The organism is Streptomyces sp. NPDC003635 (genome assembly GCF_053587635.1).
Window position 1 is genome coordinate 1 of sequence record NZ_JBSFOK010000023.1, and the last position, 113,936, is coordinate 113,936.

At 71.5% G+C, this 113,936-nt stretch carries 103 protein-coding genes and 1 riboswitch (1 of these 104 running past the window's edge); of the genes, 64 read left to right on the top strand and 39 right to left on the bottom strand.

The window, feature by feature from the left end; translation table 11 throughout:
- Positions 1 to 89: 89 nt before the first annotated feature.
- The 5 genes from ACWDRW_RS21800 to thiO form a co-directional block, all read right to left on the bottom strand.
- A complete protein-coding gene (locus ACWDRW_RS21800) occupies positions 90 to 968 on the bottom strand; it encodes a deoxyribonuclease IV (RefSeq protein WP_451725451.1) in 879 nt (292 codons plus the stop codon).
- A 10-nt stretch (positions 969 to 978) separates the two neighbouring features.
- On the bottom strand, positions 979 to 2,916 hold the full coding sequence (gene pknB / locus ACWDRW_RS21805; RefSeq protein ID WP_451725453.1) for a Stk1 family PASTA domain-containing Ser/Thr kinase: 1,938 nt from the start codon (positions 2,914 to 2,916) through the stop codon (positions 979 to 981).
- 94 nt (positions 2,917 to 3,010) lie between these two features.
- Positions 3,011 to 3,805 carry a thiazole synthase gene (locus ACWDRW_RS21810; RefSeq protein ID WP_451725455.1) on the bottom strand — a complete coding sequence of 265 codons (795 nt, stop codon included), beginning with the start codon at positions 3,803 to 3,805 and terminating at the stop codon, positions 3,011 to 3,013.
- Between the two features lie 3 nt (positions 3,806 to 3,808).
- The gene (gene thiS, locus ACWDRW_RS21815) at positions 3,809 to 4,009 is read right to left on the bottom strand and encodes a sulfur carrier protein ThiS (RefSeq protein ID WP_451725456.1); all 201 of its coding nucleotides are present in this window, start codon (positions 4,007 to 4,009) and stop codon (positions 3,809 to 3,811) included.
- Positions 4,006 to 5,175, bottom strand: coding sequence for a glycine oxidase ThiO (thiO, locus tag ACWDRW_RS21820; RefSeq protein WP_451725458.1), 1,170 nt, complete (start codon positions 5,173 to 5,175; stop codon positions 4,006 to 4,008). The genes thiS and thiO overlap by 4 nt, the downstream gene beginning before the upstream one ends.
- Positions 5,173 to 5,284, bottom strand: a riboswitch (TPP riboswitch). Its footprint overlaps the gene before it by 3 nt.
- 52 nt (positions 5,285 to 5,336) lie before the next feature.
- Here thiO and ACWDRW_RS21825 point away from each other — a divergent pair.
- The 6 genes from ACWDRW_RS21825 to ACWDRW_RS21850 all read left to right on the top strand — a co-directional run bounded on the left by ACWDRW_RS21825 (position 5,337) and on the right by ACWDRW_RS21850 (position 10,120).
- Positions 5,337 to 5,687 carry a hypothetical protein gene (locus tag ACWDRW_RS21825; protein WP_451725459.1) on the top strand — a complete coding sequence of 117 codons (351 nt, stop codon included), beginning with the start codon at positions 5,337 to 5,339 and terminating at the stop codon, positions 5,685 to 5,687.
- An 83-nt stretch (positions 5,688 to 5,770) separates the two neighbouring features.
- Positions 5,771 to 6,934, top strand: a complete 1,164-nt coding sequence (locus tag ACWDRW_RS21830) for an NAD(P)/FAD-dependent oxidoreductase (protein WP_451725614.1) — start codon at positions 5,771 to 5,773, stop codon at positions 6,932 to 6,934.
- Positions 6,935 to 7,001: 67 nt separating this feature from the next.
- Positions 7,002 to 7,373, top strand: coding sequence for an Rv2175c family DNA-binding protein (locus ACWDRW_RS21835; protein WP_451725461.1), 372 nt, complete (start codon positions 7,002 to 7,004; stop codon positions 7,371 to 7,373).
- A gap of 74 nt (positions 7,374 to 7,447) precedes the next feature.
- Positions 7,448 to 8,098, top strand: coding sequence for a thiamine phosphate synthase (gene thiE, locus ACWDRW_RS21840; protein ID WP_451725463.1), 651 nt, complete (start codon positions 7,448 to 7,450; stop codon positions 8,096 to 8,098).
- Positions 8,099 to 8,204: 106 nt separating this feature from the next.
- Positions 8,205 to 9,128 carry a methylenetetrahydrofolate reductase [NAD(P)H] gene (metF, locus tag ACWDRW_RS21845; protein ID WP_451725465.1) on the top strand — a complete coding sequence of 308 codons (924 nt, stop codon included), beginning with the start codon at positions 8,205 to 8,207 and terminating at the stop codon, positions 9,126 to 9,128.
- Between the two features lie 56 nt (positions 9,129 to 9,184).
- Positions 9,185 to 10,120, top strand: coding sequence for an SCO2102 family sporulation regulator (locus tag ACWDRW_RS21850; protein ID WP_451725467.1), 936 nt, complete (start codon positions 9,185 to 9,187; stop codon positions 10,118 to 10,120).
- 51 nt (positions 10,121 to 10,171) lie between these two features.
- Here ACWDRW_RS21850 and ACWDRW_RS21855 read toward each other — a convergent pair whose 3' ends face one another.
- The 5 genes from ACWDRW_RS21855 to ACWDRW_RS21875 form a co-directional block, all read right to left on the bottom strand.
- Positions 10,172 to 11,683, bottom strand: coding sequence for a phytoene desaturase family protein (locus tag ACWDRW_RS21855; RefSeq protein ID WP_451725468.1), 1,512 nt, complete (start codon positions 11,681 to 11,683; stop codon positions 10,172 to 10,174).
- Positions 11,684 to 11,713: 30 nt separating this feature from the next.
- Positions 11,714 to 12,331 (bottom strand): DUF4126 domain-containing protein, encoded by a 618-nt coding sequence (locus ACWDRW_RS21860; RefSeq protein WP_451725470.1) that lies wholly within the window; start codon positions 12,329 to 12,331, stop codon positions 11,714 to 11,716.
- 384 nt (positions 12,332 to 12,715) lie between these two features.
- A complete protein-coding gene (locus ACWDRW_RS21865; RefSeq protein ID WP_451725471.1) occupies positions 12,716 to 13,345 on the bottom strand; it encodes a TetR/AcrR family transcriptional regulator in 630 nt (209 codons plus the stop codon).
- Between the two features lie 23 nt (positions 13,346 to 13,368).
- Complete coding sequence (locus ACWDRW_RS21870) at positions 13,369 to 15,453, bottom strand: YhgE/Pip family protein (RefSeq protein WP_451725472.1); 2,085 nt, start codon at positions 15,451 to 15,453, stop codon at positions 13,369 to 13,371.
- Positions 15,425 to 16,318 carry an ATP-binding cassette domain-containing protein gene (locus ACWDRW_RS21875; protein WP_451725474.1) on the bottom strand — a complete coding sequence of 298 codons (894 nt, stop codon included), beginning with the start codon at positions 16,316 to 16,318 and terminating at the stop codon, positions 15,425 to 15,427. Before ACWDRW_RS21875 ends, ACWDRW_RS21870 begins: the two co-directional genes overlap by 29 nt.
- Positions 16,319 to 16,478: 160 nt before the next feature.
- On the opposite strand from ACWDRW_RS21875, the gene ACWDRW_RS21880 reads away from it, so the two are divergent.
- From ACWDRW_RS21880 to ACWDRW_RS21890, 3 genes are all read left to right on the top strand, one after another.
- A complete protein-coding gene (locus ACWDRW_RS21880) occupies positions 16,479 to 17,042 on the top strand; it encodes an SAV_6107 family HEPN domain-containing protein (RefSeq protein WP_451725475.1) in 564 nt (187 codons plus the stop codon).
- Between the two features lie 152 nt (positions 17,043 to 17,194).
- The gene (locus ACWDRW_RS21885; protein WP_451725476.1) at positions 17,195 to 18,019 is read left to right on the top strand and encodes a methyltransferase; all 825 of its coding nucleotides are present in this window, start codon (positions 17,195 to 17,197) and stop codon (positions 18,017 to 18,019) included.
- Between the two features lie 277 nt (positions 18,020 to 18,296).
- The gene (locus ACWDRW_RS21890) at positions 18,297 to 18,686 is read left to right on the top strand and encodes a DUF3040 domain-containing protein (RefSeq protein ID WP_451725477.1); all 390 of its coding nucleotides are present in this window, start codon (positions 18,297 to 18,299) and stop codon (positions 18,684 to 18,686) included.
- 155 nt (positions 18,687 to 18,841) lie between these two features.
- On the opposite strand, the gene ACWDRW_RS21895 is transcribed toward ACWDRW_RS21890, so the two are convergent.
- From ACWDRW_RS21895 to ACWDRW_RS21910, 4 genes are all read right to left on the bottom strand, one after another.
- The gene (locus ACWDRW_RS21895) at positions 18,842 to 21,226 is read right to left on the bottom strand and encodes a transglutaminase TgpA family protein (RefSeq protein WP_451725479.1); all 2,385 of its coding nucleotides are present in this window, start codon (positions 21,224 to 21,226) and stop codon (positions 18,842 to 18,844) included.
- A complete protein-coding gene (locus ACWDRW_RS21900; protein ID WP_451725480.1) occupies positions 21,223 to 22,587 on the bottom strand; it encodes a DUF58 domain-containing protein in 1,365 nt (454 codons plus the stop codon). The genes ACWDRW_RS21895 and ACWDRW_RS21900 overlap by 4 nt, the downstream gene beginning before the upstream one ends.
- Entirely contained in the window at positions 22,587 to 23,627 is a 1,041-nt protein-coding gene (locus tag ACWDRW_RS21905) for an AAA family ATPase (RefSeq protein ID WP_451725481.1), read from the bottom strand. The genes ACWDRW_RS21900 and ACWDRW_RS21905 overlap by 1 nt, the downstream gene beginning before the upstream one ends.
- A gap of 237 nt (positions 23,628 to 23,864) precedes the next feature.
- Positions 23,865 to 24,413, bottom strand: coding sequence for a beta-class carbonic anhydrase (locus ACWDRW_RS21910; RefSeq protein ID WP_451725483.1), 549 nt, complete (start codon positions 24,411 to 24,413; stop codon positions 23,865 to 23,867).
- A 442-nt stretch (positions 24,414 to 24,855) separates the two neighbouring features.
- Between ACWDRW_RS21910 and rsmH the strand changes: the two genes are divergently transcribed.
- From rsmH to ACWDRW_RS21990, 16 genes are all read left to right on the top strand, one after another.
- Positions 24,856 to 25,812: a 16S rRNA (cytosine(1402)-N(4))-methyltransferase RsmH gene (gene rsmH / locus ACWDRW_RS21915; RefSeq protein ID WP_451725484.1), complete on the top strand. Its 957-nt coding sequence runs from the start codon at positions 24,856 to 24,858 to the stop codon at positions 25,810 to 25,812.
- Between the two features lie 54 nt (positions 25,813 to 25,866).
- Complete coding sequence (locus tag ACWDRW_RS21920) at positions 25,867 to 26,325, top strand: septum formation initiator family protein (RefSeq protein WP_451725485.1); 459 nt, start codon at positions 25,867 to 25,869, stop codon at positions 26,323 to 26,325.
- Between the two features lie 7 nt (positions 26,326 to 26,332).
- Positions 26,333 to 28,288 (top strand): peptidoglycan D,D-transpeptidase FtsI family protein, encoded by a 1,956-nt coding sequence (locus ACWDRW_RS21925; RefSeq protein WP_451725487.1) that lies wholly within the window; start codon positions 26,333 to 26,335, stop codon positions 28,286 to 28,288.
- 163 nt (positions 28,289 to 28,451) lie between these two features.
- On the top strand, positions 28,452 to 29,972 hold the full coding sequence (locus ACWDRW_RS21930) for a UDP-N-acetylmuramoyl-L-alanyl-D-glutamate--2,6-diaminopimelate ligase (protein ID WP_451725488.1): 1,521 nt from the start codon (positions 28,452 to 28,454) through the stop codon (positions 29,970 to 29,972).
- A 4-nt stretch (positions 29,973 to 29,976) separates the two neighbouring features.
- Positions 29,977 to 31,383 carry a UDP-N-acetylmuramoyl-tripeptide--D-alanyl-D-alanine ligase gene (locus tag ACWDRW_RS21935; RefSeq protein WP_451725489.1) on the top strand — a complete coding sequence of 469 codons (1,407 nt, stop codon included), beginning with the start codon at positions 29,977 to 29,979 and terminating at the stop codon, positions 31,381 to 31,383.
- Positions 31,380 to 32,453 carry a phospho-N-acetylmuramoyl-pentapeptide-transferase gene (gene mraY / locus ACWDRW_RS21940; protein ID WP_451725490.1) on the top strand — a complete coding sequence of 358 codons (1,074 nt, stop codon included), beginning with the start codon at positions 31,380 to 31,382 and terminating at the stop codon, positions 32,451 to 32,453. Before ACWDRW_RS21935 ends, mraY begins: the two co-directional genes overlap by 4 nt.
- Entirely contained in the window at positions 32,435 to 33,874 is a 1,440-nt protein-coding gene (gene murD / locus ACWDRW_RS21945; protein WP_451725491.1) for a UDP-N-acetylmuramoyl-L-alanine--D-glutamate ligase, read from the top strand. The genes mraY and murD overlap by 19 nt, the downstream gene beginning before the upstream one ends.
- Positions 33,875 to 33,971: 97 nt before the next feature.
- Positions 33,972 to 35,333, top strand: coding sequence for a putative lipid II flippase FtsW (gene ftsW / locus ACWDRW_RS21950; RefSeq protein ID WP_451725493.1), 1,362 nt, complete (start codon positions 33,972 to 33,974; stop codon positions 35,331 to 35,333).
- Between the two features lie 6 nt (positions 35,334 to 35,339).
- Entirely contained in the window at positions 35,340 to 36,431 is a 1,092-nt protein-coding gene (murG, locus tag ACWDRW_RS21955; RefSeq protein WP_363158094.1) for an undecaprenyldiphospho-muramoylpentapeptide beta-N-acetylglucosaminyltransferase, read from the top strand.
- A gap of 26 nt (positions 36,432 to 36,457) precedes the next feature.
- Positions 36,458 to 37,252 carry a cell division protein FtsQ gene (gene ftsQ / locus ACWDRW_RS21960; RefSeq protein ID WP_451725495.1) on the top strand — a complete coding sequence of 265 codons (795 nt, stop codon included), beginning with the start codon at positions 36,458 to 36,460 and terminating at the stop codon, positions 37,250 to 37,252.
- Between the two features lie 287 nt (positions 37,253 to 37,539).
- A complete protein-coding gene (ftsZ, locus tag ACWDRW_RS21965) occupies positions 37,540 to 38,730 on the top strand; it encodes a cell division protein FtsZ (RefSeq protein WP_451725496.1) in 1,191 nt (396 codons plus the stop codon).
- Complete coding sequence (gene pgeF, locus ACWDRW_RS21970; protein ID WP_451725498.1) at positions 38,727 to 39,455, top strand: peptidoglycan editing factor PgeF; 729 nt, start codon at positions 38,727 to 38,729, stop codon at positions 39,453 to 39,455. Before ftsZ ends, pgeF begins: the two co-directional genes overlap by 4 nt.
- Before the next feature lie 6 nt (positions 39,456 to 39,461).
- Complete coding sequence (locus tag ACWDRW_RS21975; protein ID WP_451725499.1) at positions 39,462 to 40,181, top strand: YggS family pyridoxal phosphate-dependent enzyme; 720 nt, start codon at positions 39,462 to 39,464, stop codon at positions 40,179 to 40,181.
- A gap of 128 nt (positions 40,182 to 40,309) precedes the next feature.
- Positions 40,310 to 40,951, top strand: a complete 642-nt coding sequence (locus tag ACWDRW_RS21980) for a cell division protein SepF (protein ID WP_451725500.1) — start codon at positions 40,310 to 40,312, stop codon at positions 40,949 to 40,951.
- 87 nt (positions 40,952 to 41,038) lie between these two features.
- Entirely contained in the window at positions 41,039 to 41,323 is a 285-nt protein-coding gene (locus ACWDRW_RS21985; RefSeq protein WP_007448661.1) for a YggT family protein, read from the top strand.
- Positions 41,324 to 41,379: 56 nt separating this feature from the next.
- A complete protein-coding gene (locus ACWDRW_RS21990; protein ID WP_451725502.1) occupies positions 41,380 to 42,546 on the top strand; it encodes a DivIVA domain-containing protein in 1,167 nt (388 codons plus the stop codon).
- Between the two features lie 152 nt (positions 42,547 to 42,698).
- On the opposite strand, the gene ileS is transcribed toward ACWDRW_RS21990, so the two are convergent.
- Positions 42,699 to 45,836, bottom strand: coding sequence for an isoleucine--tRNA ligase (gene ileS, locus ACWDRW_RS21995; RefSeq protein ID WP_451725504.1), 3,138 nt, complete (start codon positions 45,834 to 45,836; stop codon positions 42,699 to 42,701).
- 592 nt (positions 45,837 to 46,428) lie between these two features.
- Here ileS and ACWDRW_RS22000 point away from each other — a divergent pair.
- The 5 genes from ACWDRW_RS22000 (at position 46,429) to ACWDRW_RS22020 (ending at position 51,240) form a co-directional block, all read left to right on the top strand.
- Positions 46,429 to 47,463, top strand: coding sequence for a TraR/DksA family transcriptional regulator (locus tag ACWDRW_RS22000; protein ID WP_451725506.1), 1,035 nt, complete (start codon positions 46,429 to 46,431; stop codon positions 47,461 to 47,463).
- Between the two features lie 61 nt (positions 47,464 to 47,524).
- On the top strand, positions 47,525 to 48,124 hold the full coding sequence (gene lspA, locus ACWDRW_RS22005; protein ID WP_451725508.1) for a signal peptidase II: 600 nt from the start codon (positions 47,525 to 47,527) through the stop codon (positions 48,122 to 48,124).
- Positions 48,125 to 48,167: 43 nt separating this feature from the next.
- Positions 48,168 to 49,112: an RluA family pseudouridine synthase gene (locus ACWDRW_RS22010; protein ID WP_451725510.1), complete on the top strand. Its 945-nt coding sequence runs from the start codon at positions 48,168 to 48,170 to the stop codon at positions 49,110 to 49,112.
- Positions 49,109 to 49,579, top strand: coding sequence for a GNAT family N-acetyltransferase (locus ACWDRW_RS22015; RefSeq protein ID WP_451725511.1), 471 nt, complete (start codon positions 49,109 to 49,111; stop codon positions 49,577 to 49,579). Before ACWDRW_RS22010 ends, ACWDRW_RS22015 begins: the two co-directional genes overlap by 4 nt.
- A gap of 86 nt (positions 49,580 to 49,665) precedes the next feature.
- Positions 49,666 to 51,240 carry a Na+/H+ antiporter gene (locus tag ACWDRW_RS22020; protein ID WP_451725615.1) on the top strand — a complete coding sequence of 525 codons (1,575 nt, stop codon included), beginning with the start codon at positions 49,666 to 49,668 and terminating at the stop codon, positions 51,238 to 51,240.
- A 4-nt stretch (positions 51,241 to 51,244) separates the two neighbouring features.
- Here ACWDRW_RS22020 and ACWDRW_RS22025 read toward each other — a convergent pair whose 3' ends face one another.
- Complete coding sequence (locus tag ACWDRW_RS22025) at positions 51,245 to 52,357, bottom strand: mechanosensitive ion channel family protein (protein WP_451725512.1); 1,113 nt, start codon at positions 52,355 to 52,357, stop codon at positions 51,245 to 51,247.
- 95 nt (positions 52,358 to 52,452) lie between these two features.
- On the opposite strand from ACWDRW_RS22025, the gene ACWDRW_RS22030 reads away from it, so the two are divergent.
- Positions 52,453 to 53,025: a dienelactone hydrolase family protein gene (locus tag ACWDRW_RS22030; protein ID WP_451725514.1), complete on the top strand. Its 573-nt coding sequence runs from the start codon at positions 52,453 to 52,455 to the stop codon at positions 53,023 to 53,025.
- A 27-nt stretch (positions 53,026 to 53,052) separates the two neighbouring features.
- Here the strand turns inward: ACWDRW_RS22030 and ACWDRW_RS22035 are convergent, their stop codons facing one another.
- The 5 genes from ACWDRW_RS22035 to ACWDRW_RS22055 all read right to left on the bottom strand — a co-directional run bounded on the left by ACWDRW_RS22035 (position 53,053) and on the right by ACWDRW_RS22055 (position 59,046).
- The gene (locus ACWDRW_RS22035) at positions 53,053 to 54,042 is read right to left on the bottom strand and encodes a zinc metalloprotease (protein WP_451725515.1); all 990 of its coding nucleotides are present in this window, start codon (positions 54,040 to 54,042) and stop codon (positions 53,053 to 53,055) included.
- 222 nt (positions 54,043 to 54,264) lie between these two features.
- Positions 54,265 to 55,923: an alkaline phosphatase D family protein gene (locus tag ACWDRW_RS22040; RefSeq protein WP_451725517.1), complete on the bottom strand. Its 1,659-nt coding sequence runs from the start codon at positions 55,921 to 55,923 to the stop codon at positions 54,265 to 54,267.
- Between the two features lie 102 nt (positions 55,924 to 56,025).
- The gene (locus ACWDRW_RS22045) at positions 56,026 to 56,865 is read right to left on the bottom strand and encodes a thioredoxin domain-containing protein (RefSeq protein ID WP_451725519.1); all 840 of its coding nucleotides are present in this window, start codon (positions 56,863 to 56,865) and stop codon (positions 56,026 to 56,028) included.
- 67 nt (positions 56,866 to 56,932) lie between these two features.
- Positions 56,933 to 57,628 (bottom strand): hypothetical protein, encoded by a 696-nt coding sequence (locus ACWDRW_RS22050; protein ID WP_451725521.1) that lies wholly within the window; start codon positions 57,626 to 57,628, stop codon positions 56,933 to 56,935.
- 68 nt (positions 57,629 to 57,696) lie between these two features.
- The gene (locus tag ACWDRW_RS22055) at positions 57,697 to 59,046 is read right to left on the bottom strand and encodes a DUF2252 domain-containing protein (RefSeq protein WP_451725522.1); all 1,350 of its coding nucleotides are present in this window, start codon (positions 59,044 to 59,046) and stop codon (positions 57,697 to 57,699) included.
- Between the two features lie 170 nt (positions 59,047 to 59,216).
- On the opposite strand from ACWDRW_RS22055, the gene dnaE reads away from it, so the two are divergent.
- A complete protein-coding gene (gene dnaE, locus ACWDRW_RS22060; protein ID WP_451725524.1) occupies positions 59,217 to 62,756 on the top strand; it encodes a DNA polymerase III subunit alpha in 3,540 nt (1,179 codons plus the stop codon).
- A 114-nt stretch (positions 62,757 to 62,870) separates the two neighbouring features.
- Here dnaE and ACWDRW_RS22065 read toward each other — a convergent pair whose 3' ends face one another.
- Positions 62,871 to 63,035, bottom strand: coding sequence for a hypothetical protein (locus ACWDRW_RS22065; RefSeq protein ID WP_451725525.1), 165 nt, complete (start codon positions 63,033 to 63,035; stop codon positions 62,871 to 62,873).
- 224 nt (positions 63,036 to 63,259) lie between these two features.
- On the opposite strand from ACWDRW_RS22065, the gene ACWDRW_RS22070 reads away from it, so the two are divergent.
- The 4 genes from ACWDRW_RS22070 to ACWDRW_RS22085 all read left to right on the top strand — a co-directional run bounded on the left by ACWDRW_RS22070 (position 63,260) and on the right by ACWDRW_RS22085 (position 67,255).
- Positions 63,260 to 64,477, top strand: coding sequence for an NYN domain-containing protein (locus tag ACWDRW_RS22070; RefSeq protein WP_451725526.1), 1,218 nt, complete (start codon positions 63,260 to 63,262; stop codon positions 64,475 to 64,477).
- A 106-nt stretch (positions 64,478 to 64,583) separates the two neighbouring features.
- On the top strand, positions 64,584 to 65,558 hold the full coding sequence (locus ACWDRW_RS22075; RefSeq protein WP_451725528.1) for an ABC transporter ATP-binding protein: 975 nt from the start codon (positions 64,584 to 64,586) through the stop codon (positions 65,556 to 65,558).
- 127 nt (positions 65,559 to 65,685) lie between these two features.
- The gene (locus ACWDRW_RS22080) at positions 65,686 to 66,510 is read left to right on the top strand and encodes an ABC transporter permease (RefSeq protein WP_451725529.1); all 825 of its coding nucleotides are present in this window, start codon (positions 65,686 to 65,688) and stop codon (positions 66,508 to 66,510) included.
- A 34-nt stretch (positions 66,511 to 66,544) separates the two neighbouring features.
- Complete coding sequence (locus tag ACWDRW_RS22085; RefSeq protein ID WP_451725530.1) at positions 66,545 to 67,255, top strand: hypothetical protein; 711 nt, start codon at positions 66,545 to 66,547, stop codon at positions 67,253 to 67,255.
- Positions 67,256 to 67,434: 179 nt separating this feature from the next.
- Here the strand turns inward: ACWDRW_RS22085 and ybaK are convergent, their stop codons facing one another.
- The 4 genes from ybaK to ACWDRW_RS22105 all read right to left on the bottom strand — a co-directional run bounded on the left by ybaK (position 67,435) and on the right by ACWDRW_RS22105 (position 71,393).
- Positions 67,435 to 67,929 carry a Cys-tRNA(Pro) deacylase gene (ybaK, locus tag ACWDRW_RS22090; protein WP_451725531.1) on the bottom strand — a complete coding sequence of 165 codons (495 nt, stop codon included), beginning with the start codon at positions 67,927 to 67,929 and terminating at the stop codon, positions 67,435 to 67,437.
- Positions 67,930 to 67,941: 12 nt separating this feature from the next.
- The gene (locus ACWDRW_RS22095) at positions 67,942 to 68,682 is read right to left on the bottom strand and encodes an LON peptidase substrate-binding domain-containing protein (protein WP_451725532.1); all 741 of its coding nucleotides are present in this window, start codon (positions 68,680 to 68,682) and stop codon (positions 67,942 to 67,944) included.
- An 11-nt stretch (positions 68,683 to 68,693) separates the two neighbouring features.
- Positions 68,694 to 69,707, bottom strand: coding sequence for a hypothetical protein (locus ACWDRW_RS22100; protein WP_451725533.1), 1,014 nt, complete (start codon positions 69,705 to 69,707; stop codon positions 68,694 to 68,696).
- A gap of 108 nt (positions 69,708 to 69,815) precedes the next feature.
- Positions 69,816 to 71,393, bottom strand: a complete 1,578-nt coding sequence (locus tag ACWDRW_RS22105) for an oxidoreductase (protein WP_451725535.1) — start codon at positions 71,391 to 71,393, stop codon at positions 69,816 to 69,818.
- Between the two features lie 172 nt (positions 71,394 to 71,565).
- On the opposite strand from ACWDRW_RS22105, the gene hisD reads away from it, so the two are divergent.
- From hisD to ACWDRW_RS22155, 10 genes are all read left to right on the top strand, one after another.
- Entirely contained in the window at positions 71,566 to 72,891 is a 1,326-nt protein-coding gene (gene hisD / locus ACWDRW_RS22110) for a histidinol dehydrogenase (protein WP_451725536.1), read from the top strand.
- The gene (locus ACWDRW_RS22115; protein WP_451725538.1) at positions 72,888 to 73,994 is read left to right on the top strand and encodes a histidinol-phosphate transaminase; all 1,107 of its coding nucleotides are present in this window, start codon (positions 72,888 to 72,890) and stop codon (positions 73,992 to 73,994) included. Before hisD ends, ACWDRW_RS22115 begins: the two co-directional genes overlap by 4 nt.
- A complete protein-coding gene (gene hisB / locus ACWDRW_RS22120) occupies positions 73,991 to 74,584 on the top strand; it encodes an imidazoleglycerol-phosphate dehydratase HisB (RefSeq protein WP_037623339.1) in 594 nt (197 codons plus the stop codon). Before ACWDRW_RS22115 ends, hisB begins: the two co-directional genes overlap by 4 nt.
- Positions 74,581 to 74,745 (top strand): hypothetical protein, encoded by a 165-nt coding sequence (locus tag ACWDRW_RS22125; RefSeq protein ID WP_451725539.1) that lies wholly within the window; start codon positions 74,581 to 74,583, stop codon positions 74,743 to 74,745. The genes hisB and ACWDRW_RS22125 overlap by 4 nt, the downstream gene beginning before the upstream one ends.
- Entirely contained in the window at positions 74,742 to 75,389 is a 648-nt protein-coding gene (hisH, locus tag ACWDRW_RS22130; protein WP_451725541.1) for an imidazole glycerol phosphate synthase subunit HisH, read from the top strand. Before ACWDRW_RS22125 ends, hisH begins: the two co-directional genes overlap by 4 nt.
- The gene (gene priA, locus ACWDRW_RS22135; protein WP_451725542.1) at positions 75,386 to 76,111 is read left to right on the top strand and encodes a bifunctional 1-(5-phosphoribosyl)-5-((5-phosphoribosylamino)methylideneamino)imidazole-4-carboxamide isomerase/phosphoribosylanthranilate isomerase PriA; all 726 of its coding nucleotides are present in this window, start codon (positions 75,386 to 75,388) and stop codon (positions 76,109 to 76,111) included. Before hisH ends, priA begins: the two co-directional genes overlap by 4 nt.
- Positions 76,108 to 76,512, top strand: a complete 405-nt coding sequence (locus ACWDRW_RS22140; protein WP_451725543.1) for a RidA family protein — start codon at positions 76,108 to 76,110, stop codon at positions 76,510 to 76,512. The genes priA and ACWDRW_RS22140 overlap by 4 nt, the downstream gene beginning before the upstream one ends.
- A complete protein-coding gene (hisF, locus tag ACWDRW_RS22145) occupies positions 76,509 to 77,264 on the top strand; it encodes an imidazole glycerol phosphate synthase subunit HisF (RefSeq protein ID WP_451725544.1) in 756 nt (251 codons plus the stop codon). Before ACWDRW_RS22140 ends, hisF begins: the two co-directional genes overlap by 4 nt.
- Before the next feature lie 91 nt (positions 77,265 to 77,355).
- A complete protein-coding gene (locus ACWDRW_RS22150) occupies positions 77,356 to 77,946 on the top strand; it encodes an ArsR/SmtB family transcription factor (protein WP_451725545.1) in 591 nt (196 codons plus the stop codon).
- Positions 77,947 to 77,959: 13 nt separating this feature from the next.
- On the top strand, positions 77,960 to 79,210 hold the full coding sequence (locus ACWDRW_RS22155; RefSeq protein ID WP_451725547.1) for an MFS transporter: 1,251 nt from the start codon (positions 77,960 to 77,962) through the stop codon (positions 79,208 to 79,210).
- A gap of 489 nt (positions 79,211 to 79,699) precedes the next feature.
- On the opposite strand, the gene ACWDRW_RS22160 is transcribed toward ACWDRW_RS22155, so the two are convergent.
- Complete coding sequence (locus ACWDRW_RS22160; RefSeq protein ID WP_451725549.1) at positions 79,700 to 80,335, bottom strand: TIGR03085 family metal-binding protein; 636 nt, start codon at positions 80,333 to 80,335, stop codon at positions 79,700 to 79,702.
- Positions 80,336 to 80,474: 139 nt separating this feature from the next.
- Here ACWDRW_RS22160 and hisI point away from each other — a divergent pair, with 139 nt between their 5' ends.
- From hisI to lgt, 11 genes are all read left to right on the top strand, one after another.
- A complete protein-coding gene (gene hisI, locus ACWDRW_RS22165) occupies positions 80,475 to 80,864 on the top strand; it encodes a phosphoribosyl-AMP cyclohydrolase (RefSeq protein WP_186287075.1) in 390 nt (129 codons plus the stop codon).
- A gap of 11 nt (positions 80,865 to 80,875) precedes the next feature.
- Complete coding sequence (locus ACWDRW_RS22170) at positions 80,876 to 82,354, top strand: anthranilate synthase component I (RefSeq protein ID WP_451725551.1); 1,479 nt, start codon at positions 80,876 to 80,878, stop codon at positions 82,352 to 82,354.
- A gap of 52 nt (positions 82,355 to 82,406) precedes the next feature.
- The gene (locus ACWDRW_RS22175; RefSeq protein ID WP_451725553.1) at positions 82,407 to 83,045 is read left to right on the top strand and encodes a TIGR02234 family membrane protein; all 639 of its coding nucleotides are present in this window, start codon (positions 82,407 to 82,409) and stop codon (positions 83,043 to 83,045) included.
- Between the two features lie 108 nt (positions 83,046 to 83,153).
- Entirely contained in the window at positions 83,154 to 83,399 is a 246-nt protein-coding gene (locus tag ACWDRW_RS22180) for an HGxxPAAW family protein (RefSeq protein WP_451725555.1), read from the top strand.
- Positions 83,400 to 83,460: 61 nt separating this feature from the next.
- Positions 83,461 to 83,895 carry a DUF2752 domain-containing protein gene (locus ACWDRW_RS22185; RefSeq protein ID WP_451725557.1) on the top strand — a complete coding sequence of 145 codons (435 nt, stop codon included), beginning with the start codon at positions 83,461 to 83,463 and terminating at the stop codon, positions 83,893 to 83,895.
- 123 nt (positions 83,896 to 84,018) lie between these two features.
- Complete coding sequence (gene trpC / locus ACWDRW_RS22190) at positions 84,019 to 84,828, top strand: indole-3-glycerol phosphate synthase TrpC (RefSeq protein WP_451725558.1); 810 nt, start codon at positions 84,019 to 84,021, stop codon at positions 84,826 to 84,828.
- 22 nt (positions 84,829 to 84,850) lie between these two features.
- Entirely contained in the window at positions 84,851 to 85,075 is a 225-nt protein-coding gene (gene trpM / locus ACWDRW_RS22195) for a tryptophan biosynthesis modulator TrpM (protein ID WP_451725560.1), read from the top strand.
- 59 nt (positions 85,076 to 85,134) lie between these two features.
- A complete protein-coding gene (gene trpB, locus ACWDRW_RS22200; protein WP_451725561.1) occupies positions 85,135 to 86,424 on the top strand; it encodes a tryptophan synthase subunit beta in 1,290 nt (429 codons plus the stop codon).
- Positions 86,421 to 87,257, top strand: a complete 837-nt coding sequence (gene trpA / locus ACWDRW_RS22205; RefSeq protein WP_451725562.1) for a tryptophan synthase subunit alpha — start codon at positions 86,421 to 86,423, stop codon at positions 87,255 to 87,257. Before trpB ends, trpA begins: the two co-directional genes overlap by 4 nt.
- A gap of 88 nt (positions 87,258 to 87,345) precedes the next feature.
- Positions 87,346 to 88,122 (top strand): DsbA family protein, encoded by a 777-nt coding sequence (locus ACWDRW_RS22210; RefSeq protein WP_451725564.1) that lies wholly within the window; start codon positions 87,346 to 87,348, stop codon positions 88,120 to 88,122.
- Between the two features lie 82 nt (positions 88,123 to 88,204).
- A complete protein-coding gene (gene lgt, locus ACWDRW_RS22215) occupies positions 88,205 to 89,191 on the top strand; it encodes a prolipoprotein diacylglyceryl transferase (RefSeq protein ID WP_451725566.1) in 987 nt (328 codons plus the stop codon).
- 57 nt (positions 89,192 to 89,248) lie between these two features.
- On the opposite strand, the gene ACWDRW_RS22220 is transcribed toward lgt, so the two are convergent.
- From ACWDRW_RS22220 to ACWDRW_RS22250, 7 genes are all read right to left on the bottom strand, one after another.
- Entirely contained in the window at positions 89,249 to 90,130 is an 882-nt protein-coding gene (locus ACWDRW_RS22220; RefSeq protein WP_451725568.1) for an HpcH/HpaI aldolase/citrate lyase family protein, read from the bottom strand.
- A complete protein-coding gene (locus tag ACWDRW_RS22225) occupies positions 90,127 to 91,317 on the bottom strand; it encodes a CaiB/BaiF CoA transferase family protein (RefSeq protein WP_451725569.1) in 1,191 nt (396 codons plus the stop codon). Before ACWDRW_RS22225 ends, ACWDRW_RS22220 begins: the two co-directional genes overlap by 4 nt.
- Entirely contained in the window at positions 91,314 to 92,207 is an 894-nt protein-coding gene (rbsK, locus tag ACWDRW_RS22230) for a ribokinase (RefSeq protein ID WP_451725571.1), read from the bottom strand. The genes ACWDRW_RS22225 and rbsK overlap by 4 nt, the downstream gene beginning before the upstream one ends.
- Entirely contained in the window at positions 92,204 to 93,562 is a 1,359-nt protein-coding gene (locus ACWDRW_RS22235; protein WP_451725572.1) for an ADP-ribosylglycohydrolase family protein, read from the bottom strand. Before ACWDRW_RS22235 ends, rbsK begins: the two co-directional genes overlap by 4 nt.
- The gene (locus tag ACWDRW_RS22240; protein WP_451725573.1) at positions 93,550 to 94,728 is read right to left on the bottom strand and encodes an ADP-ribosylglycohydrolase family protein; all 1,179 of its coding nucleotides are present in this window, start codon (positions 94,726 to 94,728) and stop codon (positions 93,550 to 93,552) included. Before ACWDRW_RS22240 ends, ACWDRW_RS22235 begins: the two co-directional genes overlap by 13 nt.
- An 8-nt stretch (positions 94,729 to 94,736) precedes the next feature.
- Positions 94,737 to 95,903 carry an ADP-ribosylglycohydrolase family protein gene (locus ACWDRW_RS22245; RefSeq protein ID WP_451725575.1) on the bottom strand — a complete coding sequence of 389 codons (1,167 nt, stop codon included), beginning with the start codon at positions 95,901 to 95,903 and terminating at the stop codon, positions 94,737 to 94,739.
- A gap of 191 nt (positions 95,904 to 96,094) precedes the next feature.
- Positions 96,095 to 97,099, bottom strand: coding sequence for an ADP-ribosylglycohydrolase family protein (locus ACWDRW_RS22250; RefSeq protein WP_451725576.1), 1,005 nt, complete (start codon positions 97,097 to 97,099; stop codon positions 96,095 to 96,097).
- A 272-nt stretch (positions 97,100 to 97,371) separates the two neighbouring features.
- Between ACWDRW_RS22250 and ACWDRW_RS22255 the strand changes: the two genes are divergently transcribed.
- The 3 genes from ACWDRW_RS22255 (at position 97,372) to ACWDRW_RS22265 (ending at position 104,552) form a co-directional block, all read left to right on the top strand.
- Entirely contained in the window at positions 97,372 to 98,103 is a 732-nt protein-coding gene (locus ACWDRW_RS22255) for a VIT1/CCC1 transporter family protein (protein ID WP_451725578.1), read from the top strand.
- Between the two features lie 400 nt (positions 98,104 to 98,503).
- Positions 98,504 to 103,096 (top strand): glutamate synthase large subunit, encoded by a 4,593-nt coding sequence (gltB, locus tag ACWDRW_RS22260; RefSeq protein WP_451725579.1) that lies wholly within the window; start codon positions 98,504 to 98,506, stop codon positions 103,094 to 103,096.
- Complete coding sequence (locus tag ACWDRW_RS22265; RefSeq protein WP_451725580.1) at positions 103,089 to 104,552, top strand: glutamate synthase subunit beta; 1,464 nt, start codon at positions 103,089 to 103,091, stop codon at positions 104,550 to 104,552. Before gltB ends, ACWDRW_RS22265 begins: the two co-directional genes overlap by 8 nt.
- A gap of 101 nt (positions 104,553 to 104,653) precedes the next feature.
- Here the strand turns inward: ACWDRW_RS22265 and ACWDRW_RS22270 are convergent, their stop codons facing one another.
- From ACWDRW_RS22270 to ACWDRW_RS22280, 3 genes are all read right to left on the bottom strand, one after another.
- A complete protein-coding gene (locus ACWDRW_RS22270) occupies positions 104,654 to 105,313 on the bottom strand; it encodes a family 16 glycoside hydrolase (RefSeq protein WP_451725581.1) in 660 nt (219 codons plus the stop codon).
- A gap of 26 nt (positions 105,314 to 105,339) precedes the next feature.
- Positions 105,340 to 106,482 carry a non-hydrolyzing UDP-N-acetylglucosamine 2-epimerase gene (wecB, locus tag ACWDRW_RS22275; protein ID WP_451725582.1) on the bottom strand — a complete coding sequence of 381 codons (1,143 nt, stop codon included), beginning with the start codon at positions 106,480 to 106,482 and terminating at the stop codon, positions 105,340 to 105,342.
- A gap of 83 nt (positions 106,483 to 106,565) precedes the next feature.
- Positions 106,566 to 107,810: a glycosyltransferase family 2 protein gene (locus ACWDRW_RS22280; RefSeq protein ID WP_451725583.1), complete on the bottom strand. Its 1,245-nt coding sequence runs from the start codon at positions 107,808 to 107,810 to the stop codon at positions 106,566 to 106,568.
- Positions 107,811 to 108,214: 404 nt separating this feature from the next.
- On the opposite strand from ACWDRW_RS22280, the gene ACWDRW_RS22285 reads away from it, so the two are divergent.
- Positions 108,215 to 110,089 (top strand): DUF2334 domain-containing protein, encoded by a 1,875-nt coding sequence (locus ACWDRW_RS22285; RefSeq protein WP_451725584.1) that lies wholly within the window; start codon positions 108,215 to 108,217, stop codon positions 110,087 to 110,089.
- A gap of 31 nt (positions 110,090 to 110,120) precedes the next feature.
- Complete coding sequence (locus ACWDRW_RS22290; RefSeq protein ID WP_451725586.1) at positions 110,121 to 111,095, top strand: glycoside hydrolase family 113; 975 nt, start codon at positions 110,121 to 110,123, stop codon at positions 111,093 to 111,095.
- On the opposite strand, the gene ACWDRW_RS22295 is transcribed toward ACWDRW_RS22290, so the two are convergent.
- Together ACWDRW_RS22295 and ACWDRW_RS22300 are read right to left on the bottom strand one after the other, a co-directional pair.
- Positions 111,092 to 111,997: a chitosanase gene (locus ACWDRW_RS22295; RefSeq protein ID WP_451725588.1), complete on the bottom strand. Its 906-nt coding sequence runs from the start codon at positions 111,995 to 111,997 to the stop codon at positions 111,092 to 111,094. The two genes, ACWDRW_RS22290 and ACWDRW_RS22295, sit on opposite strands and share 4 nt — an antisense overlap.
- Positions 111,994 to 112,905: a rhomboid family intramembrane serine protease gene (locus ACWDRW_RS22300; RefSeq protein WP_451725589.1), complete on the bottom strand. Its 912-nt coding sequence runs from the start codon at positions 112,903 to 112,905 to the stop codon at positions 111,994 to 111,996. Before ACWDRW_RS22300 ends, ACWDRW_RS22295 begins: the two co-directional genes overlap by 4 nt.
- Before the next feature lie 146 nt (positions 112,906 to 113,051).
- On the opposite strand from ACWDRW_RS22300, the gene ACWDRW_RS22305 reads away from it, so the two are divergent.
- Positions 113,052 to 113,780 (top strand): vWA domain-containing protein, encoded by a 729-nt coding sequence (locus ACWDRW_RS22305; RefSeq protein ID WP_451725591.1) that lies wholly within the window; start codon positions 113,052 to 113,054, stop codon positions 113,778 to 113,780.
- A 76-nt stretch (positions 113,781 to 113,856) separates the two neighbouring features.
- A protein-coding gene (gene qcrB / locus ACWDRW_RS22310) for a cytochrome bc1 complex cytochrome b subunit (protein ID WP_451725593.1) crosses the window boundary here: on the top strand, positions 113,857 to 113,936 show its 5' end (the start). It continues 1,558 nt past the right edge of the window; the window shows 80 of its 1,638 coding nt (coding positions 1–80); it begins with the start codon at positions 113,857 to 113,859; its stop codon lies beyond the right edge, outside the window.

Sequence of the window (113,936 nt, forward strand, 5' to 3'; positions counted from 1 at the left end):
AGGCAACGTTGCCCGTCAAGGAGCGGCGTCCGGTGCGTGCTCTCGGCGTGCCGGGCGACGCGACGGGGCGATCGTTGCCTGACGCGGCACTAGGGCGTCGACATCTCCCTGAGCTTCTTCAGCCGCTCCACGTCCGCCGCGTGCCCCTCCTTGCCGCCGGGCGTCTCGATGATCAGCGGTACGCCCTCGGTGGCCGGGTGGGTCATCAGCGCGCGGAAGGGGTCCTCGCCGATGTGTCCTGAGCCGATGTTCTCGTGCCGGTCCTTGTGGGCGCCGACCACGTCCTTGGAGTCATTGGCGTGGATCAGCTTCAGCCGGCCCTGACCGACCGTGTCCACCAGCAGATCGAGCGTCTGATGCATTCCGCTCGGCCCGGTCAGATCGTGGCCGGCGGCGAAGATGTGACAGGTGTCCAGACACACGCCCAGCTTCGGGTGGGCGTCCAGGGCCTCGAAGTACGGCCCGAAGTCCCAGGTGCGCGAGCAGAGCGAGAAGCCCTGCCCCGCGGTGGACTCCAGCAGCAGGAACGGGTCGTCGTCGTGGGTCAGCTCGTCGAGCAGCGGCAGCAGGTGCTCCCGTACCTGCCGCAGCGCCACCGAGCGGTCCCGGCCGCCGGTCGCGCTGCCCGTGTGGACGACCACGCCCAGCGCCCCGATCTCCCGCCCGCGCCGCAGCGAGTGCCGCAGCGACTCCACCGACCTCTCCACGGTCGCCTCGGTGTGCGAACCGAAGTTGATCAGGTACGGGGCATGGACGTACGCCGGTATCGACTCCTCCGCACAGGCGGCGCGGAACGCCTCGTCCTGCCGGGGGTTGCCGACCGGGGTGGCCCAGCCACGCGGATTGGCGACGAAGACCTGCACGGTCTCCGCCTTGAGATCACGGGCATAGGTCAGGCCGACGGAGTTCAGGCCGCCGGCCACGGGGACATGGCCGCCGACGGGGTTGCGGAACGGTTGCCGGGTCATCGGTCTGTCGTCACCGGATCTCGATCGTGATCGTCGAGCCCTTGGGCGCGGTCTCGCCGCCCTCGACGGACTGGCTCTCGACGGTGTCGCCGAACAGCCCCAGCAGCCCGCGGTCCTCGTCGACCTCGAAGCCCGCGGCCTCCAGCTCCGCCTTGGCGTCGTCGACCTTGTCGCCGACCACGTCCGGGACCTCGACCATCTCCGGGCCCTTGGACAGCGTCAGCGTCACCGTGTCACCCGTGACGACCTCGGTGCCGGCCTCCGGGTCCAGCGCGGCGACCTGGCCCTTGTCGTACTCGGAGGAGGTCACCTCCTGGGCCGCGACCCGCACCTTCAGGCCCGCCTCCTCCAGCTCGGCCCGCGCGTCCTCCAGGCTGTCGCCGAGGACGTCCGGCACGTCGACCGGGGCGCCCTTGCTGACGACCAGCGCGACGGCGGAGCCCGAGCGGCGCTCGGTGCCGGCCTCGGGGTTCGTCGAGATCACGAAGCCCTTGGGCACGGAGTCGCTGAACTCCCGGGTCACCATGCCCGGCTCCAGCCCGTCGTCCCTCAGCAGCGCCCGGGCCTTGTCCAGGCGGTGGCCCGCCAGGTCCGGGACCTTCACGACCTCGGGACCCTTGGAGATCGTCAGGTTCACGGAGTCGTTGTGCCGGATCCGGCTGCCCGCGGCGGGGTCGGTGCTGATGACCTGGCCGCGCTTGACGGTGTCGCTGAAGGCGAGCTCGACCTTGCCGAGCTCCAGACCGGCGTCCGCCAGCCGGTCCTCGGCCTGCGCCTCCGTCTTCGTCAGCAGCGCCGGGACCTGGGTGAACTGGCCGGAGTTGATGTACCAGACGCCCGCGCTGACGCCGAGGACGAGCAGGACGGCGACCACGAGGGCGAGGGGACCGCGGCGGGAGGACCCGGCGCGGGGCCGGTCGGCCGGAGGCAGCGGCGCGCTCTCCAGGCGGCTCGTGTGGAAGCGGCGGTCCCGCTCCTCCTCCTCGTTGACCGGCAGGGGGCGCGGCACCGTCAGGGAACGCGGGATCACGCTGGTGCGGTCCTCGGCGTTGTCGTGATCGGCGGAGAGCGCCTGTGGGGGCAGCGCGTCCAGCTGCTCGGCGCCGAGCGCGGCACGGGTGTCGCGGGCCTCGGCGAGCAGGGCGACCGCGTCGAACGGGCGGACGTCCGGGGTGCGCGCGGTGGCCGAGGCGACCAGCGCGTCCAGCTCGTAGGCCAGCCCCGGGACGACGGCCGAGGGCGGGGGCACGTCCTCGTGCAGGTGCTTGTAGAGCACGATCGCGGGGGATTCGCCGCTGTGCGGCTGTTCGCCGGTGAGCATCTCGTACAGGACGACACCGCACGCGTACACGTCGACGCGGGCGTCGGCGGTGCCGGGCTGGTCGATCTGCTCGGGGGCGAGATAGGCGACCGTGCCGAGGACGGCACCGGTGGTGTTGGTGACCGAGTCCACGGAGCGCACGAGCCCGAAGTCGGCGACCTTGACCCGGCCGTCGTCCCCTATCAGCACGTTCTCCGGCTTCATGTCCCGGTGCACGAAACCGGCCCGGTGCGCGGCGCCCAGCGCGGCGAGCACCGGCTCCAGGATGTCCAGGGCGGCGCGGGGCTGCAGGGCCCCGCGGTCGCGCAGCACGTCCCGCAGGGTGCAGCCGGCGACGTACTCCATCGCGAGATAGACGTAGGACCCGTCGGTGCCCTGGTCGAAGACCTGGACGACATTGGGGTGCGCGAGCCGGGCGACGGACTTGGCCTCCCGGATGAACCGGTCCACGAAGGTCGCGTCGGCCGCGAGGCCGGGGTGCATCACCTTCAGGGCGAGCACGCGGTCGAGCCGGGTGTCCACGGCCCGGTAGACCGTGGCCATCCCGCCGACGGCGATTCGCGCTTCCACGCGATAACGTCCGTCGAGCACCTGCCCGACCAGCGGGTCCTGAAGGGTCGTATCCACGCAGGCGAGTGTACGAGCAGCGACTGACACGGCCGGCTCTCAGTCCGGGATAGGGGCGGTACTGAAGCCGACCTGTGACGCAACCCACGCTTCGTCAGAACGCGGGCCGCTCCGGATCCAGCACCGCCCTGCCCTCGACCGGTGACGACGCCTCCGCGAAGTGACGGCGGGGGATCCGGCCCGCCCGGTGCGCGAGACGCCCGGCCTCCACCGCGTGGCGCATGGCGTCGGCCATCAGGACCGGCTCCTTCGCCCGCGTCACCGCCGAGGCGAGCATCACACCGGCGCAGCCCAGTTCCATCGCCAGCGCCGCGTCGGAGGCCGTGCCGGCGCCCGCGTCCAGGATCACCGGCACGCGCGCGTGCTCCACGATCAGCTGGAAGTTGTGCGGGTTGCGGATCCCGAGGCCGGAGCCGATCGGAGAGCCCAGCGGCATGATCGCCGCGCAGCCCACGTCCTCGAGCCTGCGGGCCAGCACCGGGTCGTCGTTCGTGTACGGCAGCACCGTGAAACCGTCGTCCACCAGCGTCTCCGCCGCGTCCAGCAACTCGATCGGGTCCGGCAGCAGGGTCCGCTCGTCGGCGATGACCTCCAGCTTGATCAGGTCGGTGCCGAGCGCCTCCCGCGCGAGACGGGCGGTCAGGACCGCCTCGCCGGCCGTGAAGCACCCGGCCGTGTTCGGAAGCACCTGGATGCCGAGCCTGTCCAGCACCGACAGCACGGATCCGTGCACCGAGGCGTCCACCCGCCGCATCGCGACGGTGGTCAGCTCCGTTCCGGACGCCACGAGCGCCCGCTCCAGCACCTCCAGGCTGGGCGCACCGCCGGTGCCCATGATCAGCCGGGACGAGAAGGACGTACCGCCGAGGACAAAGGGATCGTCGGCCATGGGTCAGCCTCCTTGGACGGCCGTGAGGACCTCGACCCGGTCTCCCTCGGACAGGGAGGTCGCGGACCACTGCGCGCGCGGGACGACGGTTTCGTTGAGGGCGGCGGCCACTCCGGAGGGCGCCGCGGTGAGGGACTTCACGAGCGTGTCGAGAGCCGTTCCGGGCTCGATCGACCGCCGCTCGCCGTTGACCGAGATGTTCATACGGGCTGCTCCGTGAGGGCGAACTGCCGGGCGAATCGCTTCGGGCTGAACGGGCGGGCCTCGTCGGTGAGTTCACCGGTGGCCAGGGCATGGGCGAGGGCGTCACCGGTGACGGGTGTCAGCAGCACGCCGTTGCGGTAGTGGCCCGTGGCCAGCAGCAGGCCGTCCAGCTCCGTCGGGCCGAGCAGCGGCGCGTTGTCCGGTGACCCGGGCCGCAGCCCCGCCCGGGTCTCCGTCAGCGGCAGCTCGGTGATGCCGGGCATCAGCTCGTGCGCGTCGCGCAGCAGCTCGTACACGCCGCCCGCGGTCACCGTGGTGTCCCAGCCGAGCTCCTCGCTGGTCGCGCCGACCACCAGCTCGCCGTTCTCCCGCGGCACCAGGTAGACCTGGCTGCCGCGCACCACCGCGCGGACGGTCCGGCTCAGGAACGGCGCGTGCCGCCGCGGCACGGTCAGCCGCAGCACCTGCCCCTTGACGGGCCGCACGGGGGGAAGCACGGCGTCGGGGACACCGGCGAGGCGTCCGCTCAGGCTCCCGGCGGCCAGGACCACTTGCCCGGCCGCGGGCTCGGCACCCGCGCGCGTGACGACGCCCGCCGCCCGGTCCCGGGTCACCACGAGCCGCTCGGCCCAGTCCCGGTGGAAGACCACCCCGGCCCGCTCGCAGGCGGTCACCAGCGCCTCCGCCAGCCGGCGCGGATCGATCTGGTGGTCGCCGTCCACCCGCAGCCCGCCGCGCACGCTCGGTGCGAGCATCGGCTCGAGCCGCCGGCAGTCCCGCCCCGACAGCCACTCGGAGTCGAGCCCCGACTCCTGTTGCAGCGCGTGCAGTTCCCGCAGGTGCGCCCGGTCGTCGGCGTCCAGCGCGACCGCGAGGGTGCCGCACTGGCGGTAGCCGAGGTCCTGGCCGGTGAGGTCGGCGAGCTCTGCCGCGAAGTCGGGGTAGCGGCGGGCGGAGGCCAGATTCAGGCCGAGCAGCGTCTGCTCGCCGTAGTGCAGTTCCGTGACGGCGGCCAGCATTCCGGCCGCCACCTGGGCGGCGCCGCCGCCCGGCTCGGGGTCCAGCACGGCCGCGGAGAAGCCGCGCTGAGCCGCTCTCCAGGCCGTGACCAGGCCGATGATCCCGCCCCCGATGACAAGGACGTCTGACGTTGGCGTACGCGACATGGGCGTCCAGCCCCTCCCTTCGCCGGCATGACCCGGATCAGGTTCGTACGGTCGGAGGCCGCCAGCCTCCCTCTCAGCCCGGTGCGTCCGGGCTCCCGCGAGTGCTCTACGTTGGCCACCCTAGCCGCCCGCCGTATGTCTCAGTAAGGGAGCCTCCGCCCGTGGCCCGCTCGCTCGACGGTCTCGTCCTCGCCCCTGTCACCGATCAGGCCCCAGGTCAGGTGGGCACCCGCACCCGGTTCACATACCACGAGAAGGACGGCGAGATCTGGGCCGAGTACGCGGGCGGCGATGTCGTACGCGGGCATCTGGTGGGTAGGCGGGAGGGTGACCGGCTGGACTTCCGGTACGTGCAGCTCAAGCACGACGGGACCACCTCGTCGGGGCACTGTGTGTCGACCGTGGTGGAGCTGCCCGACGGGCGCGTGCGCCTGGAGGAGACCTGGGAGTGGGAGTCCCAGCCGGGATCCGGGACCAGCGTTGTGGAGCAGGTCACGCGGCACGACGGCTGACTGACAGTTTGTCAGTTGGCTAGGGTGATCAGGTGAGCGAGCAGAAGACGTCGCAGCGGACGGTGGTGGTGGTCGGCGCCGGCATGGCCGGGGTCCAGACCGCGGTCGCCCTGCGCGAACAGGGCTTCTCGGGCACGGTGACCGTGATCGGCGCCGAACCGCACCAGCCCTACGACCGGCCCCCGCTGTCCAAGGCCGTGCTGCTCGGCAAGGCCGAGGACTCCGCCTTCGACGTGGACTTCGAGGCGCTCGGCATCGACCTGCGACTCGGCCGCGAGGTCCTGGGCGTGCGCCCCGGCGACCATCAGCTGGACACCGCCGAGGGGCCCGTCCCGTACGACGTCCTCGTCCTCGCCACCGGTGCCGAACCGATCCGGCTGCCGGGAGCCGAGGGCGTCCCCGGGGTGCATCTGCTGCGCACCCTCGACGACGCCGAGCGGCTGCGGCCGGTGCTCGCCCGGCAGCACGACATCGTGGTCGTCGGGGCCGGCTGGATCGGCGCCGAGTTCGCCACCGCCGCGCGGGAGGCGGGCTGCTCGGTGACGGTCGTCGAGGCCGCCGACCGGCCGCTCGCGGGCGCGCTGCCCGCCGACGTGGCCGCGCCGATGACCGCCTGGTACGCCGACAGCGGGGCCGACCTGCGCACCCACGCGCGCGTGGCCCATGTCGAGCCCGGCGAGGTCGTCCTCGACGACGGCTCGCGGCTGCCCGCGGGCGCCGTCGTGGTCGGCATCGGCGCCCGGCCCGCCACCGCCTGGCTGGCGGGCTCCGGCATCGAGCTGGGCACGTACGGCGAGGTCGTCGCCGACGACCGGCTGCGCACCTCGGTGGCGGACGTGTACGCGGTCGGCGACTGCGCCTCCTTCCCCTCGGGCCGGTACGGCGAGCGGCTCCTCGTCCACCACTGGGACAACGCCCTCCAGGGCCCGCGCACGGTGGCCGCCGACATCATCGGTGAGACCCCGCTGGTCTACGACCCGGTCCCGTACTTCTGGTCCGAGCAGTTCGGCCGCTTCGTCCAGTACGCCGGACACCACGCCTCCGCCGACCTCACCGTGTGGCGCGGCGACCCCGCCGGCCCCGCCTGGAGCGTCTGCTGGCTGCGCGAGGGCCGGCTGGTCGCCCTGCTGGCGGTCGGCAGGCCCCGGGACCTGGCCCAGGGCCGCAAGCTGATCGAGGCGGGCGCGCACCTGGACCCGACGCTCTTGGAGGACCCGGCGAGGCCGCTGAAGTCGGCGCTCGCGTAGCCGCGGTCCGGCCTGGTCGGAGCCGCCTGGCTTCCTGATGTCAGTGCGGGATGGCAGGCTTGTTTCCGTGACCGAGATTGACGCAAAGATCGATGCTCTCGTCCCCGCCTGGCTCACCCTCCCCGACATCGCCGAAATGCTCGACGTCGAGGTGACACGTGTGCGGCAGCTGGTCAAGGAGGGCCAGCTCATCGCCGTACGCCGTGGTGAGAACCGCGCGCTGCACGTCCCCGCCGCCTTCATCGACGGCGCCGAGCAGAAGGTCGTCAAGGGCCTGGCCGGCACTCTGACGCTGCTCCGGGACGACGGCTTCACCGACGAAGAGATGCTGGAGTGGCTCTTCACCCCCGACGAGAGCCTGCCCGGCACCCCCGCGCAGGCCCTGAGCGAGAATCGCGGCACGGAGGTGAAGCGCCGCGCCCAGGCGCTCGCCGTCTGACCTGATCAACAGTCCCGGTGTACGGGCCACGGCCGGTCCGCGGCCCGTACACCACCGACCACGGGGGAACACGTATGCCCGCCACCGCCCGAGACCGCTTCACCGACGCCCGGCTGTACCTCTGCACGGACGCCCGCAAGCGCCAGGGCGACCTCGCCGAGTTCCTGGACGCGGCCCTGGCGGGCGGTGTCGACATCGTGCAGCTGCGGGACAAGGGAATGGAGGCCGCCGAGGAGCTGGATCACCTCGCGGTCTTCGCCGAGGCCTGCGCGCGCCACGGCAAGCTGCTCGCGGTCAACGACCGCGCGGACGTGGCCCACGCCGCGGGCGCCGACGTGCTGCACCTCGGCCAGGGTGACCTGCCGGTCCCGGCCGCCCGCGCGATCCTCGGCGAGGACGTCGTCATCGGCCGCTCCACACACGCGGAGTCCGAGGCGGAGGCGGCGGCCGCCCAGGAGGGCGTGGACTACTTCTGCACCGGCCCCTGCTGGCCGACCCCCACCAAGCCCGGTCGGCACGCCCCGGGCCTGGACCTGGTCCGGCACACCGCGGCCCTCGGTACCGACCGCCCCTGGTTCGCCATCGGCGGCATCGACCTGGGCAACCTCGACGAGGTCCTCGACGCGGGCGCCCGCCGGGTCGTCGTCGTGCGGGCGATCACGGAGGCGGACGACCCGGGTGCCGCGGCGGCGGAGTTCTCGAAGCGGCTGCGGCAGGCTCAGTAGCCCCCGGCGGCCACCGTTTGTCCAAGGGCTGGACAACAACCCGACAAATCGGGCAAATACCCACCGTCCGGTTGGGGGACCGACGCCCCCTGGCTAACCTGCGGGTATGGCCCTCGGCACCGCATCCACCAGGTCGGACCACGCTCGTACCGTGCGCGAGATGCTCGCGACCGGCAAGACGACGTACTCGTTCGAGTTCTACGCCCCGAAGACCCCGAAGGGCGAGCGGAACCTGTGGAACGCGCTGCGCCGGGTCGAGGCCGTGGCGCCCGACTTCGTCTCCGTGACCTACGGCGCGGGCGGCACCACCCGCGCCGGCACGGTCAAGGCGACCGAGGCCATCGCCTCCGACACCACGCTCACCCCGATCGCCCACCTCACCGCCGTCGACCACTCGGTGGCCGACCTGCGCAACATCATCGGGCAGTACGCCGACGCCGGGATCCGCAACATGCTGGCGCTGCGCGGCGACCCGCCCGGCGACCCCATGGGCGACTGGGTGCCGCATCCCCAGGGCCTCACCTACGCGGCCGAGCTCGTCGAGCTGATCAAGGCCTCCGGTGACTTCTGCGTGGGCGTCGCGGCCTTCCCGGCGATGCACCCGCGCTCCGCGGAGTGGGAGACCGACGTCCGGCACTTCGTGGACAAGTGCCGGGCCGGCGCCGACTACGCGATCACCCAGATGTTCTTCGACCCGGAGGACTACCTCCGGCTGCGGGACCGGGTCGCCGCGTCCGGGTGCGAGACCCCGATCATCCCCGAGATCATGCCGATCGCCAGTGTGAAGACCCTGGAGAGGATTCCGTCCCTCACCAACGCGGCCTTCCCGGCGGCTCTGAAAGAGCGGATCCTCACAGCGAAAGACGATCCGGCCGCTGTACGCTCCATTGGCATCGAGTTCGCCACGGAGTTCTGCGCGCGGCTGCTGGCCGAGGGAGTACCCGGCCTGCACTTCATCACGCTCAACAACTCCACCGCGACACTGGAGATCTACGAGAACCTGGGTCTGCACCATCCTCCGCAGGCCTAGACCGGTCGCACCGCTGTACGACACACTGCGTAACGGCCACTGGGAGAGGGGCGTACATGGGCTGGACGGTCCTCTACATCGCGTTCGGCGTCGTCGCGCTGTGGCTGCTGGGCGAGGTGCTGCTGCAGTACAAGGCACGCCTGCGCTGGCGGCTGCTCGCCTTCGGCGGCTTCCTCGGCGTCGTCGGCGGGGTGCTGATCTCGCAGGTGATCGTCATCGGTCTGGGTGCCGCCGCCTTCGCGGTCGGCCAGACCTACGTCACGCTGTCGTTCCGCCGCGGCTTCGCCTCCGGCTGGGCGGTGAACGCTCCGGCGCTGGCCGGCAGCAAGCGCCGCCGCGGTGAGCCGGACCGCCAGGACCCGACCCTGGAGGTCTCCGACCTCGAGGCGGACGAGGGCCACTACGGCGAGGACGAGCGCTACGGCGATCGCGCGGGCTACGGCCAGGACGACGCCTACGACCGCGACGACGTCTTCACCCCCTCCCGTGCGGCGCAGCCCTCGGCCGCCGAGACCACGGCGGTCTACGAACCGCAGCCGATGCCGGACGACACCGGCTCCTACGGCGTCTACGGCACCACCCCGGACCCCTCCTACCAGCCCCAGGAGCAGTACGCGACGGCCGCCCAGGGTGGTGAGCAGTCCTACGGCTACGACGGCTACACCGGGTACGACCAGCAGCAGTACGGCTACGACACCACCGGTCAGCAGCAGTACGCCGCCTACTCCGACCCGTACATCGGCACCCAGACCTACGGCGGCGGCTCGTACGACACCGGCTACGGCCAGCAGTACGGCCAGCAGGGCTACGCCCAGGACCAGTACGTCACCGGCACCTACACCGGCGAGACCCCGCCCGGCGGGGTGTGGGTCCCGCAGCAGCGCACCACCGAGGACCCCTACGGCGGCGAACTCCCGCCGGAGCAGCCGTATCCGTACCAGGGCGGCCAGGGGCAGCAGGGTGGCGGGTACGACGAGCAGTACCGCTTCTGAGCGATCTTCACCGAGCGGCGCCGAGGGCCTTGCCGGCTCTCGGCGCCGTCGTCATTGAGAGCCCTGGAAGTCCGGGCCCTCCACGATCAGTCCGGCGACCAGCGCGCCCGACATGCCCGCGTGGGGGAGCCCACCGCCGGGGTGCGACCAGCCGCCGACGCTGAACAGGCCCGGTATCCGGGTGCTGTTGGCCGGGTGGAGGAACGTCCCCTCCGCCGCGGCCAGCGCGGGCGCGGGCACTCCGCCGCCCTCGGCGCCGGTCTCCGCGCGGGTGTGCACCGGGGTACGGACCTCGCGCCACAGCGTCCGCTCACGAAGGCCCGGTACCGCGCGCTCGGCGGCCTCCACCATCCGGTCCGCGAAGGAGTCGGCGGCGCCCGGGGCCGTCCAGTCGTAGTGGGTCTGCGAGGGCACCGTCGCGGTGAGCACCACCGGCTCGTGCTTCTCGTCGGGCCGCAGGGCGGGGTCGTCGGGGCGACAGACGCGGACGGTCGGCCGCCCGGGCGGCTCACCGAGCCCGAAGGCCCCCAACTCGGACTGCCGGTCCGGGGTGTGCACCACCGTCAGATGCGCGGCCGCCGCCTCGCGCGCGCCACGCAGGGCGAGACAGACCACGACCCGGCCGTGGGCCGACCCCTCCGGCCGGGGCTCGACGTCCGCCACGCCGTACAGCTCCCGGCCGCGCACCAGATGGCCGAGCCGCCACGGCCCGCCGCCGACGACGAGGTCAGCCTCGGTCACCGTCCCGTCGGCGAGCTCCAGACCCGCCGCCCGGCCGTCCTTCTCCACGACCCCGGTCACCACGGCGCCGAAGTGAAACTCGACCTTCCGGGCCAGGCACCGCTCGTACAGCGCACGCGCCAACTCCCGGATGCCGCCGCGCACATACCAGGTGCCGAAGGCGTGCTCCATGTACGGCAGGACGGCCGCGCTCGCCGGAGCTACCTCGGGATCCAGGCCATATGCCAGGGCGTGGCTCTCCAGCAGTGCCGCCAGCCGAGGGTCGCGCAGCTCCCAGGCGCCGATCTCGGCGAGGGTGGTGGCCCTCCGCGTCCGGAGCAGCCGCTTGTGGGGGACCGCCGGATAGGGCTCGCGCTCGGCCAGGACCTGCCAGTTGGGCCACAGGGGCTCCTCCAGGAGCGGTCTGCGGCTGCGGTCCCACGCCTCGCGGGCCCGCACCAGGAAGTCACCCCAGCGCCCGCCCGTGCCCGCGCCGAGCGCCTCGTCCAGGGCGGCGACGACTCCCGCGCGGGAGGCGTTCGGCAGCGCGACGTCGGTGCCGTCCGCGAACACATGCCGTGACGACGGGTCGACCTGGACCAGGTCGACGCAGTCCTCCAGGGGCTCCTTGCCGGTCTTGACGAACACATCGCGCCAGACCGCGGGCAGGGGCAGCAGGCCGGGGCCGGTGTCGAAGGAGAAGCCGTCCCGCTCGAAGCGGCGCACCGCTCCGCCGTACGTCTCCGTACGCTCGTACACCGTCACCCGGTGGCCCGCGACGGCCAGCCGTGCAGCGGCCGCCATCGCGCCGGTCCCGGCGCCGATCACCGCAATCCTTGCCATGTGAGGGACTTTATCCGCGAGCACTGACAGTCACGGCGGCGGAGGCCGCTCGGGCCGCGCCGCCAACCGCCGCTCCTCCCGGCCCTGGGCCCTGCGGCGCAGGAACCGGCGGATGCGCGAGGCGAGGAAGAACAGCACACCGAGACCGGCGAGCAGCAGCACCCCGGCGATGATCGCGGCAGCCTCCGGGTTGAACATCGCGAACGTGACGAGCGCGCCGACGCCGAGGTCCTCGGCCAGGCTCACGATCACGTTGCTGAACGGCTCCGGGGAGGTGTTCACCGCCATCCGGGTCCCGGCCTTGACCGCGTGGCCGGCCAGCGCCGAGGAACCGCCGACCAGACCCGCCGCCACCTCCGGCAGCGATCCGCTCTGCCCGGCGAGCAGCGCGCCGATCCAGGCGCCGACGACCGGACGGATCACCGTGTGCACCGAGTCCCACGCGGAGTCGACGTACGGGATCTTGTCGGCGACCGCCTCGCACAGGAACAGCACACCCGCCACGATCAGCACCTCGGGGCGCTGGAGCGACTCGGGGACCTCCTCGCTCACCCCGGTCGCGCCGAAGACGCCGAGGAGCAGCACCACCGCGTACGCGTTGATGCCGCTGGCCCAGCCGCTCGTGAAGACGAGGGGGAGTACCGACACGGACGCGATGGTAGCCAGGCCGGGGGCCGGTCGGCATGGGCCCGGACGCGCACGACTGAGTACGCATACCTAGGCGCGGAGATGAGTACGCGCGCGGATGGGGGACGACCTGCGGGAACGAGAGAGTGGAGGCACGGAGAAAGGGACCGGCTCCGGCACCGGCGACACGGGGCGCCGGAACGGAGCCGCCCTGGATCCGCTCCTTCCGCCGGCCCGCGCGTCGGCGGAAGCGAGACACGGGGAACCCGGGGGACACGACCGGACGGGGGACCGACGGGGGACAACGGGGGCGTACGGCGAAAGCGCCGGTTCGCGGGGTGGCACGCGGGGGAACGTAGCCACGGCGGACCGGCGCTTTCGTGTGCGCCGTGGGCGGGGTGGGGCCTAGCCCCGGCCGCTCACCCGTCCCTGGAGCAGCCGCGACAGCGCCGCGTGGACGTCGTCCAGGGAGCGCTCCGGCTGGAACGACTGCCAGTCCAGAGCGGCCACCAGCACCATGCCGACCAGGGCGGCGGCGGTCAGCTGGATGTCGATCTCGTCGCTGAACTCGCCGTTCGCCACGCCGTCGCGCAGCACGCCCTCCACCACGGCCACGACGTCCTGCCGCACCACCATGAGGGTGGACTGCCAGGCCCGGTTGGTGCGCCACAGCTCGGCCACGTACAGCTGGGTGAAGGCCGGGTAGGCGGCGATGAAGCCGAGCCCCGCGCGGATCATCGCGTCCAGGGCGTCCACCTTGGTGCCGCCGTCGCGGTCCGTCCGCTCGGCCGCGTCCTGCAAGGAGGCCTTGAGCAGGCCCACGCCGTGCCGCAGCAGCTCCTCGAAGAGAACCGACTTGCTCGCGAAGTTGTAGTACACCGTGCCCTTCGCGACCCCGGCCCGCTCGGCGATCTCGTCCACCGTGGTGGCGGAGAAACCCTGCTCTGCGATGAGGGTGACGGCGGCCTCGTAGAGCTTCTGCCGGGTGGCCTCACGGCGCGTGCTGCCGCCCGACGCGGCGTTGCTGCTGTCCATGGCCATGATTGTCCCGCGCGTGCTCACAGGCTCAGCTCCGGGTGCAGCCGGTCGAGCGTCCACACCTGGCGGCGGCGCGCCGACAGCGCGGTCAGCGCGAGGGCGCCCGCGGTGAAGACGGCGAGCACCACGCACGCGTGCCACACCGGTTCCAGCCCGCCGCCCGTGATGAGCCTCCTGAGGGCCTCGACGACGTAGCTCATCGGCAGGAAGGGGTGGAGGGCGTTGAAGAAGCCAGGGCTGGTCTGTACGGGGTACGTGCCGCCCGCGGACGTCAGCTGGAGCATCAGCAGCGCGAGCACGAGGATCCGGCCGGCCGCCCCGAAGCGGGCGTTCAGCCACTGCACGATCGAGGCGAAGCACGCCGTCACCAGGAACAGGAAGCCCACCGTCCCGCCCGCGCGGGCCATCTGGAGCCCCACCGCCCAGTGCAGCACCGACATCAGGGCCACCGTCTGGAGCACCCCGATCGCCACCACCGGCAGCCAGCCCGCCAGCGCGATCCGCCAGGCCGAGGCGCCCGCCGCGAGGGCCCGCCGGTTCATCGGCGCGATCAGCATGTACGCCACCATCGATCCCACCCACAGGGACAGCGGGATGAAGTACGGCGCGAACCCGGTGCCGTAGTTGGGCGCCTTGTGCAGGTCCTCGGAGACCAGCCGGACCGGGTCGGCCATCACCTCGGTGCGCTCGTCGCGGTCCCGCTTGCCGTAGTCGGGGATCTGCTCGGCGCCGTCGTGCAGCCCGTCCGAGAGGTCCCCGGAGCCGTCGACGAGCTTGTACAGGCCCGACTTGAGGTCCTTGGCACCGGTCCTGAGGTCGCCGACGCCCTCGTCCAGGTCCGTGGCCCCGGTGCTGGCCGTGCCGAGCCCCGTGTGGAGCTTCCCGGCGCCGGCGGCGACCTTGGCGGCGCCCTCGTTCAGGTCGTTGATCTTGGTGACGGCGTCGTCGAGGTCCTCGGAGAGGTGCGGCGCGCGGTCGGCGAGGGCCTGCGCCTGCTTCTCCAGGGTGGCCAGGTGTCCGTCGAGCTTGTCCAGGTCGCCGGCCTGGTCGGCGATCAGCGTGTTGACGTCGTCGGCGATCCCGGCCACGTCCGCGGCGGCGTCCTTGGCCGTCTTCAGGTCGGCGCAGGCCGCGTCGGGCAGGACGGCGTCCTCGCAGCGCGCCTTGTGGACGCGGTTCAGGTCGTCGGAGGCCTTGCGCGCGTTCTCGGCGGCGGTCGGGGCCCGCTCGACCAGGGCGTCCAGGTTGTCGCGGATCGCCCCGGAGGCGTCGGCGACCAGCTGGGCGGTGCCGCCGATGGTCTTCTCGTTGTCCTTCAGGAACGGACCGACCTTCTCGGCGGTCGCGTTGACCTTGTCGGCGAGCTTCTGGGTGCCCTCGGCGACCTTCGCCGAGCCGTCCTCCAGGTCGCCCGCGCCCTTGTCGAGCTTCTTCAGCCCCTTGGCCAGCTTGCCGCTGCCCGCCTTGGCGTCCTTCAGCCCGTCGGCGAGGTCGCGCGAGCCCTTCTCGGCCTTCCCGATGCCGCTCTCCAGCTTGTCGGCGCCCTCGGCGGCCTTCACCGTCTCGCCGTGGATGTCGGAGAACGAGATGAAGATCCGGTCCAGGAAGGACCGCGAGGCCTTGGTGGACGCGGCGTCGCGCACCTCGCTGAACACCGTCCGGGAGATCTGCCCGACGATGTAGTTGTTGGCGTCGTTGGTGCGCACCTGGAGCGCGCCGGTCTCGGGGGACTTCCCGGAGCTGGACGCGATCCGCTCGCTGAAGTCGGCCGGCATGGTCAGGGACAGGTAGTACGTGCCGTCCTCCACGCCCGCGCGGGCCTCGTCGGAGCTGACCTCGTGCCAGTCGAAGACCTCACTGTCGCGCAGGCGTTCGACGATGTCGTCGCCCGCGGTGATCTTCTTCCCGTCGGCCTTCGCGCCCCTGTCGTCGTTCACCAGCGCCACGGGGATACGGTCCAGACGGCCGTACGGGTCCCAGAAGGACCACAGGTACAGGGCGCCGTACAGCAGCGGCAGCACCAGCAGCGCCACCAGGGCGGCGCGCGGCAGCTTTCCCCGCCCGAACCGCCGGATCTCAAGCGCGGCGAGCTTCGGCGAACGCATCGGCGGACACCCCCTTCGCGTCGTCCCGCCGGGCCTCTTGCCGACCCTCGTCGTCCTGCGGGGCCTCTTCCGGGCGCCCGTCTTCCTGCCGGGCTTCTTCCGGGCCCCCGTCTTCCTGCCCGGCGGCCTCGTCCTCGCGCCCGTCGTCGGGCTCGGCCTCGTCCCGCCCCCCGTCCTCCCGGGGTGCCGTGGACACGGCGACCGCCCCCTCCGGCGCCTCGCTGCACACCGCCAGCACCGTCGTCCCGGACTCGGCGATCGACTTCAGCAGCGCCCAGACCACGTCCCGTTCGGCGTCGGAGAGCTTGAGGTCGGTGTCGTCCACGCCCAGCAGCCCCGGCTCGCCGATCAGCGCCAGCGCCACCGAAAGCCGCAGCGCCTCCACCCGCTCCAGATCGCGCACGGCGGTCCTGGAGCCCTTCGGCAGGGCATCCAGGTCGAGTCCGGCGCCGGCCAGGGCCCGGTCGATCCGCAACCGGGTCTCCGTCGCCCGCTCCACCCGGGGACGCAGCAGTCCCCGCAGGGAGCCGCCGAACCGCCGCTGGAGCAGCGCCCGCTCGCGCAGGTGCTCGGCGACGGTGAGCGCCGGGTCCAGGTCGGTGACACCGGGGACGTGGGCGAGGGCGCTGCGGCGTCGCGCCGCCCCGAGCTGCTTCGGCAGCGCGGCCCCGCCCACCCGGGCCGTGCCCTCGGTGGCCTTCATCCGTCCGGTGAGCGCGAGCAGAAGACACGTGCGCCCGGATCCGGACGGTCCCTCCACCGCGATCAGTGAGCCCGGGTCCGCCTCGAAGGAGACCCCGCGGAACGCCCATCCGCGGGGCCCTTCGAGGCCGAGGCCCTGGGCCGTGACGCCTGCTGCGGCCACGGCTCCCCCATCCCCTTTTTTGAACTGACTGGTCAGTGCAAAAACTAACCCGAACTGTCGATCGAAGCAAAAGTGCAGGTCAGAACGGATTGTCAGTGCCATACCTCACGATGGGCACATACGGCACCCGTGCCGTCACACAGACGACAGGAGGTTCGTCATGGCCAGCTACCACGCAGCCGCCGCCCGCCGGCGCCGCGCCACCGGCCCTGCCCCCTCACTGACCGGCCCGGCGAGCGATGTGCACCCCGTGCTGCGCCGGGCCACGGCCCCGCCCGCCGCCCTCGACCTGCTCGCCCAGGCCCGCGCCGGACTCGACGAGGCAGCCGTCCTGGAGACCCCGAACGAGCGCTATGCGACGGCCCACCTGGCCGCCCTGCGCACCGCGGCCGCCGTCCTCGCCGCGCGAGGACGCCCCGAGCCGTCACTCCGACGCCGGGCCCGCATCAGGAGCGCCTGGGAAGTGCTCCCCGAGATAGCGCCCGAGCTCACCGAATGGAGCGCGCTGTTCGCCTCCGGGGCCCGGCGCCGCGCCCGGGCCGAAGCGGGCATCCAGGGCGCGGCCAGCCGCCGGGACGCCGACGACCTGATCCGGGACGTGGCGATGTTCCTGCGGCTCGTCGAGCGGATGCTGGTCCTCCAGCCCGTGCTTCCACAGCCCCGCCAGGACATCGAGCAGGGAGAGGGGGGACCCCCGGGCCAGGGCTTCCCGGACGCGGGCTGAGGGCCCGCGGCGGCACGCGGTGACAGGTCCGGCGCCGAAGGCAATAGGGTGGGAGACGCCTGAAGCCGTCCCGCTCCGGTACTCCGGGCCGGACGGCAGCCCGTTCGCTCCGCCGCAACCAGAGGCGGTGCCGCGCCGAGGAGTCAACAGCCGTGTCGGACCCGATGCGCCCGCCCGTCGCCCACCACCACCCTCAAGTGACGTCGCTGCGCTCCGACCCCCGTCCCCGCGCCTCGCTGCGCACCGCGGTGGTGTGGGAAGTCCTCCAGGAGGCTCTCGACCGCCAGGTCAAGGCCACCGGCCGGGAGGTGCTGGACGTCCTCGACGCCGGAGGCGGCAGCGGCAAGTTCGCGGTGCAGGTGGCAAGCCTCGGTCACCGGGTCACCGTGGTGGACCCCAGCCCCAACGCCCTGTTCGCGCTGGAGCGCCGCGCCGCCGAGGCCGGCGTCGCCGACCGCGTCCAGGGCGTTCAGGGCGACGCCCACGGTCTCTTCGACGTGGTCGAGCGCGGCGGCTACGACGCGGTGCTGTGCCACGGCGTCCTGGAGTACGTCGACGACCCGGCCGAGGGCGTCCGCAACGCCGTGGCCGCCCTGCGCCCGGGGGGCGTCCTGAGCCTGCTCGCCGCCGGACTCGGCGGTGCCGTGCTGGCCAGGGCCCTCGCCGGTCACTTCAAGGAGGCCAAGCAGGCCCTGGAGGACCCGAACGGCCGCTGGGGCGCCGGGGACCCCGTGCCGCACCGCTTCACCGCCGAGCAGCTCACCGCACTGGTCGAGGGCGCGGGCCTGCGGGTCGGCGCCGTGCACGGCGTACGGGTCTTCGCCGACCTGGTGCCCGGCGTCCTGGTGGACACCGAACCCGGAGCCCTGGAAGCGCTGCTCAAGCTGGAGGAGGCGGCGGCCGAGCTGCCCGCCTTCCACTCGGTGGCCACGCAGCTCCATGTGCTCGGTGAGCCGCGGGGGACCACCGAGACCTGAGCCGGCTCCTGAGGCGCGCCGCTGATCAGGTACTTGGCCGCACATGGAGTACGCCACAGGCCCCCCGATCGGGCGGCCAGCGCCGTATGATCGAGGGAGACCGCCCGGCATGACGGGTCGGCCGCTGGGGAATGCAGATTTCAGCGAGCCGAGACGTCCATGGCGGATCCCGGTTGGCCAATTGGCGTAGAGGGGCGGGTTTCACGGGGGCGATTCCCTGCCTATCCTGAAGGGACCCCCCGGGTCGCCCCGGCGACTGCACGATGAGGAGGACTCCGTGCCGCTCTCGGAGCACGAGCAGCGCATGCTCGAGCAGATGGAGCGAGCGCTGTACGCCGAAGATCCCAAGTTCGCGACAGCGCTTGAGGGAAGCGGGCTGCGCACGTACACCCGGCGTCGGGTGTACCAGGCGGTGGCCGGCTTCCTCGTGGGTATCGCGCTCCTCATGGCTGGAATGGTCGCCAAGCAGGTCTGGCTCAGCGTGGTGGGGTTCCTCGTCATGCTGGGCTGTGCGGTACTCGCCGTGACCGGCTGGCGCAAGGCCCCCAAGCCGGGTGAACAGCCCGCAGGCGGTCAGCAGGCCGGTCGACAGGGTCGGGCCAAGCGCTCCATGATGGACCGGATCGAGCAGCGCTGGCAGCGGCGCCGCGACGAGCAGGGCCACTGAGGCAACGAGCCGCAGCTCCTGGACATACGTGAGGGGGCGACCACCGCGGGGTGGTCGCCCCCTCACGCACGCGCTCAAACAGGCCGGCGGTGAGACGACGAGCAAGGCCCGGGCGGACAGCACCCGCCCGGGCCTTCTCTGCTGTCGCCCCTCGGTCAGCCCCGCTGCCCCGAGGGCCTGCCCACCGGCGGCCGGGTCGCGGCGACCCGCTTCTTGAGCCCGCTCCACCACGCTGCCGTCGCCCACACCACACGCACGGTCGAACGCGGCAGGAACATCGCTCGAAGCCGCGTGCCCCGGCTGAGCGTGTCCCGCAGGGCGGCGACCACCCGGCGGACGTCCTCCGCGAGCCCCGCCGTCGGGCGCGGCCGGGGGGCGTACAGGACCTGCTCCACGGCGTCGGCCACCCGGTGCACGGAGGCCGCCGCCTCCCCGTCCAGGTGCCCGAGCCGCACGATCCGGGCGGCCGCCTTGCGTGGGGTCTGCGACTCCTCCGGCGCGATGCCGAAGTCCCACGCCGTGTCGGTGAGCTCCTGCCAGACCGCCAGGATGTGCGGCGCCACGTCCGCCTCACCGCGGCCGTGCGCCCCGAGCCGCACCGCTCTGGTCCGCAGCCGCCACAGCATGGGCGCCAGCGGGATCAGCAGGGCGGCGAGTCCGGCGAGGGACCAGCCGAGGATCGTGTACCACTTCGGGCCGTCGTCGTCCGAGGCCAGTGCGGCCTGCGGGGACTCGCTCGCGCACAGCTCCGGCCTGCCGCCCGCGGCGCAGCTCTCGCTCTCCGAGGGGGCGGCGCTCGGCGCCGAGCTCGCCGACTGGGTCGGCCGTGCCACGTCCGGCAGGGTGTTGCCGGGGGTGTTCGTCTGGGTGTACGAGGGCACCGAGCCCCGGGTCGGGGTCGGCTCGAAGCGGGTCCAGCCGACGCCCTCGAAGTACAGCTCCGGCCAGGCGTGGGCGTCCTTCAGGCCCACCGACACCGATTCGTCGCCCTGCGGGGTGCCGGGCGCGAAGCCCACCGCGACCCGGGCCGGTATGCCCAGCGAGCGGGCCATCGCCGCCATCGAGAAGGAGAAGTGGACGCAGAAGCCCTGCTTGTCCCTGAGGAACCGGACGATCGCCGACGAACCGCTGCCGACCTGCACCTCGGTGTCGTACTGGAAGCCGCCGGTGACGGCGAAGTACTCCTGGAGCTTGACCGCCTGCTCGTAGTGGCCGCTCGCGCCCTCGGTGACCTCGCGCGCGGTCCGGGCGACCTCCTCCGGCAGCGACGACGGCAGCTCGGTGAACTCCCGCTTGATGGCCGCCGACGGCTCCGGCGCCGAGGCGAGCTGCTCCGCCGTGGGCTGCACGTCCAGGCTGCGGACCGTGTACGTCATGCCGCGGGTGTTCTGGCCGTGGTCGCCGACCAGGGTCATGCCCAGCGGCTCGTAGCGCCAGTTGCCCTCGATGTCCACGCCGCTCGGCGGGTACGGCATCGGCAGCCAGTCCTGGGCGTACCAGTTGGCGGCCGATATCCGGGTCGCGATCTCCGTGCGCTTGATGTCCGCGCCGAGGCCGATGGGGGTGGGGAACTGCTCGTCAGGGACCGAGGTGATGTTCCGCTTGGACGGCTTCCAGGTGGTGCCGTCGAAGTCGTCCAGGGACACGATCCGCAGGTACAGGTTGGACAGGTCCTTCGTGGTGGTGCGCAGGGAGAGGACCTGGCGGTCCTCGTCCACGTTCAGGCTGTCGCGCAGCGACACCAGCGGGTTCACCGCGGAGATCGTGCCGCCGCTCCCGGCACCGGAGCCCACTCCGGTGCCGGCGCCGTCCAGCAGGCCGCCGTTCATCGCGGGCAGCCCGAGCGGCACGACCAGGGCGATACCCAGCGCGACCACGCCGATCCGCCGCCCGGTGCGCACCGGCGCCAGCGCCCCGGTGGTCTCACCGCCCGGGGCGCGGGGTGCGCCGCCGAAGACGCGGCCCCACTGCGAGAGCCGGTCGCGGCCCTCCGCCAGCAGCAGCATCAGATAGCCGGCCGACGCGACCAGGAACCACAGCCAGTCGGCGCCGCCGTCGGACAGGCCCGCGGCGACCGAGTACAGCGCGAGCAGCGGCAGCCCGGCCGGGGCCGCGCTGCGGAAGGTCACCGCGAGGGTGTCCACCGCGAGCCCGATCACCAGGACACCGCCGACCAGCATCAGCCGGATGCCGTCGGACAACGGCGCCGGGATGGCGTACCTGCTGACGTCGTCGGTTCCCATCTGCAGCAGGTCGGCGAATCGCGTGAAGGCCTGCGGTCCCGGGATCAGCCCGATGAGCGCCTGCTCCCGGGCGAAGGTCAGGGTCAGCAGCATCAGCGTGACCAGGGCCTGCGCGGCGACGGTCAGCGAACGGGCCAGCGGCACCCTGCGGGCCGCCATGCCGACACCGGTCTGCACGGCCAGCAGGAAGGCCGCCTGGAACAGCCAGGTGGGTTCGTCGACGAGGGGCAGCAGGGCGCTCGCCGCGGCCAGTGTGGCCACGGCGGCGCACAGTGCCAGTCGTGCCCGCCCGCTCATGCCGGTCCCTCCCCACCACTGGCGGCGACGACGCCCGAGCGCTCACGGTCCGCCTGGCGCCACAGCTCGTTCAGCGAGGCGCCCCGCGGCACGCTCAGCGCCGTCCAGCCCGCCTCCCGCAGCATCCGCAGCCGCTCCTCGCTCCTGTCCAACGGCCCGGCCACGTCGGACGGTTCCCGCACCCAGGTCTCGCTGTCCAGCACGAAGGCGAGGGCGCCCCCGCTGCGCTGGCGCATCCGGCCGACCACCGCGGCCTGTTCCTCGTCGAGGTCGCCGAAGAACGCCACCAGCAGCCCCTCGTTCCCGCCGCGCAGCACGTCGTAGGCCCGCGACAGGCCGGTGCCGTCGGAGTGGTCGATCACGGCCAGGGTGTCCATCATCAGCCCGGCCGCGTCCGCCGATTCCTGGCTGGCGCCCGCGAAGCCGTCGGTGCCCTCGCCGGGCACCGAGCTTCCGGTGTCCGTCAGCAGCCGTACGGAGAAGCCCCGCTCCAGCATGTGCACGAGGACGGAGGCCGCGCCCGACACGGCCCACTCGAAGGCGGAGTCCGGACCCGCGCCCCGGAAGGCCAGGCCCCTGGTGTCCAGCAGCACCGTGCAGCGGGCGCGCTGCGGCTGCTCCTCGCGGCGCACCATCAGCTCGCCGTAGCGGGCCGTGGACCGCCAGTGCACGCGGCGCAGATCGTCGCCGTAGCGGTATCCGCGCGGGATGACGTCGTCCTCGCCGGCCAGGGCCAGCGAGCGCTGCCGTCCGTCGCCGTACCCCTTGGCCTCGCCGCTGAGGCGCACCGGCGGCAGCGGCTCCACGCGCGGGATCACCGTCAGGGTGTCGTACGTGGAGAAGGAGCGGGTCAGCTCGCACATGCCGAACGGATCGCTCAGCCGCAGCTGGAGCGGGCCCAGCGGGTAGCGGCCGCGCAGGTCGGAGCGGACGCGGTAGGAGACCTCACGGCGGCCGCCCGCCTCCACCCGGTCCAGGACGAACCGGGGGCGCGGGCCGAGGACGTACGGGACCCGGTCCTGGAGCATCAGCAGGCCGGTGGGCAGCCGCGAGACGTTGTCCATCCGCAGATGGACCCGGGCCTCGCTGCCCGCGGGCACCCGCGCGGGGGAGAGCCGACGGCTGCCGGCGACCCGGTAGCGGGTGCGGTAGAGGACGGCCGCGCAGACCAGGGGCAGCACCGCGAGCAGCAGACCCACGCGCAGCAGGTCGCTCTGCCCGAGGACGTACGAGCAGATCGCGGCCGCCACCCCGGCGGCCAGGAAGGAGCGGCCACGCGTGGTCAGACCGGACAGCGCGGTGCGCAAGCCGCCCTGCTCGCCCCGGTCGGCCTCCGCGTGCCCCGTCCCTCCGGTGCTCATCACAGCCTCCGCGGCGGCTGCTGGGGATAGGCCGGGGTGCCCCGGCCGAGGCCGCCGAAGCCGGTCTGCTGCGCGGGCGCGGCGGGCACCGGGGTGCCCTGCAGGATCTCCTGCACGACCTGCTCCGACGTACGGCGGTTGAGCTGGGCCTGGGCGGTGGGCAGCAGCCGGTGGGCCAGTACGGCCACGGCGAGGGCCTGCACATCGTCCGGCAGCGCGTACTCCCGGCCGCTCAGGGCGGCGGACGCCTTCGCCGCGCGCAGCAGGTGCAGCGTCGCGCGCGGGGAGGCGCCGAGTCTGAGGTCGGGGTGGGTGCGGGTGGCGGCGACCAGGTCCACCGCGTAGCGCCGGACCGGTTCGGCGACATGGACCCCGCGGACGGCGTCGACCAGCTTCACGATGTCGTGCGCGTGGGCCACCGGCTGCAGGTCGTCCAGCGGGTTCACCCCGCCGTGGATGTCCAGCATCTGCAGCTCGGCCTCCGCGCTCGGGTAGCCGATGGAGACCCGGGCCATGAAGCGGTCGCGCTGGGCCTCGGGCAGCGGGTAGGTGCCCTCCATCTCGACCGGGTTCTGAGTGGCCACCACCATGAAGGGACTGGGCAGCTCGTAGGTCTGCCCGTCGATGGTGACCTGCCGTTCCTCCATGGACTCCAGCAGCGCCGACTGGGTCTTGGGCGAGGCACGGTTGATCTCGTCGCCGATCACGATCTGCGCGAAGATCGCACCCGGCTTGAACTCGAAGTCCCGGCGCTGCTGGTCCCAGATGGACACACCGGTGATGTCCGAGGGCAGCAGGTCGGGGGTGAACTGGATACGCCGCACCGAACAGTCGATCGACCGCGCCAGCGCCTTGGCCAGCATCGTCTTGCCGACGCCGGGGACATCCTCGATCAGAAGATGCCCCTCGGCGAGCAGCACGGTCAGCGAAAGCCGTACGACCTCGGGCTTGCCCTCGATCACTCCCTCCACCGAACTGCGGACACGCTCCACGGTGGCGGTCAGATCACTGAGGCTCGCTCGATCGTCATAGGTCGTCACCCGGCCCTCCTCGGCCCGTTCTTTCCGGGCCGACGCTCTGCGTTGCGGACCGGCCCACCCCGAAACACGGACACCACACGTGAAAAGTTCCGTGCGACGTCACACCCGCATTCTTGCTGCCGTTACCGTTTCGTGTCACTCGCCTGTGGACAACTGCCTGCGATATGTCGGGTCTTACCGCCTTTTGGGCACCCTGGAGCCGGAAATCAACAGCGAAACGACAGCTTCGGCGGAGGGTTACGCGGCGTCGATCTCGCGCAGCAGGCCCGTCGTCACGTCGAAGACGAAGCCCCGCACGTCGTCGGTGTGCAGCAGGAACGGCGAGGTCCGCACGCGCTGCATGGACTGGCGTACGTCCTGGTCGACGTCCCGGAACGCCTCCACCGCCCAGGCCGGGCGCTGGCCGATCTCCTGCTCCAGCTCGTTGCGGAAGTCCTCGGTGATCGCCTCGAGGCCGCAACCGGTGTGGTGGATGAGCACGACGCTGCGCGTGCCCAGCTTGCGCTGGCTGATGGTGAGCGAGCGGATCACGTCGTCGGTGACGACACCGCCCGCGTTGCGGATGGTGTGGCAGTCGCCGAGCGAGAGACCGAGCGAGGCATGCAGGTCGATACGGGCGTCCATGCAGGCCACCACGGCGACGTGCAGAACCGGTCGGGCGTCCATGCCCGGGTCGGTGAATGCGGCGGCGTACCGCTCGTTCGCCTCGACGAGACGGTCGGTGACCGTGCCGCCGTCGGCTATGGCGCCTTGGGGACCTGCGGGAACAGATGCAGAAGTCGTCATACCTATGACGTTACTGGTCACCCGCGGCCGCGTCCCGTTGTGAGGGGGGACAAAGAGCGTCATTGAGTGTTGTTGTGAGCTAACCCACAAGGGTGGCGCGAGTGCGCCTGTAGGAGTGAATTCCCTCCGTCCCCGGCTTCGGACCGACCCCGGGCCGCCACGCGCAGGCCGGTTGATTGACCGCGAGACAGGGTGGACTAAAGTGACGCGAAGCGGGAGGCGAGGTCTCCCTGCTGGACTGAACTTCCCGTAGGACCCGGCGCGCCCGCCGGAGATCTCCCCACGTGCGCGGCGCGTACGTACGGCTCGGCCTCCTCCCGCTCCCGGCCGGCTGACGCCTCCGGCGCCGGCAGGCCTCCCCTTCACTGGGGGTCCCCCCAGTTTGTCGGGGGAGGGCGGGGACCCGGCGGTGCGTACCGCCCGCCGGACCTGAGAGGGCCCCTTGAGCAACAGTCGACATGTCCCGGTGATGCTCCAGCGGTGCCTGGACATGTTGGCCCCCGCCCTGCAGGCCCCCGGAGCGGTCGTCGTCGACTGCACGCTCGGCCTCGGCGGCCACAGCGAGGCCCTCCTCCAGCAGTTCCCCGAGGCCCGGCTCGTCGCCCTGGACCGGGACAAGGAGGCCCTGCGCCTGTCCGGCGAACGGCTCGCCCCCTTCGGTGACCGGGCCACCCTGGTGCACGCCGTCTACGACGAGCTGCCGGGCGTGCTGGACCGGCTCGGCATCGCGCGCGTACAGGGCGTGCTGTTCGACCTCGGTGTCTCCTCCATGCAGCTCGACGAGGCCGACCGCGGCTTCGCCTACGCCCAGGACGCCCCCCTGGACATGCGCATGGACCAGACGACCGGCGTCAGCGCCGCCGAGGTCCTCAACACCTACCCCGCCGGGGAGCTGGTGCGGATCCTGCGCGCGTACGGCGAGGAGAAGCAGGCCAAGCGGATCGTGGCCGCCGTCGTGCGCGAGCGCGAGAAGGAGCCCTTCAGCAACAGCGCGCGCCTGGTGGAGCTGATCCGGGACGCGCTGCCGCAGGCCGCCAAGCGCACCGGCGGCAACCCGGCCAAGCGCACCTTCCAGGCGCTGCGCATCGAGGTCAACGGCGAGCTGTCCGTCCTGGAGCGGGCGATTCCGGCCGCTGTGAAGGCCCTCGCCGTGGGCGGCCGGATCGCCGTGCTGTCCTACCACTCCCTGGAGGACCGGCTGGTCAAGCAGGTGTTCGCGGCAGGTGCCGCCACCACCGCGCCGCCCGGTCTGCCGGTCGTCCCCGAGCAGTACCAGCCCCGGCTCAAGCTGCTCACGCGCGGTGCCGAACTTCCCACCGAGGAAGAGGTCGCCGAGAACCGGCGGGCGGCACCGGCGCGACTGCGCGGGGCGGAGCGCATCAGGGAGGACGTCGAGTGAGCCGCACCCGCGGAGGGCGTGAGTGAGTAGGAAACTCCAACCGAGGCAGGGCTCGTGAGTAGGAAACCCGAACTCAGGGGAAGGGCGGCCCGGCTCGCACGGCTCTTCCCCGCCGGGCGCGCACAGGCCGCCCGCACTCCCTTCGTCCTCCTCGTCGTGCTGCTCCTCGGCGGCGGGCTCATCGGACTGCTGGTGCTGAACTCCGCGCTGAGCGAGGGCGCCTTCCGGCTCGACGACCTCCAGAAGGAGACCAAGAGCCTCACCGACGAGGAACAGGCGCTCCAACGGGACGTCGACGCCTACTCGGCCCCCGACGCCCTGCTGCGCCGGGCCCGCGAACTCGGCATGGTGCCGGGCGGCGACCCCGCCTTCCTCGACCCCGACGGCACGGTCAGGGGCGTCCCGGCCCCGGCTCCCGCAGCCGCCCTCGAGACGGACGTACATCCCCTGGTCCTGGCCCCCGAAGCGTTCACGACCATGCCCGCGACCCCCCTCACGACCCCCGGCAGGTGACGGAAGAGTGGCCGAGTCAGGCAAGCAACCGCCGCGCCGCCGGGTCCCCGGTCCCGCACGGCCCGACCGCCCCGCCGGCCGGCGCACCCCCGGCCCCGGCGCCCGCCCGGCCCGGCGCCCGGCCCCGCCCCGCCCCGCGGCCCCCCAGGCGCTCCGGCTGGGCAGCCCCCGCCCCCGGCTTCGCATGGTCGGCCTGGCGCTCACCCTCGTCCTGATCGCCTTCGTCGTACGGCTCCTCCAGGTGCAGGCCGTCGACGCCAGCACCTACGCGGCCAAGGCCGAGAAGAACCGGTACGTCGGCTACACCCTGGCCGCCGAGCGCGGCGGCATCACCGACCGCAACGGCGTGGCCCTCGCGGCCAGTGTGGACGCGTACGACATCACGGCCGACCCCACGATGTTCACGCGCAAGGCGCTGAAGGTCGCCGACGGCCCGGAGCAGGCCGCCGCCCTGCTGGCCCCGATCCTCGGCCAGGACCAGACGGCGCTCACCAAGAAGCTCAGGGCCGAGGGCCAGTACGTACTGCTCGCCAAGCGGCAGACCCCGCAGGTCTGGAAGCAGATCAAGGACCTCAAGAGCGCCCTCGCCACGAAGCAGGAGACCGATCCGAGCACCGTCAACGCCCTCGCGGGCGTGTTCTCGGTGGCCAGCAGCAAGCGGGTGTACCCCAACGGCGACCTCGCCGCCGGGATACTGGGCTGGGTCAACTACGACGGCAAGGGCGGCGGCGGAGTCGAGCAGCAGCTGGAGAAGGAGCTGGCCGGCAAGAACGGCAAGATCCGCTACGCCCAGTCCGGCGGCCGCCAGGTGCCGACCGCCGGCTCCACCGAGACGCCCGCCGTGCCCGGCAGCGACGTCGAGCTCACCATCGACCGCGACATCCAGTGGGCCGCGCAGAACGCGATCAGCGAACAGGTCGAGAAGTCCAAGGCCGACCGCGGCTATGTGATCGTGCAGGACACGAGGACCGGCGAGATCCTCGCCATGGCCAACTCACCCGGCTTCGACCCCAACGACCTGTCCAAGGCCGACGGTAACTCCCTGCACAACTGGAGCGTGGAGGACGCCTACGAGCCCGGCTCGACGGCCAAGGTGATGTCCATGGCCGCCGTACTGGAAGAGGGCGCGGCCACCCCCGACACCCATGTCGTGGTGCCCAACCGGCTGCACCGCGGCGACCGGCTGTTCCGGGACGACATCGACCACCCCACCTGGTACCTCACGCTCAACGGCGTGCTCGCCAAGTCCAGCAACATCGGCACCATCCTCGCCACCGGGCAGCTCGGCAAGACGCAGGCGGAGTCCAACAAGGTCCTCTACTCCTACCTGCGCAAGTTCGGCCTGGGGAAGTCCACCGGGCTCGGCTTCCCCGGCGAGACCAGCGGCATCCTCGCGCCGCCGGACCAGTGGTCGACCTCGCAGCAGTACACGATTCCTTTCGGCCAGGGTGTCTCCCTCAACGCGATGCAGGCGGCCTCGGTCTACTCGACCATCGCCAACGGCGGCGTCCGCGTCGAACCCTCCCTGGTGCGCGGCACGAAGGGCCCCGACGGACGCTTCACACCCGCCGAGAAGCCCGAGAAGACACGGGTCGTGAGCGCCAGGACGGCGAAGACCCTCGCCCGGATGCTGGAGTCGGTCGTGGACGACCGGGAGGGCACCGGCACCAAGGCCCGCATCCCCGGCTACCGGGTGGCGGGCAAGACGGGTACGGCGAACCGAGTGGATCCGGCCACCGGCAAGTACAAGGGCTACACCTCGTCGTTCGCCGGGTTCGCTCCCGCCGACCAGCCGCGGATCACCGTCTACTGCGCCATCCAGAACGCCACCGAGGGCAGCTACTTCGGCGGCCAGATCTGCGGGCCCGTGTACAAGCAGGTCATGGAGTTCGCCCTGAAGACCCTCCAGGTGCCGCCGACCGGTGCCGCCCCTGCCAGACTCCCGGTCACCTTCTCGCCCTGACCCGTACCGAGCAGCCAGGAACCACCTCGTGACAACGATCACCCCGGATCCCGGGAACCGCGGACCGTCCGCCGCCTCGCTTCGCTCCGAAGCGGGTGGGCCCGGTACGCTCACCGCCGTGCCACACGCTGATCAGTCCCAAACCACCCAGAAGGGCGCACCCGTGACATATCCCGGGCCGCCCCGGCCGGTCCAGGTCTCCGCCACACCCCTCGCGGAGCTCGCCGACCAGCTGGGTGCCGCACGGCCGGGCCAGGACGCGGAGGTCACGGGCATCACCCATGACTCGCGTGCCGTCCGCCCCGGCGATCTGTACGCCGCCCTGCCCGGCGCCCGCCTGCACGGCGCCGACTTCGTCACCCAGGCCGCGGGCCTCGGCGCGGTCGCCGTGCTCACCGACCCGACCGGCGCCGAACGCGCCGCCGCCACGGGCCTGCCCGTGCTGGTCGTGGCCGACCCGCGCGGACAGATGGGCGAACTGGCGGCCACGATCTACGGCCACCCGGGCCGTGATCTGCTCCAGATCGGCATCACCGGCACCTCCGGCAAGACCACCACCGCCTATCTGGTCGAGGGCGGTCTGAAGACCGTCCGTTCCACCGGCCTGATCGGCACCGTGGAGATGCGGATCGGCGACGAGCGCATCAAGTCCGAGCGCACCACTCCCGAAGCCACCGATCTCCAGGCCCTGTTCGCGGTCATGCGCGAACGCGGGGTGGAGGCGGTCGCCATGGAGGTCTCCAGCCACGCGCTGGTCCTCGGCCGGGTCGACGGCTGTGTCTTCGACATCGCCGTCTTCAACAACCTCAGCCCGGAGCACATGGAGTTCCACTCCGACATGGAGGACTACTTCCAGGCGAAGGCGCAGCTGTTCACGCCGAAACGCAGCCGACTCGGCGTCGTCAACCTCGATGACGAGTACGGCCGCCGGCTCACCAAGGAAGCCACGGTCCCCGTCGTCACCTTCTCCGCCGAGGGGCATCCGGACGCCGACTGGCGCGCCGAGGACGTCCAGGTCGGGCCCATGGACTCGACGTTCACGGTGATCGGCCCCAAGGGCGAGCGGATCAGCGCCCGCTCGCCGCTGGCCGGACCCTTCAACGTGGCCAACACCCTCGCCTCGATCGTCGCCCTGTCGGTCGCCGGTCTCGACCCGCAGTCCGCGGCCGACGGCATCGCCGCCGTCCCCGGAGTGCCCGGGCGGCTCGAGCGGGTGGACGAGGGGCAGCCGTACCTCGCGGTCGTGGACTACGCCCACAAGACCGACGCCGTCGAGTCGGTGCTCAAGGCGCTCCGCAAGGTCACCGAGGGCAGGCTGCACATCGTGCTCGGCTGCGGCGGCGACCGGGACCGGACCAAGCGCGCACCGATGGGCGCCGCCGCGGCCCGCCTCGCCGACACCGCCGTGCTGACCTCCGACAACCCCCGCTCCGAGGACCCGCTCGCGATCCTCGCGGCGATGCTCGAGGGCGCGGCCTCCGTGCCGGCGCACGAACGCGGTGAGGTCCAGGTCTTCGAGGACCGGGCCGCCGCCATCGCCGCCGCCGTCGCCCGGGCGATGCCCGGGGACACCGTGCTGGTCGCGGGCAAGGGCCATGAGCAGGGCCAGGACATCGCCGGGGTGGTGCGTCCCTTCGACGACCGCCAGGTGCTGCGCGAAGCTATCCAGAAGACCCAGGGATGAACTTGTGATCGCCCTCTCTCTCGCCGAGATCGCAGAAGTCGTCGGCGGGCAGACGTACGACATACCGGATCCGTCGGTGCGGGTCACCGGACCGGTCGTCCGGGACTCCCGTGAGGTGACGGCCGGCAGCCTCTTCGTCGCCTTCGTCGGCGAGCGCGTCGACGGCCACGACTTCGCGGCCGCGGTCGTCGAGGCGGGCGCGGCGGCCGTGCTGGCCTCGCGGCCCGTCGGTGTTCCCGCGATCGTCGTGGACGACGTCCAGACGGCACTCGCCGCCCTCGCCCGGCACGTCGTGACGCGGCTCGGCGCCACCCTCGTGGGGCTCACCGGCTCCGCGGGCAAGACCAGCACCAAGGACCTGATCGCCCAGGTGCTCCAGCGCAAGGCGCCGACCGTGTTCACGCCCGGCTCGCTCAACAACGAGATCGGGCTGCCGCTCACCGCGCTCAGCGCCACCGAGGAGACCAGGTTCCTCGTGCTGGAGATGGGCGCCCGGGGCATCGGGCACATCCGCTACCTCGCCGAGCTGACCCCGCCGCGGATCGGCCTGGTGCTCAACGTCGGCAGCGCCCACATCGGCGAGTTCGGCGGGCGGGAGCAGATCGCCCAGGCCAAGGGCGAACTCGTGGAGGCGCTCCCGGAGGACGGCGCCGCGATCCTCAACGCCGACGACCCATTGGTACGGGCCATGGCCTCCCGTACGAAGGCGAAGGTGCTCCTTTTCGGAGAGTCCGACGAAGCGGACGTACGCGCTGAGAACGTGCGACTCACGGACAGCGGACAGCCTTCCTTCATGCTTCACACACCCTCCGGTGCAAGCGAAGTGACCATGCGCCTGTACGGTGAGCACCACGTGTCGAACGCGCTCGCCGCGGCCGCCGTCGCCCACGAGCTGGGCATGTCCGCGGAAGAGATCGCCACCGCGCTCTCCGAGGCGGGCTCCCTCTCCCGCTGGCGGATGGAGGTCACCGAGCGCCCGGACGGCGTGACGATCGTCAACGACGCCTACAACGCGAACCCCGAGTCCATGCGAGCGGCCCTGCGCGCGCTCGCGGCGATGGGCAAGGGGCGGCGGACCTGGGCGGTGCTCGGCAAGATGGCCGAGCTCGGGGACGAGGCGCTCGCCGAGCACGACGCGGTCGGACGGCTCGCCGTCCGGCTCAACGTCAGCAAGCTCGTCGCGGTCGGGGGCAGGGAAGCGTCCTGGCTGCAACTGGGCGCATATAACGAGGGTTCGTGGGGTGAGGAGTCGGTGCACGTGTCCGACGCACAGGCGGCGATCGACCTGTTGCGCAGCGAGTTGCGCCCGGGGGACGTCGTACTCGTGAAGGCGTCCCGGTCGGTCGGCCTCGAGAGCGTGGCGCAGGCGCTCGTCGAGTCCGGTGCCGAGGGTGAGGTTGCCGCCCGATGATGAACCAGATCCTGTTCGCGGGAGTCATTGGCCTCTTCCTGACCCTGATCGGCACTCCGCTGCTGATCAAGCTCCTCGCCCGCAAGGGCTACGGCCAGTACATCCGGGACGACGGCCCGCGCGAGCACGCCAGCAAGCGCGGTACGCCGACCATGGGCGGTATCGCCTTCATCCTGGCGACCGTTGCCGCGTACTTCCTGTCGAAGCTCATCACGGGCAAGCCGCCGACCTACTCCGGTGTGCTGGTGCTCGGCCTGATGGTCGGCATGGGCCTGGTCGGCTTCCTCGACGACTACATCAAGATCGTCAAGCGGCGTTCGCTGGGTCTGCGGGCCAAGGCGAAGATGGCGGGCCAGCTGCTCGTCGGTGTCTCCTTCGCGGTGCTCGCGCTGCAGTTCGAGGACGCCCGCGGCAACACCCCGGCCTCCACCAAGTTGTCCTTCATCACGGACTTCGGCTGGACGATCGGCCCGGTGCTGTTCGTGGTCTGGGCGCTGTTCATGATCCTCGCGATGTCGAACGGCGTGAACCTCACCGACGGTCTGGACGGTCTGGCCACCGGCGCCTCCGTCCTCGTGTTCGGCGCCTACACCTTCATCGGCGTCTGGCAGTTCCAGGAGTCCTGCGCCAACGCGCAGATCCTGCCCAGTCCCAACGCCTGCTACGAAGTGCGTGATCCGCTCGATCTCGCCGTCATCTCCGCGGCGCTGATGGGTGCCTGCCTCGGCTTCCTGTGGTGGAACACCTCGCCGGCCAAGATCTTCATGGGCGACACCGGTTCGCTCGCGCTCGGCGGTGTCCTGACGGGCCTGGCCATCTGCTCCCGTACGGAGCTGCTGGTGGCCGTCATGGGCGGCCTGTTCGTGCTGATCACCATGTCGGTGGTCATCCAGGTCGGATCCTTCCGGCTCACCGGGAAGCGGGTCTTCCGGATGGCCCCGCTCCAGCACCACTTCGAACTCAAGGGCTGGTCCGAGGTCCTTGTGGTGGTCCGCTTCTGGATCATCCAGGGCATCTGTGTGATCGTCGGACTCGGGCTCTTCTACGCGGGATGGGCAGCGGAAAAGTGACCTCCTCGGGGCCTGTCGACTGGCAGGGCAAGCACGTCACCGTCGCCGGACTCGGTGTCTCCGGTGTTCCGGCGGCCAAGGTGCTGCACGCGCGCGGGGCGATCGTCACGGTCGTCAACGACGGCGACGACGCACGCGCGCGTGAGCAGGCCGCGGAACTGGAGGCGCTGGGCGTCACCGTGCGCCTCGGTGACGGCGCCACCCTGCCCGAGGGCACCGAACTCGTCGTCACCGCGCCCGGCTGGAAGCCCGACAAGCCCCTGTTCGAGGCCGCCCGCGCGGCCGGCCTGGAGATCTGGGGCGACGTCGAACTGGCCTGGCGCCTGCGCGGCCCGGACGCGGCGCCCTGGCTCGCGGTCACCGGGACCAACGGCAAGACCACGACCGTGCAGATGCTGGCGTCGATCCTGAAGGCGGCGGGGCTCAGGACCGCGGCCGTCGGCAACATCGGCGTCTCGCTGCTGGACGCGGTGCTCGGCGAGGAGCGGTACGACGTCCTCGCCGTGGAGTTGTCCAGCTACCAGCTCCACTGGGCGCCCTCCCTGCGCGCCCACTCGGCGGCGGTGCTGAACCTCGCCCCCGACCACCTCGACTGGCACGGCTCCATGGAGGCGTACGCCGCCGACAAGGGCCGTGTCTACGAGGGCAATCGCGTCGCCTGTGTCTACAACGTCGCCGACAAGGCCACGGAGGACCTGGTGCGCGAGGCGGACGTCGAGGAGGGCTGCCGGGCCGTCGGCTTCACCCTCGGCACCCCCGGACCGTCCCAACTCGGCGTCGTCGAGGGCATCCTGGTCGACCGCGCCTTCGTCGAGAACCGGCGGCAGAACGCCCAGGAGCTCGCCGAGGTCTCCGACGTCAACCCGCCGGCCCCGCACAACATCGCCAACGCCCTTGCCGCGGCGGCCCTCGCGCGCGCCTTCGGGGTGCCCGCCAAGGCCGTACGCGACGGACTGCGGGCCTTCACCCCGGACGCCCACCGCATCGCGCACGTGGCGGACGTGGCCGGGGTCGCCTACGTCGACGACTCCAAGGCCACCAACACCCACGCGGCGGAAGCCTCGTTGGCGGCGTACGAGTCCATCGTGTGGATCGCCGGCGGGCTCGCCAAGGGCGCCACCTTCGACGAGCTGGTCGCCAAGTCGGCAAAGCGACTTCGCGGGGTCGTCCTCATCGGCGCCGACCGGGCGCTGATCCGGGAAGCGCTCGCGCGACACGCCCCGGAAGTGCCCCTCGTCGAGCTCGACCGGACCGACACTGGGGCGATGCTCGCGGCTGTCCAGGAGGCCCAGCGGCTCGCCACCACGGGCGACACGGTGCTGCTGGCCCCGGCCTGCGCCTCGATGGACATGTTCGCCAACTACAACAAGCGCGGTGACGCGTTCGCGGAGGCGGTCCGCGAACTCACCACCGACGCCTGACGGCGGGTCTCGACTACCTAGGGTGCCTCGGGACCCTGGAGGGACGGGGTGACTCGGATGTGGCTCGGGTTCGGTGGGTGCGTGCGAGGAGCCGGTGATGTCCAGTAGCCGTACGGGCCGTCCCCCGGTCCAGCGAGCCGTCCGGCGGCCCGCCGCTCCCCGGCCGGGCCGCCAGAATCCCCTCCAACGGCTCTACACGCGCGCGAAGAAGGCCTGGGACCGGCCGCTGACCGCGTACTACCTGATCCTCGGCGGCAGTCTGCTGATCACCGTGCTGGGCCTGGTGATGGTCTACTCGGCCTCCCAGATCACCGCGCTGCAGATGTCGCTGCCCGGCTCCTACTTCTTCCGCAAGCAGCTGCTGGCCGCGCTCATCGGCGCCGGGCTGCTGTTCGCCGCCTCGCGGATGCCCATCAAACTGCACCGGGCGCTCGCCTACCCGATCCTCGCCGGCGCCGTCTTCCTGATGGCGCTGGTGCAGGTGCCCGGGATAGGAGTCTCGGTCAACGGCAACCAGAACTGGATCTCCGTCGGCGGCCCCTTCCTGCTCCAGCCCAGCGAGTTCGGCAAGCTCGCGCTGGTGCTGTGGGGCGCCGACCTGCTCGCCCGCAAGCAGGACAAGAAACTGCTGACCCAGTGGAAGCACATGCTGGTGCCCCTGGTCCCGGCCGCCTTCATGCTGCTCGGGCTGATCATGCTCGGCGGCGACATGGGCACCGCGATCATCCTCACCGCGATCCTGTTCGGCCTGCTGTGGCTGGCGGGGGCGCCGACCCGGCTGTTCGTCGGAGTGCTCTCGATCGCCACCCTGCTCGGGCTGATCCTGATCAAGACCAGCCCGAACCGGATGGCCCGCCTGCAGTGCCTCGGCGCCACCGAGCCCCAGTCCGGACCGGTCGACTGCTGGCAGGCGGTGCACGGGATCTACGCGCTCGCGTCCGGCGGGATCTTCGGATCCGGGCTCGGGGCGAGTGTGGAGAAATGGGGACAACTACCCGAAGCCCACACCGACTTCATCTTCGCCGTCACCGGTGAGGAACTGGGCCTGGCGGGGACGCTGTCGGTGCTCGCCCTCTTCGCGGCTCTAGGCTATGCGGGTATCCGCGTGGCCGGACGCACGGAGGACCCCTTCGTGAGGTATGCCGCGGGAGGCGTGACCACCTGGATCACCGCGCAGGCGGTGATCAACATGGGTGCGGTGCTCGGTCTGCTGCCGATCGCCGGCGTCCCGCTCCCGCTGTTCTCCTACGGAGGGTCCGCCCTGCTGCCGACCATGTTCGCCATCGGGCTGCTGATCGCCTTCGCACGCGACGAGCCCGCTGCGCGGGCGGCGCTTTCGATGCGGCAACCCCGCTTTGGTAGAAAGCGGGGTGCTGGGGGTTCCGCTTCCGTCAGGGAACCCCGGAGATGGAACACGATGCGACGGCGTGCCTCGGCGCGTACGTCCGGAGAGCGGTGAATTTCGGTGCATGTCGTACTCGCCGGCGGAGGAACCGCGGGCCACATCGAGCCCGCGCTCGCCCTCGCGGACGCCCTGCGCAGGCAGGACCCGACCGTGGGGATCACGGCCCTGGGCACGGAGCGCGGTCTGGAGACCCAGCTCGTTCCGCAGCGCGGCTACGAGCTGGCGCTGATCCCGGCCGTTCCGCTGCCCCGCAAGCCGACCCCCGAGCTGATCACCGTCCCGGGCCGGCTGCGCGGCACGATCAAGGCCGCCGAGCAGATCCTGGAGCGCACCAAGGCGGACGCCGTCGTCGGCTTCGGCGGCTATGTGGCGCTGCCCGGCTATCTCGCCGCCAAGCGCCTGGGCGTGCCGATCGTGATCCACGAGGCCAACGCCCGCCCCGGGCTCGCCAACAAGATCGGCTCGCGGTACGCGGCCCGGGTCGCCGTCTCCACCCCCGACAGCAAGCTGCGGGACGCGCGCTACATCGGCATCCCGCTGCGCCGCTCCATCGCCACCCTCGACCGGGCCGCCGTACGCCCCGAGGCCCGCGCGATGTTCGGACTCGACCCGAACCTGCCGACCCTGCTCGTCTCGGGCGGCTCGCAGGGCGCCCGGCGCCTGAACGAGGTCGTCCAGCAGGTCGCGCCCTGGCTGCAGCAGGCGGGGATCCAGATCCTGCACGCGGTCGGCCCGAAGAACGAACTGCCGCAGGTGCACCAGATGCCGGGAATGCCCCCGTACATCCCGGTAAGTTACCTGGACCGGATGGACCTCGCGTACGCCGCTGCCGACATGATGCTCTGCCGCGCCGGCGCGATGACCGTCGCCGAACTCTCCGCCGTCGGACTGCCGGCCGCCTATGTCCCGCTGCCCATCGGCAACGGCGAACAGCGGCTGAACGCCCAGCCGGTGGTCAAGGCGGGCGGCGGACTGCTGGTCGACGACGCGGAACTCACCCCCGAGTGGGTGCAGCACAACGTCCTGCCCGTGCTCGCCGACCCGCACCGGCTGTACCAGATGTCCCGTGCCGCCGCCGAGTTCGGCCGCCGGGACGCCGACGACCTGCTCGTCGGCATGGTGTACGAGGCGATCGCCTCGCACCGACGCTAGGGCTGTATGACGAAAGGGCGGAGAGCGTGGCCGGATCGACGACCGCTGAACGCGGTGCGCGCCAACAGGAGTCGTCCGGCCCGCCTCCCGCCCGAAGGCTGCGGCCCCCACGGCTTCGTACGATCATCATTCTCGCCGTCGCGCTCGTGCTCCTCGGCGCGGGTGGCACTTATGTGCTGTACGGCTCCAACTGGCTGCGCGTGGAGCGCGTGACGGTGTCGGGGACCCGGGTGCTGACGCCCGCGCAGGTGCGCGAGGCCGCCGACGTGCCGGTCGGATCCCCGTTGGTCTCCGTCGACACCGACGCCATCGAGGCGCGTCTGGCGCGCGAACTGCCCCGAATCGACGTGGTGGAGGTCAGTCGTTCCTGGCCGCACGGAATCGGGCTGAAAGTGACCGAGCGAACCCCGGTTCTGATTGTGCAAAAGGGTGAGAACTTCGTCGAAGTGGACGAAGAAGGCGTCCGTTTCGCCACGGTTTCCGAAGCGCCGAAAGGCGTGCCCGCACTGGAATTGACGCTCTCTCCGTCCGGTTCCGCCGCCGCGAGCCTGCGCCGCTTCGACGAGGACCGTCTGGTGCGCGAGGCGGTCCGGGTCGCGGGGTCGATTCCGGCCGCCGTCGCGCGGGACACCCGGACCGTCAAGGTCCGTTCCTACGACGCCATCTCGCTGGAGTTGACCGACGGTCGGAGCGTCGACTGGGGCAGCGCGGAGAAGGGTGCGGCGAAGGCTCGCACACTCGCCGCCCTGATGAAAGCCTCGCCGGACGCCCGGCACTTCGACGTGAGTGTTCCCACCGCCCCTGCGTCATCAAGGAGTTGACGCACATCAGCGCAGGCCAGCACCCTGGTTGGGCACTGCTACGGCTGATCACATAGGGTGAAAAGAAAAACGGGAGGTTCGGCGTGTTCGTTGAACGGGCGCCACTTGTCGACTTAGTGTCCTGTTCAGAAGACTCCAAGGAACAGACACACTGGTAACCCTAAACTTCAGGGTTAGGGTTCGGGTCGGCGAAACGGACCGTCCCATTCGGCATCCGTCGTCGGATCGAGAAGCGTGACCGCTTCCCGGGTCCGGCGACACGTAACTCGAGGCGAGAGGCCTTCGACGTGGCAGCACCGCAGAACTACCTCGCAGTCATCAAAGTCATCGGTGTCGGCGGCGGTGGTGTCAATGCCATCAACCGGATGATCGAGGTCGGTCTCAAGGGCGTCGAGTTCATCGCCATCAACACCGACGCGCAAGCCCTGTTGATGAGCGACGCCGACGTCAAGCTGGACGTCGGCCGGGAACTCACCCGCGGACTCGGCGCCGGAGCCAACCCGGCCGTCGGCCGCAAGGCCGCCGAGGACCACCGCGAGGAGATCGAGGAGGTCCTCAAGGGGGCCGACATGGTCTTCGTGACCGCCGGTGAAGGCGGCGGCACCGGCACCGGCGGCGCGCCCGTCGTGGCCAACATCGCCCGCTCGCTGGGCGCCCTGACCATCGGCGTGGTCACCCGCCCCTTCACCTTCGAGGGACGGCGCCGCGCCAACCAGGCCGAGGACGGCATCGCCGAACTCCGCGAAGAGGTCGACACCCTCATCGTCATCCCGAACGACCGCCTGCTGTCCATCTCGGACCGCCAGGTCTCGGTGCTCGACGCCTTCAAGTCGGCCGACCAGGTCCTGCTCTCCGGTGTCCAGGGCATCACCGACCTCATCACCACGCCCGGTCTGATCAACCTCGACTTCGCCGACGTCAAGTCGGTCATGTCCGAGGCCGGTTCGGCCCTCATGGGCATCGGCTCGGCCCGCGGCGACGACCGCGCGGTGGCGGCGGCCGAGATGGCGATCTCCTCGCCGCTGCTGGAGGCGTCCATCGACGGCGCCCGCGGTGTGCTGCTCTCCATCTCCGGCGGCTCCGACCTCGGTCTGTTCGAGATCAACGAGGCCGCCCAGCTGGTCAGCGAGGCCGCCCACCCCGAGGCCAACATCATCTTCGGCGCGGTCATCGACGACGCCCTCGGAGACGAGGTCCGGGTCACCGTGATCGCGGCCGGCTTCGACGGTGGCCAGCCGCCCGCCAAGCGGGACAACATCCTCGGCTCGTCCTCGGCCAAGCGCGAGGAGCCCACTCCGGTACGGCAGACCGAGAGCCGGCCGTCCTTCGGCTCGCTCGGCAGCGTCACGCCGAAGGAGGAGCCGGCGCCCGCTCCCGAGCCGGCCGCCGACCTCCCGGTCGCCCCGCCGGTCCCGCCGTCCCGGTCCTACTCGGACAGCGCGGCCGAGGAGCTGGACGTGCCGGACTTCCTGAAGTGATAGGACAGCGCGACACCGTGAGCGGCGCGCACTTCGCCTTCACCGACAGGTGGGGCGGGGTGAGCGCCGTTCCGTACGAGGAGCTCAACCTCGGCGGCGCGGTCGGCGACGACACCGGCGCCGTGCGCGCCAATCGGGAGCTGGCGGCCAAGTCGCTGGGGATCGACCCCGGCCGGGTGGTCTGGATGAACCAGGTGCACGGCAAGGACGTCGCGGTGGTCGACCGGCCCTGGGGAGACAGCCCGGTGCCGGAGGTCGACGCGATCGTCACCACCGAGCGCGGTCTCGCCCTCGCCGTCCTGACCGCCGACTGCACACCGGTCCTGCTCGCCGACCCCGTCGCGGGAGTCGTCGCTGCCGCTCACGCGGGCCGTCCCGGCATGGTCGCCGGGGTCGTCCCCGCCGCGCTACGCGCGATGATGGAACTGGGCGCCGAACCGTCCCGGATCGTCGCCCGCACCGGACCCGCCGTGTGCGGCCGGTGCTACGAGGTGCCGGAGGAGATGCGCGCCGAGGTGTCCGCCGTCGAGCCGGCGGCGTTCGCCGAGACGAGCTGGGGCACGCCGGCGGTGGACGTGACCGCCGGGGTGCAGGCGCAGCTCGACCGGCTCGGGGTGCGCGACCGGGAGCAGTCGCCGGTGTGCACGCGTGAGTCGGGCGACCACTTCTCCTACCGCCGCGACCGGACCACGGGCCGGCTCGCGGGCTATGTCTGGCTGGACTGATGGGGCATGACGGAACGTAAGGACGAACTCGCCAGAAACCTGGCGAAAGTCGAGGAACGCATCGCCGCCGCGTGCGCGTCCGCCGGGCGCAAGCGCGAGGAGGTGACCCTGATCGTGGTCACCAAGACGTACCCCGCGAGCGATGTGCGGATCCTCTCGGAGCTCGGTGTGCGGCACGTCGCCGAGAACAAGGACCAGGACGCGGCTCCGAAGGCCGCGGAATGCTCGGATCTGCCCCTTCAGTGGCACTTTGTCGGTCAGCTGCAGACCAACAAGGTTCGATCCGTGGTCGGTTACGCGGATCTCGTGCAGTCCGTCGATCGTTCCAAGCTGGTGACGGCCCTCTCGAAGGAGGCCGTACGGGCCGGGCGCGAGGTGGGTTGTCTCCTCCAGGTCGCCCTCGACGCGGGCGAGCGGGAGCGGGGGGAGCGCGGCGGCGTGGCGCCGGGCGGGGTCGAGGAGTTGGCCGGCCTGGTCGCCGAGGCCCCGGGGTTGCGGCTCGACGGGTTGATGACCGTCGCACCCTTGACCGGAGAGTACGCGGGACGTGAACGGGCGGCGTTCGAGCGGTTGATGGATTTGTCGACCGACCTGCGCCGAACACATCCGGCTGCGAACATGGTCTCGGCAGGAATGAGTGCGGACCTCGAACAGGCCGTGGCGGCCGGGGCGACACATGTACGCGTCGGCAGCGCGGTACTCGGAGTCCGCGCGAGGCTCGGGTAACGTCGCCAGGAAGTCGGACCACAGCAGAAAATATGGTCATTACCGCGAAGAGCGGGCGTAACGACCTCGTGGATGGCGGGCACTTGGCAGTCGTCAGCCGATCCACCACAGAGCGGAGGACTCAGAGCATGGCCGGCGCGATGCGCAAGATGGCGGTCTACCTCGGCCTCGTGGAGGACGATGGGTACGACGGCCGCGGTTTCGATCCCGACGACGACTTCGAACCCGAACTCGACCCCGAGCCCGAGCGGGACCACCGGCCGCACGAGCGGTCGCACCAGTCCCACAGTGCACATCAGTCCCAAAGGGATGAATCGGTACGAGTGGTACAGCCTTCGGTGCCACGCGAGCCGGTGCCGCATTCCGCTTCGCTAGCCGCGGAATCCGGGCGCCCGGCGCGGATCGCGCCCGTGGCGTCCATCACACAAGAACGTCAGAGCCTGGAGAAGAACGCGCCGGTGATCATGCCCAAGGTCGTGTCGGAACGAGAGCCGTACCGGATCACCACGCTTCACCCGCGGACCTACAACGAGGCCCGTACCATCGGGGAACACTTCCGTGAAGGCACCCCGGTGATCATGAATCTGACTGAGATGGATGACACAGACGCCAAGCGACTTGTCGACTTTGCGGCTGGTTTGGTGTTTGGTCTTCACGGCAGCATCGAGCGGGTGACGCAGAAGGTGTTCCTGTTGTCGCCTGCTAACGTCGATGTCACGGCGGAGGACAAGGCCCGCATCGCAGAGGGCGGGTTCTTCAACCAGAGCTGAGACGCACCACCGGAAAAAGCAGTAAACAAGAGCAACACACCGCAGTACCGCAGCAGCACGGAACATGGGGAGAGGGAAGCAAGGGTCATGAGCGTGGTCCTGGATGTCGTCTACATCGCGCTGATGTGCTTCCTCATCGTGCTGATCTTCCGGTTGGTCATGGACTACGTCTTCCAGTTCGCCCGCTCGTGGCAACCCGGCAAGGCGATGGTGGTCGTTCTGGAGGCCACCTACACTGTCACTGATCCACCGCTCAAGCTTCTGCGGCGGTTCATTCCGCCGCTGCGTCTCGGGGGCGTGGCGCTCGACCTGTCCTTCTTCGTACTGATGATCATCGTCTACATCCTGATCTCGATCGTGAGCCGGCTGTGATGAGCGATGTGACCTACCGTCTTGCCGAATGCCGACGACTACGTTGAGGTGAAGAGATGCCGTTGACCCCCGAGGACGTGCGGAACAAGCAGTTCACGACCGTCCGCCTCCGAGAAGGCTATGACGAGGACGAGGTCGATGCCTTCCTCGATGAGGTCGAAGCCGAACTGACCCGCCTGCTCCGCGAGAACGAGGACCTGCGCGCCAAGCTGGCCGCGGCCACGCGCGCTGCTGCCCAGAACCAGCAGAACATGCGCAAGCCTCCGGAGCAGCCGCAGGACCAGCAGCAGGGTATGCCGCCGCAGGGAGGCATGCCCCAGCAGGGTGGTATGCCCCAGCAGGGCGGCATGCCGCAGCAGGGCATGCGCGGCCCGGGCGCCCCGGTGCCGGCCGGCATATCGGGCCCGCCGCAGCAGCAGATGGGTGGCCCCATGGGTGGCCCGCCCCAGCTGCCGAGCGGTGCCCCGCAGCTGCCCGCCGGTCCCGGCGGTCAGGGTGGCCCTCAGGGTCCCGGTCCGATGGGCCAGGGTCCCGGCCCGATGGGTCAGCCCCCGATGCAGCAGATGGGCGGTCCGATGGGCGGCCCCATGGGCGGTCCGATGGGCGGCCCCGGTCAGGGCCCCGGTGGCGACAGCGCCGCCCGTGTCCTCTCGCTGGCCCAGCAGACCGCCGACCAGGCGATCGCCGAGGCCCGTTCCGAGGCCAACAAGATCGTCGGTGAGGCGCGTTCGCGTGCCGAGGGTCTCGAGCGCGACGCTCGTGCCAAGGCCGACGCCCTGGAGCGGGACGCGCAGGAGAAGCACCGCGTCGCGATGGGCTCCCTGGAGTCCGCCCGCGCCACGCTGGAGCGCAAGGTCGAGGACCTGCGCGGCTTCGAGCGCGAGTACCGTACGCGCCTGAAGTCCTACCTGGAGTCGCAGCTGCGTCAGCTGGAGACCCAGGCCGACGACTCGCTGGCCCCGCCGCGCACCCCGGCCGCCGCCTCGCTGCCGCCGTCCCCGGCGCCGTCGATGGCCCCGGCCGGTGCCAGTGCCCCGTCCTACGGCGGCAACCAGGGCATGGGCGGCGGTCCGGCTCCGGCCGGCCCCTCCTACGGCGGTCAGCAGCAGATGTCCCCCGCGATGACCCAGCCGATGGCGCCGGTGCGTCCGCAGGGCCCGTCCCCGATGGGCCAGGCTCCCTCGCCGATGCGCGGGTTCCTGATCGACGAGGACGACAACTGACAGCCGGTAGTACGCCTTAGGCGTCGGCGGCGTTCAAAGGGGCGAGCCCCGGACTTCTGGTCCGGGGCTCGCCCCTTTTACCCGCGTTGAGCGAAGGCTGAGCAACAGAAGGGCCCGGCCTCCGATGGGAGACCGGGCCCTCTCGTGCCGGGTTACGCCTTGCGCAGGCGGAACGTCAGGGACAGACCCTCGTCGCTGAACGGCGTGCCGTAGCTGTCGTCCGCCTCGCCCTGGGCGAAGTCCGTGGCGAGCACCTCGTCGGCGATCAGGGACGTGTGCTCGGACAGGGCCGCCACGACCGCCTGGTCCGTCGCCGACCACCGCAGGGCGATCCGGTCGGCCACGTCCAGCCCGCTGTTCTTGCGCGCCTCCTGGATCAGACGGATCGCGTCACGGGCGAGCCCGGCCCGGCGGAGCTCCTCCGTGATCTCCAGGTCCAGTGCCACCGTGGCTCCCGAGTCGGAGGCCACCGACCAGCCCTCGCGCGGGGTCTCGGTGATGATCACCTCGTCCGGGGCCAGGGTGACCGTCTCGCCGTCCACCTCGACCGACGCCGTGCCCTCGCGCAGCGCCAGCGACAGGGCCGCCGCGTCCGCGTTCGCGACCGCCTTCGCCACGTCCTGGACGCGCTTGCCGAACCGCTTGCCCAGCGCGCGGAAGTTGGCCTTCGCGGTGGTGTCGACCAGGCTGCCGCCGACCTCGGACAGCGAGGCCAGCGACTCGACGTTCAGCTCCTCCGTGATCTGCGTGTGCAGCTCGGGGGAGAGCGCGTCGAAGCCCGTCGCCGCCACCAGCGCGCGGGACAGCGGCTGGCGCGTCTTCACGCCCGACTCCGCGCGCGTGGCACGGCCCAGCTCCACCAGGCGGCGGACCAGGACCATCTGCTTCGACAGCTCCGGGTCGATGGCGGTGAGGTCCGCCTCCGGCCAGGAGGACAGGTGCACCGACTCCGGGGCGCCCGGGGTGACGGGGACGATCAGGTCCTGCCAGACCCGCTCGGTGATGAACGGGGTCAGCGGGGCCATCAGCTTCGTCACCGTCTCGACGACCTCGTGCAGCGTGCGCAGCGCGGCCTTGTCGCCCTGCCAGAACCGGCGCCGGGAACGACGGACGTACCAGTTCGACAGGTCGTCGACGAACGCCGAGAGCAGCTTGCCGGCGCGCTGGGTGTCGTACGCCTCCAGCGCCTGGGTCACCTGGTCGGTGAGCGCGTGGAGTTCGGACAGCAGCCAGCGGTCCAGCAGCGGTCGCTCCGCCGGGGCCGGGTCCGCCTCGGACGGCGCCCAGTCCGACGTACGGGCGTACAGGGCCTGGAAGGCCACCGTGTTCCAGTACGTCAGCAGGGTCTTGCGCACGACCTCCTGGATCGTGCCGTGGCCCACCCGGCGGGCCGCCCACGGCGAACCGCCGGCCGCCATGAACCAGCGCACCGCGTCGGCGCCGTGCTGGTCCATGAGCGGGATCGGCTGCAGGATGTTGCCCAGGTGCTTGGACATCTTGCGGCCGTCCTCGGCGAGGATGTGGCCGAGGCAGACGACGTTCTCGTACGAGGACTTGTCGAAGACCAGGGTGCCCACCGCCATCAGCGTGTAGAACCACCCACGCGTCTGGTCGATGGCCTCGCTGATGAACTGCGCCGGGTAGCGGGACTCGAACAGTTCCTTGTTCTTGTACGGGTAGCCCCACTGCGCGAACGGCATCGAACCCGAGTCGTACCAGGCGTCGATGACCTCCGGCACGCGCGTGGCCGTCTTCTCGCACTGGGGGCACGGGAAGGTGACGTCGTCGATGAACGGGCGGTGCGGGTCCAGCGCCGACTGGTCGGTGCCGCTCAGCTCGGACAGCTCCGCGCGGGAGCCGACGCAGGTGAGGTGGTCGTCCTCGCAGCGCCAGATCGGCAGCGGGGTGCCCCAGTACCGGTTGCGGGACAGCGCCCAGTCGATGTTGTTCTGCAGCCAGTCGCCGAAGCGGCCGTGCTTCACCGAGCCCGGGAACCAGTTGGTGTTCTCGTTCTCCTGAAGGAGGCGGTCCTTGACGGCGGTGGTGCGGATGTACCAGGACGGCTGCGCGTAGTAGAGGAGCGCGGTGTGGCAGCGCCAGCAGTGGGGGTAGCTGTGCTCGTACGGGATGTGCCTGAAGAGGAGGCCGCGCTGCTGGAGGTCCTCGGTGAGCTTTTCGTCCGCCTTCTTGAAGAAGACGCCGCCGACCAGGGGGACGTCCTCCTCGAAGGTGCCGTCGGGGCGGACGGGGTTCACGACCGGCAGCCCGTAGGCGCGGCACACCTTCAGGTCGTCCTCACCGAAGGCGGGGGACTGGTGGACCAGACCCGTACCGTCCTCGGTGGTGACGTACTCGGCGTTGACGACGTAGTGCGCGGGCTCGGAGAACTCGACCAGCTCGAAGGGGCGCTGGTAGGTCCAGCGCTCCATCTCGGCGCCGGTGAAGGACCGGCCGGTGGTCTCCCAGCCCTCGCCGAGCGCCTTGGCGACCAGCGGCTCGGCGACGACCAGCTTCTCCTGGCCGTTCGTCGCGACCACGTAGGTGACGTCGGGGTGCGCGGCGACCGCGGTGTTGGAGACCAGCGTCCAGGGGGTCGTCGTCCAGACCAGGAGCGCGGCCTCGCCGGCCAGCGGACCGGAGGTGAGCGGGAAACGGACGTACACGGACGGGTCGACGACCGTCTCGTAGCCCTGGGCCAGCTCGTGGTCCGACAGGCCGGTGCCGCAGCGGGGGCACCAGGGGGCGACGCGGTGGTCCTGGACCAGCAGACCCTTGTTGAAGATCTCCTTGAGCGACCACCAGACGGACTCGATGTACTCGGGCTCCATCGTGACGTAGGCGTCATCGAGGTCGACCCAGTAGCCCATGCGGGTCGTCAGGTCGGCGAAGGCGTCGGTGTGGCGCAGCACGGAGTCGCGGCACTTGGCGTTGAACTCGGCGATGCCGTACGCCTCGATGTCCTTCTTGCCGCTGAAGCCGAGCTCCTTCTCGACCGCCAGCTCCACCGGGAGGCCGTGGCAGTCCCAGCCCGCCTTGCGGGCCACGTGGTAGCCGCGCATGGTGCGGAAGCGGGGGAAGACGTCCTTGAAGACGCGGGCCTCGATGTGGTGGGCGCCAGGCATGCCGTTGGCGGTGGGCGGGCCCTCGTAGAACACCCACTCGGGGCGGCCCTCGGACTGCTCCAGGCTCTTGGCGAAGATCTTCTGCTCGCGCCAGAAGTCGAGCACCGCGTGTTCGAGCGCGGGCAGGTCGACCTGGGCGGGCACCTGGCGGTACGTCGGCTGTGTCATCAGCGAGCTTCCTCCGGCGGACTTGCTGCCTTCCGTCCGGAGGGACGAGAGCTACGTCTGTCGTTGCGCCGTCTTCGGCGCGCTCCCGCGGTACCACCCTCCTTGGCCCGCCGACGCTCCGTGTGCCTCGGTGAGCCCCCTCATTGGGGTCGCGATGCCGGTTCTACGGCCCTCAGGGGGCTTTCTTCCGGCGGCTCCGGGGTGATCTTCACGTCGCGCTCGCCCCCGGGCTTCCACCGTCCCCGGGTCGCTCTGGGCTGCGTGCGCCGCTACTCGTCCCCATCCACGCTTTTCGCTCCGCCCAGTGTACGGCGCCGCGCGGACAGCGGCCGACCGGTTTTCCGGCCCCGGCGGCGGGGGCCCGGTGTGGCCTGCGGTGACCCGAATGGCGCGGTACGCGTGTTCGGATTCTGGGACGCCCCGCCGCGCGGATTACCCCGCGGGGAGCTGGGCACAACGGATGCAGGCCGGCCGTGGGGCTTCCGCGAGCGGGCGAATCGGGCGGTGTGCCCCATTGCCGCGGGGCTCGAGTCGATTTATCGTCCCAGCACGATTCGCGAGCAAGATCACAATATGTGAAGGGGCCGCGGCCATGGTGGCGAAGAAGACCGCCGTACAGCAGTCGGCGTCCGGCAGGTCCACGAAGGCCTCCGGTGGTGCGGCCAAGGACGCGAGCGGGAAGAAGAGCACCCAAGGGAGCTCCGGCAGACAGCAGGGGGACGCCGCGAAGGCGGTGAAGGCGGTGCGTGGGGGCGGGGCGGCCAAGAAGGCCGCCGCCAAGAAGGCGGCTCCTGCGAAGGAGGCGGCCGAGGAGGCGGCGGGATCGGGGCGAGCGGCGGCCCGGAAGGCCGCGGCGAAGGACGCGGTGGCCGAGAAGCCGGCCGCCAAGAAGGCCGCGTCCAGGAAGGGAGCCGTGAAGAAGGCCGTGACGGAGAAGGGCACGGCCAGGAAGAGCGCCGCGAAGAAGAGCGCGGCGAGGAAGGAGGGCGCACCGGCTGCCGCCAAGGAGGCCGCCGGCAAGAAGACCACTGCTCACGCGCGTGCCGCCACCAGGACCGGCGCCGCCGAGAAGAGCGCGGTCAGGAAGAGCACGGCCAAGAAGGCGGGCGCGGCCGAGGCCGCGGAGCAGACGGGAGCCACGACGGTGGTTGCGAAGAAGACTCCTGGCACGGCCACGGCGGCCGCGAAGACCGCCGTTCCCAAGGCACGCGTCGCCGCGGCGGTGGAGCCCGGCGAGCTCGCCGTACGCCCCGGCGAGGACCCCTGGACCCCGGAGGAGGTCGAGGAGGCCCGCTCCGAGCTGATGACCGAGGCGCTGCGCCTGCGGGACGAGATCACCTCCTCCGAGCAGTCGCTCGCGGGTCTGATGCGGGACTCGGGGGACGGCGCCGGCGACGACCAGGCCGACACCGGAACGAAGAACATCACGCGGGAGCACGAGCTGGCGCTGGCCGCCAACGCGCGGGAGATGCTCACCCAGACCGAGCGAGCCCTGGAGCGGCTGGACGCGGGCACCTACGGTCTGTGCGAGAACTGCGGCAACCCCATCGGCAAGGCCCGTATGCAGGCCTTCCCGCGCGCGACGCTGTGCGTGGAGTGCAAGCAGAAGCAGGAACGCCGGTACTGAGGGCCCGGCCGGGCGTGCCGTACCCTCGTCCTCAGTCAGGTACCTAGGTTGAGGGACTCACGTGGCAGAGGCGGAGCGCATCATCGGTACGCCGGATTCCCCGGACGGGGCTGCGGCCGAACCGGAGCAGTCATCCAGTCCGGAGGGGCAGGAGGGCGCCCAGGAGCGGCCCAGGGGGAAGCGCCGGATCGCCGTGCTGTTCGCGGTCGCCACCTTCGCCTACCTCCTCGACCTGATCAGCAAGATGATCGTGGTGGCCAAGCTGGAGCACCACGAGCCCATCGAGATCATCGGGGACTGGCTGAAGTTCGAGGCGATCCGGAACGCCGGCGCGGCCTTCGGCTTCGGCGAGGCCTTCACCGTGATCTTCACGGTGATCGCGGCGGCCGTGATCGTGGTGATCGCCCGGCTCGCCCGCAAGCTCTACAGCCTGCCCTGGGCCATCGCCCTCGGCCTGCTGCTGGGTGGTGCGCTGGGCAACCTCACCGACCGGATCTTCCGCTCGCCGGGCGTCTTCGAGGGCGCGGTCGTGGACTTCATCGCGCCCAAGCACTTCGCGGTGTTCAACCTCGCGGACTCGGCGATCGTGTGCGGCGGCATCCTGATCGTGCTGCTGTCGTTCAAGGGGCTCGACCCGGACGGCACCGTCCACAAGGACTGAGCGCGCGGTCGGGAGTGTCTCACCCGTCCGGCATACTCGACGGGTGAGCACGATTCCCGAGATCCGTACCCTGCCCGTGCCGGACGGCCTGGAGGGCGAGCGCGTCGACGCCGCCATCTCCCGCATGTTCGGCTTCTCCCGTACCAAGGCCGCGGAGCTCGCCGCGGCGGGCAAGGTGCTGGTCGACGGCACGGTGGTCGGCAAGTCCGAGCGCGTGCGCGGTGGTGCCTGGCTCGAGGTCGAGATGCCGGGCGCGCCCGCGCCGGTGCAGATCGTCGCCGAACCGGTCGAGGGCATGGAGATCGTGCACGACGACGATGACGTGGTCGTGATCGTCAAGCCGGTCGGGGTGGCCGCGCATCCGTCGCCGGGCTGGACCGGGCCGACCGTGATCGGCGGCCTGGCCGCCGCCGGGTACCGCATCTCCACCTCCGGTGCCGCAGAGCGGCAGGGCATCGTGCACCGGCTCGACGTCGGCACCTCGGGTCTGATGGTCGTCGCCAAGTCGGAGCGGGCGTACACCTCGCTCAAGCGGCAGTTCAAGGAGCGCACGGTCGACAAGCGCTACCACACGCTCGTCCAGGGCCACCCCGACCCGACCAGCGGCACCATCGACGCGCCGATCGGCCGCCATCCCCACCACGACTACAAGTGGGCGGTCACGGCGGACGGCAAGCCGTCCGTCACGCACTACGACCTCATCGAGGCGTTCCGCGCGGCCTCCCTGCTCGACGTGAAGCTGGAGACCGGCCGCACCCACCAGATCCGCGTCCACATGGCCGCCCACCGGCACCCCTGCGTCGGGGACCTGACCTACGGCGCCGACCCCACCCTCGCCAAGCGGCTGCGCCTTACCCGGCAGTGGCTGCACGCCGTCCGGCTCGGCTTCGAACACCCCGGGGACGGGCAGTGGGCGGAGTTCTCCTGCGCGTACCCGGACGATCTTCAGCAGGCCCTGGACAAGGTGCGCGAGGAGACCTACGGATGACGTCCCCGTCCTTCGTCGTGCGGGTCGCCGTCGCGGAGGCCGACCGTGAGGCGTGCTTCGCCGTGCGCCGGGAGGTCTTCGTCGTCGAGCAGGGCGTGCCCGAGGACATCGAGTACGACGCCTACGACGCCGTGGCCGTGCATGTGCTGGCCGTGCGGGAGGACGGGCTGCCGCTCGGGGCGGGCCGGCTGCTGTACGGCGAGGCCGCGGCGGCGAAGGTGGGCACCGACCTCTCGGTGGGCTCGCTCGGCCGGCTCGCGGTGTCCAAGGCGGCGCGCGGACTCGGCATCGGCGTCGCCCTGGTGCGGGCCATCGAGGACGCGGCACGCGCGCGTGGGCTCACGGCGGTGGATCTGCACGCCCAGACACAGGCGCTGGGGTTCTACGAGCGGCTGGGCTACGAGGCGTACGGACCGGAGTTCCCCGACGCGGGGATACCGCACCGGGCGATGCGGCGCGCTGTCTAGCGAGGTGCCGCAAGCCCTGGTGAGGGCGGTGCCGTGGCAGGCTTGAGGTCTGCCCTGTGGACGCCGATCTCGCCGGAGCGCTGACCGTGGATCAGTTGGCCCTGTTGTTCGTGCTGTTGCTCGGGGCCGTGGTGAGTGTCCCGGTGGGGGACCGGCTGGGGCTGCCGGCGCCGGTGCTGATGACCCTGCTCGGGATCGTACTGGCGCTGCTGGAGTTCGTACCCAACGTCGAGGTGCCGCCCGAGCTGATCCTGCCGTTGCTGTTGCCGCCGTTGCTGTACGCGGCCGTACGGCGGACCTCCTGGCGGCAGTTCGCGACGAATGTGCGGCCGATCTTCCTGCTGGCCGTGGCCCTGGTGTTCGTGACGACCGTGTGCGTGGCCGTCGTCGCGCACTCGATCATCCCCGGGCTGCCCGTCGCCGCCGCCGTCGCGCTCGGCGCGCTGGTCGCGCCCCCGGATCCCGTCGCCGCCACCGCCGTGGCCGGACAGCTCGGGCTGCCCCGCAGGCTGGTGTCCATCCTGGAGGGTGAGGGGCTCTTCAACGACGTCACCGCGATCGTGCTCTACCACGTGGCCATCGCGGCGGTCGTCAGCGGCACGTTCTCGCCCTGGCGGGCCGGACTCGACCTGGTGCTCTCCGCGGTCGTGGCGCTGGTCGTCGGGCTCGCGCTGGGCTGGGGCGCGAACCGGCTGATGGGCCTCCTCGGGGACGCCACACTGCAGATCGGGCTGACGCTGCTGGTGCCGTACGCCGCCTACGTGCTGGCCGAGGAGCTGCACGGCTCCGGGGTGCTGGCCGTGCTGACCACCGCGCTCTTCCTCGCCGAGTACGCCACCGACGCGGACGACGTGATGACCCGGCTCGCCGGTCACACCTTCTGGGACGTCGTCGACACGCTCGTCACCGGGGTGGCCTTCGGGCTGATCGGACTCGAACTCCACAACGCCGTGCGGACGGCGTCCGGGCGGTGGGGCGAGCTGCTGGGGTGGGCGGCGGCGATCGTGGGCGTGGTCGTGTTCGTCCGGCTGCTGTGGCTGCTGCCGGCGACCTGGCTGACCAAGCGGCTGCACGCCCGGCGGGACCATGACGAGGACATCCCCATGAGCTGGCGGGAGACCGTCGTCATGTGGTGGTCGGGGATGCGCGGGGTGGCGTCGGTGGCGCTGGCGCTGGCGATCCCGCTGCGGGTGGACGACGGATCCCCCTTTCCCGACCGGGACGAGATCGTGTTCGTCGCGTTCGGCGTGATCATGGCCACGCTGGTGCTCCAGGGGCTGACCCTGCCGTGGCTGGTGAAGCGGCTCGGGGTGCGGGCGGACTCCGCCCGGGAGAAGGAGTTCGAGAAGGCCCTGGCGGTGCGGGCGGCCACGGCGGCGAAGCGGCGGCTGAAGGAGATCGAGGCCGTCGAGGACCTGCCGGAGGAGCTGAGCGAGCAGATGATGCGGCGCGCCTTCGACATCGGTGTGCGGATCTCGCCCGAGATGGGCGACGAGGAGCGCCGCGAGATGCACCGGACGGTCAAGCGCGTACGGCGGATTCAGCGGGAGATGCTGAGCGCCGCCCGGCACGAGGTCCTGGCGGCGCGCAGCGAACCCGGGGCGGACCCGGAGGTGGTCGACCGGGTGCTGCGCCATCTGGATGTGCGCAGCCTCCGGTGACCCCTCAGCGTCCGGTCCGCGGCGGTTCGTGGGCCCGGCGGGGACGCCGGCCGTCCGGCGAGCGGGGCTGGGGCGGGACACCGGGCGGCAGGACCGCGTCCGCCGTGTTGACCCGGGGCAGGGCGTAGGTGTGGTGCGTGGTGAGCCAGTTCAGCATGTGCTCGCGGACCGTCACCCGCACCGTCCAGATGTCGTCCGCGTCCTTCGCCGTCACCAGGGCCCTGACCTGCATGGTGGTCGGGGTGGAGTCGGTGACCGAGAGGTCGCAGGCGCGGCCGTCCCAGGCGGGGCACTCCCGCAGGATGTCGCGGAGCTTCTCGCGCATCAGCTCCACCGGCGCCGAGTGGTCCAGGTGCCAGTAGACGATGCCCGTCATCTGGGCGCCGCCCCGGGACCAGTTCTCGAAGGGCTTGGAGGTGAAGTACGACACCGGCATGGTGATGCGGCGCTCGTCCCAGGTACGGACGGTCAGGAACGTCAGGGTGATCTCCTCGACGGTGCCCCACTCCCCGTCGACCACCACCGTGTCCCCGATGCGCACCATGTCGCCGAAGGCGATCTGCAGCCCGGCGAACATGTTGCTCAGCGTCGACTGGGCGGCCACGCCCGCCACGATGCCGAGGATGCCGGCCGAGGCCAGCAGGGAGGCGCCGGCGGCGCGCATCGCGGGGAAGGTCAGCAGCATCGCGGCCGCGGCGACCACGCCCACCACGGCCGCCACCACGCGTGTGATGAGCGTCACCTGGGTGCGTACGCGCCGGACCCGGGCCGGGTCGCGGTGGACCCGGGCGTAGCGGGTGTACGTGGTCTCGACGACCGCCGCCGCGATCCGGATCACCAGCCAGGCCGCCGAGCCGATCAGCACCAGCGTCAGGGTCTGGCCGATTCCGACCCGGTGCTCCTCCAGCAGCTGCGCCGAGTCGTACGAGCCTCTGAGCATGGCCGCGCACAGCACCAGCTGGTAGGGGATGCGGGCCCGGCGCAGCAGGCCCCACAGGGGCGTCTCGGAATGCCGTTGGTCGGCCTTGCGCAGCAGCAGGTCGGTGGCCCACCCGATGAGCAGGGTGAGCACGACCGACCCGCCGACGACGATCAGCGGTCGGAGTACGTTCTCCATGCCTCCGAACGTAACCGGATCCGGGGGGTGCTGAACATGCGGACCGGTGAGACACAGCGCACGCCCCTGTCGTACCAGGCTGGCACCATGGCCTCATGAACATCATGCTCTTTCACTCGACCTACGGCCCGCGCCCCGCGGTGCGCCAGGCCGCGGACCGGCTGCGCGAGGCCGGACACGAGGTGTGGACGCCGGACCTCTTCGAGGGCCGTACGTTCGACACCGTCGAGGAGGGCATGGCCTTCAAGGAGGAGCTCGGCAAGGACGAACTGCTCAAGCGGGCCGTTCTGGCCGCCGCGCCCTATTCCGAACGGGGCCTGGTGTACGCCGGGTTCTCGCTCGGCGCGTCCGTCGCGCAGACCCTCGCCCTCGGCGACGACAAGGCGCGCGGGCTGCTGCTTCTGCACGGCACGTCCGACATCGCGCCGAACGCCTCGGTGGACGAGCTGCCGGTGCAGCTGCATGTCGCCGAGCCGGATCCGTTCGAGACCGACGACTGGCTGAGCGCCTGGTATCTCCAGATGGGCAGAGCCGGCGCCGACGTGGAGGTCTACCGGTACGCCGGGGCCGGTCACCTCTACACCGACCCCGAGCTGCCGGACTACGACGCCGAGGCGGCCGAGGCCACCTGGCGGGTGGCGCTCGGCTTCCTGGACTCGCTTCAGTAGGCAGCCCTCACGGGGCCCTCAGTGGGTTCAGCCGGCCGCGCGGTAGGCCGCCCAGTGCTGCTGCATGCGCGTCACCTGACCCGCGGTGAACTGGTACATGCAGGAGTCGTACGTGTAGTCCATGAAGTTGTGGATGGGGTCGGCGCCCGCCTTGCGGGTGCAGGTGTCCCGGCCCTCGGGGCACTCGTAGGCGGCGCTCTTCTCGGCGGCGGTGTCCTCGACGTAGTCGCCGTTGCCGTTACAGCCGCCCTGGAAGGTGTGGTAGAGCCCCATCCAGTGGCCGACCTCGTGGGTGCCGGTGTCGCCCTCGTTGTAGTTGGCCGCCGAGCCGCCGGGCAGCGAGGCGTCCAGCAGGACCACGCCGTCCATCGAGGGGCTGGACTTGTAGGAGCTGGGGAAGGTGGCCCAGCCGAGCAGTCCGTCGCCGAGGTTGGCGGTGTAGACGTTGAGCGCGTTCGCCCCGCCCTGACGCAGGGCGGACTTCATCGCCTTCTCCTCCGCCGAGCCGTAACCGACGTTGTACCAGGCCGCGTTGTCGGTGTACGTCGTACCGGCCAGGGTGAACTGGAAGCCGGAGTCGGTGTTTCCGGTGCCCTGGCCCGCGAACGCGGAGTTCAGGACGTTCATCTGGGCGGTGATGTCGGAGGCGTCGAGCTTGCCGGTGGTGCCGTCGTGGATGACGTGGAAGTACACCGGGATCGTCGTGGAGGCGGCCGCGGCGAGGCTGCGGTTGCCCGAGGCGGGCAGCTTGTCCAGCTTCTTCTGCAGGTCGGCGTTCATGGCCTGGGCCTTGGCGGCGCTGACCTCGTTGGGCTCGGCGACGGACTCGCCGTGCCCCGGGCGGGCCTCGCGGGCCGCGGCGTGGGTGTCCGTGTCGGGGCAGTCGGCGGCCGGAGCCTGAGCCGCCGCGAGACCGGTGGGGGCCGACACGGGGGAGAGCATCAGGGTTCCGGCCACGACGGTCGTGGCGAGAAGGCGTCTGCGCTGAGACGGGGATATCCGGGCGAGCACACGCATGCTGACTCCTGGCTGATGCGTTGGGGAGAAGGCGCACAGGGGTCTTCCTGGCCGCCGCCCGGAGATTACGTGTACATGTTCAAGACACGAGAGAAACGTTTCGGTCAATCGAGATTTCGAACAAACGGGGATGAACAGCCGGTTCCGGCGGGTGGAGTGGCCGGATTCCCTCCCGGTGCGCTCCACCCGCCGTGGCCGAAAGTCGCCTTCGCAACCAGGGTTTTACACGGGGTCGTAGGTCCGCTCGACCTTCTGCGTGCCGCTGCGCGTGCGGTACGAACGGGCCCAGGAGGCCGTCGCGTCGGCCTTGGTGCGGTCGGACAGCACGTAGTAGTCCATCTGCGCGCGCTCGCCCGTGATGTCCAGGACGCCGAAGCCGTGGCGGTCGGTGTCGACCCAGTGGACATGCCGGTTGGCGGCCCTGATGAGCGGTGCGGCGACCGCGGAGACCGTGCCCTGGGGGACCTTCACGATGTCGTCGAGGTTGTCGGAGGTCACCGAGGTGACCACGAACTCCGTGGCGGCCGAGGCGGACAGCGGGTACGTACCGGCGTTCACCGGGACGTCGTTGGCCCACGCCATGTGGATGTCACCGGTGAGGAACACGGTGTTGCGGATGGCGTTGGAGCGCAGGTGGGCGAGGAGTTCACGGCGGTCGTCCGTGTAGCCGTCCCACTGGTCGGTGTTGAGGGCGAGGCCCTCCTTCGGCAGACCGAGCAGCTCCGCCAGCGGCCCCAGCAGGTCGGCGGTGAGCGAGCCGATGGCGAACGGCGAGATCATCACCGAGTTGCCGACCAGCCGCCAGGTGGTGTCGGAGGACGTCAGGCCCGCCTTCAGCCAGTCGAGCTGGGCCCGCCCGGTGAGGGTGCGGTCCGGGTCGTCCACGTCGCCGTTGCCGACGGACGCCTGCTGGGAGCGGAAGGAGCGCAGGTCCAGCAGGGAGAGGTCGGCGAGCTTGCCGAAACGGAGCCTGCGGTAGGTGGTGCCGGCCACGGCCGGGCGCACCGGCATCCACTCGAAGTAGGCCTGCTTGGCGGCGGCCTGGCGGGCGGCGTACGTGCCCTCGGTGCCCTCGGTGTGGTTCTCGGCGCCGCCGGACCAGGCGTCGTTGGCGATCTCGTGGTCGTCCCAGATGGCCACGCAGGGCGCGGTCGCGTGCAGCGCCTGGAGGTCGGGGTCGGTCTTGTAACGGCCGTGCCGGACGCGGTAGTCGGCGAGGCTCAGGATCTCGTGCGCCGGCGCGTGCGGCCGTACGACCGTGTCGCGGGTGCCGTACTCGCCGGTGCCGTACTCGTAGATGTAGTCACCGAGGTGCAGCCAGGCGTCCAGGTCGCCGCGGGCCGCTAGGTGGCGGTACGCGGAGAAGTAGCCGGCCTCCCAGTTGGCGCAGGAGACCACGCCGAAGCGGAGGTTCGCCACGGCCGCGTCCGTCGCCGGCGCGGTGCGGGTGCGCGCCGCCGGGGAGTCGGTGCCGCCGGCGGAGAAGCGGAACCAGTAGTCGGTGGCGGGCGCGAGGCCCCGGATGTCCGCCTTGACGGTGTGGTCGGAGGCGGCGGTGGCCTTCGTGGAGCCCCTGGCGACGACGTGCGTGAACGCCTTGTCCGTGGCGACGGTCCAGCTGACCTCGGTGTCCGGGCCGAGCCCGGAGCCGGGTGTCGCCTCGGGGGTGGGGGTCACCCGGGTCCACAGCAGGACGCCGTCGGGCAGCGGGTCGCCGGAGGCCACGCCGTGCAGGAAGGCGGGGGCTGTCGCGGCCTGGGCGGGTATCGCCGCGGCCAGCGGTCCGGCCAGGACAGCAGTGGCCGCCGCGGCCTTGACGACCGTACGGCGGCGTGGGGTAAGGGTGTTGAGCGGCTCGGATGATCTGTATCGACTGGTCACGAGCGATCACGTTACTGACCAGTATGAACGAGAGCGGGCGAACTCGTAAAAATTCGCCCGCTCTTCGTCTCGCAGTCGGCCGGAGCCGAGGATTCCGGAGGTTCAGGCCTTCAGCGCCGCGTCCACCAGGGTGTTGAACTCGTCCACCGTCATCGGGGGGTTGCCCTGGTCCGTGGTGAGCGTCTTGCCGTCCATCACGAAGCTCGGGGTGCCGGTGACGTCGTCCTTGTTGGTGTCGAAGGTCTTCGACATGGCCAGCGCCCAGGCGTCGTAGGTGCCGTTCTTCACCGCGTTCTGGAACGTGGTGTTGTCCTTCAGGGCGTCGACGGTGTCGGCGATCTCGATGAGGTAGTCGTCGTTCTTGAGCTTGTCGTCCGACTCCTCCGGGTGCCACTTCGCCGAGTACAGGGCCGCCTTGAACTGGAGGAAGGCCTCGTCGCTCACGTTCAGCGCGGCCCCGAGGGCGCTCATCGCGTTCTTGGAGCCCTCGCCGTTGCTGCCGATCTTGTTCTCGCCGAGGGAGTCGCCGTCGAGGAAGGTGCCGCCGACGAACTGGATCTTGTACTTGCCGTCCTCGACGTCCTTCTCGACGGTCGGGCCGACCGCCTGCTCGAACGAGGCGCAGACCGGGCAGCGCGGGTCCTCGTAGACCTTGAGGGTCTTCTTGGCGCTGTCCTTGCCGATGACGACGGTCGTGCCGTTCGTGCCCGTGGTGTTGGCCGGGGCGACGACCTTCTCGTCCCGCACCGCCTCCCAGTGGCCGGGCTTGTTGGACTGGACGACGGCGTAGCCGATACCGCCCGCCGCCGCCAGCACGCCGACGACCGAACAGGCCACCACGATCTGCCGCTTGACCTTGGCGCGCTTCGCCTCGCGCTCACGCTCGGCGCGCAGCCGCTCGCGCGCCGCCGACTTCGCCGCCTGGCTGTTCCGCTTGCTCATGTGGGTTTACTCCATGGGGACGGCACACCTCATGTGTGCGCATGACGTATGGGTGGACTGGTCGTGCTCAGGCGAAGGCGACTGAGCACGGCGGTCCACGCCGTCCCAAGGAGTGCGTGAGGAGCCGCTCACGGCCGGCGGCGGTACGGCGCCGGGGGCGCGGGAGCCGACGGACCGACCGGGCGGGCCGGACCGCGACGGCGGCGACCGCCAGCAGCAGCGGCCGGAAGGTGGTGGTCGCGACCGCCCGCAGCAGCTGGCCCAGCGCGCGCTCACCGCGGCGCAGCCAGGCGGCGGCGACCAGGCCGACCGTGACGTGCGCGGCGAGCAGCAGCCAGGCGGTCTGCGGGTCGGCGTGCGCGAGGAGGGCGGCGAGCCGGTCGGTGCCGGTCCTCTCGGTGACCGTGGTCAGCGCGGTGCCGACCCGGGTGCCGTCGCCGCACAGCACGTCCAGGCCGACCGACCGCAGGGGGCCCGCGACCGGGCCGCCCGCGGCGCCGTAACAGACGTGCTGGCCGGTGGTGAAGACGGTGTCGGCGGCCAGCTCCAGCGGGATCAGCAGGGCGGCGATCCGCCCGAAGCCGCGCTCGCGCCCGGCCAGCGCGTAGGCCACGACGAACACGCCGGCGGCGACCAGCGCCACCGTGTTCAGCGGCAGCGGGACCCGGGACAGCAGCACGTGCGACGCGGTGCTGAGCGTCACGACGAGTGCCGTGAACAGCGCCGCGCGGAGCGCTCGCAGTCGGGTCCCGGATATGTCCATAGCGCTGGAGAGTCTGTCACGGAGGGCTGTAAGGGAGCCCTAAAGGCTCCCTGTGAACGCCCGTTGGGTCACAGGCCGGGGATCCGGCCGTTGCGGAACAGGTCCACGAAGATCTGGTGGTCGGCACGCGCGCGTGCGCCGTAGTCGTGCGCGAAACCCACCAGGAGCTCGGCGAAGCCGTCCTCGTCGGCGGCGATGGCCGCGTCGATGGCGCGCTCGGTGGAGAACGGCACCAGGGACTCGCCGGAGGTGTCGTCGGCCGCCGAGTGCATCGACGCGGTGGCCCGGCCGAGGTCCGCGACGACCGCCGCGATCTCCTCCGGGTCGTCGATGTCGCCCCAGTCCAGGTCCACGGCGTACGGCGAGACCTCCGCGACCAGCTGGCCCGAGCCGTCCAGCTCGGTCCAGCCCAGCCACGGGTCGGCGTGCGCCTGCAGCGCGCGCTGGGAGATCACCGTGCGGTGGCCCTCGTGCTGGAAGTAGTCCCGGATCGCCGGGTCGGTGATGTGCCGGGAGACGGCCGGGGTCTGGGCCTGCTTGACGTAGATCACGACGTCGTTCTCCAGGGCGTCGCTGTTGCCCTCCAGCAGGATGTTGTACGACGGCAGCCCGGCCGAGCCGATGCCGATCCCGCGGCGGCCGACGACGTCCTTCACGCGGTAGGAGTCCGGGCGGGTCAGGGAGGACTCCGGGAGCGTCTCCAGGTAGCCGTCGAAGGCGGCGAGCACCTTGTAGCGGGTGGCCGCGTCCAGCTCGATGGAGCCGCCGCCCGGGGCGAAGCGGCGCTCGAACTCCCGGATCTCGGTCATCGAGTCCAGCAGCCCGAACCGGGTCAGCGCGCGGGCGTCCCGCAGCGCGTCCAGCAGCGGGCCCTGGGCGGTGTCCAGGGTGAAGGGCGGCACCTCGTCGCTCTTGGCGCCGGTCGCCAGCGCGTGGATCCGCTCGCGGTACGCGCCCGCGTAGACCCGCACCAGCTCGGTGATCTGCTCGTCGCTGAGCGCCTTCGCGTACCCCACGAGCGCCACGGAGGCGGCGAAGCGCTTGAGGTCCCAGGTGAAGGGGCCGACGTAGGCCTCGTCGAAGTCGTTGACGTTGAAGATCAGCCGGCCGGTGGAGTCCATGTACGTGCCGAAGTTCTCCGCGTGCAGGTCGCCGTGGATCCACACGCGCGAGGTGCGCTCGTCCAGGAACGGCCCACTGAGTATCCTCCCGCCACCCCGCCCGGCGTTCTCGGCGTCCAGGTCGTGGTAGAAGAGGCACGCGGTACCGCGGTAGAACGCGAACGCGGAGGCCGCCATCTTGCGGAACTTCACGCGGAACGCGGCCGGGTCGGCGGCCAGGAGCTCGCCGAACGCGGTGTCGAAGACGGAGAGGATCTCCTCGCCGCGCTGCTCGTCGCTGAGCTTCGGAACCGACATCGCTGGGTGCCTCCTGGTGCGGTGCGTGGACGACAGCGTCTCTGCCGTCTCCAACGCACGACCGTACGTCGGAGTGCCCGCCGAGTGTCAGTGCCGCGGCATAGACTTCGACGCTGACCCCAGAACTGTCCGCCAGCCCGTCGCCGAGTGTTTCCCCTGGAGGGCCCACCGTGTCAAAGCCGCCGTTCACGCACCTGCACGTCCACACCCAGTACTCGCTGCTGGACGGTGCCGCGCGGCTGAAGGACATGTTCAACGCGTGCAACGAGATGGGCATGACCCACATCGCCATGTCCGACCACGGCAACCTGCACGGCGCGTACGACTTCTTCCACTCCGCGAAGAAGGCCGGGGTCACCCCGATCATCGGGATCGAGGCGTATGTCGCCCCCGAGTCCCGGCGCAACAAGCGCAAGATCCAGTGGGGCCAGCCGCACCAGAAGCGGGACGACGTCTCCGGTTCGGGTGGTTACACCCACAAGACGATCTGGGCGGCGAACGCCACCGGTCTGCACAACCTCTTCCGGCTCTCCTCGGACGCCTACGCCGAGGGCTGGCTGCAGAAGTGGCCCCGGATGGACAAGGAGACCATCTCCCAGTGGTCCGAGGGGCTCATCGCCTCCACCGGCTGCCCCTCCGGCGAGCTCCAGACCCGACTGCGCCTCGGCCAGTACGACGAGGCCCTGAAGGCGGCGGCCGAGTACCAGGACATCTTCGGCAAGGACCGCTATTTCCTGGAGTTGATGGACCACGGCATCGAGATCGAGCGCCGGGTCCGCGACGGACTGCTGGAGATCGGCAAGAAGCTCGGCATCCCGCCGCTGGTCACCAACGACTCGCACTACACCTACGCGCACGAGGCGGGCGCGCACGACGCCCTGCTGTGCATCCAGACCGGCAAGAACCTCTCCGACCCCGACCGCTTCAGGTTCGACGGCACCGGCTACTACCTGAAGTCCACGGACGAGATGTACGCCATCGACTCCTCGGACGCCTGGCAGGAGGGCTGCCGCAACACCCTCCTGGTGGCCGAGCAGATCGACACCACGGGCATGTTCGAGAAGCGCGACCTCATGCCCAAGTTCGACATCCCCGAGGGCTACACCGAGGTCACCTGGTTCAAGGAGGAGGTCCGCCGCGGCATGGAGCGCCGCTTCCCGGGCGGCATCCCCGAGGACCGCCAGAAGCAGGTCGACTACGAGATGGACGGCATCATCCAGATGGGGTTCCCGGGGTACTTCCTCGTCGTCGCCGACTTCATCATGTGGGCCAAGAGCCAGGGCATCGCGGTCGGTCCGGGCCGTGGCTCGGCGGCCGGTTCGATCGTCGCGTACGCCATGGGCATCACCGACCTCGACCCGATCCCGCACGGACTGATCTTCGAGCGGTTCCTGAACCCCGAGCGCGTCTCCATGCCCGACGTCGACATCGACTTCGACGAGCGCAGGCGCGTCGAGGTGATCAGGTACGTGACCGAGAAATACGGCGCCGACAAGGTCGCCATGATCGGCACCTACGGCAAGATCAAGGCGAAGAACGCCATCAAGGATTCCGCGCGCGTGCTGGGCTATCCGTACGCCATGGGCGACCGCCTCACCAAGGCGATGCCCGCCGACGTCCTCGGCAAGGGCATCGACCTCGACGGCATCACCAACCCCTCGCACCCGCGCTACAGCGAGGCCGGCGAGATCCGGGCGATGTACGAGAACGAGCCGGACGTCAAGAAGGTCATCGACACCGCCAAGGGCGTCGAGGGCCTGGTCCGGCAGATGGGCGTGCACGCCGCCGGCGTCATCATGTCCAGCGAGCCGATCGTGGACCACGCCCCGATCTGGGTGCGGCACACCGACGGCGTGACCATCACGCAGTGGGACTACCCGCAGTGCGAGTCGCTCGGCCTGCTGAAGATGGACTTCCTCGGCCTGCGCAACCTGACGATCATGGACGACGCCGTCAAGATGGTGAAGTCCAACAAGGGCATCGAGCTCGACCTGCTGGCGCTTCCGCTCGACGATCCCACGACCTTCGAACTGCTCCAGCGCGGTGAGACGCTCGGCGTCTTCCAGTTCGACGGCGGCCCCATGCGCTCGCTCCTGCGCCTGATGAAGCCCGACAACTTCGAAGACATCTCCGCCGTCTCGGCGCTCTACCGTCCCGGCCCGATGGGCATGGACTCGCACACGAACTACGCGCTGCGCAAGAACAAGCTCCAGGAGATCACCCCGATCCACAAGGAGCTGGAGGAGCCCCTGGAAGAGGTCCTGGCCGTCACCTACGGCCTGATCGTCTACCAGGAGCAGGTGCAGAAGGCCGCCCAGATCATCGCCGGGTACTCGCTCGGCGAGGCCGACATCCTGCGCCGCGTGATGGGCAAGAAGAAGCCGGACGAGCTGGCCAAGAACTTCACCATCTTCCAGGCCGGCGCCCGCAAGAACGGCTACAGCGACGAGGCCATCCAGGCCCTGTGGGACGTCCTGGTCCCCTTCGCCGGCTACGCCTTCAACAAGGCGCACTCGGCCGCGTACGGCCTGGTCTCGTACTGGACCGCCTACCTCAAGGCGAACCACCCCGCCGAGTACATGGCCGCGCTGCTGACCTCCGTCAAGGACGACAAGGACAAGTCGGCGATCTACCTCAACGAATGCCGTCGCATGGGCATCCGGGTGCTCCCGCCGAACGTCAACGAGTCCGTGCACAACTTCGCCGCCCAGGGCGACGACGTGATCCTCTTCGGCCTGGAGGCCGTGCGGAACGTCGGCTCGAATGTCGTCGAGTCGATCATCAAGAGCCGCAAGGCCAAGGGGAAGTACGCCTCCTTCCCCGACTACCTCGACAAGATCGACGCGGCCGCCTGCAACAAGCGCACCACCGAGTCGCTGATCAAGGCGGGTGCCTTCGACACGCTCGGCCACACCCGCAAGGGCCTCACCGCCCAGTACGAGCCGATGATCGACAACGTGGTCGCGGTCAAGCGCAAGGAGGCCGAGGGCCAGTTCGACCTCTTCGGCGGCATGGGCGACGAGGAGAGCACGGAGCCCGGCTTCGGTCTCGACGTGGAGTTCTCCACCGACGAGTGGGACAAGACCTATCTGCTCGCCCAGGAGCGGGAGATGCTCGGTCTGTACGTCTCCGACCACCCGCTCTTCGGTCTGGAGCACGTGCTCTCGGACAAGGCGGACGCGGGCATCGCCCAGCTCACCGGAGGCGAGCACGCGGACGGCGCGGTCGTCACCATCGGCGGCATCATCTCGGGCCTGCAGCGCAAGATGACCAAGCAGGGCAACGCCTGGGCCATCGCCACCGTCGAGGACCTCGCCGGTTCCATCGAGTGCATGTTCTTCCCGGCGACCTACCAGCTCGTCTCCACGCAGCTCGTCGAGGACGCGGTCGTCTTCGTCAAGGGCCGCCTGGACAAGCGCGAGGACGTGCCGCGGCTGGTCGCGATGGAGCTGATGGTCCCGGACCTGTCCAACGCGGGCACGAACGCGCCGGTGGTCCTCACCATCCCGGCGACCCGGGTCACCCCGCCGATGGTCAGCCGGCTCGGCGAGATCCTCAGCCATCACAAGGGCGACAGCGAGGTCCGGATCAAGCTGCAGGGTCCGACCAGGACGACGGTCCTGCGCCTGGACCGGCACCGGGTGAAGCCGGACCCGGCGCTCTTCGGCGATCTGAAGGTGCTGCTCGGCCCGTCCTGCCTGGCCGGCTGAGCGGCGACGCGTGAGCGAGGACGCCTGAGCGAGGACGCGTGAGAAGGGCGCACCCCATGTATCGGGTGCGCCCTTCGCCATGTGCCTGGGCTGCAACAGCCCGTTATGAAGATGTCAGTTGTGACCGAAGCGCTTCTGCCGGCCCTTGTGGGCCATGTCGCCGGGCGTCACCTGGGACATGCGCTGCTCGGCCTGCTGCTCCATGGAGGACTGCTGGGCCTGCTGCTGTCCACGCTCGGACTGCGGCTGCTTCCGGTCCTGCTTCTTGTTCTTGGCCATGGTGATCTGCCTCCTGTGGGGGATCTAGGGGCCAGGGCCGCGACCAGATTCACATAGGCCGACAGAGAACGCATTTCGGACAATTACCGTCCGTGACGGCGCTCGCTCGAGCCGCTCACCCCGAAACGCCACGCCGAAGATCGAGTTCCGGCCGTTAACCTTCGCGCGGTCGGGCAGACTCGAAGGAAGCCCGAAGCAAACCTCCCGGAAAGAGGGTGGATCGCGTGGACCGCTGCATCGTCCTGGTGGACGCCGGGTATCTGCTGGGGGCCGCCGCCTCTCTTCTCGCCGGAGAGCCCTCCCGGTCCCGGATCACCGTCGATCACACGGCCCTCATCCAGGGCCTGCGCGAGCGCGCCGAGTCGGACACCGAACGTCCGCTGCTGCGCATCTACTGGTTCGACGGCGCCCCCGACCGCGTCCCGCAGCCCGAGCACCGCAGGCTGCGGGTGATGCCCCGGGTGACCGTCCGGCTCGGCGCGCTGACCCGCAGCGACGGACGCTGGGCCCAGAAGGGCGTGGACGCCGCCATGCACGCCGAGCTGACCGAACTGGCTCGCAACAGGGCCTGTTCGGACGTGGTGCTGGTGACCGGGGACGGTGATCTGCTGCCGGGCATGATGGCGGCGAAGGAGCACGGCGTCGCCGTGCACCTGTGGGCCGTGCAGGCCGCGGACGGCGACTACAACCAGTCCGAGGACCTCGTCGCCGAGGCCGACGAGCGGCGCGTGCTCGACCGTACGTGGATCACCAAGGCCGTACGCGCCAAGGAGCTCGGAGGGATCTGCGCGCCGCCGCCCGTGCCGCGGCCCGAGATCGCCGCGATCCTCTCCGCGCCGCTGCCCGACTCCGCGCTCGCCGGAACCGAGCGGCCCACCGAGGAGCGGGAGCACCGGCAGCCGGCCGCCGCCACGGACAACGGCACGCAGGAGCGGGTGCCCGCGCCGAAGGGCGTGCCCACGCCGAAGGACCTGGCCGCCCTACGCGGCCCCGGAGCGCCGCCGGCCACGCACCCGGCCGGGGCGACGCTCAGGTGGTCCTCCGACAAGGGCTGGGTGGACCGGCCCGGCACCGCGGCCGAGCCGCCCGAGATCGCGTCCATGCCGACGCTGGCCCAGGTGACCACGGCGGAGCAGCGGTGGGCCGACCGGGAGGAGGACATCACGACCGTCGGCGGGGACCCGTACGAGGTAGGGCAGGTGTTCGCGCGGCGGTGGACCGGACGGCTCGGGGACCAGGGCCATCTGCAGAAGCTGTCCGGGATGTACCCGCGGATCCCCCACCGGATCGACGGGGAACTGCTCAGATACGCGGCCCGGTTCGGGCTGCTCGCCCACAAGGACGACCAGATCGACGAGCACGACCGGTACGCGATCCGGGCCGGGTTCTGGCGGGAGATCGATGTCCGGACCGCCGCGGAGCACGCGCCGGCGGGGGAGTGAAACGGCACATACGCCGCCCCAGGGGCGAGCGGCGCCTCCCGACCCCGTAGGCTCATCCCTTGTGAGTACGCGCGCGGGACAGGCACTTCGGCCCAAAGGGGATGTCGTGTGTGCCGTGCGCGGGCTGACCAAGACCTATCCGGCGACGCGGGCGCGGCGCGGCACGCCGGGCACTCCCGAGGTGCGGGCCACCGACGACGTGGGGCTGGACATCCGGCGCGGTGAGATCTTCGGCCTGCTCGGGCCGAACGGCGCCGGCAAGACCACGCTGGTACGACAGCTGACCGGGCTGATGCGACCCGATCGCGGCAGCGTGGAGATCCTCGGGCACGACATCGTGCGGCACCCGGAGCGGGCCGCGCGGATCCTCGCCTACCTCGGCCAGGAGTCGACCGCGCTCGACGAGCTGACGGTCTCCCTCGCCGCCGAGACCACCGGACGGCTGCGCGGCCTCGACGTGCGCGCGGCGCGGGCCGAGCGGGACGCCGTGCTGGAGGAGCTGGGCCTGACCGAGCTGGCCGCCCGGCCCCTGAAGAAGCTCTCCGGCGGGCAGCGGCGGCTCGCCTGCTTCGCCGCCGCGCTGGTGGGACAGCGGCCGCTGCTCGTCCTCGACGAGCCGACCACCGGGATGGACCCCGTCGCGCGGCGGGCGGTCTGGTCCGCCGTCGACAGGCGGCGGGCCGAGCACGGCACGACCGTGCTGCTCGTCACCCACAACGTCATCGAGGCCGAGACCGTGCTGGACCGGGTCGCCGTGCTCGACCGGGGGCGGGTGATCGCCTGTGACACCCCGGCCGGGCTGAAGGAGCAGGTCGCCGGGGAGGTCCGGGTCGATCTGGTGTGGCGCGACGCGGCGCCGCTGCACGTGCCCGAGGTGGCCGCCCTCCAGGACCGGGTGGTGGAGTCGGGGCGCCGCTGGACTCTGCGGCTCGCCCCCGAGGAGGCCCGCGCGGTCGTCGCCACCGTCACCGGCGGGGCCGCGTTCTCCGCCCTCGACGACTTCACCCTCGCCACGCCCAGCCTGGAGGACGTGTACCTGGCGCTGGGCGGGGCCGCGCAGCAGGGGTTGGTGAAGGCTTGAGCGGGACTGGGGCAGGCTTGGGTGTCGTGGGGTTCGGCTCGAGTGCCGTCGGTGCGGGCTTGAGTACGAAGTGCGTCGCATCCGTACGGAACGGGACAACCGCCGGAGCGAAGAGGAGCAGCGCCACGTGAGTGTCGTACCCGCCGAGGTTCTGCCGGCCGGCACGCTGGCCGCGGACGAGACGCCCGTCACCGACGCGGCCGAGCTCGGGCCGCGGGCCCGGCTGTGGCCGTCGCTGTGCGCCGTGTACCGGGCGCAGCTGTCGCGTGCGCGGGTCGCCCGGATCCCGCTGCTGTTCGTGGCGACCTTCCAGTCCGTCGGGATCATGATCCTGATGCGCGGAGTCGTGGACGGCGGGGACGAGGCGCGGGCCGTGGTGGCCGGGTCCTCGGTGCTCGTGGTCGCCTTCGTCGCCCTGAACCTGCTCGCCCAGTACTTCGGGCAGCTGCGGGCGAGCGGAGGGCTCGATCACTACGCCACCCTGCCGGTCCCGCCCGCGGCCGTGGTCCTCGGGGCGGCGGGGGCGTACGCCTCCTTCACCGTGCCCGGGACCGTGGTGACGGCCGTGTTCGGGTGTGTGCTGTTCGGCTTGCCGCTGGCGCATCTGTGGGTGCTGGTCGCGGTGATCCCGCTCGCGGGGGCAGCCCTCGCGGGGCTGGGGGCGGCGCTGGGGCTGCTCGCGCCCCGTCCTGAACTGGCCACCGTGCTGGGGCAGTTGGGGATGTCGGCGGCGCTGCTGCTGGGGGTTCTGCCAGCCGAGCGGATGCCTGAGGCGGTGCGGCTCGCGCGGGATCTGCTGCCGTCGACGTACGGCGTGGAGGCCTTCGCGCGGACCTTCGGGGAGCGGCCGGACTGGGCCTTCGTCCTCGGTGATCTCGCCGTGTGCGGGGTGGTGGGCGTCGTGTCGCTGGCCGCGGCCACCTGGGCGTACCGTCGGGCGGCCGTCCGGTGACGCGGGGCACAGGCGGGCCTGGCACGATGTCAGGGTGACCGCACCGTTGACTCCTCCTCCGCCGCCGCGTGACCAGCCCGCGAACTCCGCGTGGCAGCAGCCGCACGCGTCGTCCTCCTCCCCCTCTCCGTACGGGCGGGGGGAGTACGAGTACGGGTTGCCGCCGGTCTCGTACGGCCAGGACGGGCCCGGGATGAAGGCCGAGCTGCGGGAGGCCGCCGTGGTGACGGTGGTCGTGGCGGTGGCCGGGGTGCTGCTCGGGGTGCTGTGGTGGTGGCTGGCGCCTCGGGTTCCGCTGGTGGGGGACGTGGTCGACGGGGGCTGGGCCGTCTACTTCAAGGACACCGAAGGGGAGCAGGCGGTGGGGGTGGACGGGACGTTCACCCTGCTGGCGCTGGCCTTCGGTGCGGTGAGCGCGGTGGGGGCCTTCCTCTGGCGGCGGCGTGGCGGCGTGCCGTTGGTGGTGGCTCTGGCGCTCGGTGGCTTCCTGGCGTCCCTGCTGGCCTGGCGGGTCGGGGTGTGGCTGGGGCCGTCGCAGGACGTGATCGCCCATGCGAAGGACGTGGGCAAGGGGGTGACGTTCTCGGCGCCGCTGGAGCTCGACGCGAAGGGGGCGTGGCTGGTGTGGTCCATCGCCGCGCTGGTGGTGCACCTCGGCCTGACGGCGCTGTTCGGGCCTCGGGATCCGGACCCGTACGACCAGCTGGAGCGGCCGTCGGACGGGTACGGGGCGCCAAAGGCGTAGCGCGCTTGTTCCTCGCCCTCGCCGCCCCTGCCCGTCCCCCTGCGCTCTTGGGGGCCGCGTCCCCTACGCCGGGCGCCTGCCGTGGTTCGCCCGGCCCTTCCTGACGCGCCATTTGCGTTTCCGCGTTTTCTTCGACATGCCTTCTCTGCTTAACCGAGGAAGCGCGGGTCGTCGAGGGGTCAGGCGCGGGCGATGGGGGCGAGGGTCGCTTCGGTGAGGGCGGCCAGGGTCGTGGGGGAGAGTTCGATCTCCAGGCCTCTGCGGCCCGCCGAGACGCAGATGGTCTCGTGCGTCGTCGCGGAGGCGTCCAGGACCGTGGGGAGTCTCTTGCGCTGGCCGAGGGGGGAGATGCCACCCCGGACGTAGCCCGTGGTGCGCTCCGCCAGGGTCGGGTCGGCCATCGCCGCCTTCTTGCCGCCCCGCGCCGCCGCCAGGGCCTTCAGGTCCAGCTGGCCCGCCACCGGGACCACCGCCACCGTCAGCTTGCCGTCGACCTCCGCCACCAGCGTCTTGAAGACCCGGTCGGGGGAGACGCCCATGGCCTGCGCCGCCTCCTCGCCGTAGGAGGGGTGCGACGGGTCGTGCTCGTAGGCGTGGGTCGTGAAGTCGGCGCCCGCCGCCGTCAGCGCCACCGTCGCCGGAGTCCCCGCCGACTGCTTCTGCTTCTTCGCCATGCCGGTCTTCCCTCAGTTCAGACTCGTCGGCGTGCGCGTCAGTTCCGCCGCCGGCAGTGACGGCAGGTTACGGATGATCGACGTCTCCGCGCGCAGCAGTTTCAGCTCGTCCCGCAGACGGGAGGCGGTGTCGGGGGCCTGGAGCAGGCGTTGCTTGGTGGGGGTGTCCAGCATCATCGCCGCCGCCACCAGGTACGACACCACCGACGGCTCGTCCGGCAGGTCGGCCCCGGGGGACAGGGAGCGTTCCCGCGCCCCCGCCAAGCGCTTCTGGTACTGGCGGAACGCCCGCAGCACGCCCTCCGCCAGCGCGCCCGCCTCGTCGCCCTGGTCCTCCGGCAGTTCCTCCAGCTCCGCCGTCAGGAACGGGCCCGTCGCGTCCACCGACAGCAGCCGTACCCGCGTCGTCCCCGTCGCCAGGACCTCGAACGTGCCGTCCGCCCGCTCCCGGATCGTCGCCGCGTCGGCCACACAGCCCGTGGAGTGGAAGGACTTCAGCGGCTCCGGGCCGAAGCCGGCCGTGGGCCCGCGCTGCGGCAGCGCCGTCGGATCGGGCATGCCGGGCGCGCTCGGTGCCACCTCGTGGCCGTCGCGGATCGCCACGACGGCGAAGCGGCGCGGTTCCTCGTCGGGGGTCTTCAACAGGTCGCGCATCATGGCGCGATAGCGCTCCTCGAAGATGTTCAGCGGGAGCACCAGACCCGGGAAGAGCACCGAGTTCAGGGGAAAGAGCGGGAGACGGACGGTGGTCACGACGCAAGAGCCTAATGGTCCAGGGAGGGTGCGCGTCCGGGGTGCCCGGTGATCGGACCGCCGGACGCGGTCCGGAGCTCGTCCCGCACGCGCATGCAGTGGCCCAGCGGGTCGTCCGCGAAGCGGCCCCAGGGGAACGTCGTGGCGTACGGGCCGGTCAGGCGCAGTTGCTCCAGGGCGTCCGGGCGGCGGTTCAGCCGCACCAGGACGTACGTCAGGAGGTTGCGCAGCTCCGCCGGCCAGGGGTCGGCCGGGGGCAGGGTCGCGGAGAGCGCGATGGCCCGGTCCGCCGCCTCGTCCAGCTGCGCCCTCGGCACTTCGGGGCCGCAGCCGTCCGTCAGGTAGGCGAACGCCGCGCGCAGTGGCAGCGCCTGGACCAGGGAGCCGGGCGGGGCGTCCTGCGCGGCGCGATCGGCGAAGTCCAGGCACTCGACGTGCGAGCCGTGCCAGGAGGAGGCCAGATAGCGCAGGGCCGCCACATGGCAGCCGTAGTGGTGCGGGGCGCGGCGCATCGCGGCCTCCCACAGCTCCTCCACGTAGCGCGGTCCGGCCTGGGCGCCGCGCGCGTGGTCGAGGGCGATCCGCCAGGGCACGGGGTCCCGGTCGTCACCGTGCGCCGCGGCCGTGACCAGCGGGCTCACCTCGCGCAGCAGCTCGGCCCGGGCCGGGGACCGCCAGGCGCGGTCCACCCGCAGCTGTGCGTCCACCACGAGGCGGTCCGGATCGTGCGGTGCGGCGGCGCACCAGGACTCGAACCACTCGGGGCGGGCATGGGCGAAGGCGGCGAGGCGGGCCGTGTAGCGGTCGCGGCGCTCCCATTCGCGGGCCGCCCGGGTGGCGGCCAGCAGCGCGGAGGCCGGGCCGTGGTCGCCCTGGGCGGCCGCGACCAGCGCGGGGCCCAGCCGCGCGTCGGGCGCGTCCAGCAGCACCTCGTCGTCGGCGCGGGGGACGACGGCGGAGGGCGCGGTCCTTGTCATCCGCGGACCGCGGATGAACGGCAGCAGCAGAGCCATGGTGTCGACCATTGAAAAGCCGCAGGTCGGGACGGCGCCAGAGGCTTCGGGGAAATCGCGGAAGGTTGTACAGCCCCGGGTCAAGGAAAGGTAAAGAAGGGTGAAGGGTGAGGCCAGGGCTCAGTTCCTGCGCAGCAGCCGAGTCGCGCCCGCCGCCACGGTCGTCGCCAGGATCCAGCCCAGCAGGACCATCGCCGCCGCCAGCCATTGCCAGCCGCCCTTGAGCTGCCAGAAGCCGACCTGCCCCAGGTCGATGACCGGAAGCAGCAGGTCCAGGGCGAACAGCGTCGGGTTCCACTCCGGATGCTCACCCCGCTTGATCGGCGGATGGCCGCCGCGCGCGAACGCCACCGAGCCCGCCGCCCACAGCACCGCCATCCACACCGCGGCCCGCCCCGGCCGGTACCCGTAGGCGACCGTCCAGTCCTGCGCGTACCCCCACAGCTTCGCGGCGATCGGCAGGCTCTCCCGGCGCCGGCGCTGCTTGGCGAGGAGCACCTCGCGGGCGTCCTCGTCCTCACCGCCCGTCCGCAGCACCGTGGCGAGCCGTTCGTACGGCTCCGGGTTGTACTCGGCGGTCGCCGCGGCCACCCACTCCAGCCGCTCGGCCAGCGGGAAGGGCCCGCGCGGCACCAGGTTCTCGTACGAGAAACCGCCCATGTGCAGCCGCCCGGGGCCCGGCCAGGCGTCCGCCCGGTCCATCAGGTTGACCACCCGCGCCCCGGACAGCACCACCGTGCCGCGCGCCGGCCGCTCCCCGAGGAAGCGCAGCTCCGGGGTCTGGACCCGGCGCAGCGACAGTTCCTGCTCGTCGGTGAGGCTGAACCGGGCCCGCTCCATGTCGACCGCGTCCCCGAACCGCCCGTCGTCCAGTCGCACCCCGCCCTGGCACTCGAAGCGCTGGATCCGTGTCCCGCGGGCCGGGGTCGTGCCGCTGAGCAGCGGGTTCCCGAGGCCGGCCGGGGTGAGGTAGAGCGAGCGCTCGACCGTCAGCTGGGGCGCGTTGAGCGCCAGCCGGGTGTACGGGTTGGCCAGCCGTGCCCCGCGCAGGCTCAGCGAGACGCCGACCTTCGCGCTGCGCAGGCTCAGCTCGCCGTGCGACTCCAGCAGCTCGGCCTGGAGGTCCTGCCCCACCGTCATGCCGTCCCCGGCGATCGAACGGCCGCTGCGGTCGCGGTACACGATCGCCTGGTTGAGCAGCAGATCGGTGCCGATCTGGGCGTCGGTGAGCCGGATGCCGTTGTGGAAGCGGCAGCGCGGCAGGTGCAGATCGCCCTCGGTGTGCACCCGCGCCGCCTCGAGCCGCGGCACCGCGCAGTCCACCAGCCGCATGGTCGTGAACCGTGCCTCCGGCAGCAGCACGTCCCGGTCGAAGCGGCAGCCCTTCATCTCGACGTACGGCACCACGGTGCCGCCCGCCAGGTCCAGGCTGCCGCTGATCCGCACGCCGACGAGCTTCAGCGACGACACCCGGCCGGCCAGGGCGGGCGGTCCGTCCAGCAGCAGCCAGCACACGATGCGGGCCCGCACGGTCCGCTCGGGCCCCCAGGGGTGCCCTCCGTGCGGATCGTCGACGACGGTGTCGCCGCAGCTCAGGTCGTACACGGTGCCGTTGCGGAAGGCCTGCCACATGCCGGCCTCGGCGGCGGTCAGATCGTCCGGCAGGTCTCCGTCCCGGATGCCGGCCCCCTCGGTCACGGTGTTCCCTTCCTCCCCGGCCGCTCATGTGTTTTCGTACAACCGTTCATGCCCTCTCGGTGACGGACGGAACGCTAACGGTGAAGGGGATCTTCCGGCTGCTCGGTACGGTCTGTATCAGCCATTGATACGCGCGGACGGTGCTCGATCCCGGTCTGAGAGAATTGACCGCGTGATCTCCCGAATCGATCTGCGCGGCGACGCCCTCCCCGAGGGCCCCGCCCTGCGCGACCTGCTGCCCCGAGCCGACTTCGACGTTCAGGCCGCCCTGGAGAAGGTGCGTCCGATCTGCGAGGCCGTGCATCATCGTGGCGACGCGGCGCTGATCGACTTCGCCGAGAAGTTCGACGGGGTCAGGCTCGAACAGGTCCGGGTCCCGGCGGAAGCGCTCGCGAAGGCCCTTCAGGAGCTCGACCCGGCCGTCCGCGCCGCTCTGGAGGAGTCCATCCGGCGCACCCGTCTGGTCCACCGCGCCCAGCGCCGGACGACCCACACGACCCAGGTGGTGCCCGGCGGCTCGGTCACCGAGAAGTGGGTGCCGGTCGAGCGGGTCGGGCTGTACGCGCCCGGCGGGCGGGCCGTCTACCCGTCTTCCGTGATCATGAACGTCGTCCCGGCCCAGGAGGCCGGCGTCGAGTCGCTCGCCCTCGCCTCCCCGGCGCAGGCCGAGTTCGGCGGCCTGCCGCACCCGACGATCCTGGCCGCCTGCGCGCTGCTCGGCGTGGACGAGGTGTACGCGGCGGGCGGCGCGACCGCCGTCGCGATGTTCGCCTACGGCACCGAGTCCTGCCCGCCCGCCCCCATGGTCACCGGGCCCGGCAACATCTGGGTCGCCGCCGCCAAGCGCTACTTCACCGGCAAGATCGGCATCGACGCCGAGGCCGGCCCGACCGAGATCGCGATCCTGGCCGACGCGAGCGCCGACCCGGTGCACGTCGCCTCGGACCTGATCAGTCAGGCCGAGCACGACCCGCTGGCCGCCGCCGTCCTGGTCACCGACTCCGTGGAGCTCGCGGACGCGGTGGAGAAGGAGCTGGAGCCGCAGGTCGCGGCCACCAAGCACATCGACGACCGGATCGTCCCGGCGCTTCAGGGCAAGCAGTCCGCGATCGTGCTCGTGGACGGCGTCGAGGAAGGGCTCCGGGTCGTCGACGCGTACGGCGCCGAGCACCTGGAGATCCAGACGGCCGACGCGGCCGCGGTGGCCGAGCGCGTGCGCAACGCCGGCGCGATCTTCATCGGCCCCTGGGCGCCCGTCTCCCTCGGCGACTACGCCGCCGGGTCCAACCACGTCCTGCCCACCGGCGGCTGCGCCTGCCACTCCTCGGGCCTGTCCGTCCAGTCCTTCCTGCGCGGCATCCACATCGTCGACTACACGAAGGACGCGCTGGCCGAGGTCGCGCATCACGTGGTGACGCTGGCGGAGGCGGAGGACCTCCCGGCGCACGGCGCGGCGATCAAGGCACGGTTCGGTTGGAAGGTACCCGAGAGCAAGTGACTGGCATCGACGATCTCCCCGTACGGGACGAGCTGCGCGGCAAGTCCCCCTACGGCGCGCCCCAGTTGGACGTGCCGGTACGGCTGAACACCAACGAGAACCCCTACCCGCTGCCCGAGCCGCTGGTCGAGCGGATCGCCGAGCGGGTGCGCGACGCGGCCCGGAACCTCAACCGCTACCCGGACCGGGACGCCGTGGAGCTGCGCACGCAGCTCGCCAAGTACCTGACGGACACGTCCGGTTACGAGGTGGGCCTGGCCAACGTCTGGGCGGCCAACGGCTCCAACGAGGTCATCCAGCAGCTGCTCCAGACCTTCGGCGGCCCCGGCCGGACCGCGATCGGCTTCGAGCCGTCGTACTCGATGCACGGGCTCATCTCCCGCGGCACGGGCACGGGCTGGATCTCCGGTCCCCGCAACGACGACTTCACCCTCGACGTGGCGGCCGCCCGGCAGGCCATCGCCGAGCACCGGCCGGACGTCGTCTTCATCACCACCCCCAACAACCCCACGGGCAACGCGGTCCCGCCCGAGACGGTCCTCGCGCTGTACGAGGCCGCGCAGGCGGCGAAGCCGTCGATGGTCGTCGTGGACGAGGCGTACATCGAGTTCAGCCACGGCGACTCGCTGCTGCCGCTGCTGCAGGGGCGGCCGAACCTCGTCATCTCCCGCACGATGTCGAAGGCCTTCGGCGCGGCGGGCCTGCGCCTCGGCTATCTCGCCGCGGACCCCGCCGTGGTCGACGCCGTCCAGCTCGTACGGCTGCCCTACCACCTGTCCGCCGTCACCCAGGCGACCGCCCTGGCCGCCCTGGAGCACACCGGCACCCTGCTCGGCTATGTCGAGCAGCTCAAGACCGAGCGCGACCGGCTGGTCGCCGAACTGCGGGCCATGGGGTTCGAGGTCGTGGAGTCCGACGCGAACTTCGTGCAGTTCGGGCTGTTCGAGGACTCCCACACCGCCTGGCAGCAGATCCTCGACCGCGGTGTGCTGGTCCGGGACAACGGCATCCCCGGCTGGCTGCGGGTCTCCGCCGGTACCCCCGAAGAGAACGACGCGTTCCTCGACGCGGTCCGTGAACTGAAGAAGGAGCAGAGCGCATGAACCGCGTAGGACGCGTGGAGCGCGTGACGAAGGAGACCTCGGTCCTCGTCGAGATCGATCTCGACGGGTCCGGCAAGGTGGACGTGGCGACCGGTGTCGGCTTCTACGACCACATGCTCGACCAGCTCGGTCGGCACGGTCTGTTCGACCTGACGGTCAAGACCGAGGGCGACCTGCACATCGACTCGCACCACACCATCGAGGACACCGCCCTCGCCCTCGGCGCCGCCTTCAAGCAGGCGCTCGGGGACAAGGTGGGGATCTACCGCTTCGGCAACTGCACGGTCCCGCTGGACGAGTCGCTCGCCCAGGTGACCGTCGACCTGTCCGGCCGCCCGTACCTCGTGCACACCGAGCCCGAGAACATGGCGCCGATGATCGGCGAGTACGACACCACGATGACCCGGCACATCCTGGAGTCCTTCGTGGCCCAGGCGCAGATCGCGCTGCACGTGCACGTGCCCTACGGGCGCAACGCGCACCACATCGTGGAGTGCCAGTTCAAGGCGCTGGCCCGGGCCCTGCGCTACGCCTCCGAGCGCGACCCGCGCGCGGCCGGCATCCTCCCGTCCACGAAGGGCGCGCTGTGAACGGCCTCTCCACCGTCCTGATCGTCGTCGGGCTCTTCCTGCTCGGCGGGGTCTACTCCTTCTTCAAGCAGGAGATGCCGAAGAGCCTGATCGTGCTGCTGTCCATCGGCGCCGGGATGTGTCTGGTCGCCGGTGTCCTGAGGCTGGAGGTGTGGAATTGACCGCGGCTTCGAGCAAGAAGGTCGTCGTCTTCGACTACGGCTTCGGCAACGTCCGGTCCGCCGAGCGCGCCCTCGCGCGCACCGGCGCCGAGGTCGAGATAACGCGTGACTTCGACAAGGCCATGAACGCCGACGGGCTGCTGGTGCCGGGCGTCGGTGCCTTCGCCGCCTGCATGACCGGTCTGCGCGAGGCGCGCGGTGACTGGATCATCGACCGCCGGCTGTCCGGCGGGCGCCCGGTGATGGGCATCTGCGTCGGCATGCAGATCCTCTTCGCCCGGGGCATCGAGCACGGCGTGGAGAGCGAGGGCCTCGACGAGTGGCCCGGCTCGGTCGAGCCGCTGCAGGCCGACATCGTGCCCCACATGGGCTGGAACACCGTGGAGGCGCCGGCCGACTCCGAGCTGTTCGCCGGCCTGGACGCGGACGCCCGCTTCTATTTCGTGCACTCCTACGCGGTCCACGACTGGACCCTGGAGACGCACAACGCGGCGATCCGCGCCCCCAAGGTCACCTGGTCGACGCACGGCAAGCCCTTCGTGGCCGCCGTGGAGAACGGCGCCCTGTGGGCCACGCAGTTCCACCCCGAGAAGTCCGGCGACGCCGGAGCCCAGCTCCTCACCAACTGGATCGGAACCCTGTGAGCAAGCTCGAACTCCTCCCCGCCGTCGACGTCCGCGACGGACAGGCCGTCCGCCTCGTGCATGGCGAGTCCGGCACCGAGACCTCCTACGGCTCCCCCCTGGAGGCGGCCCTCGCCTGGCAGCGCTCCGGCGCCGAGTGGCTGCACCTGGTCGACCTGGACGCCGCGTTCGGCACCGGCGACAACCGCGAGCTGATCGCCGAGGTCGCGGGCGCGATGGACATCAAGGTCGAGCTGTCCGGCGGCATCCGCGACGACGCCTCCCTCGCGGCCGCCCTCGCGACGGGCTGCACGCGCGTGAACCTCGGTACGGCCGCCCTGGAGACCCCCGAGTGGGTCGCCAAGGTCATCGCCGAGCACGGCGACAAGATCGCGGTGGGCCTGGACGTACGCGGCACCACGCTCCGCGGCCGCGGCTGGACCCGCGACGGCGGCGACCTCTACGAGACGCTGGAGCGTCTCAACAGCGAGGGCTGCGCGCGCTACGTCGTCACCGACATCGCCAAGGACGGCACGCTCCAGGGCCCGAACCTGGAGCTGCTCAGGAACGTGTGCGCGGCCACCGACCGGCCGGTCGTGGCCTCCGGCGGCGTGTCGTCGCTGGACGACCTGCGTGCCATCGCCGAGCTGGTACCCCTCGGTGTCGAGGGCTCCATCGTCGGGAAGGCCCTGTACGCGAAGGCGTTCACCCTGGAAGAGGCCTTGGAGGCTGTGGCGTCATGACGTCCGACGGCGTACGGCGGGTGCAGAGCGGAAGTCCCTGGGAAGAGAGCTTCGGATGCGCACGCGCCGTCGCGGCGGGCGACCGGGTGCTGGTGGGCGGCACCACCGCCTTCAAGGGGCCGGTGCTCTACGGGGAGGGCGATCCCTACGAGCAGGCCAAGGTGGCGTTCACCAGTGCGCTGGAGGCGATCGCCGAGTTCGGCCTCGGGCCCGAGTCGGTGATCAGGACCAGGATGTTCCTCACCCATCAGCGGGACGTCGACGAGGTGGGCCGCGCCCACCACGAGCTGTTCGGCTCGGTACGCCCGGTCGCGACCCTGCTGGTCGTGGAGGGCTTCGTCGACCCGCGCATCCTGGTCGAGGTTGAAGTAGAGGCATTCAGAGGAGCCGTGGATTCATGACCCTGGCGGTCCGAGTCATCCCCTGCCTGGACGTGGACAACGGCCGGGTCGTCAAGGGCGTCAACTTCCAGAACCTGCGCGACGCGGGCGACCCCGTCGAGATGGCGAAGGTGTACGACGCCGAAGGCGCCGACGAGCTGACGTTCCTGGACATCACCGCGTCGTCCGGCAACCGGGAGACCACGTACGACGTCGTGCGCCGCACGGCCGAGCAGGTCTTCATCCCGCTGACCGTGGGCGGCGGTGTGCGCACCGCCGAGGACGTGGACAAGCTGCTGCGCGCGGGCGCGGACAAGGTGGGCGTGAACACCGCCGCCATCGCGCGTCCGGAGCTGATCCGGGAGATCGCCGAGCGGTTCGGGCGGCAGGTGCTGGTGCTGTCGGTGGACGCGCGGCGCACCGCGTCCGGGAGCTTCGAGGTGACGACGCACGGCGGCCGCAAGGGCACCGGCATCGACGCCGTCGAGTGGGCGCACCGGGCGGCCGAGCTGGGCGCCGGGGAGATCCTGCTCAACTCGATGGACGCGGACGGTACGAAGGACGGCTACGACCTCGAGATGATCGAGGCGGTGCGCAAGCACGTGAGCGTGCCGGTGATCGCCTCCGGCGGCGCCGGAAGGCTCGGCGACTTCGCCCCGGCGATCGAGGCGGGCGCCGACGCGGTGCTGGCGGCCTCGGTGTTCCACTTCGGTGACCTGCGCATCGGTGAGGTGAAGCAGGCGCTGCGGGGGGCCGGGCACCCCGTTCGCTGAGTTCGCCGGCCTCGCCGGGATCCCTCAGTTGAGAAAGGAAAGTTGCGCAAAATATGTTGTGCAACTTTTCTTTCGCATCTACGGTGGGGGCATGGCAGACAAGGACGGGAACCGGAGGATCACGGATCTGGGCACGCTCAAGGCGCTGGCCCATCCCCTCCGCTCCAGGCTGTACCGCCACCTCACCGTGGCCCGCGTGGCCACCGCCTCGCAGCTCGCCGAGCAGGTCGACGAGGCGGTGTCGCTGGTCAGCTACCACCTGCGCAAGCTCGCCGAGCACGGTCTGGTCGAGGCGGCCGAACCGCGCAGCGCCGACGGCCGGGAACGCTGGTGGCAGCCCGCCTCGGAAGGTGTGAGCATCCGCGACGAGGACTTCCGGGACGCCCCCGACAAGGCCGCGGCGCACACCGCGGCCAGCCGGCTCTTCGCCGACCAGCGCATGGACATGTACCGGCGCTGGCTGGAGGAGCGGACCGGCTGGGACGAGCAGTGGAACCGCACGGCCGCGTCCACCGAGGCCACGCTCCGGCTCACCGCGGACGAACTCGCCGAGCTGGAACGGGAGATGCTCGCGCTGCTGCGTAGGTACGAGCAGCGGGGCCGGGCCGCCGAGGCCGCCGGTGAGGCCGAGGGCCGCGAGAACGTCGCCGTGCACACGTACGCCTTCCCGTTCCGCGTCTGAGAGGCAAGCCGCCGTGACCGCCACGCTCACAGCCCCGCCCGACGTCACCCCCCGGCCCGCCCACCGCGACGGCAACATCCTGCGCTGGCTCGCCGCCTACACCTCCTCGATGATCGGCGACAGCGTCTACTACATCGCCCTGTCCTGGGCCGCCGTCCAGGCCGGTTCGGCGTCGCAGGCCGGTGTGGTCATGGCCGTCAGCGCCGTGCCGCGAGCGCTGCTGATGCTCGGCGGGGGAGTGCTCGCCGACCGGCTCGGGCCGCGCCGGGTCGTCATCGGCAGCGACGTCGTGCGCTGCGCGGCCGTCCTCGCGGTGGCGGCGCTGCTGTTCCTGACCAGCCCGGGACTGTGGCCGCTGGCTCTGCTCGCGCTGGTGTTCGGCACCGTCGACGCGGTGTTCATGCCGGCCGTGGGCGCCCTCCCCGCGCGCGTGACGTCCCGCGACCAACTCGCGCGCGTGCAGGGCATGCGAGGGCTCGCCATCCGCTTCGCGAGCGTCGTCGGCGCCCCGCTCGGCGGGCTCGGGGTGGCACTCGGTGGCGCGGCGGCGGCGTTCGCGCTCGCCGGGCTGCTCATCGCGGTGTCGGTGCCCCTGCTGATCGCCGTACGGGTGCGGGAGCTGCCCGCCGACGACCAGGCGCCCGCGCGCGGGGACACCGCCTGGCGGGACCTGATGGGCGGGCTCCGCTACATCCGCCGCCACCGCGTGCTCGCCCCGCTGATGCTGGCCATCGCCCTCGGCGACCTCGGCTTCGTCGGTCCGCTCAACGTCGGTCTGACCCTGCTCGCCGACGAGCGCGGCTGGGGCGCCGCCGGGATGGGCTGGGTGCTCGCCGGGTTCGGCGTCGGCGCCGGGGCCGCCTCCCTGCTGCTGACCGTGCGCGGGCGCCTGCCGCACGCCGGGCGGGTGGCGGGGTGCGCGATCATCACCGGGTCGGTCGCGATCGGGGCCCTGGCCTACGCCCCCGGGCTGCTCGCGGCCGTCGGGGTCGCCCTGCTCGTCGGACTGCTCGCCGGGCTCAGCGGCGCCATGTGCGGCGCCCTGCTGCAGACCCAGGCGGACCCCGCCTACCTGGGCCGGGTCACCGCCGTCGCCTCCCTGGTCAGTCTGGGCTTCGCGCCGCTCAGCATGCCGCTGTCCGCCGCCGCCGTCGGCGCCTGGGGCACCGGCCCGGTCTTCGTGGTCAGCGCCGCGGTGTGCGGGCTCGGCGGGGTGATCGCGCTGTGCGTACCCGACCTGCGCCGCGCCGAACTCCCGCGGTAGGCGGCCCCGGATCCGCGCTGGGTTCCCGCGACGGGTGGCCGGATCCGCGTCGGGTTCCCGCGGTGGGCGGCCCCGGATCCGCGCCGGGCTCAGGCGGTGGGCGGCCCGGGATCCGTGGCGGGCTTCCGTGGTGGGCGGTCGGATTCACGCCGGGCTCCCGCGGTGGGCGGCGCCGGATCCGAGTTGGGCTCCCGCGGTGGGTGGCCCGGGATCCGTGGCGAGCTTCTGCGGTGGGCGGCCGGATTCACGCCGGGCTCAGGCGGTGGGGGGCGCCGGATCCGCGTCGGGCTCAGGCGGTGGGCGGCCCGGGATCCGTGGAGAGCTTCTGCGGTAGGCCGCCCCGGGATCCGTGCCCAGCTTCTGCGGTAGGCCGCCCTGGATGCGCACCGAACTCCCGCTGCAGGCCGCCCCGGATCCGTGCTCAGCTTCCGCGGTAGGCGGCCCGGGATCCGTGCCGAGCTACCGCGGTAGGCCGCCCCGGGGCGGGAGTCAGATTCCGAGCTGCTTGCCCTCGTGCAGCTTGGTGATCGCGTCCTTGTCGCCCGCCAGCTCCACGTCGGCGTCGTTCTTGCGGCCGTAGAGGAAGAGCAGCAGCTCCGAGGGCTCGCCGGTCGCCGTCACCACGGGCGTGCCGCGCTGGGCGACGGCCGTCTGGCCGTCCGGGCGGCGCAGGACGAGGCCGGTCGGGGTGCCCCGGCCCATCAGGCGGGCGGTGCGCTCCAGACGGGACCACAGGGCGTCCTGGAAGACCGGGTCCAGCTCGCGGGGCGTCCAGTCGGGACGGGCCCGGCGGACGTCCTCGGTGTGGACGTAGAACTCCACGGTGTTCGACATCTCGTCGACCTGCTTCAGGTTGAACGGCGAGAAGCGCGGCGGGCCGGTCCGGATCAGCTGGATCAGTTCCTCGTACGGCTTGTCCGCGAACTCCGCCATGACCCGTTCCAGGCGGCCGGCGAGCGGCTTGATCAGGATGCCGCCGGCGGCGTCGGGCCGGCGTTCGCGCACCACGACGTGCGCGGCGAGGTCGCGGGTGGTCCAGCCCTCGCACAGGGTCGGGGCCTCGGGGCCCTCGGCCTCCAGGAGGTCGGCCAGCAGAAGTCGTTCACGCTTGGCGAAAGTCGACATGCCGTCAGCCTACGACCGCCGCCGGGCTCCGCCCACCCGTCGCCCGGCACCACCCCGCACCGAGGCGCCCCGCGCCACCCCCTTCCATCCAGTGGACACGGCACCGTCACGGGCAGCGCGGCGCGGCACAATGGCACCCATGACCAGCACGCCCCGTCAGCCCAGCCAACTGGACCCCGAGATCGCCGCGCGCCTCAAGCGCAGCGCCGACGGGCTCCTCCCCGCCATCGCCCAGCAGTACGACACCGGTGAGGTGCTCATGCTCGGCTGGATGGACGACGAGGCCCTGCATCGCACCCTGACCACCGGCCGCTGCACCTACTGGTCGCGCAGCCGCCAGGAGTACTGGGTCAAGGGCGACACCTCCGGCCACTTCCAGTGGGTGAAGTCCGTCGCCCTCGACTGCGACGCCGACACCGTCCTCGTCCAGGTCGACCAGGTCGGCGCCGCCTGCCACACCGGCGCGCGCACCTGCTTCGACACCGACGTCCTGCTCAAGGATTCCGGCGCCCCGGCCGGAGATCAGTAAGGTCACCGGCCATGGACCTCGAGACCTTCCGCAAGCTCGCCACCGACCGCCGCGTCATCCCGGTCACGCGCAAGCTCCTCGCCGACGGCGACACCCCGGTCGCGCTCTACCGCAAGCTCGCCGCCGAGCGCCCCGGGACCTTCCTGCTGGAGTCCGCGGAGAACGGCCGCTCCTGGTCCCGGTACTCCTTCGTGGGCGTGCGGTCGGCGGCGACCCTGACGGCCCGTGACGGCCAGGCGCACTGGCTCGGCGTCCCGCCCGTCGGCGTGCCGACCGACGGCGACCCGCTCGCCGCCCTGCGCGCCACCATCGAGGCCCTGCACACCCCGCACCAGGACGGCATGCCGCCCTTCACCGGCGGCATGGTCGGCTACCTCGGCTACGACATCGTGCGCCGCCTGGAGAAGATCGGCCCCGGCGAGCGCGACGACCTGCGGCTCCCCGAGCTGACCATGCTCCTGACCAGCGATCTCGCGGTGATGGACCACTGGGAGGGCTCGGTCCTGCTGATCGCCAACGCGATCAACCACAACGACCTCGACACCGGTGTGGACGAGGCCTACGCGGACGCGGTCGCCCGCCTCGACGCCATGGAGGCGGACCTGACCCGCGCGGTCGCCCAGCCGCCGGCGGTCCTGCCGCCCTCCGAACTGCCCGAGTACACCGCCTTGTGGGGCGGCGAGGACTTCCAGCGGGCCGTGGAGGACATCAAGGAGCGCATCCGGGCGGGCGAGGCCTTCCAGGTCGTGCCCTCCCAGCGCTTCGAAACCCCCTGCACGGCCAGCGCGTTGGACGTCTACCGGGTGCTCAGGGCGACCAATCCGTCGCCGTACATGTACCTCTTCCGCTTCGACGGCTTCGACGTCGTCGGCTCCTCCCCGGAGGCGCTGGTGAAGGTCGAGGACGGACGGGCCATGGTCCACCCCATCGCCGGTACCCGGTGGCGCGGAGCCACCCCGCAGGAGGACCAGGCACTCGCCGACGACCTGCTCGCCGACCCCAAGGAGCGCGCCGAGCACCTCATGCTGGTCGACCTGGGCCGCAACGACCTGGGGCGGGTCTGCGAGCCGGGCTCGGTCGAGGTCGTCGACTTCATGTCCATCGAGCGCTACTCGCACGTGATGCACATCGTCTCCACGGTCACCGGAAAGGTCGCCGAGGGCCGCACCGCCTTCGACGTCCTCACCGCCTGCTTCCCGGCCGGCACCCTCTCGGGCGCGCCCAAGCCCCGCGCCATGCAGATCATCGACGAACTCGAGCCCTCCCGGCGCGGCCTGTACGGCGGCTGCGTCGGCTACCTCGACTTCGCCGGCGACTCCGACACGGCCATCGCGATCCGCACGGCCCTGCTCCGGGACGGCACCGCCTACGTCCAGGCGGGTGCCGGAATCGTCGCGGACTCCGACCCGGTCGCCGAGGACACCGAGTGCCGCAACAAGGCGGCGGCGGTGCTGCGCGCGGTGCACACGGCGAACCGGCTTGGGCAATAGGGCGCTTCTCATACGAACCCCGGGTGACGGTTCGCCCGGGGTTCAGGCGATAGTGGAGTACGTGACTGCTGTTCCTCACCCCCGTTCCGAAGCCGCAGGGCCCGCCCGGGCCGGCCGCCTCAGCCTCGCCGTAGCCCTGCTGTCCGGCGCGCTCGGCGCGGCCGTGGCGCTGCTCGCCACTCGACAGCGGTGGTCCGAGGGCACCGCCACGGTCGCCGGCGGGGACTTCCCGCTCACCGCGAGGGGCAGCGACGTCACGGGTGTCCCCGCCTCGCTCGCCATAGTCGGCCTCGCCGCCCTGGTCGCCGTCTTCGCCGTCCGCCGCGTGGGCCGGGTGTTCGTCGCCGGGCTGCTCGCGCTGTCGGGCGCCGGGACGATCGCCGCGGCCCTCTTCGGCGCCGGTGACAGCTCCGCGCTGGACGAGAAGGCGGCGGAGGCCACCGGCGACACGGCCGCGACGGTCGCCTCGCTCAGCCACACCGCGTGGCCCTACGTCGCGGTCGCCGGCGGAGTCCTGATGCTGATCGCCGGGCTGCTGGCACTGCGCTACGCGTCCGCGTGGCCGGCGATGTCGAGCCGTTACGAGCGCTCGGGGGCGCCCAGGCCCCGCAAGGCTCCCGTCGTGGACCCCGACCGCCCCGAGGACCTCTGGAAGGCACTGGACCGGGGCGAGGACCCCACCGGCGCCTGAGGGCCCGGCCCGCGAGGGTGACCCGCGGGCACCCGGCGCCCCGGCATGCGGGACAATGGCCTCGAGCGTCCGGCTCAGAGACTTACACACAGCAACGAGGAGCAAGTCATGGCGGGCAGCAGCCACGGTCACACCCCGGCCGCCTGGACCGGTGTCACAATCGCCTTCATCGGTTTCTGCGTCGCGGGCGCCTTCATGGTGCTGGCCAGCCCGGCGGGCTTCTGGGCCGGCATGGGCATCGTGGTCCTCGGTGGCGTCGTCGGCTGGGTCATGAAGATCATGGGCCTCGGCACGCCGAAGGAGGCGGGCAAGCCGCACTTCGAGAAGCGGGAGCCGGCGAGCGTCGAGGGCTGACGCGTACGAAACCAACCGAGGGGCGGCCCAGGAGCCGCCCCTTACGCGTTGTGAGGGCAGAATGCGGGGCGTGAACACCGACAGCCGCAGCGTGACGGGAAGCGTCCTCAGGCGCCTCGCCGTGCCCACCGGGGTCCTCGCGGCCGTCGTCGCGGCCTTCGCCTACGTCGCCGCCGTCGACCCGCACGAGCCCGGCCACTACCCGGCCTGCCCGCTGCTCCGGCTCACCGGCCTGTACTGCCCCGGCTGCGGCGGACTGCGCAGCGCCCACGCCTTCGTCCACGGCGACCTCGCCGCGGCGCTCCAGAACAACGCGGCGGCCGTACTGGGCTATCTGGCCTTCGCCGTGCTGTGGACCGTCTGGGTGGTCCGCGCGGCCCGCGGGCGCCCGCTGCGGCTCGACCTCGGCCCGGTGCACCTGTGGACCCTGGGGACATTGCTGCTGGTCTTCAGCGTTGTCCGGAACCTGCCCTTCGGTGGCTGGCTGCACCCTTGATCAACTGATGAACGTCCAGGTAGTGGGACCGCCGTCAACCGGATGCGAGCCCTACGCCGTCCTCCGGATACCATCGCAGTGACCACCCGTTTTCGTCATCGCATCGGGAAGGGGGCCGCTCGCGTGAGTGTGCTCGACGAGATCATCGACGGAGTCCGTGCCGACCTCGCGGAGCGGCAGGCGCGCGTCAGCCTCGACGAGCTCAAGGAGCGCGCGGCGAAGGCTCCCGCGGCCAAGGACGGCGTCGCCGCGCTCAAGGGCGACGGCGTCAAGGTGATCTGCGAGGTCAAGCGCTCCAGCCCGTCCAAGGGCGCGCTGGCCGCGATCGCCGACCCGGCCGGACTCGCCGCGGACTACGAGGCCGGCGGCGCGGCCGTGATCTCCGTCCTCACCGAGCAGCGCCGCTTCGGCGGCTCGCTCGCCGACCTGGAGGCCGTCCGCGCCCGCGTGGACATCCCGGTCCTGCGCAAGGACTTCATCGTCACCTCGTACCAGCTGTGGGAGGCCCGCGCGTACGGCGCCGACCTCGCGCTGCTGATCGTCGCCGCCCTCGACCAGTCGGCCCTGGAGTCGCTGATCGAGCGCGCGGTGTCCATCGGCCTGACCCCGCTGGTCGAGGTGCACGACGAGGACGAGGTCGAGCGCGCCGTGGACGCGGGCGCCAAGATCATCGGCGTCAACGCCCGCAACCTCAAGACCCTCGAGGTCGACCGCGGCACCTTCGAGCGCGTGGCGCCCGAGATCCCCTCCGGTCTCGTCAAGGTCGCCGAGTCCGGCGTCCGCGGCCCGCACGACCTCATCGCCTACGCCAACGCCGGCGCGGACGCGGTCCTGGTCGGCGAGTCCCTGGTCACCGGCCGCGACCCCAAGTCGGCGGTGGCGGACCTGGTGGCGGCGGGCGAGCACCCCGCACTGCGGCACGGACGCGGCTGATCCTTCGCTAGGCTGACCGACGATGACGCTCCCGACGACCGTGACGAGCACGGACCGCTACGCCCGCCTCGCGCGCGGCTGCCGGCCCCGTGGCTGCCGTGCGCCCGCGCGCAGGGTGCACGGCCGCCGAGTGCGGTACGTCATCGGGGACGAGCCCGGCCAGGTCAATGGCATGCGATGGCACAAGCGCCCCGTGAGGGGCGCGGGGAACTGCGCGCTCGACCACAACGGACCCGCGGCCGACTGACCTCCCCCGCCCCCACGGCGACTGGTGCACCCAACACACACTCACCGTGAGGTATCCGCATGCCCAGCGAGTTCTTCATTCCTGACCCCGAGGGTCAAGTCCCCAGCACCGAGGGCTACTTCGGCGCGTTCGGCGGCAAGTTCATCCCGGAGGCCCTGGTCGCCGCGGTCGACGAGGTCGCCGTGGAGTTCGAAAAGGCCAAGCACGACCCCGAGTTCGCCCGCGAGCTCGACGAACTGCTCGTCAACTACACGGGCCGCCCGTCCGCGCTCACCGAAGTCCCGCGGTTCGCCGAACACGCGGGAGGCGCCCGGGTCTTCCTCAAGCGCGAGGACCTCAACCACACCGGCTCGCACAAGATCAACAACGTGCTCGGCCAGGCCCTGCTCACCAAGCGCATGGGCAAGACCCGCGTCATCGCCGAGACCGGCGCCGGCCAGCACGGCGTCGCGACGGCCACGGCCTGCGCCCTGTTCGGCCTCGACTGCACCATCTACATGGGCGAGATCGACACCCAGCGCCAGGCCCTCAACGTGGCCCGCATGCGCATGCTCGGCGCCGAGGTCATCGCCGTGAAGTCCGGCTCGCGCACCCTCAAGGACGCGATCAACGAGGCCTTCCGCGACTGGGTCGCCAACGTCGACCACACCCACTACCTCTTCGGTACGGTCGCCGGCCCGCACCCCTTCCCGGCCATGGTCCGCGACTTCCACCGCGTCATCGGCGTCGAGGCCCGCCGCCAGATCCTGGAGCGCGCCGGACGCCTCCCGGACGCGGCCGTCGCCTGCGTCGGCGGCGGCTCCAACGCCATCGGCCTGTTCCACGCCTTCATCCCGGACGAGGGCGTACGCCTGGTGGGCTGCGAGCCCGCCGGGCACGGCGTCGAGACCGGCGAGCACGCGGCCACACTGACCGCGGGCGAGCCCGGCATCCTGCACGGGTCGCGGTCGTACGTCCTCCAGGACGACGAGGGCCAGATCACCGAGCCGTACTCGATCTCGGCCGGTCTGGACTACCCCGGCATCGGCCCCGAGCACTCCTACCTCAAGGACAGCGGGCGCGCCGAGTACCGCGCGGTCACCGACGACGCGGCCATGCAGGCGCTGCGCCTGCTGTCCCGCACCGAGGGCATCATCCCGGCCATCGAGTCGGCGCACGCCCTCGCCGGTGCCCTGGAGGTGGGCAAGGAGCTCGGCAAGGACGGGCTGATCATCGTCAACCTGTCCGGGCGCGGCGACAAGGACATGGACACGGCCGCGCGCTACTTCGGCCTGTACGACCAGGGCGCCGACGCCGAGGTCGCGGCCAACGCCGCCGACACCGCCGAGATCGAGGGGGACGCCAAGTGAGCGGGGCCGCAGTGAACAGCGCAAAGGGTCAGCTGCTGGCCGACACCCTCGCCGCCGCCAAGGCGGAGGGCCGCGCGGCGCTCATCGCCTACCTCCCGGCCGGGTTCCCGACCGTGGACGGCGGCATCGAGGCGATCAAGGCCGTCTTCGACGGCGGCGCGGACATCGTCGAGGTCGGTCTGCCGCACAGCGACCCCGTCCTCGACGGTCCCGTCATCCAGACCGCCGACGACATCGCCCTGCGCGGCGGGGTGCGGATCGCCGACGTCATGCGCACGGTGCGCGAGGCCCACGCGGCGACCGGCAAGCCGGTGCTCGTGATGACGTACTGGAACCCGATCGACCGCTACGGCGTCGAGCGGTTCACCGCCGAGCTGGCGGAGGCGGGCGGCGCCGGGTGCATCCTGCCCGACCTGCCCGTGCAGGAGTCGGGGCTGTGGAGGGAGCACGCCGAGAAGCACGGTCTCGCGACGGTGTTCGTGGTGGCGCCGAGCAGCAAGGACGAGCGGCTCGCGCGGATCACCGCGGCGGGCAGCGGCTTCGTCTACGCCGCCTCGCTGATGGGCGTCACCGGGACCCGTGAGTCGGTCGGCGCGCAGGCGCAGGACCTGGTCGAGCGGACCCGGGCCACCGGCACGGAGCTGCCGGTCTGCGTCGGGCTCGGCGTCTCCAACACCGCCCAGGCGCGCGAGGTCGCCGGTTTCGCCGACGGAGTCATCGTCGGCTCGGCCTTCGTGAAGCGGATGCTCGACGCACCGGACCACGCGGCCGGTGTGGAGGCCGTCCGGCAGCTCGCCGGTGAGCTGGCGAAGGGCGTGCGCGGCCAGGCGTAACGGCACATCACGCGCAGGAGCGGTCACTCGAACGGGTGGACCTGGGACCGGGGAGGCGCTGGGCGCCTCCCCGGTTCGTTTCCGGGGTGTGAGCGAGAAGAACCGTGAGGGAAAGCGCACCGCCCGGGAGCGGATGGCGGTCGAGCGAGAGAAGCAGAAGGCGGCGGAGAAGCGACGGCGGGCGCTGATCGTCGGCGCCAGCGTCGTCTGTGTGCTCGGGCTCGCGGCGGTGATCGGCGTGATCGCCGCCAACGCCGGCAAGGACGACAGCGGCGACGAGGCCGGTCCGGTGGTGGCGCCCTCGGGCGCGCAGGGCGAGGACAGCCTGGTGCTCCCGGCGGGCAAGGACGACGCCCCCTCGACCCTCGTCGTCTGGGAGGACTTCCGCTGCCCGGCCTGCAAGTCCTTCGAGGACACCTACCGCTCGACGCTCCATGAGCTGACGGACGCCGGACAGCTCCGAGTGGAGTACCGCCTCGCGACCATCATCGACGGCAATCTGGGCGGCACCGGCTCCCGCAACGCCGCCAACGCCGCGGCCTGCGCCCAGGACGCCGGGAAGTTCGTCGAGTACCACGACGTGCTGTACCAGAACCAGCCCCCCGAGACCGACGACGCCTTCTCCGACAACGCCAAGCTGTTCGAGCTGGCCGCCAAGGTCGACGGCCTGGACACGCCCGCCTTCCGCACCTGTGTGGAGGAGGGCACGCACAACAGCTGGGTCGCCAAGTCCAACGACGCCTTCCGCAGCGGTGGCTTCACCGGCACGCCGACCGTCCTGCTCGACGGCAAGAACATCTACCAGGACCAGTCGATGACGCCCCAGAAGCTGAAGCAGCAGGTTCAGGAGGCGGCGGGCGGATGAGGCGCGGGCGCCCCCCTGTTATGGAGCCGTAGCCGGGCTGCCCGACGCAGCCCCGGCCCGGCAGGGTAGCGTCGACCTTGCCATGGAACTTGCCTACATTCCCAGCCCGTCGCGCGGGGTGATCCACCTCGGTCCCATTCCGCTGCGAGGCTACGCGTTCTGCATCATCATCGGTGTCTTCGTCGCCGTCTGGCTCGGCAACAGGCGCTGGATCGCCCGCGGCGGCCGGGCCGGCACGGTGGCCGACATCGCGGTGTGGGCCGTCCCCTTCGGCCTGGTCGGCGGACGCCTCTACCACGTGATCACGGACTACGAGCTGTACTTCAGCGAGGGCCGTGACTGGGTGGACGCCTTCAAGATCTGGGAGGGCGGCCTCGGCATCTGGGGCGCCATCGCGCTCGGCGCGCTGGGCGCGTGGATCGGCTGCCGCCGCCGGGGCATCCCGATGCCGGCCTACGCCGACGCCGTCGCCCCCGGCATCGCCCTCGCGCAGGCCATCGGCCGCTGGGGCAACTGGTTCAACCAGGAGCTGTACGGCAAGGCCACGGACCTTCCCTGGGCCGTGGAGATCACGTCCTCCTCGGACGGGCGGCTGCCGGGGACGTACCACCCGACGTTCCTGTACGAGTCGCTGTGGTGCGTCGGTGTCGCGCTGCTCGTCATCTGGGCCGACCGGCGGTTCACGCTGGGGCACGGGCGGGCGTTCGCGCTGTACGTCGCCGCCTACTGCGTGGGCCGGTTCTGGATCGAGTACATGCGCGTCGACGAGGCCCACCACATCCTCGGCCTGCGGCTGAACAACTGGACCGCGCTGATCGTGTTCCTGCTGGCGGTGCTGTACATCGTGCTGTCGGCGAAGAAGCGGCCCGGCCGGGAGGCCGTGGTGGAGCCGGGCGCCGCCGGCGGTCCGGCCGTGGCGGAGGCCGACGCCGACTCCGACGAGGCTGAGAAGGCCGCCGCCGAGTCCTCCTCCGACACCGAGTCCTCCGACACCGAGTCCTCCGACACCGCGTCCTCCGACGTGAAGGACGATGCCAACGACGGGGCCGGGTCGGCGAAGAAGGGCTGACGGGCCCGCGTACGACGATGAGGGCGCTCGGAGTTTCCGGGCGCCCTTCGTCGTGGGTCAGCGGTGGGTTTCGGACAGTTCGGCACCGCCGGGACCCTCCGTGGGGGTGCTGGCCGCGGTGGAAAGAAGCAGCCGACGGGCGAGGGCGAGGGTTCGCCGCGCTGCCACGACCACTGCCGCGTCGATGAAGGTGCCGTCCGCCAGCGCCTGGGCACCCCGTTGCGCGGTCGCTGCCTCGAGGATTCTCTCCGCCTGTTCGATCTCCTGGTTCGTCGGCAGGTAGGCCCGTTCGATCACCGGGAGTTGGCGGGGGTGGATGGCGGCCCGGCCGAAGAAGCCCAGGGCGCGGCCGTGCGCGCAGGACGCCGACAGGCCCTCCAGGTCGCGGGTGTCGGGGTGGACCGACTGGGGCGGGGGCGGCAGGCCGGCCGCTCTGGCGGCGACGATCACTCGGGAACGGGGCCAGTCCAGGCCCGCGTCCGCGCGTACCGCGAGCTCGGCGCGGAGGTCCGCCTCGCCGAGCGCGATGCCGTGCAGGGCGGGATGGGCGCGGGCGATGGCGTAGGCGTTCTCGATGCCGAGGGCGGATTCGAGGAGGGCGTACAGGGGCCGGGAGGTCGAGCGCGCCACCCGGCGGATCTGAACGGGGGAGGTGACCTTGGGCAGGCGCAGTGCCGTGACCCCGGGGAGCCCGGACAGCGCCTGGAGGTCCGCCGCCGCCCACGGCTCGTCCGAGGCGTTCACGCGGACGTGGACCGGCACCGGCTGGGCGTCGGAGAGGAAGTCGGCCGTGGCGGCACGGGCGTACTCCTTGCGGTCGGGGGCCACCGCGTCCTCCAGGTCGATCACCACGACGTCCGCCCCGGACCGCAGCGCCCCGGCCATCACGTGAGGTCGGTCGCCGGGGGCGTACAGCCAGGTCAGCGGGGGTGTGGTCATACGGCACCCGCCGCCCGCAGGGCCGCTACGTCCGCCCGCGTGAGGCCGAGTTCGGCGAGGACCTCGTCCGTGTCGGCGCCGTGCGGGCGGCCGGTCCAGCGGATCGCCCCCGGAGTGGCGGAGAGACGGAAGAGCACGTTCTGCATCCGCAGGGGCCCGAGCTCCGGGTCGTCGACCGTGGTGATGGTGTCCAGCGCCTGGTACTGCGGGTCCGCCATCACCCCCGTCACGTCCTGGATCGGGGCCACGGCCGCTTCCGCCTTCTCGAAGGCCGCGATCACCTCGTCGCGGGTGCGCGCGGCGATCCAGGAGCCGACCGCCTCGTCGAGGACGTCGGCGTGGCGGGCCCGGTCGGCGCCGGTGGCGAACCAGGGTTCTTCGATCAGGTCCGGGCGGCCGACCAGGCACATCACCCGCTCGGCCACGGACTGGGCCGACGTCGAGACGGCGACCCAACTGCCGTCCGCAGTGCGGTAGGTGTTGCGCGGGGCGTTGTTCGCGGAGCGGTTTCCGGTGCGCTGCTGGACGTAGCCGAGCTGGTCGTACCAGGTGGGCTGGGGTCCGAGGACCGACAGCATCGGCTCGATGAGGGCCAGGTCGACGACCTGGCCCTCGCCGGTGCGCTCGCGGGCCGCGAGGGCGGTGAGGACGGCGAAGGCCGTGGCGAGGCCCGCGATCGAGTCCGCGAGGCCGAACGGCGGGAGCGTCGGGGGCGCCTCCGGTTCGCCGGTGAGCGCGGCGAAGCCGCTCATCGCCTCGGCGAGGGTGCCGAAGCCGGGGCGATGGGCGTACGGGCCGAACTGGCCGAAGCCGGTGACGCGGGTGAGGACCAGGCGGGGGTTGGCGGCCGACAGCTCCGGCCAGCCGAGGTCCCACTTCTCCAGGGTGCCGGGGCGGAAGTTCTCGATGATGACGTCCGCGCCCGCGGCGAGCCGGAGGAGGGTGGTCCGGCCGCCCGGGGTCGACAGGTTCAGGGTGATCGCGCGCTTGTTGCGGCCGAGGTGCTTCCACCACAGGCCGACGCCGTCCTTGGCCGGGCCGTGGCCGCGGGACGGGTCGGGCCTGTCCGGGTGCTCGATCTTGATGACCTCCGCGCCGAAGTCACCGAGTGCCGTGGCGGCGAGGGGTCCGGCGAACAGGGTGGCGAGGTCGAGGACGCGCAGGCCGTGGAGAGGTGCGTGGCTCATGACGCGTACTGCGCCTCGATCTCGGGGCGGTAGGGCATCGACTCCGTGGCCCCGGGCCGCTGCACCGACAGCGCCGCCGCCGCGCCCGCCCAGGCCAGCGCGTCGGGCATCGGGCGGCCCTCGGTGAGCGCCACCGCGAGCGCGCCGGCGAAGGTGTCCCCCGCGCCGGTGGTGTCCACGGCGGTGACCTGGGGCGCGGGCACGGTGAGCGGTTCGGCGCCGCGTGCCACGTAGAGGCTGCCCGCGGCGCCGAGGGTGACGACCACCTCCGGGACCTCGTCGAGCAGGGCGAGGGCAGCGGAGCGCGGGTCGGTGCGGCCGGTGAGGGTGGCGGCCTCGTGTTCGTTGGGCAGCAACAGGTCGGTGGCGTTGAGGAGTTCGACCGGGAGCGGCTGGGCGGGCGCCGGGGTGAGGATCGTCCGGACGCCATGGGCACGGGCCGCTTCGGCGCCCGCGAGCACGGCGGCGAGGGGGATCTCCAGCTGGAGCAGCAGGGCGTCGGCGGAGGCGATGAGGCCCTCGTCGCCGGGGGCGAGGTGGTCGACGGTGCCGTTGGCGGCGGGGATCACCACGATCGCGTTGCCGCCGTGGTCGTCGACGACGATGTGGGCGGTGCCGGACGGGCCCTCCGTGGTGCGCAGATGGTCGGTCTCGACGCCGGAGTGTTCCAGCGTGGAGCGCAGCCGGGTGCCGAAGGAGTCGTTGCCGACCGCGCCGATCATGGAGACGGTGGCGCCCGCGCGGGCGGCGGCGATGGCCTGGTTGGCGCCCTTGCCGCCGGGGATCGTGCGGAACTCGCGGCCGGTGACCGTCTCGCCGCGCTGGGGGGCCTTCTCGACGAAGGCGACGAGGTCCATGTTGGTGCTGCCGAGTACGGCGATGTCGGTCATGGGCGGGCTGCCTCCCGGTGGGTGAGCTGGGCGAGGGTGTCGAAGCCGGTGCCGTTGAGGTCGCCGACGGAGGTGGACAGGCGGTTCTTGAGCGGGGCCGTCCAGTGGTCGGGGAGGGCTGAGGGGTGGGCGGCGAGCAGTCCGGCGACGCTGCCGGCGGTGGCGCCGTTGGAGTCGGTGTCCCAGCCTCCGGACACGGCACGGGAGACGGAACCGGTGAAGTCGCCGTCGGCGTGGGTGAGGGCGGCGGCGATCAGGGCGGTGTTGGGGACGGCGTGGACCCAGTGCTCTTCGGCGTGGGCGGCGTGGAGTTCGTCCACGACCGTGTCGAAGTCCCGGTGCTCCTCGGCGAGTCGTACGGCGTGCCGGATCGCCCTCGTGAGGCGGGCGGCCGGGGGGATCACGGTGAGGCCGGTGCGCAGGCAGGCGTGGATGTCGTGGGTGCCGGTCGCCGCCTGGGCGATGGCGGCCGCGACGAACATCGCCGCGTAGACGCCGTTGGCGGTGTGGGTGAGGGTGGCGTCCCGGTGGGCCTGTTCGGCCGCGGCCGCCGGGTCGCCGGGGTTGGTCCAGCCGTGCACGTCGGCGCGGATCAGGGCGCCGATCCATTCGCGGAAGGGGTTGCGGTGGTGGGCCGTGCGCGGGGGTTCCAGGCCGCTGAGGAGGTTGCGGTAGGCGATGCGTTCGGCGGTGAACGTGCGGCCGGCGGGGAGTTCGTCGAGCCAGAGCCGCGCCACGTCCGCGGTGGTGAAGCTCCTGCCGTGGCGCTGGAGGAGGAGCAGGTTGAGCAGGGGGTAGTTGAGGTCGTCGTCCTCGGGCATGCCGTCGATGTTCTCGGCGAGGGAGGTGGGCGCCGAGCGGCGGTTCCAGGGGTGGGCGGTGAGGAGGTCCTGGGGGACGCCCTTGGCGGTGAAGTAGGTGCTCAGGGGCCAGTTGCCCGTTGCCTGAGCAAGCCGGCGGATGGCGTCGAGGGGGAGCTTCTCCACGGGTTTGCCCAGCAGACAGCCAACCGCCCTGCCGAGCCAGGCGGCTTCGAGGGCGGCCGGGGCGGGCGGCGCCGCGGGGGTGTCGCGGGGCCAGTCCCGGCACAAGGCCTTGATCTTCCTCAGGTCCGTCGGCTCCTGGTCGGCCAACGTGGTGGGCAGCTCCGCCAGTTCGTCCAGGAGGTCCTCGGCCAGGAGGCGGAGATAGCGGGAGGCCGGGTCCGGGGAGGCGCCGGACCGGGGTGGGGCGTCCAGGCCGCCGGCCGCCTTCCATCTCGCCGCGATCCTCGACGGCTCCCGCCCGTCCTGGGCCGCCTGGCGGAGTTCGTGGCCGATCAGGTCCTCCGGCTGGACCCAGGTCAGTCGGAGCATGCGCGGCCTCCGAGTGCGGCGAAGGCCTGTTCGTGGGCGCGGCGGCGGTGCGCGTCCCGCTCGAAGATCTCGCGGGTCACCCGCGCGAGCGTGCGGGCCGGTTCCCAGAGGTCCACCCGGCTCGCGTCCGCCACCTGCTTCGACCAGTCCTCGGGGACCGTGCGGCCGAGGGCGCCGGACAGCGCGCCGGACATGGTGGCGATGGAGTCGCAGTCCCGGCCGTAGTTCACCGAGCCCAGGACCGTGCGGCGGTAGTCGCCCGAGGACAGCAGCAACATCGCCAGGGCGACGGGGAGTTCCTCGATCGCGTGCAGGCGGGACGGGCGGCGGGCGCCCAGGGAGGGGGCGCGGTAGTCGGGGCCGACCGTGTCGTACGGGGCCACGGCCTCCCGCAGCGGCTTCAGCGCCGACTCGAAGTCGCTGTAGCGGGCGGCCACTTCGCAGACCTTCTCGATCGCCTCGCGGGTGCCGTCCTTGGCCAGGGCGAGGCAGCCGGCGATCACCGAGTCCGGGGTCGCCCCGGGGGCACAGGCCGCCGCCACCGCCGCCGCGAAGACGCCGGCCGCCTCTCTGCCGTACGACGACTGGTGGGCGCCCGCGATGTCGAGGGCCTCGGCGTAGGCGGCGGGCGGGTTGGCCGCGTTGACCAGGCCGACGGGGGCCATGTACATCGCGGCGCCGCAGTTGACGATGTTGCCGGTGCCGGCCTCGCGGGGGTCGACGTGGCCGTAGTGGAGACGCGTCACCAGCCATTTCTCGGCGAGGAAGACGCGGTGCAGGGGGAGGGCCTCGGCCTCCAGTTCGGGGATCCAGCGCGGGGTCGTCATCAGGTCGGGGACCAGGTGGTCGGCGATGGCGTAGGCGTCCAGGTGGTCGCGGACGGTGGCGTAGACCCGGATCAGCGCGTGGGTCATCAGGGTGTCGTCGGTGATGTGGCCGTCGCCCTTGTGGTACGGCGCGATGGGGCGGGCCGTGCGCCAGGCGTCGCCGTTCCAGGGGCCGACGATGCCGTGCACCCGGCCGCCGTGGCGTTCGACGATCTGCTCGGGGGAGTAGCCCTCGACCGGGCCGCCCAGGGCGTCGCCGACGGCGGCTCCGACCAGTGCTCCGGTGATCCGGTCGTCCAGGCTCGCCTCTTCGGTGTTTTCTGCCGGTTTGCTCTTCATGCGGCGAATCATCCTCCTGCCCTGGCCGGTTGTGTGGCTTCGAGGAGCTCGGCGAGTTCCACGAGGTCCGTACCGGTGAGCCGGGGGAGCGTGCAGCCGGAGAGGGTGCGGCAGGCGTCGCGCCAGGAAGCGGGGATCGCGGCGCCGCCGCACAGCGCGCCGGTGAGGGCGCCGACGAGGGCGGGGGCGGAGTCGGCGACGCGGGAGAGACAGGCGGCGGCGGGGAGCGCCTCGGCGATGCGGCCGTGGGCGGCGGTGGTGAGGGCGAGGGCCACGGGGACCGTCTCGGCGGCGGCGATGCCGTAGCTGTAGACGTGGTCGACGATCTGGTGTTCCAGGTGGGGGACGAGGGCGAAGGCGCTGTCGGCGGCGTCGGCGAGGGTAAGGGCGTGGCGGGCGTTGCGGCCGATCTCGGTCTCCGGCGGGAGCTGCTGGAGGGCGGCGGTGACGCACGCGGTGGTGTCGGCGCCGGAGAGGGCCAGGGCGAGGGCCGCCGCCATGGCCCGGGCGCCGTGGACTCCGTCGCCGTCCTGGGTGTAGCGGGCGTCGAACTCGGCGAGTTCCGCTGCCTGTTGGGGGTCGCCGGGGTGGGCCACCGCGAGGACGCAGGCGCGGACGCAGGCGGCGTCGTCGAAGTAGTGGGGGTTGTCGTGGCCGGTGGCGGGCGGGCGCAGGCCGGTGGCGAGGTTGCCGAGTCCCGCGCGGACGGAGATGCGGGCGCGCAGGGGGAGGACGGCGGATTCGACCTCGGGCGCGCGGTCCGCGGCGGCGGCCACCTCACTGGCCACGGCGTTCCAGGTGAGGTCGATGGCCGCGCGGGTACGGCGGTGACGGCTGAGGTCGGCGAGGACGGTGTCGTCGCCTGCGCGCAGGAGGGCCTCCGCGGCGAAGGCGGCCCATTCCGCGTCGTCGGAGGGGCCCAGGCGGAGGGGCTCGGGGGGCTGGTTGAGGGCGATGGGGACGGGGAGGGTGGTGGTCGCGTTCTGTTCGGCGAAGGTGTCCAGTTCGCGGGTGAGGCGGCGGGTCCATTCGGGCATGCGGGCGGCGCGGTGCCGTGCGGCGGGCCAGCCGGCGGCGTCGCCCGCGGCGAGGCCGAGCAGCAGGCCTTCGGTACGGCGGGCGTTTTCCGCCCCCGCCGCCCCTACCCGTCCGTGCTCCAGAGGGGAGACGCCCATAGGGGCGGCTGCCCCTGCGGCCCCGCTCCCAGGGGGCTCCGCCCCCTGGACCCCCGTCGGCCCTGAAGGGGCCTCGTCCTCAAACGCCGGACGGGCTGGGATTGCCGTGGCGGCGTTCTGCAGTGTGGTCGCGTCCTCCGCGAGCGCCGGGCGGGCTGACATCGCGCCCTCGTCCAAGGGACCCGGTGGTCTCATGCGTGGGCCTCCTTCGTCAGGAGGTCGGCCACGTCCAGGATGTGGTGGCCGCGCATGGCCGGGAGGCAGGTTCCCCGTGCCGGGCCGATGGCCGATGCCCAGTCCTTCGGGATCGACGCCATGCCCTCCGTCGCGCCGGCCAGGGCGCCCGCCACCGCTGCCGTGGTGTCCGCGTCCCGGCCCATGTTCACCGCCGTGAGGACCGACCGGACGAAGTCACCGTCCGCCGCCGCGTAGGCGCCGTAGGCCAGGGCGACCGCCTCGGGGGCCAGGTCGGTCCAGGGGTAGCCGCCGACCACCACCGCGGAGCGGACCGCCCGTTCGCCCCGGTGGGCCACCGCCACCGCCCTGCGCAGCGACCTCGCCGTCCAGGAGTCGTCCGGGACCACCGCCAGGGCCGACGCCACCACCGCGATCGTCGGCGCCCCCGCCATCGCCGCCGCCACCCCGGCGGCCACCGCCTGGCCGCCGTAGATGCCCTCGCCTTCGTGGCTCACCGAGCCGTCGATCGCCACCAGCCGGGCCGCCTCCGCCGGGCGGCCCGCCGCGAACACGCCGAAAGGCGCCGCCCGCATCGCCAGGCCGTCGCTCCAGGCGTGGCGATGCTGGGCGGAGATGGGCGCCACCAGGCCCCGCCGCAGGTTCTCCAGCGTGCCGCGCTCGCTGAAGCCCGCGCCCCGGAACGGGCCCTCCTCCCGGTCCGCGATCCACTCGTGCCATGCCGCCTCCACATGCGCCGGCGTGAGCGCCGAGCCGTGGCGGGCCAGCAGCAGGCCCGAGAAGATCGCGTACTCGGTGTCGTCCGTGCCCGAGGGGGTGTCCGCCACGTAGCCCGTGATGCGGCCCCAGCGGGCGCGGATCTCGGACGGCTTCATGTTCTCCGCGGGGGCGCCCAGGGCGTCGCCCACCGCCAGGCCCAGCAGCGCGCCGCGCGCCCGGTCGCGGAGTTCGGCGGCGTCCCCCGGCGCCGGAACCGAGGGGATGCAGGCGATCGATGCCATACGCGGCCTCTCCTCCGGGGGCTCCGCGAAGGGCGCGGAACCCTTTGCGGATGTCTGCCACGGGAGGCCGACGGCAGAGCCTGCCCGGTCTCAGCGTCACCCGGTCGACATCTGTGCAGCTATTCGATCGAATGAGCGCTCGACCGCAAAGCCCCAGGTAAGCCCAGCCTTTCCTTGCTGGCGGGGAGGGAATGTACAGCGTAGATTTGGGGTTGTCGAAGAATGGAACTTGTCCAAACTTAGCCTTTCCTAAGTCGAGGGGGACCCCGCACATGGCCATCATCGAGACCGAGGCTCCACTCCACGAAGCCCACCGCGACAACCACACCCACCGCGATGTCAACGGCGGCTGGCTGCGGCCCGCGGTCTTCGGTGCCATGGACGGGCTCGTGTCCAACCTCGCCCTGATGACAGGTGTCGCAGGCGGTCAGGTCAGTCATCAGACCGTCGTGCTCACCGGGCTGGCCGGACTTGCCGCCGGCGCCTTCTCCATGGCCGCCGGTGAGTACACCTCCGTCGCCTCGCAGCGCGAGCTCGTCGAAGCCGAGCTGGACGTCGAACGCCGGGAGCTGCGCAAGCACCCGAAGGACGAGGAGGCGGAGCTGGCGGCCCTCTACCGGGCCCGGGGGGTCGAGCCCGCTCTGGCCGGTGAGGTCGCCCGGCAGCTCTCCCGGGATCCCGAGCAGGCCCTGGAAATCCACGCCCGTGAGGAACTGGGGATCGACCCGGGCGACCTGCCCTCGCCCACCGTCGCCGCCGTGTCGTCCTTCGGCTCCTTCGCGCTGGGCGCCCTGCTCCCCGTACTGCCGTATCTGCTCGGCGCGACCGCGCTGTGGCCCGCCGTGCTGCTCGCCCTTTTCGGGCTGTTCGCCTGCGGTGCCGTGGTGGCCAAGGTGACCGCGCGGAGCTGGTGGTACAGCGGTTTGCGGCAGCTTGCCCTGGGTGGTGCCGCCGCCGGTGTGACGTACGCCCTGGGCAGTCTGTTCGGAACGGCCGTAGGATAGCGAGGCTGGAACTTATGCGTTGGGCCGCATAAGTAGCCGTTACTCGCTGGTTTCGAATGGTTAACCACCGGGCATGAGCCGTAAGCGCTGTGGGCAATGGTGCCTGCCGCGCACCTGTGCGAGGTGGGCGACGACGCTCCCCTCGCCACCACCGACTGGCACCGATCTGATCGATCTTGTCCTTGTCGGTCCCCATCACTTTCCGGCCGCCGCGCGCGGCCCCGCCGTCACCCCGAGGCGTCCGCATGTTGGAACGGTGTATCCGGTTCCCGAGAATCGCTCCATCATGTAACCTGCACGAAATTTTGATCTCAGCGCCTGTGACAGCGCAGATCACACGCAGAGGGCCAACGTCGTCCCTCGGCACCTGAACATGCCACTGACGACGACGGGAGAGCCGATGCGTACGCCGCGCCAGCCGTCCCAGCATTCCGCGAATGGCCAGAACTGGTCGTTCATGGATGCTCGCCCTGCTGCGCAGGGTATGTACGACCCCCGCAACGAGCACGACGCCTGTGGCGTCGGCTTCGTGGCCACCCTCACCGGCGAGGCGAGCCACGCGCTGGTCGAGCAGGCGCTCACGGTTCTGCGCAACCTGGAGCACCGCGGCGCCACCGGCTCCGAGCCCGACTCGGGTGACGGCGCGGGCATCCTGTCCCAGGTGCCGGACGCCTTCTTCCGCGAGGTCGCCGGTTTCGAGCTGCCCGCGGCGGGCGCGTACGCCGTCGGTACCGCCTTCCTGCCCGAGGAGGGGACGGCCGAGGCCGTCTCACGGATCGAGACGATCGCCGGTGAGGAGGGCCTGACGGTCCTCGGCTGGCGTGAGGTTCCGGTCGCTCCCGAACTGCTCGGCGCCACCGCCCGGTCCACGATGCCCGCCTTCCGGCAGGTCTTCGTCACCGACGGCGCCGCCACGGGTATCGCCCTCGACCGCAAGGCCTTCGTGCTGCGCAAGCGCGCCGAGCGCGAGGTCGGCGTCTACTTCCCGTCGCTGTCCGCCCGCACCATCGTCTACAAGGGCATGCTGACCACCGGCCAGCTCGAGCCCTTCTTCCCGGACCTGTCCGACCGCCGCTTCGCCTCCGCGATCGCGCTCGTGCACTCCCGGTTCTCCACGAACACCTTCCCGTCGTGGCCGCTCGCCCACCCGTACCGCTTCGTCGCGCACAACGGTGAGATCAACACCGTCAAGGGCAACCGCAACTGGATGCGCGCCCGTGAGTCGCAGCTCGTCACCGACCTGTTCGGTGAGCGCGAGCTGGACCGCATCTTCCCGGTCTGCACCCCGGACGCCTCCGACTCCGCGTCCTTCGACGAGGTGCTCGAACTCCTGCACCTGGGCGGCCGTTCGCTGCCGCACTCCGTGCTGATGATGATCCCCGAGGCGTGGGAGAACCACGACTCCATGGACCCGGCCCGGCGTGCCTTCTACCAGTTCCACTCCACGATGATGGAGCCCTGGGACGGCCCGGCCTGTGTCACCTTCACCGACGGCACCCAGGTCGGCGCGGTTCTCGACCGCAACGGCCTGCGCCCCGGCCGCTACTGGGTCACCGACGAGGGCCTGGTCGTCCTCGGCTCCGAGGTCGGTGTCCTCGACATCGACCCCGCCAAGGTCGTCCGCAAGGGCCGCCTGCAGCCCGGCAAGATGTTCCTCGTCGACACCGTCGAGCACCGCATCATCGAGGACGACGAGATCAAGGCCCAGCTCGCCGCGGAGAAGCCGTACGCGGAGTGGCTCGAGGCCGGCGAGATCGAGCTGTCCGACCTGCCCGAGCGCGAGCACATAGTGCACACCCACGCCTCGGTCACCCGCCGTCAGCAGACCTTCGGTTACACCGAGGAAGAGCTGCGGATCATCCTGGCGCCGATGGCCAAGGCCGGTGCCGAGCCGATCGGTTCGATGGGCACCGACTCGCCGATCGCCGCGCTGAGTGAGCGCCCGCGCCTGCTCTTCGACTACTTCACCCAGCTGTTCGCGCAGGTCACCAACCCGCCGCTGGACGCCATCCGGGAGGAGCTGGTCACCTCCCTGCGCTCCTCCCTCGGCCCGGCCGGCAACTTGCTCGACCCGACGGCCGCCTCCTGTCGCTCGGTCACCCTGCCGTTCCCGGTGATCGACAACGACGAGCTGGCCAAGCTCATCCACATCAACGCCGACGGGGACATGCCCGGCTTCAAGGCCGCGACCCTGTCCGGTCTGTTCCGGGTCTCCGGCGGCGGCGACAGCCTCGCCGCGCGCATCGAGGAGATCTGCGCCGAGGCCGACGCGGCCATCGAGAACGGCGCCCGGCTGATCGTCCTGTCGGACCGGCACTCCGACGCCGAGCACGCGCCGATCCCCTCGCTGCTGCTCACCGCGGCCGTCCACCACCACCTCATCCGCACCAAGCAGCGCACCCACGTGGGCCTGCTGGTCGAGGCCGGTGACGTCCGCGAGGTCCACCACGTCGCCCTGCTCATCGGCTTCGGCGCCGCGGCCGTCAACCCGTACCTGGCGATGGAGTCGGTCGAGGACCTGGTCCGCGCCGGCACCTTCCTGCCCGGCATCGAGCCCGAGAAGGCCATCCGCAACCTGATCTACGCCCTGGGCAAGGGTGTTCTGAAGGTCATGTCGAAGATGGGCATCTCCACCGTCGCCTCCTACCGCGGCGCCCAGGTCTTCGAGGCCGTCGGTCTCGACCAGGCCTTCGTGGAGAAGTACTTCAACGGCACCGCCACCAAGATCGGCGGCGTCGGCATCGACGTCATCGCCAAGGAGGTCGCCGCCCGCCACGCCAAGGCCTACCCGGCCTCCGGCATCGCTCCCGCGCACCGCGCGCTGGAGATCGGCGGCGAGTACCAGTGGCGCCGCGAGGGCGAGCCGCACCTGTTCGACCCGGAGACGGTCTTCCGCCTCCAGCACTCCACGCGCACCGGCCGCTACGACATCTTCAAGAAGTACACGGACCGCGTGAACGAGCAGTCCGAGCGCCTGATGACGCTGCGCGGTCTGTTCGGCTTCAAGTCCGACCGGCAGCCGATCTCGATCGACGAGGTCGAGCCGGTCTCCGAGATCGTCAAGCGCTTCTCCACCGGCGCCATGTCGTACGGCTCCATCTCCAAGGAGGCGCACGAGACCCTCGCCATCGCCATGAACCAGCTGGGCGGCAAGTCCAACACCGGTGAGGGCGGCGAGGACCCGGAGCGCCTGTACGACCCGGCGCGCCGGTCCAGCATCAAGCAGGTCGCCTCCGGCCGCTTCGGTGTGACGAGCGAGTACCTGGTCAACGCCGACGACATCCAGATCAAGATGGCCCAGGGCGCCAAGCCCGGCGAGGGCGGCCAGCTGCCCGGCCACAAGGTCTACCCGTGGGTCGCGAAGACGCGTCACTCGACGCCGGGCGTCGGCCTCATCTCGCCGCCGCCGCACCACGACATCTACTCCATCGAGGACCTGGCCCAGCTGATCCACGACCTGAAGAACGCGAACCCGCAGGCGCGGATTCACGTGAAGCTGGTCTCCGAGGTCGGCGTCGGCACGGTCGCCGCGGGTGTCTCCAAGGCGCACGCGGACGTCGTGCTCATCTCCGGTCACGACGGCGGCACGGGTGCCTCCCCGCTGACCTCGCTGAAGCACGCCGGTGGCCCCTGGGAGCTCGGTCTCGCCGAGACCCAGCAGACCCTGCTGCTCAACGGCTTGCGCGACCGCATCGTCGTGCAGACCGACGGCCAGCTGAAGACCGGCCGGGACGTCGTCATCGCCGCGCTGCTCGGCGCCGAGGAGTTCGGTTTCGCGACCGCGCCGCTCGTCGTCTCCGGCTGCGTCATGATGCGCGTCTGCCACCTGGACACCTGCCCGGTCGGCATCGCCACCCAGAACCCGACCCTCAGGGACCGGTTCGCCGGCAAGGCCGAGTACGTCGTGAACTTCTTCCAGTTCATCGCCGAAGAGGTCCGCGAGATCCTCGCCGAGCTGGGCTTCCGCTCCATCGAGGAGGCCGTCGGCCACGCCGAGACGCTGGACGTCACCCGCGCGGTGAACCACTGGAAGGCCCAGGGCCTGGACCTGGCCCCGCTGTTCCACGTGCCGGAGCTGCCCGAGGGCGCCGTCCGCCACCAGCTGATCGAGCAGGACCACGGTCTGGAGAAGGCGCTCGACAACGAGCTGATCAAGCTCGCCGCCGACGCCCTGTCCGCCGACAGCGCGACGGACGCACAGCCGGTCCGCGCACAGGTCGCCATCCGCAACATCAACCGCACGGTCGGCACCATGCTCGGCCACGAGGTGACGAAGAAGTTCGGCGGCGCGGGCCTGCCCGACGACACCGTCGACATCACCTTCACCGGCTCCGCCGGCCAGTCCTTCGGCGCCTTCCTCCCGCGCGGTGTCACGCTCCGCCTGGAGGGCGACGCCAACGACTACGTCGGCAAGGGCCTCTCCGGAGGCCGCGTGGTCGTCCGTCCCGACCGGGGCGCCGACCACCTCGCCGAGTACTCCACGATCGCGGGCAACACCATCGCGTACGGCGCGACCGGCGGCGAGCTGTTCCTGCGCGGCCGGACCGGCGAGCGGTTCTGCGTCCGCAACTCCGGTGCCCTGGTGGTCTCGGAGGGTGTGGGCGACCACGGCTGCGAGTACATGACCGGCGGTCACGCGGTGGTCCTCGGCGAGACGGGCCGCAACTTCGCGGCCGGTATGTCGGGCGGTGTCGCCTACGTGATCGACCTGAACCGGGACAACGTCAACGTCGGCAACGTGGACGCCGTGGAGGCGCTGGACGACGCGGACAAGCAGTGGCTGCACGACGTGGTGCGCCGCCACCAGGAGGAGACGGGCTCGACCGTCGCCGAGAAGCTCCTGGCCGAGTGGGACACCGCCGTGGACCGCTTCAGCAAGATCATCCCCAGCACGTACAAGGCAGTGCTCGCCGCCAAGGACGCCGCCGAGCGAGCCGGTCTCTCCGAGACCGAGATCACCGAGAAGATGATGGAGGCGGCGACCAATGGCTGATCCCAAGGGCTTTCTCAACCACGGCCGCGAGGTCGCCAAGTCCCGTCCGGTCGACGTCCGGCTGAAGGACTGGAACGAGGTCTACGTCCCCGGCTCCCTGCTGCCGATCATCAGCAAGCAGGCCAGCCGCTGCATGGACTGCGGCATCCCGTTCTGTCACAACGGCTGCCCGCTCGGGAACCTGATCCCGGAGTGGAACGACTACGCCTACCGCGAGGACTGGGCGGCCGCCTCGGAGCGGCTGCACGCGACCAACAACTTCCCGGAGTTCACCGGTCGCCTCTGCCCGGCGCCCTGTGAGTCGGCGTGTGTGCTGGGCATCAACCAGCCCGCGGTGACCATCAAGAACGTCGAGGTCTCCATCATCGACAAGGCGTGGGAGACCGGTGACGTCGCCCCGCAGGCGCCCGAGCGCCTCTCGGGCAAGACGGTCGCGGTCATCGGCTCGGGCCCGGCGGGCCTCGCCGCCGCCCAGCAGCTGACCCGCGCCGGTCACACCGTCGCCGTCTACGAGCGCGCGGACCGGATCGGCGGCCTGCTCCGCTACGGCATCCCCGAGTTCAAGATGGAGAAGCGGCACATCAACCGCCGTATCGAGCAGATGCGCGCGGAGGGCACCCGCTTCCGGACCGGCATCGAGATCGGCCGCGACCTCAAGGCGACCGACCTGAAGAAGCGGTACGACGCCGTCGTCATCGCCGCCGGTGCCACCACCGCCCGTGACCTCCCCGTCCCCGGGCGGGAGCTGGCCGGCATCCACCAGGCGATGGAGTACCTGCCGCTGGCCAACAAGGTCCAGGAGGGCGACTACGTCACCGCTCCGATCTCGGCCGAGGGCAAGCACGTCGTCGTCATCGGCGGCGGCGACACCGGCGCCGACTGCGTGGGCACCGCCCACCGCCAGGGCGCGGCCTCGGTGACGCAGCTGGAGATCATGCCCCGCCCGAACGACGAGCGGAACGCGGTCGCCCAGCCGTGGCCGACCTTCCCCATGCTCTACAAGGTCACCTCCGCGCACGAGGAGGGCGGCGAGCGGGTCTACTCCGTCTCGACGACCCACTTCGAGGGCGACGAGGACGGCAACGTGCAGTGGCTGCACCTGACCGAGGTGGAGTTCGTCGACGGCAAGCTGACCCCGAAGCCGGGCACCGAGCGGAAGATCCCCGCCCAGCTGGTCACCCTGGCCATGGGCTTCACCGGCACCGACCGGGAGAACGGCCTGGTGGAGCAGTTCGGCCTGGACCTCGACGAGCGCGGCAACGTCGCCCGCGACGCCGAGTACCAGACCAACGTGCCGGGCGTCTTCGTCGCCGGTGACGCGGGCCGCGGTCAGTCGCTGATCGTGTGGGCCATCGCCGAGGGCCGCTCGGCCGCCCGGGGCGTGGACCGCTTCCTGACCGGGGCCAGCGACCTGCCGGCCCCGATCCGCCCGACCGACCGGGCCCTGATGGTCTGACGGTCCTTTTAGGACCGCTCAAGAGACGTCCCGTACAAAGGCGTACGGAACACAGATGGCGCCTGCCCTTTGTCCCCGACCGGACGACGGGGCAGGCGCCGTCACTTTTCCTGGGCCCTCAGCCCCTCGAACCGCACCGACGCGTCCTCGGTGTACGCCCCCACCCTCCCTTCCCGGTAAGGGCGTTCGGCGTCGGTGAACTTCACCAGGGTCTCCCCGCCCACCGTGACGGTGACCGAGGCCCCGCGCTGTTCCACCAGCACCTCCGACCAGTCACCCACCTCGAACTTCTCGTGCCCGGTGGCCAGGAACCGCTGCCCGCCGGGGTAGGCCGGATCGCGCTTGCCGAGCTCCCAGCCGTTGGGCTTCAGGGTGACGTAGTAGAAGTGCTCCGGGTCGGTGTACGCCCACACCAGCCACGGCACCTCCCAGGGATTGGGGTCGGGTTCGCGCAGTTGCTCCACCGTGCGCATACGGGCCTCGAAGCGGACGTCGGTGTACGACGCCGTACTCACCACGAGTCCCGCATGGGTGGTCCCCGGGTCTTCCGCGGGCATCGGCGACAGCGTCAGCGAGTCGTCGTCGCCCGAGTTGGTGCCGTGGCCGTTGAAGACCGACAGCCACCGGCCGTGCGTGGAACCGTCGGCCCAGGGCGTCCGCGGTGGTGACGGTTCGTCGGAGGCGCACTGCGTCAGGGTGATCACGAGCACTCCCGCGAGCGTCACCGCCAGGAGGACGCCACGCAGGAGTGAGCGAGTCATGCCGTCGAGTATGGCCCTCGCGATCCTCAGACCGTGGCGTCGACGGGGACATCCGCGGCGAAGTCCTCGGCCAGCTGCGCCAGCACCCGGTCCGCCGCCCGCCCGTCGCCGAACGGATTGCCCGCGCCCGCCATCCGCCGGTACAGCACCGGATCGTCGAGCAGTTCCCCGGCGGCCCCCTCGATGATCTCCGGATCCGTGCCGATCAGCCGGGCCGCGCCCGCCTCCACCGCCTCCGGGCGCTCGGTGGTGGTCCGCAGCACCAGGGCCGGCTTGCCGAGGCTCGGGGCCTCCTCCTGGATGCCGCCGGAGTCGGTCAGCACCAGATCGCACTCGGCGAGCGTGGCCGCGAAGTCGAGATAGTCCAGCGGCTCGACCAGCGAGATGCCGTCGTGTCCGTCGAGTTCGGGCAGCAGCACCTCCCGCACGGCAGGGCTCAGATGCAGCGGCAGCACGATCTCCACGTCCCCCCGCCCGGCCAGCCGGCGCAGCGCCCGGCCCATCCCGCGCATCCGCTCGCCCTGGTTCTCCCGCCGGTGCAGGGTGACCAGGATCCGCTTGGCCGGGGTGCGGAAGGCGGAGCTGCCGGTGCCCTCGGCCAGCACCCACAGCAGGTTGTCGATGACGGTGTTGCCGGTGACGAACACCTGCTCCTTCGGCACGCCCTCGTCGGTCAGATGCCGGGCCGCGCGGGAGGTCGGGGCGAAGTGCCAGCGGGCGATACGGCCGATCAGGCTGCGGTTGAGCTCCTCCGGGAAGGGGTTGTCGATGACACCGGTGCGCAGTCCGGCCTCGACATGAGCGACCGGGATCTTCTCGTAGAAGGCGGCGAGCGCCCCGGCCAGCGCGGTCGTGGTGTCCCCCTGCACCAGGACCAGGTCGGGGCGCTTCAGACGCATCACGTCACCGAGTTCGGCGACCAGGCGGGCGGTCAGGTCGGACAGCTGCTGGCGGCTGCGCATCACGTCGAGCGCGATCCGGCTGGTGACGCCGAGCAGGCCGAGCATCTGGTGGAGCATCTCGCGGTGCTGGCCGGTGGTGACGACGAGCGGTTCGAACCGGGTGCCGGCGGCCATCGAACGGGCCACCGGCGCCAGTTTGATCGCTTCGGGCCGGGTGCCGAGCACCAGCATGGCGCGTACGGGCACGACGGATGGAGGTGTGGACATGGCGAGCCCCCCTTGGGCGCGCGCGGTCGCAGGGCCGCGCGTAAGGGTGAGAGAGACGAGAGACGGCGGAGGTCGAAGACGTGTCAGGTGCGCGCGGTCTTCAGCCAGGTCCGCTTGCCGGTGAGCATCCGCCAGAAGCCCCACCAGCCGGCGGCGAACCAGATGTAGCCGTAGAAGACGAAGACATGGGCGAGCAGCACCGAGCGCACCAGGCCGAGGTCCCGCTCCCGCCTGGCGTACACGAAGCCGTAGGCGTACGCGGCCGTGAACGACAGCAGATAGGGACCGATCAGCCACATGGGCGAGACCAGCGGCTGGCCCTCCTGGATCGAGGCCACGGTGGTGGCGCCCAGGGCGACGAGGAAGGACAGCGGAAGCAGCGAGGTGAGCAGGATCAGCACCGGGCTGGACAGGTGGTAGAGCAGGTCCAGCGCCGGACGGGTCGGGACGTCGCGCAGGATGAGCGGGACCAGCCCGGCCGACTGCAGATGTCCCTGGAACCAGCGCGAGCGCTGCCGGATCAGCCGGCGCAGGCTGAGCACGGCCTGCTGGGAGACCGAGGCGGTGGTGCAGTGCTGGTTGGTCCAGCCCTTGGCGATCAGCCGTACGCCGAGGTCGAGATCCTCGGTGAGGCTGTCGCTCCAGGGGCCGTCCCCGCCCAGGGTGTCGAGCGCGGACAGCCGCATGAACTGTCCGTTGCCGCCCATGCCCACGCTGCCGATGAAGCGGCGGGCGCTCTGGAAGACATCGCCGTAGACGACGAACTCCATGTCCTGCATGCGGGCGAGCAGCCCCTGGCCACGGTTGTACATCCGGACGCAGACCTGAACCGCGCCCGTACGCGGGTCGTCGAAGCAGGGGTCCACCGACTGCACGACATGGGGGTCGAGACGGCCGTCGGCGTCCACCACGCACAGCACGATGTCCCCGGGGTCACGGCCGGCGAGCAGCCCCGACTCCCTGAGGTGGCGCACTCCGTCGTTGAGCGCGGCGCCTTTGCCCCGGCGCGCGTTCGGGAGCCTGCGCCGGTGCAGCCGGACCCGGTCGGGGTCGGCGGCCAGCGCGATCTCGGCGGTGCGGTCGTCGGAGCCGTCGTCGATGACCAGCGCCATGAAATTCCCGGCGGGCAGCGAGGTGATACGCGCCAGGCTTTCGGAAAGAACTCGCTCCTCGTTCAGACAGGCGAGCAGGAATACATAGAACCGTTCTCTCCGCTCGGTTCGGGACCGGCGAATTCTGCGCCGAGAGAGCAGGAAAAGACTCGTGTTGTAGCAGCCGGCCAGCACGATCAGGGTCACGCTGGCCCACAGCAGCAACTCAATGATCATGGCCACCCCCGGCGCTGACCTGCGCTTTTCTGGTCTGTCTACGCAGGTGCGTCCGGGCTATGAGTATCAGAAGGGCGGCCAGGCAGTAGAGCAGGAATCCGGCTCCCGCCGTGGCCTGCAGAGCTTTGGCCAATGGCAGTCCGGGTATCGCTTCCGGCGCGGCCATGGCCCCTGCCAGAGGCAACAGTGCCCCCAGCGCGGGTCGTCCGTACATTGTCCCCCCACATTTCACAGCGCGTCCCCAACGCGCGATGGTGAACGTAGCAGACCGCCGGGGCGCATCAGAAGGGCGTTCAGGAAAAACAGGTGCGCCATTGACACCCTTCTTGATCGCCGAGAACAATCGGTGACTTCCTGCTGGAAAAACTCTTTGCCAAAAGCTTGGCAAAGTGGGGGGATTGATCGTGAGACCACTCAACGGGCCTCGGAGAAGGGGATTTCCGAGGCTTTCCCTGCTGCTGTTACTCGTAGCCGCGCTGTTCAGCGGCACCTTCCTGGCCGCCGGCGCCCAGGCGGCCGGCGGACCGGACCGCCACCACGGCGCGTCGCACGGCACCCGGTCCGGACTCAACCGGGTCGACCTCAAGGCCTGGGCGAAGGCCCAGCTCAAGGCCGACAGAGCGCGCCACGACCGGGCGCGCGCCAAGACCACCGCGGCCGTCGCCCCGGCCCTCGAGACCACTACCGGGACCACCTCCGCACTGGCCGCGGCGGTCAGCCGTCAGGCGGAGCTGATCTCCCCGGCCGACATCGGCCCCGCCGCCGAACCGACCACCCTCGTCCTGTACGACACGGCGGGCCCCTACGGGCACCTCGGCGAGCTGTACGCCATGGCCACGGCCAACCTGGCGGGCCACTTCGGCAGCGTGACGGCGAGGCCGGTCTCGCAGTACACCGCGGGCCTGGTGGAGTCGTACACGGCGACGATCTACATCGGCTCGACCTACTACTGCTGCGACGTCCCGGACGCGATCCCGGCCGCCTTCTACCAGGACGCGCTGACCACCACCAAGCCCGTGACCTGGATGGGCGCCAACATCTGGAACATGGCCAACTCGGTGGGCGTCACCCAGTTCGCGCAGAAATACGGCTGGGACCCCACGACGTCGTACTACGACGACGGCGGCTCCGTGGGGACCGTCACGCAGGTGACGTACAAGGGGCAGACGCTCACCCGGAAGATCCCGGCCGGGCAGGACGGCGGGGTGCTGCGCCCCAACGTTCTGACCGGCACCGGCTATCCGCAGGTCACCCGGCTCGCCGAGGGCCTGGACAGCTCCAACGGGCACACCTTCGGCTGGGCGATCCGCTCGTCCAACCTCACCTACGTCGGTGAGATCCCCTTCGCCTACGTCTCCGAGAGCGACCGGGTCATCGTCTTCGAGGACCTCCTCTTCGACGCCCTCGCCCCCGCCACCACCGAACGGCACCGGGCGGTCGTCCGGCTGGAGGACATCAGCCCGAACTCCGAACCCTCCGAACTGCGGGCCATCGCGGACTACTTGTACGCGCAGCGGATCCCGTACGGGATCAACGTCATCCCCGTCTACACGGACCCGAACGGCACGTACAACAACGGTGTCCCGGAGACGGTCGAGCTGACCGACCGGCCCCAGCTGGTCAACACGCTGAAGTACATGCTGGACCGGGGCGCGGTGCTGATGAACCACGGCTACACCCACCAGTACGGCAACACCGCCAACCCCTACAACGGCGTCAGCGGCGACGACTTCGAGTTCTACCGGGCCCATGTGGACTCCGCGAACAGCGTGGTCTACGACGGCCCGATCCCCGGGGACTCCGCCGCCTGGGCGCAGGGCCGGGTCGACAGCGCGCTCGCCGAGTTCGCGGCGGCCGGCCTGCCGAGGCCGACGCTGTGGACCACTCCGCACTACGCGGGTTCGGCGACCGACTACCAGGTATTCAGCTCGAATTACTCTGCCCGTCTCGAACGGTCGCTTTATTTCGCCGGAACCCTCAGCGGGGTCGCGTCGGATCCGAACCGATTCATCGGGCAGTTCTTCCCGTACGTGGTGCGTGATGTGTACGGGACGAAGGTGATTCCCGAAAACATCGGGAATTACGAGCCGGAGGAATACAACAACCATCCGCCACGCCTGCCGGCCGATCTCATCGCCTCGGCCAAGGCCAACCTGGCGGTACGGGACGGCTTCGCCAGCTTCTTCTACCACCCGTACTTCCCGGTCCAGCCGCTGCGGGAGACCGTGGAGGGCATCAAGGCCCTGGGCTACACCTTCGTCAGCCCCGCGAGCCTGTGAGGCGCCAGTGAGGGGGAGGACCGTCGCCGTCGTGGCGGCGGTCCTCCTCGCCGTGGGCGGATGTCAGCCGGAGCGCGAGGAGGCGCCCGTGATCCGGGGCATCACCCTGCCCTCCTGGTACCGCACCGACTACGCGAGCCCCGCCGCGGACCGCTACCTCCGGGACATCAGGGCCACCGGGGCGCGCTGGGTCACCTTCACCCCCACCTGGTACCAGCACCGCCGGGGCGACGCGGTGATCCGGCGCACCGACGAGACGGCGAGCGACGCGAGCCTGCGCGGGATCGTGCGACGCGCCCACGCCCACGGCCTGCAGGTCATGATCAAGCCCCATGTCGACCTGCCCGGGGACGGCGACCGCGCCGAGATCCGCCCCCGCGACCGCGCCGCCTGGTTCACCTCCTACCGCCGCTTCATCACCCACTACGCCGACCTCGCCGCCGCCACGGGGACCGAGCAGTTCGCGGTCGGCACCGAACTCGCGGGCGTCTCCGCCGACCGGGCCGCCTGGACCGACGTGATCGCCGCCGTCCGCGACCGTTACGACGGCACCCTCACCTACGCCGCCAACTACGACGAGTACCGGCGCATCGGCTTCTGGCGCGAGCTCGACCTGATCGGCGTCGACGCCTACTGGCCGCTGGCGGACCGGCCCACCCGCTCCGTCGAGCGGCTGCGCGCGTCCTGGCGGCCGATCGGGGACCGGCTCGCCGCCTACTCCCGCGAGCAGGGCCGCCGCATCCTGTTCACCGAGGCCGGGTACGTCAGCCAGCGCGGGACGACGACCGCCCCGTACGACTGGACGGTCAGCGGCCGCCCCGACACCGACGAACAGGCCGCCGCCTACCGGGCGCTCCTGGACACCTTCACCGGCCGCCGCTGGTGGGCCGGCGTCTGCTGGTGGATGTGGGACGACTGGCCGGACAGCGGACAGACGCCGAGGAAACTGTCGTACACCCCGCACGGGAAACCGGCCGAGAAGGTGCTCAGAGAGCGGTGGGCCTAGGGGACGTGATACGGCTCCCCGTACATCCGCCAGCTGAGCGGCGTGGCCAGCGACAGGTTGCCGTCGTACAGCCACTGGCGCTGGGCGGTGTCGATGCGGCTGGTGTCCGCGGTCGACTTCTTCCGCTTCATGGCCTGCTCGCGGATGTCGAGGAAGATGTCGAGGTAGGCCTTCTCCGACCCGCCCAGCGACGGCAGCTTCGCCTCGTGCAGGGCGCGCTCGCGCAGCCCGTAGAAGCCGTTCGGGCTCGGGTCCGGGCCGTGCAGGACCATCGCGTCGTAGTAGACGAACTGCCCCAGCGTGCCCAGGCCGTCGAGCTTGGCGAGCCGGACCGCGGGGTTGAAGTACACGTCGTCCCGCTCCTGGTCCTGCGCCTGGCGGAAGGCCGGTTTCTTCGCCTCCGCCTTCCAGGCCGCGGGGAAGCCGGGGTCCAGGCCCTCGTGCGAGTCCGTGCCGTCCACCTCGCGCAGGGCGGGCAGGTAGCGGGCGAGGCCGTTGTCCGGGTGGGCCTTCGTGTACCGCTCGACCAGGGCGAGCAGATCGTGCGTGCCGGTGCAGAAGCCGATGACGCCGGCCGTGTAGCCGCAGCCGTCGCCGTTGTCCTCGACGCTGCCGTAGCCCAGACGCCAGTTCAGGCTGGAGAACTCGGCCGTGGCCGTGATCTTCAGGGCCAGTTCCTTCTTGGCGGGGTCGGCGAGGCCCGGCGGGAGGCTCGCGATCGTCTTCTCGTCCGCGGCGCGTTCCGTCTCGGCCCGCTCCTTGGCCTCCTCGCGGGCGAGCTGCGCCGCCGAGATCGGCGGTTTCGCCGGGCTCTGCGCGGAGTCGGACGGCATCAGGAAGTAGGCCGCCGCCGTGATCGCGACGGGCACGGCCGCGAACGCCAGGATTCCGGTACGTCTCACTTCAGCCCTCCGACCCTCACCACGGCCACCAGCACGAGCAGCGCCAGCACCGCCGCACAGGACACCGCCTGGACCACCGCCCGGCGCGGCCCCTGGGGCACGTAGGCGTACGCCAGTGCCACCAGCCCGCCGGTCAGCAGGCCGCCGAGGTGGCCCTGCCAGGATGTCAGTCCCGCGGAGAGCAGCAGCCACAGCAGCAGGAAGGCCATGAAACGGTTGACGGACGCCATGTCGGCGCCGATCCGCCGGGCCATGACGTAGTAGGCGGCGCCCAGCCCGAAGATCGCGCCGGACGCGCCCAGCGTGGACTGCCCCGGGTCGTCCAGCAGCAGCACGAGGACCGATCCGCCGAGCGCGGACAGCAGGTACAGGGCGAGGAAGCGGGTGCGCCCGAGCATGGGCTCCACCGCCCGGCCGAGCGTCCACAGCGAGAACATGTTCACCACGACGTGCAGCAGCCCGAACGTGCCGTCGGTCGGCGGCTGATGCAGAAACGCGCTGGTGATCAGGCGCTCCCACTCCCCGGCGACCAGACCCTCCGGCTCCAGGACCGCAGGGTACGGCGCGTGGTAGACGTAGGCGACGCCGTCCGGGTCCACCAGCCTGGCCCCGATCAACGAGAACCGCTCCACGATCTCCGGGCGCACCACCTCGGCCAGGTACGCCAGCAGGTTCAGCGCGATCAGGGCGTACGTCACCAGCGGCGTGCGCGAGATCCGGCCGCCGACGACCGTGCGCGCCTCGCGCACCGACCTCGCGCCCTCCCGCACGCACTCGGGGCACTGGAAGCCGACGGCCGCGTCCCGCATGCAGTCCGGGCAGATGTGCCGCTCGCAGCGGGTGCAGCGGATATGTGACTCCACCGCCGGATGGCGGTAGCAGGTCGTGACGGCGGACTCGGGTTCCACGCCGGCTCCTCGGAAGGCATCGGGGACTGTTCTGAGCCGGTGGGGACGGCGGCGAACAAAATAACCAACAGCGGTGGATGCCGGGAGAGGAGGGTCGCCCGTGCCGTAACCTCGGCAGGCGATCGGTCGAGTCGAGGGGGGTCCGCATGGCGGCCATCAGTCTCAGCAAGGTGGAGGAGACCGCGCCCGCGCTGGTCAGCCTGTACAAGAGCGCCGGGGTGTCGCTCACCAAGCACGGGCTCGACGGGCTGCGCGCCGCGGTGTACCTGGTCGTCGACTACTCCGGCTCCATGAAGCCCTACTACAAGGACGGCAGTGTCCAGGCGCTCGCCGACCGGGTGCTCGGTCTCTCCGCCCACCTTGACGACGACGGCCGGGTGCCGGTCGTCTTCTTCTCCACGGACGTCGACGCCGAGACCGACATCGCCCTCGCGGAGCACCAGGGGCGGATCGAGCGGATCGTGGCGGGTCTCGGGCACATGGGCAAGACCAGCTACCACCTCGCCATGGACGCCGTCATCGACCACTACCTCGACAGCGGCTCCCGCGAACCCGCCCTGGTGGTCTTCCAGACCGACGGCGGCCCGATCAACAAGCTCGCCGCGGAACGGTATCTGTGCAAGGCGGCGCGGCTGCCGCTGTTCTGGCAGTTCATCGGCTTCGGGGACCCGTCGAGCAAGCAGTTCGACTATCTGCGCAAGCTCGACGAGCTGTCCGTCCCGGCCAAGCGGGTAGTCGACAACGCCGGTTTCTTCCACGCGGGCCAGGACCCGCGCAAGGTCTCCGACAGCGAGCTGTACGACCGTCTGGTCGGCGAGTTCCCGAAGTGGCTGGTGGCGGCGCGGGCGCAGGGGATCGTCCCGGCCCGGGCCTGAACCGGCGCCCGCCCCGTTGGCTCAGGCGTACGACCGTGCCACCCTGAGAGTGATCCGAGGGGGAGGGCGACGGCGTATGGGCGGCGCGCGAACGGACGGACGGACGGCCCGCGGGGAAGCGGCCGGCAAGGGCGAGAAGCTCGCCGACTGGGCCGA

Excerpts from the sequence above, each read along its gene's own strand:
- ACWDRW_RS21880 (WP_451725475.1), top strand. The coding sequence starts at position 16,479 with ATGGCCAGCTACCACGCAGCCGCCGCCCGCCGGCGCCGCGCCACCGGC.
- ACWDRW_RS21870 (WP_451725472.1), bottom strand. The coding sequence starts at position 15,453 with ATGCGTTCGCCGAAGCTCGCCGCGCTTGAGATCCGGCGGTTCGGGCGG.
- thiO (WP_451725458.1), bottom strand. The coding sequence starts at position 5,175 with ATGTCGCGTACGCCAACGTCAGACGTCCTTGTCATCGGGGGCGGGATC.
- ACWDRW_RS22240 (WP_451725573.1), bottom strand. The coding sequence starts at position 94,728 with ATGAAGAGCAAACCGGCAGAAAACACCGAAGAGGCGAGCCTGGACGAC.
- ACWDRW_RS21975 (WP_451725499.1), top strand. The coding sequence starts at position 39,462 with ATGACGGAACGTAAGGACGAACTCGCCAGAAACCTGGCGAAAGTCGAG.
- ACWDRW_RS22140 (WP_451725543.1), top strand. The coding sequence starts at position 76,108 with ATGACGTCCGACGGCGTACGGCGGGTGCAGAGCGGAAGTCCCTGGGAA.
- ACWDRW_RS22025 (WP_451725512.1), bottom strand. The coding sequence starts at position 52,357 with ATGGAGAACGTACTCCGACCGCTGATCGTCGTCGGCGGGTCGGTCGTG.
- ACWDRW_RS21895 (WP_451725479.1), bottom strand. The coding sequence starts at position 21,226 with ATGAGCGGGCGGGCACGACTGGCACTGTGCGCCGCCGTGGCCACACTG.
- trpB (WP_451725561.1), top strand. The coding sequence starts at position 85,135 with ATGCCCAGCGAGTTCTTCATTCCTGACCCCGAGGGTCAAGTCCCCAGC.
- ACWDRW_RS22250 (WP_451725576.1), bottom strand. The coding sequence starts at position 97,099 with ATGGCATCGATCGCCTGCATCCCCTCGGTTCCGGCGCCGGGGGACGCC.
- ACWDRW_RS22225 (WP_451725569.1), bottom strand. The coding sequence starts at position 91,317 with ATGAGCCACGCACCTCTCCACGGCCTGCGCGTCCTCGACCTCGCCACC.
- ACWDRW_RS21850 (WP_451725467.1), top strand. The coding sequence starts at position 9,185 with ATGGGCTGGACGGTCCTCTACATCGCGTTCGGCGTCGTCGCGCTGTGG.
- hisB (WP_037623339.1), top strand. The coding sequence starts at position 73,991 with ATGAACCGCGTAGGACGCGTGGAGCGCGTGACGAAGGAGACCTCGGTC.
- hisI (WP_186287075.1), top strand. The coding sequence starts at position 80,475 with ATGACCAGCACGCCCCGTCAGCCCAGCCAACTGGACCCCGAGATCGCC.
- ACWDRW_RS22160 (WP_451725549.1), bottom strand. The coding sequence starts at position 80,335 with ATGTCGACTTTCGCCAAGCGTGAACGACTTCTGCTGGCCGACCTCCTG.
- ACWDRW_RS22265 (WP_451725580.1), top strand. The coding sequence starts at position 103,089 with ATGGCTGATCCCAAGGGCTTTCTCAACCACGGCCGCGAGGTCGCCAAG.
- trpM (WP_451725560.1), top strand. The coding sequence starts at position 84,851 with ATGACGCTCCCGACGACCGTGACGAGCACGGACCGCTACGCCCGCCTC.
- ACWDRW_RS22045 (WP_451725519.1), bottom strand. The coding sequence starts at position 56,865 with ATGAGCAAGCGGAACAGCCAGGCGGCGAAGTCGGCGGCGCGCGAGCGG.
- ACWDRW_RS21910 (WP_451725483.1), bottom strand. The coding sequence starts at position 24,413 with ATGACGACTTCTGCATCTGTTCCCGCAGGTCCCCAAGGCGCCATAGCC.
- ACWDRW_RS22015 (WP_451725511.1), top strand. The coding sequence starts at position 49,109 with ATGACGTCCCCGTCCTTCGTCGTGCGGGTCGCCGTCGCGGAGGCCGAC.
- ACWDRW_RS21855 (WP_451725468.1), bottom strand. The coding sequence starts at position 11,683 with ATGGCAAGGATTGCGGTGATCGGCGCCGGGACCGGCGCGATGGCGGCC.
- ACWDRW_RS22180 (WP_451725555.1), top strand. The coding sequence starts at position 83,154 with ATGGCGGGCAGCAGCCACGGTCACACCCCGGCCGCCTGGACCGGTGTC.
- ACWDRW_RS22170 (WP_451725551.1), top strand. The coding sequence starts at position 80,876 with ATGGACCTCGAGACCTTCCGCAAGCTCGCCACCGACCGCCGCGTCATC.
- ACWDRW_RS22220 (WP_451725568.1), bottom strand. The coding sequence starts at position 90,130 with ATGACCACACCCCCGCTGACCTGGCTGTACGCCCCCGGCGACCGACCT.
- hisF (WP_451725544.1), top strand. The coding sequence starts at position 76,509 with ATGACCCTGGCGGTCCGAGTCATCCCCTGCCTGGACGTGGACAACGGC.
- ftsW (WP_451725493.1), top strand. The coding sequence starts at position 33,972 with ATGTCCAGTAGCCGTACGGGCCGTCCCCCGGTCCAGCGAGCCGTCCGG.
- mraY (WP_451725490.1), top strand. The coding sequence starts at position 31,380 with ATGATGAACCAGATCCTGTTCGCGGGAGTCATTGGCCTCTTCCTGACC.
- ybaK (WP_451725531.1), bottom strand. The coding sequence starts at position 67,929 with ATGGCGAAGAAGCAGAAGCAGTCGGCGGGGACTCCGGCGACGGTGGCG.
- metF (WP_451725465.1), top strand. The coding sequence starts at position 8,205 with ATGGCCCTCGGCACCGCATCCACCAGGTCGGACCACGCTCGTACCGTG.
- ACWDRW_RS22270 (WP_451725581.1), bottom strand. The coding sequence starts at position 105,313 with ATGACTCGCTCACTCCTGCGTGGCGTCCTCCTGGCGGTGACGCTCGCG.
- ACWDRW_RS21800 (WP_451725451.1), bottom strand. The coding sequence starts at position 968 with ATGACCCGGCAACCGTTCCGCAACCCCGTCGGCGGCCATGTCCCCGTG.
- ACWDRW_RS22100 (WP_451725533.1), bottom strand. The coding sequence starts at position 69,707 with ATGGTCGACACCATGGCTCTGCTGCTGCCGTTCATCCGCGGTCCGCGG.
- ACWDRW_RS22035 (WP_451725515.1), bottom strand. The coding sequence starts at position 54,042 with ATGCGTGTGCTCGCCCGGATATCCCCGTCTCAGCGCAGACGCCTTCTC.
- ACWDRW_RS22000 (WP_451725506.1), top strand. The coding sequence starts at position 46,429 with ATGGTGGCGAAGAAGACCGCCGTACAGCAGTCGGCGTCCGGCAGGTCC.
- ACWDRW_RS21810 (WP_451725455.1), bottom strand. The coding sequence starts at position 3,805 with ATGGCCGACGATCCCTTTGTCCTCGGCGGTACGTCCTTCTCGTCCCGG.
- ACWDRW_RS22150 (WP_451725545.1), top strand. The coding sequence starts at position 77,356 with ATGGCAGACAAGGACGGGAACCGGAGGATCACGGATCTGGGCACGCTC.
- thiS (WP_451725456.1), bottom strand. The coding sequence starts at position 4,009 with ATGAACATCTCGGTCAACGGCGAGCGGCGGTCGATCGAGCCCGGAACG.
- thiE (WP_451725463.1), top strand. The coding sequence starts at position 7,448 with ATGCCCGCCACCGCCCGAGACCGCTTCACCGACGCCCGGCTGTACCTC.
- ACWDRW_RS22255 (WP_451725578.1), top strand. The coding sequence starts at position 97,372 with ATGGCCATCATCGAGACCGAGGCTCCACTCCACGAAGCCCACCGCGAC.
- ACWDRW_RS22280 (WP_451725583.1), bottom strand. The coding sequence starts at position 107,810 with ATGATCATTGAGTTGCTGCTGTGGGCCAGCGTGACCCTGATCGTGCTG.
- murD (WP_451725491.1), top strand. The coding sequence starts at position 32,435 with ATGGGCAGCGGAAAAGTGACCTCCTCGGGGCCTGTCGACTGGCAGGGC.
- ACWDRW_RS22055 (WP_451725522.1), bottom strand. The coding sequence starts at position 59,046 with ATGTCGGTTCCGAAGCTCAGCGACGAGCAGCGCGGCGAGGAGATCCTC.
- ACWDRW_RS22185 (WP_451725557.1), top strand. The coding sequence starts at position 83,461 with ATGCGGGGCGTGAACACCGACAGCCGCAGCGTGACGGGAAGCGTCCTC.
- wecB (WP_451725582.1), bottom strand. The coding sequence starts at position 106,482 with ATGTCCACACCTCCATCCGTCGTGCCCGTACGCGCCATGCTGGTGCTC.
- ACWDRW_RS22235 (WP_451725572.1), bottom strand. The coding sequence starts at position 93,562 with ATGCTCCGACTGACCTGGGTCCAGCCGGAGGACCTGATCGGCCACGAA.
- ACWDRW_RS22050 (WP_451725521.1), bottom strand. The coding sequence starts at position 57,628 with ATGGACATATCCGGGACCCGACTGCGAGCGCTCCGCGCGGCGCTGTTC.
- ACWDRW_RS22030 (WP_451725514.1), top strand. The coding sequence starts at position 52,453 with ATGAACATCATGCTCTTTCACTCGACCTACGGCCCGCGCCCCGCGGTG.
- gltB (WP_451725579.1), top strand. The coding sequence starts at position 98,504 with ATGCGTACGCCGCGCCAGCCGTCCCAGCATTCCGCGAATGGCCAGAAC.
- ACWDRW_RS21830 (WP_451725614.1), top strand. The coding sequence starts at position 5,771 with ATGGCCGGGGTCCAGACCGCGGTCGCCCTGCGCGAACAGGGCTTCTCG.
- ACWDRW_RS22065 (WP_451725525.1), bottom strand. The coding sequence starts at position 63,035 with ATGGCCAAGAACAAGAAGCAGGACCGGAAGCAGCCGCAGTCCGAGCGT.
- ileS (WP_451725504.1), bottom strand. The coding sequence starts at position 45,836 with ATGACACAGCCGACGTACCGCCAGGTGCCCGCCCAGGTCGACCTGCCC.
- ACWDRW_RS22305 (WP_451725591.1), top strand. The coding sequence starts at position 113,052 with ATGGCGGCCATCAGTCTCAGCAAGGTGGAGGAGACCGCGCCCGCGCTG.
- ACWDRW_RS21900 (WP_451725480.1), bottom strand. The coding sequence starts at position 22,587 with ATGAGCACCGGAGGGACGGGGCACGCGGAGGCCGACCGGGGCGAGCAG.
- ACWDRW_RS21980 (WP_451725500.1), top strand. The coding sequence starts at position 40,310 with ATGGCCGGCGCGATGCGCAAGATGGCGGTCTACCTCGGCCTCGTGGAG.
- lgt (WP_451725566.1), top strand. The coding sequence starts at position 88,205 with ATGGAACTTGCCTACATTCCCAGCCCGTCGCGCGGGGTGATCCACCTC.
- ACWDRW_RS21985 (WP_007448661.1), top strand. The coding sequence starts at position 41,039 with ATGAGCGTGGTCCTGGATGTCGTCTACATCGCGCTGATGTGCTTCCTC.
- ACWDRW_RS21865 (WP_451725471.1), bottom strand. The coding sequence starts at position 13,345 with ATGGACAGCAGCAACGCCGCGTCGGGCGGCAGCACGCGCCGTGAGGCC.
- rbsK (WP_451725571.1), bottom strand. The coding sequence starts at position 92,207 with ATGACCGACATCGCCGTACTCGGCAGCACCAACATGGACCTCGTCGCC.
- ACWDRW_RS22245 (WP_451725575.1), bottom strand. The coding sequence starts at position 95,903 with ATGGGCGTCTCCCCTCTGGAGCACGGACGGGTAGGGGCGGCGGGGGCG.
- ACWDRW_RS21990 (WP_451725502.1), top strand. The coding sequence starts at position 41,380 with ATGCCGTTGACCCCCGAGGACGTGCGGAACAAGCAGTTCACGACCGTC.